Below are 115,343 nucleotides of genomic sequence, written 5' to 3'. Positions count from 1 at the left end.
CATTTGCTGAAAATCGGTACCCGGATAGAGAAATTACCGTTGTCATTCCCTTTGGTTTAGGAGGGGCAACCGATGTGTTGTTTCGGGATATTTTTGGCACGGCACAAATTTATCTAGACCAGCCTGTGCTTGTGGTTAATATGCCCGGTCGTGAAGCCATGTGGGGCGCTCAGTATGTCAAAAATGCCTCGCCCGACGGTTATACGTTGCTCGGTAGTCATCAAACGATTGATCTTTCATACCTGGCAGGGCTCGCTTCGTTTTCCCACGCTGACTTTGCGCCGGTGTCACTGCTGGTTCGCACGATTAATATTCCCGCCACGTATGCAGGGCATGCGGCTCAACAAGCCAGTGATATTGACGCGTTAGTGCAGACTTCCTCAGCCCCGCTCAAGTTTGGCGTTATCGCTAACTCCACCGACCACTTGTTCTGGCTGCAGTTTTTTGAACAAAGCGGTATCTCGCTCTCGGATGTACAGTTGGTTCATTTTCCTGATACGGCCTCTGAGGTAGAAGCTTTGGTGGCTAGAGAAATTGATTTCGCCATGCTTAATCTGCCCTCGGCGGGCACTCTTTTTGTCTCGGGTGCCTTGGTGCCACTGGCCGTAGCGGGGAGTGAGCGACTCTCTGGGTTGCCTGACGTTCTTACGCTTCGTGAGCAGGGAATTGATCTGGTCCATACGAGCGACCGAGGTGTGTTTGCGCCTGCAGGAACATCGCCGGGAGAGCTTGCCGTTTTGAACGATGCATTAGCTTACGCGCTTGCCAGCGAGCCATTACGTCATCGGATTACACATGAGTATGGCTCATTAATTGATTATCGGTCGCTGAGCACTTATCGCGACTATTTGGATGAGCAATTTAATGAGCTGGTATCACTCACAGAACGGGTACACTTTGGACGATGAAAGATATCAATGCCAAGGCCTGATGGGGCGTAGAATCATGCGGATAAATACGCGCCAATTGGCGTTGGAAACCCTGCTACTTATGATATCGGCAACCCTCGTTTGCATGGGAGTCGTCGGGGTAGTGGTAGGTCTCAGTGTGCCGACACGGCCATTTTTTGCAACGCTAGTGCCGGATGGAGCACTGATCACTCTGCTGGTCGGTATGGCGCTGCTGGCGACGCTCCAGGGATGGAAAAAAACAAAAGTTATCAGCATTTTATCTCTGTTTTCGGTCATCACTTACACCTTGGTACATAATAGCCTGGAAGGCGGCCGAGGCGACTCATGGCTCAGCAATGGGCCGCGTATCACCAGCTTGTCGGCAGGCTTTTTTTTAATGATTGGGGTGTGCTTTTGGGTGGGGCTTTCTACCGCATGGCGGCGCTGGTTATGGATAGCCGGTGGGCTGAGCCTGTGGGGGCTTGCCCTTTTTGTGATTGGAACGCTATGGCTTGCGCTAAGCGGTGCTTCTCCTCTCTTTTCATCGTCGCCCATGACCGCATTGGTCATTATCTGCTTTTTAGGTACCGCCATGCTGGCAGCAGGCTTACGGGGTAAGCCGCAACGTCTAAATCCAGGCCGGGTGACCGTCGTCGCCTCGCTATGGGGCGTTACGATCAGTTGTTTTATCTGGCTATTGTTAAACGCCTATCAACAAACGTCGCTGCAACAGCAAGCCGCCTATCTATTGGATAACGTTCAACTCAATATCGAGCGGGCAACACAAGACCGCTTGCGATTAATGCAACGAATGGCGGAGCGGCTGAACGCCATGGGCACAGACTGGGATGTGAACCTGCTGGATAATGACGCACAACACTACCTGCGGGACATCCCCAGTATTAGCGCCATTGCGATAGTTGATCAGCAGCAGTTGTCCTGGGAGTGGGGAGTGGGGCGGACGGTTGAAATGGAGCGATGGCTACATCAGCAGTTGGCGGAAGAGCAAACACGTGCCTGGATGCAAATTCCGCTTGGTCGTCCAAGGATGTTGATGACGGATACCAGCCGACCCCACGAAGCAATATTTGTTATCCCGGTTCCCGCTAACAATCATTACCTATTCGCCAGTTTTAACCTGGCCACCATGTTGGAAAACGAGTTGCGCCTTGAGGTGGGCCCTTTCCAGGTGAGAGTGAATCGTGATGACATGCCGCTGATGAAGCTACACCCCGCTGGTTTTGCTGCCGACCGTATGGAAACGCCAGAGCTCGCGCTGGCGTCACGCTATATCGGCTTGCCCGGCGGCATTAACCTGGCGCTTTATGCCTACCCAGGTAACCAGTACAACTGGCATCAATTGAACCTGCTGTCGTTTGCGGTTGCGTTAGGCAGCTTGCTGCTTAGTGGTTTGTTGGCTTTTAGTCTTGGCGTTGTGAGCGTCAGTGTTTCTCGTGCCCGCGAGCTTGCTCAGACGCGTCAGTCATTGGAAGACCAGCAGGCGATTCAGCACATGATTGCCCAAGAGCGGCCCCTAAAGGAAACGCTGGAAAGTCTGTGTCTTATGTTGGAGCGCGAGTTACCTTCGGCACTCTGTTCTGTCATGTTGGCTAACGATACAGGTACTCACCTGGAATTCATCGCGGGAGACCGGCTGCCCGCCGCCTACCGCAGCGCGATACAACGCATTTTGATCAGCGCGAATAATGGCGCTTGTGGTAGTGCCGCCTACCAGGGGGCAACGGTGATATGCGCTAATATTGCCGAGGACGAGCGCTGGCGGGGCTATCATGGCGTTTCCAAACAGGCCGGGCTTGCCTCCTGTTGGTCGAGCCCTGTCTACGGTGGCGAGGGCCAACTAGTAGGCACTATTGCGGTTTACTACCCAAAGCCCAGCACCCCAGGCAGTGCCGATACGGTGCGAATTGAAAAAGCGGCGGGCTTGATGGCGCTGGCTGTTGAGCGTTTTCAGGTGCGGAGCTCATTGGAGGAGAGCGAACAGCGCTATCGCTCATTGTTTACCCATCATCCTGATGCGGTATTTACCCTGGATGAGGCGGGCTGCTTTGTAACGGCCAATGCCACCTGCGCGTCGCTGACCGGTTACTCCGTTGAGGAAATGCTCGGCAAGCCGTTCACCTTTTTTATTGCTGAACAGGATGTGACGCGCGTAGAGGCCTATATCGAAACGGCCCTGCAAGGGGGGATTGACCGATATGAACTCAATCTGAAAGACCGCGCGGGTCGTTTGCATCAATTGGATATTATTCACCTGCCGATGGTGGTGCATAACACCGTGCAAGGGGTGCATGCCATTGCTCAGGAGGTGACGGCTGCCCGTCAACAGGAGTCTCGCTTGCGTATCCTGGAGCGCAGTGTGGAAGCCAGCGTTAACGGAATTGTGATCGCCGATGCTGGACAGCCTGATTTGCCCATTGTTTATGCCAATAAAGCGTTTACGTTAATAACGGGATATCGCCAGGAGGAAATCATTGGTAAAAACTGTCGCCTGCTTCAGGGGCCTGGCAGCGACCCGGTGGTTATCCAACGCATTCGTGCTTGTATTAATGAGCAGAAAGACGTCAACGTCACTATCTGCAATTACCGCAAAGATGGCACGCTATTCTGGAATGATCTGTATATAGCGCCGGTACGCGACCAGGACGATCAGGTAACGCACTTTGTAGGCGTGCAGCAAGATATTTCCGAGCATAAAGCGTACGAGGCGCGTTTGGCTCACAATGCTTCACATGATGACCTGACCCGCCTGCCTAACCGTACATTCTTTGAGGAAATGCTGTTAAAGCAGTTTTCCAGGCTGGGTAAGGATAAAAAGCGCCTGGCCGTGCTGTTTGTGGATCTGGATGATTTCAAGCCCATTAACGACAACTTGGGGCATGCAGTGGGTGATCAGGTGTTGGTCGAAGTCGCCCGTAGGCTTATCAATGCGGTCAGGCCTGAGGATACGGTTGCCCGTATGGGCGGGGATGAGTTCGTTATTCTGCAAACGGCGATTAACGACGAGTCTGACGTTGTTGATTTGGTGGAGCGGTTGCTGCCTATGTTAGCGCGCCCTTACCGTATTGAATCCCAAGAGCTTTACCTGACCGCGAGTATCGGTATCGCGATGAGCCAGCCAGATACACTTCAGCCACAAACGCTGATTCAACAAGCCGATATGGCGATGTACAAGGCCAAGCAGCAAGGGCGTAATGCCTACGAGTGGTTTACCCACGCGTTTACCGATACGGTTAGCGAGCGCATGGTGCTGCGTAATGATCTCCAGGAAGCCATTGAGCGCGAAGAGTTCGCACTGCATTACCAGCCGTTAATGAATCGGGAAGGAAAGCTTGCCGGTGTAGAAGCGCTACTGCGTTGGGAGCATCCGGACAAAGGCTTTATCTCTCCCGCGCGGTTTATTCCGCTGGCAGAAACCACCGGGCAAATTATTCCGATCAGTGAGTGGGCACTCCAACGTGCTTGCCAGGATATGCAGTCACTGGCGCAACAAGGGCTGGGTAAAATACGTGTGGCGGTTAACCTTTCACCGCTCCAGTTCCAGCGCTCCAATTTTCTTGCCACGCTGCGCCAAACCCTGCTAACCACCGGCCTACCGGCTGAACAGCTGAGTCTGGAACTGACCGAAGGTATTTTGACGGATAACGCTGAAGGCGCGATCGATACGCTGCATGCCCTGCGCAGTATGCATATTGGCGTGTCGATTGATGATTTTGGTACGGGCTATTCAAGCCTTAGTTATCTTAAGGACCTGCCTATTAGCACGGTGAAAATTGACCGCAGCTTTATTAATGAACTCACCAATAGCTACGATGATGCGGCGATTGTGCAAGGGATTATCTCCATGGCTCACCACTTGGGGCTCAAGGTCGTGGCTGAAGGAGTGGAGACCGAAGAGCAGTATCAGCGCCTGCTGGGCTATCAGTGTGATATTTTCCAAGGCTATCTGTTGGCCAAGCCGATGCCATTGGAGGCCCTGGAAACCTTTATTGCTCATTTATCCCCCTAAGGAGCTGGGATGTCGTTACCCTCAACCCCTTGGTATGTTTACTTATTAGAGTGTCGGCGCGGTACTTATGTGGGCATCACCAACAATATCGCCAAACGTTATCGCGCCCACTGTGCGGGCAAAGGGGCGCGTTATACCCGTGCTAACCCACCGGTTGCTCTGCTGGGCGCCCAGCCGTTTGAAGATAGGGCCGCCGCCAGCCGGGCGGAGTATCAGTTGAAACAGCAAACCTCTGTTCAAAAACGTCATTGGGCAACGCGCTGGCCGCTTTCGATAGAAGTGGATTAAGCTAACGTAAAGCTAAAGCGCTCGTTTTTATACGAGCCTGCCCGCCTTTCTCGGTTATTCAGGAGCCAACATGCTTACGTTTTTCTCTGAGGATAGTCGTTTGCGCCAGGCGCGAACGGAGCTTCATGACGGGGCACTTGTCAGCCCCTTTGAGTGCCCTGAGCGTGTTGACCTGGTGCTCGAACAACTGCGCCAGGCCGGTTTCGAAGTGCGCGCTCCTGACGCCTATGGCCTTGAGCCGGTATGTGCGGTTCACGACACCAGTTACGTCAGCTTCCTTGAAACCTGCTGGCAGGCATGGCAAACAGCCGGGCATAGCGGTGAGGCGATCCCCAATATCTGGCCAGCGCGCACCCTGCGTCAGGATAAAATTCCGCACTCGGTGAGTGGCCAGCTTGGCTACTATGCGCTTGCGGCGGAAACCTCTATCTGTGAAGGCACCTTTGAAGCGGCCATGGCGAGTAAGGATGCTGCATTGGGCGCCGTGGAATATACCTTGGCCACGGGAGAGCCCAGCTTTGGGTTGTGCCGCCCACCGGGGCACCACGCTGCATTTGACCAGTTTGGCGGCTACTGCTTTTTTAATAATGCCGCGATTGCTGCCCAGCGCACGTTGGATGCAGGCCGACGCCGCGTGGCGGTGCTGGATGTCGACTTCCACCATGGCAACGGCACCCAACAGATTTTCTATGCGCGTAACGACGTTCTGTTTGCTTCGCTACATGGCGACCCTGATGTGACTTTTCCCTACTATCTAGGGTACGCCGATGAAACCGGTGCGGGCGAAGGGCAGGGTTTCAACCTCAACTACCCAATGGCGCCTGGCACCAGCGTGGCCACCTGGATGAAAACGCTGGAGCAGGCGCTTTCCGCCATCAAGACTCATGAGTGTGAGCTTTTGATTGTATCGCTCGGTGTGGATATCTTCGAAGGCGACCCTATTAGCGCGTTCACTTTCAAGCGCGATGACTTTATTGCCTTGGGCAAGCGTTTGGCAGAAGCCGGTCTACCCACTACCTTTTTAATGGAGGGAGGCTATGCGGTTGAAGAAATAGGTGTCAACGTCGTCAATGTGCTACAAGGGTTTGAGCAGATAAACTCGCGAGATAGATGACAGCTGGCCTATATTAGGGCAGGCTAACGCCCCCACTAACGGGCAGGGAGCGCAGGCGTGGCAGTTTACGGCGGTATTCAGGGACATGAATTGGAGCGTTGGCTTAATGCGTTAACCAACGCGGCCTACGACCGGCGCTGCCCGCTTTCCAAGGTGCATGGTGGCAATGCCCGTGCGCGCACCGCCCGGCAGGATTTACTCTACCTTGCCCATGCCTTTCGCGGTGGTAAGTGCAGCCGTGAAGTCGTGGCCGACGGCCTGGGTCGTTGGTGTCAGCACTATCTCACCGAAGCCGAATGGTACGTACTGGTAGGTGGTAGTGCGAAGCCCCGCACCACCACCCAATCCACCGTGACTTCCAGCGCTTCCCAGGGCGAAGTGGATGACGCACTTGAGATATTAATGCAGCACCGCGTGGGCTGAAATAGCCCATGACGCGGGGCAAATCCCGCTGATACAATGGATGCATGAACAGTGCTTCTGCCACTTCCGTTACTGCTTCGCTCGACGATCCCTTCTACTACCTGACGAACTTTCGCTTCGTGCTGGGGTGGGTGGGTGAGCGCCACGCTGACCTTCTACATATCGACGAACTCACCTTTATTAGCCGCTTTAATACGCTGCCGCGCTCTTCCCAGGCGTTGCTTACTCGCATGGTAATGCGCAAGGGCGAGCTGTTCCGGCCGGGCAAACTCAACTACCCGGAAATAGGCGACACGGCGGATGCTCTCGCGCCCCTGGCGTCGCTTGGTTGGGTGGATGCTACCCCAGCGCTCAGTGTGAACGAGCTGTTTCATCAACTGCGCTTGGCCGAGCTGCGCTTAGCGCTAGAAGCGCCCATACGCGATGCGGGGCTGCCCGCATCTGCTGGCAAAGCGGTACTCCAGGCCACGCTAACGCCCCAGCTCACCGAGATAAAACCGTTAACCGAGTGGTGGCCAGAAGTGTCGGACAGCATCGTGCGCCTTAACGTAATGGACGTGTGCGACCGGCTGCGGCTGATGTTCTTTGGCAACCTGCGTCAGGACTGGGCGGAGTTCGTGTTGACGGAGCTTGGGCTTCAGCGGTTTGAAAACGTACCGTTTACCGCCGCCTCACGTGCCTTTCAGAAACGCGAGGAGGTGAATGCTTACTTCGTCTTGCATAGGCTTAGGCAGCGTCTTGAAGAGGGCGAGTCACTTGAACATCTACAGCGTGAGCTACCGCCCAAACCCGCTAACGCCTGGTTAGCGACTCGGCACGCCCGCGTGCTGTTGCAGATGGGCCGCGAAGCGGAGCGCAGTGGCCAAACCGAGCAGGCCGTTTTACTTTATGCACAAGCGGATAGCAGTGAAGCCCGCGTTCGCCAGCTGCGCGTATTGGAGCGGCTGGGTAGGTATCAGGAGGCATTTGAGCTGGCAATGAATGCCCAGCAACTTACGCCCAATGAAACCGAAGCGCAGGCACTCGCTCGGTTGCTGCCTCGGCTGCGTAAAAAGTTGAAAATGGAGGCGCAGCCGCCGGTGCATGAGCCCGTCTACACGCGCTGGGAGTTAACGCTTCCCGGCCCTCAGCCGGTAGAGCGCGCCGTTGGGCAGCACGTCGGTACGCCTGAAGCACCGGTGTACTATGCGGAAAACATGCTAATCACCGGCTTGTTTGGCCTGCTCTGTTGGCCCGCTATCTTTGCTCCTCTGCCAGGGGCGTTTTTTCATCCGTTTCATAGCGGGCCCGCGGATCTCTATCGTGAAGATTTCGTCGCCCGGCGGCGTGGTTTATTCGATGAGTGCCTGGCACAGCTAGAGGATGGCAGCTACCGGCAGACGATTCACACAACCTGGCAGCAAAAATATGGCCTAGCGTCCCCCTTTGTACACTGGCCATTGCTGGACGAAACGCTTTTAGCGCTGGCGCTTGAGTGCCTGCCCGCCGCCCACTTGAAAGCCTGTTTTGGGCGGCTTTTACAAGACATTAAAGCCAACCGGGCAGGGCTGCCCGACTTGATCCAGTTTCTGCCAAACGCGCCGCCAGATGAGCCTCGCTATCGGCTTATCGAAGTGAAAGGCCCTGGTGACCGGCTTCAGGATAATCAGCGCCGCTGGCTGGCGTTTTTTCATCAGCATCGTATTCCGGTTGCGGTGTGTTACGTGCAGTGGTTGGCTGGCTCGCCAGGTACGTTATGAGTAGCGCCGCGGAGTATCGGATAGCCGTTCGCGCACTGTGTGATTTTACCGCCCGAGAGGGCGATCTGGATCACCGCTTTACCCCATCGCCCAGCGCTCAGGAAGGCATTGCCGGGCATACCCTGGTCGCCAGCCGCCGAGGCGATGACTACATTGCCGAAATGCCGCTTTCCGGTATCTACAAAAGCCTCACCGTCACCGGACGCGCCGATGGGTACGATCCTGCCGAAAACCGTTTGGAGGAGGTCAAGACCTACCGCGGTAACCTTGAGCGCATGGCTGATAACCAGCGCGCGCTGCACTGGGCGCAGGTGAAGATCTACGGCGCTCTGTTATGCAAAGCGCGCGAGTTGGAGGAGGTCACGCTCACGCTGGTGTATCTGGATATCGCCACTGAAAAAGAGACGTTGCTCCACCAGAATGCCAAGGCAGCCGAGCTTGAGGCGTTTTTTATCATCCAGTGTGAGCGCTTTATTGCCTGGGCCGAACAGGAAGCGGTGCATCGCAAGGCGCGTGATTTAGCGTTAACAAAACTCAGCTTTCCCCATGCCACGTTTCGCCCCGGCCAGCGTGAGCTTGCCGAAGATGTTTACAAGGCCGCCAGCACCGGGCGCTGCCTGCTGGCACAGGCACCTACCGGGATCGGCAAAACGCTGGGCACGCTGTTTCCCATGCTCACCGCCATGCCTCGCCAGCAGCTTGATCGCATTGCTTTTCTGACCATGAAAACGCCAGGGCGCCGCTTGGCGTTGGACGCCCTGGCTCAGCTTCGCCCTTCTGTACAATCCGCCGAACATTCTGATAACAGCGCGCCGCGTGTGCTGGAACTCATTGCCCGTGAAAAGGCCTGCGAATACCCGGGAACCGCCTGCCATGGTGATGCCTGTCCGTTAGCGGCTGGCTTCTATGGCCGCCTGCCCGCTGCACGCCAGGCCGCCGTGGCTGAAAGCTGGTGGGATCGCGATGCGCTGCGTAAGGTGGCGCTTGCTCACAGCGTCTGCCCTTATTACCTGGGCCAGGAATTGGCGCGCTGGGCCGATGTGATTGTGGGCGACGTTAACCACTGGTTTGATCGTCATGCGCTGCTGCATGGCTTGGCACAAGCTAATGATTGGCGAGTGGGATTATTGGTGGATGAAGCGCACAACCTGGTTGAGCGGGCACGCGGCATGTACAGCACCGAGCTTGACCAGCAGCATTTTAGCCGCGTTAAGCGTAGCGCCCCGAAAGCCCTTGGCCGCTCATTGGCAAGCCTGGGCCGGCAGTGGCAGGCAGCGGTGAAAGACGTCGCCGAAAGTAAGCCGGATGATATGGAACGGGAAGGCTATCACCTGCTAGAGTCGCTGCCCGATAAACTGGTGGGCGCCCTTCAGAACGCTGCCGCCTCAATCACCAACCACTTGGGCGAGCACCCCGAAGATATCTCTTATGAGTTGCAGGAGCTGCTGTTTGAGGCGCTGGCATTTTGCCGCTTGGCAGAAAATTTCGACGACCACTCGCTATGTGATGTAACGCTAAAAGGACGAGGGAAAGCGCTGATTGGGCTGCGTAATCTGATACCGGCGGACTTTTTAGCGCCGCGCTTCAACGCTGCGCATAGCACCGCGCTGTTCTCCGCCACCCTAACGCCTGCCCATTATTACCGTGACCTGCTGGGCCTGCCAGCGAACACGGTATGGCGCGAAGTGTGCTCGCCCTTTGTGGCCCGCCAGCTTGAAGTGCGCATTCGCCGGGATATCTCGACCCGCTTTCGCGACCGGGAGGCGTCGCTTGCGCCGATGGTGGCTGAAATGTCCCAACAGTATCAGCAGGCGCCGGGCCACTACCTGGCATTTTTTAGCAGTTTCACCTACCTCAATGCCGCGCTTAAGCGGTTTTGTGAACAGCACCCTGACATCCCTGCATTTGCCCAAACGCCGGGCATGCGTGAAGCCGAGCGGGAAGCGTTCTTGCAGCGTTTTACGCCGGGTGGGGAGGGGGTCGGCTTTGCCGTACTGGGCGGCGCCTTTGCTGAAGGCATCGACCTGCCCGGCGACCGACTGATTGGTGCGTTTATTGCAACGCTTGGGCTGCCGCCGTTTAATGCTTTCAACGAAGCGCTTAAAGCGCGCCTCACAGCGCGGTTTGGCAAGGGCGACGACTACACCTACCGCATTCCGGGGATGATCAAGGTAGTACAAGCCGCCGGGCGAGTGATCCGCAGCCCCAACGACGAAGGGGTTGTGGTATTAATGGATGATCGCTTTGCCCACACCCGCGTGCAGGCGCTGTTACCCAGCTGGTGGGCGATAGGCGGATCATCATTTTGATAACCAGCGTGATAACCAGGGACGCAAGTGAATGGCGGATTTGTTGTGGTATCAGTATGCGTTGATCGGGCTGATTTTTGCCTGGAGCGGTTTTGTTAGAACCAGCCTGGGGTTTGGCGGTGCTGTGCTGGCGTTGCCGTTTCTACTGTTGGTCGTTAACGATCCGCTGCTTTTCCTGCCGATTATCGCCATTCATCTGCTGATCTTCTCCAGCTGGATCGCCTGGCAGGGTAATCGCCAAATAAAGCGGGAGAGTGGCAACGCGCCGGTACAGAGCAATATTGATTGGGCCTATTTACGCAAGGCCCTGAAAATCATGATCATCCCCAAGCTGGTTGGCGTGGTGGGCCTGTTAACGCTGCCTGCCACTATCATGACCAGCATCATTTTCGGCATCGTGCTGGTCTACGCTATTGGCTATGTGCTCAATAAGCCGTTTCAAAGCAACAACAGGTACGTCGACTATGTGCTGCTGGCCTTGGGCGGCTATGTCAGCGGTACGTCGCTGATTGGTGCGCCGCTGATTGTGGCGGTGTTTGCCTCACATGTCGCCAAGGAGCAGTTGCGCGATACCATGTTTGTGCTGTGGTTCATTCTGGTCGTGATCAAGATGATCTCGTTTGTATTTGCCGGTGTGGACCTACAGCTGATCCATCAACTATGGCTATTGCCCTGCGCGTATGCCGGGCACCTGGTGGGTGAGCGGGCGCACCGCTATATCATCAAAGCCGATACGGGCGTGTTTTTCCGGGTGCTGGGCGCGGTGTTGATCTTTGTCAGCATCATTGGGTTGGTATTTTCGCCTTCTTGATTCTCGGCTTGGTATGAAAACGTTGCTACCGCTTAAAGCTTGCTGTCAGCGCGTAGCAGCGTCCTGCCCAGGATAACCAGTATCACCGCCAACACGCAGCAGAGCACGGCCATGCCGGTATAGACGTTGCGCAGTGACTCAAGCCAGGTAACCGCAGGGGCGACCGCAATGGGCGAGATAAACTGACCAAGAAAGAAGGTGGCGGTAAAGCCACCAAACACGCGGCCACGCACTCGCTGTGGCGTAATACGCATTAGCCAGGCCGTGGTGTTGGGCATAAAAGCGCCCAGGCCAAGCCCCGAAATGGCCGCACCGACAATCGCCATGGCATAGCTCTGCGTAAGGCCTACCACCAGAAAGCCCAGCGCGGCCAATACAAAGCCCGCCACATAGATCGTCATAACCGACAAAAAGGGTTTGTAGTAGCCATAGCAGAACGACACGATGCTGGCGGTAAAAGCGGCGGTGGAGAGCGCAATACCGATGGCTAAACCGCTGACCTCACCCTGTTCTGAAAGCAAGAAAGGCAGCTGCGCCGGGAACATATAAAACATCATCATGCTCAGCATGCCCGCCAAATAGGCAATTCCGGTGCGCACATAGTCGACGCTCACCGGTGCGTTAACGTGGCCTGCCTGCTCATTGCTCTGGAGCTTAGGCGCCTTGAGCATCGCCCAGGCATAAGGCAGTAGAAAAACCCCTGTCAGGTAGAGCAGAAAAGGTCCCCGCCAACTCCAGTCGGAGAGCAGACCACCCAAATTAATAAACACCACACCACCGAGCGCCATGCAGCTACTTTGCAGACCCAAAAAGCGCACCCGCTCGGGGCCATCAAAATAATCGCCGACCAGCGTGGTACTAATACTTAAAATACCGGCCACGGCGATGCCCATCAGCGCCCGTGATGCTAACAACAGGTTCACGCTATCAATCAAAAAGCCTGCCCCACCCGCTAGCCCGTATATGGACAACATCATCAGGAGTAGAGGTTTGCGCCCAAACCGGTCGGCCAGATAGCCCATTAGCGGGCTGAACAGCGTAATCATCAGCGCAGGAAGCGTCAGGATCAGTTGAATCAACACCTGAGGCTGATCCGAAAAATGGCGGCTGATACCCGGCAAAGCAGGCGCAATAATCGCACCCGACATTACGGTCATGGTGCTGGCAAATAGCAGCACGGCTTTTGTATGGGCTAAACGGTTGATGGTCGACTTCCTTGGGTAAAAACTGAATCTACAAAGGCACCGATGATAGCACTGTCGTTAGCAAGCTACTATTTTGGTGCTGGTGTATCGACAGCGACACTGTGCCAATAGGTTGACCCAACTGGCTGTTTTGGCAAAGCCGGAAGAGTGAGGCGCTGGTTGATCGTTAAACACGTATGTTGATGAAGCAATAAGAGACGTTCAGCTATGTCTAAGTTGACATAATTCGTCCTAGGGACGAAGCTTTTCATATCTAATAACAAAGGTTATTAGACGAGCTTCATATGAAAACTAACGTTAAGGGAATAAAGAGTTGATAACTAATAGATGCTCAAGGGTTTTAGCAGTTTTCTGTTTAGTGCTGTTGTCTGGTTGTGCTCTCAACCGTAGCGAAATAGCGTTGCCGCTGCCGGAGGCAAATTCAAACCAATATGCGAGTACAGAGCAGACCATAGTAATAGGAGAAGTTATAGATCGGCGAGTTTTCGAAGAGTCACCGATTAATCCGAGCACTCCTTCTCTTGGAAAAGGCGGAGCAAGTAAAGCATCCGACCAGACCAAAGCAAGAGCGATTGGTCGGAAAAAGAATAAATACGGTTATGCGATAGGAGACGTTTTGTTGGAGAATGGACAAACTGTTGATAGCGTGGTGCGTAGCAATTTGGCCCTTGCTCTGAACGAATCCGGTTACAGTGTGCTTCCTCAGTCAGCAGTTGCTGCAGCTAATAGTCCGGTTATAGATGTTTATATCGATGAGTTTTGGGGGTGGCTCACTCCGGGACTGGAAACTACCTTGAATACTCGGATCTCCACAACCCTTGAGCTACGATCTAGTGAAACGCAAGAAAGTATTCTTGTCCGCACTCGCCAGATTCGCCCGTTTGCTACCAACGCTGCTTGGATAGAGCTGTTTGAAAAAGCGCTGAATGACTATAGAAACGAGGTTATCAGCATCGCGCCTGACCTGCTCGAAGAATAGGCTAGCGGAAGTGTGGATTAAAAAAAACGGCCACTTACTGTATTAGCTAAGTGGCCGTTTTTATATATTTTTGGTCGGAATAGCAGGATTCGAACCTACGACCTCTGCCTCCCGAAGGCAGCGCTCTACCAAGCTGAGCTATATTCCGAAGGTTGTGAGCGGTGCTCAACAACGGGGCGTATCTTACACAAAGGGACGCTTTTTATCAAGCCCAAGCGCCTCCGTTGTGCGAATTTATGCTTGCCTGTCAACGGCCAGGCGGGCGAGTTGTGCCATGCTATCGCGATACGGGCTGGGCGAAAGTACCTCTAATTGCGCCAGTGCTTTACCGGCCATTTCATCGGCGCGTTTACGGGTGTACTCAAGCGCGCCCGTGGCATGAATAATGGCCAGTACGTCATCCAACTGCTCAAGACCGCCTTTGCGGATCACCTGGCGAATCAGCTTGGCCTGCTCAGGCGTGCCCTGCTCCATGGCGTGAATCAGCGGCAGGGTGGGCTTGCCTTCGGCCAGGTCATCGCCCACATTTTTACCCATGGCGTCGGCATCGCCCTGGTAATCTAACAGGTCATCAATCAACTGGAAGGCAAGGCCCAGGTAACGGCCATATAACTGTAGCGCCTGGGCTTGCTCGGGTGTGGCATCAGCAAGTACGGCACCGCTGTGGCTGGCAGCTTCAAACAGCATGGCGGTTTTACCTTGAATGGTTTCAAAGTAATCCGCTTCAGATATGCTGGGGTTGCCAATATTGGTGAGCTGTAGCACTTCGCCTTCGGCGATGGTGCAGGTGGCGCTGGAGAGGATCGCCATGATCTGCATCGACCCAACATCGACCATGAGCTGAAATGAGCGCGAATAGAGAAAGTCGCCGACCAACACCGATGGCGCGTTACCCCAGGCATCGTTGGCGGTTTTTTTGCCCCGCCGCATGTGAGACTCATCCACCACGTCGTCGTGGAGCAGCGTCGAGGTGTGCATAAACTCAATCAACGTGGCCAGGGTAATGTGCTTGTCGCCCTGGTAGCCCAGTGAGCGAGCCGCCAGCAGTACCAGCATGGGTCGCAAACGCTTGCCGCCGCTTTCAATAATGTATTGGCTGATGGTCTCGACGAGCGGGACTTTCGAGGTGAGCTGCTCAACAATCGTCCGGTTGACGGCTTCAAAGTCATCCGCCACCACGGCGTGCAGCGGTGAGGGCGTAGGGCTGGCAGTCGGGGTTGGGGAGACGTTGGCGGTCATGGGTTCCGTTCATCGCGGCAGGTGGAGGGGAGACGCCCCTGAATTGAGGTCATGCTATGGGGCTGCCGGGAAAGCGTCAAGGCGCGTGGAGGGCATCCATTCGGCGTGCGACAATAATCATCAATTGACAACGGCCTGTAGTCTTGTGGTAGAAGGCGATTGTCGTTATAATCCGCGACCCACTCATCATGCTCCCTGTCAGATGGCTCCAAAAGGGGCGCCACTCGCAGCAGGTCAATAAGAGCGTCAGGCGATGAGCGCTGGTTATGCAACGCATAACGGCATTACCGATAAGTCCGGAGAGCGACATGTACGCAATTATCAAAAGCGGTGGCAAGCAGTACCGCGTTCAAGAAGGTCAGACCCTTAAACTCGAGAAAATCGAAGTCGCTACCGGCGAAACGATTGAGTTTGATGAAGTGCTGCTGGTTGCAGACGGCGACGACGTAAACATTGGTGCACCGCTGTTGAGTGGCGCCAAGGTTTCCGCTGAAATCGTTTCCCACGGCCGCGGTGACAAGGTGACGATCATTAAATTCCGTCGCCGTAAGCACAGCATGAAGCGTCAGGGCCACCGCCAGTGGTTCACTGAAGTCAAAATTACCGGAATTTCCGCGTAAGCGGTTCATTCCCTGAAAGGAGAATTTTGCAATGGCACATAAAAAGGCAGCCGGCTCCACGCGTAACGGTCGCGATTCCGAATCCAAACGCCTAGGTGTTAAGCTTTTCGGTGGCCAAGCAGCGAACGCAGGTAGCATCATCGTTCGTCAGCGCGGCACGCGTTTCCACGCGGGTACTGGCGTTGGTCTAGGTCGTGATCACACTTTGTTCGCACTGAACGAAGGCTTTGTGAAGTTTGAGACCAAAGGCCCGAAAAACCGCAAATTCGTTAGCATCGTTTCTGAATAAGCAACTCTGGTTGCGTAGAACGTAGTTAATGAAAAAAAGCCCCGCTATGGCGGGGCTTTTTTGTCTGTTTAAACCCTCTTGCCCAATGAATGGAGGCAGGAGCGTTGCATATAGGGCGGCGGAAGCGGCCGGGAGAAACTATGCAGTTCGTCGATGAAGCCTCGATTATTGTTGAGGCGGGAAATGGCGGCAATGGCTGTCTGAGCTTTCGCCGCGAAAAATATGTGCCCAAAGGTGGCCCCGATGGTGGTGACGGTGGGCACGGGGGGTGCGTTTACCTGATCGGTGACGATGCGCTCAATACGCTGGTCGACTTCAAGTTTCAGCGTTTTTACAAGGCTGAAAACGGCCAAGGTGGCATGGGCCGCCAGATGAGCGGTAAAGCCGGTGAAGATCTGCACGTTAAGGTGCCGGTAGGCACCACCGTTGTGGACGTTGATACGCTGGAAGTCATCGCGGATGTCACCGAAATTGGCCAGGTGGTACTGGTCGCGGAAGGTGGTCGACGTGGTTTGGGTAACATCCACTTCAAGTCATCCACTAACCGTGCACCGCGGCGCACCACGCCAGGTACCGAAGGCGACCGTCGCAACTTGCGTTTGGAAATGAAGGTGATGGCGGATGTTGGCCTGTTGGGCATGCCCAATGCCGGCAAATCCACCCTGATTCGCTCGGTATCGGCGGCCAAACCTAAAGTAGCCAACTACCCGTTTACCACGCTGGTGCCTAACTTGGGTGTTGTGAAGCTGGGTATGCACGAGCACTTTGTGATGGCGGACGTGCCGGGGTTGATCGAAGGTGCCTCTGACGGTGCGGGCCTGGGGCTGCGCTTTCTTAAGCACCTGACCCGCACGCGACTGCTATTTCATGTAGTCGACGTGGCGCCCTTTGATGAGTCTGACCCGGTGGAAACCGCTCAAGCGATCGTGCATGAGCTTGGCCAGTTCTCTCCGGCGCTTTCCGAGCGCCCGCGCTGGCTGGTGTTGAACAAGTTTGATCTGCTGCCGGTAGAGGAGCGCGAAGAACGCGCCCAGGCGATCATTGACGCGCTTGGCTGGGAAGGCCCGGTGTTCCGTATCTCGGCGATTAGCAATGAAGGCACGGACAAGCTGGTTCAGGCCGCGTACCGCTGGCTGACCGAGCAGCGTCGCCTTGAGAACGAAGACGAAGAGGCGCTGGCCCGCGAGCAGGAAATGCGCCGCCGCATGGAAGATGAGTCGGTCGCCCGTATCGAAGAGCGTCTGGGGCGTCGCCGTAAGCGGCCTGCTGAAGAAGCCGACGACGATGACTTCGATGATGATGATTACGACGTTGAGATCGAGTACGCGCCCTAACGGCCGAAACCGGCAGGCTTGCTCAGCCTGCCAGTAATGGCCGACGTTGAATATTGTTGTCGAATATCATCGCTTAATAGCGTTGCTGAATAGTGTTAACAACGTGCCTGATAAGGTAGAGACGGATGGAGAGTCATGAGCAGGGGATGGGCCGCGAAGCGTTAAGCCGTGCGCGCCGTGTGGTAGTGAAAATCGGCAGCGCACTGCTGACCAACGACGGCCGTGGCCTGGATGAAGCCGCTATTGGCGGCTGGGTTGACCAGATTGCTGAGCTTCATCAACAGGGTGTTGAGGTGGTGCTGGTCTCCTCGGGCGCCGTGGCAGCAGGCATGGTGCGGTTAGGCTGGCAAGCACGCCCGAGTGCGGTGCATGAGCTGCAGGCCGCCGCGGCAGTGGGCCAGAACGGCCTTACTCAGTGCTATGAGCAACATTTTGCTCGCCACGAAATGCTCACTGCGCAAATTCTGCTCACTCATGACGACCTTTCCAACCGCAAACGCTACCTCAATGCGTTATCGGCCCTGCGCACGCTGGTGGAAATGCGCGTGGTGCCGGTCATCAACGAAAACGATACGGTGGTGACCGACGAAATACGTTTTGGCGATAACGATACGCTGGGCGCGTTGGTAGCCAACCTGCTGGAAGCGGACGCGTTACTGCTGCTTACCGACCAGGAAGGCCTGTTCGATGCCGATCCACGCCATAACCCCAATGCCAAGATGATCGCCGAAGGGCGTGCAGATGACCCGCGCTTGGCAGCGGTGGCGGGCAGCGGCGGGGCGCTGGGGCGGGGTGGCATGAGTACCAAGGTACGTGCCGCCAAACTTGCCGCACGTTCAGGCGCCGTTACAGTGATTGCCAGTGGTCGCCAGCCAGGCGTCATTACCCGGCTTATCAGTGGTGAAGCGTTGGGAACGCTACTGCATCCGGAGCAGGCACCGATGGCGGCGCGTAAGCGCTGGCTGGCGGGGCAACTTCAAGTGCGTGGTACGCTGATGCTGGATGCCGGGGCGGTAAAAGTCCTGCGCGAAAAAGGCTCCAGCCTGTTGCCGGTGGGAGTGCGGGGTGTAAAAGGCACGTTCAAGCGGGGCGATATGGTGGTGTGTGTTGATGAGCAGGGCACGCCGGTTGCTAAAGGGCTGGTCAATTACGGCGTGGATGAAGCGCGTCAGTTGGCGGGTCAGCCGAGTCACCAAATTGAGGCTATTTTGGGCTACGTAGAAGCCCATGAACTGATTCACCGCGATAACCTGGTCGTGATCTAGCGCCTGATTTTGTCCGGGTATTGATTGAAACAGAACGTCATCAAAACGCCGTTTGCTGTGATCAGTAAGCGGCTTTTTTATGCGTGCGCTACCTTGCTCTGGGGGCAATGGGTACTTGGCGGGGCCAGTCGTTGGGCACTATGAATACTCGTTCAATGCGCTGCTGGTGGGGCAGGTAGAGCATTATTTGCTGGGGCCCGTACTGTTCGATGAGTCGCTCAATGCCAGGCATTACGGCGGCCACTGGTTGAAAATCTTCCGCTCTGGGCGGTGCTAGCCAGTGCGGTTTTCGTAACCAGACCATGCGTAACGACGCACCCAGGCTATCGCGCAGCGCAGGCCAGTCACGCAAAAAACACCACCTGCCGCGGTGATGGTTCGGCGTAGCGTGCTGGGGGAAAGGCAGCGCCGCATGCCACGGGTAAAACAAGGCGCCCGGCATGGCGAGGCGATGAGTAAGAAGCTCTCCTACCGTGGACGAGCAGGTGGCGATGTCGCGGGGTGTTAGCCAGTGAGCAAGCGTGGCCAGTGCCCCGGGCGTTATGGAGCGCGGCAGTTGGTGCTGGCATAAATGAGCGCATTTTAGCGCCAGGCTATCCAGCCCACCAGGACCGATCCAGCGGCTTTGGCTGTCGGCCGGGCCGGGGCCTTCAGGCAGGCCCAAATAAAACTTGATCGCCACTTCCAGATGCACGGGCGCCGGGTTATCGCGGGTGCGGTAAAGCATATCCAGCTCGCCAAGCGTCGTGCGCTTTTTAAAGATGCGCACATTTTTGGCGAGTAGCCGCGTGTTAGGCGCGTTATCCAGCAGGAGATGCCACAGCCGCTCGTGGTAGTGCCCCATGCGGCCTGTCTGTTGGCGGTTAACGCCTGCGAGTAGCGGCGTTATTTGCTGTAGCCAGTCAGCAGTCCCTGTGGCCAGGCCCAACTCCTGACACGTCGGGCGGCCACCGTTTGGCATGGGCGGCGGGAGCGTGACCAGATCGGGCGCTGTTATCAGCCACGCCAAATCATGCGCTATTTGAGACACCCCCGGCGCTGTCATCTCTTCGATTTTCTCTGCGCGATGCCTTCTTGCTTCCACGTTATCAGTTCCACGATGTTCTCCCCTTGGCATCACTGCGAATACGTTAAGTGTGAGAAAACGCATGAATTTAGCAAGCAAAAGCGTTTGCCTGGGCCAACCTGCTACGCTTTATCTAATACGCAGTTAATGAGACAGGAGCGTTAACGTCTACTCGGGAAAAGGAGCATCCTCCATGGCCAGTACGAAAGCCAAAAAGCAGAAATTGTCCAAAAAGCATGAGGCTCAAGCAGCACCAAAAGTGCCTCAAGCCTTGGCTCCTGAAACCGGTGCGGCGCTGTTTGAAGATGCCCGCTCGCGGCTGGAGGCCGTGTTCGGCGCGTTGAATATTCATCCGGATGCCCAAGCGCGGCTAATGCAACCCAGCTTATCGCTTCAAGTTAGTGTACCGATCCGCATGGATGACGGTAGCTTAAAAGCCTTTCCAGCCTGGCGGATACAGTACGATACTAGCCTAGGGCCAGCCAAGGGTGGGGTGCGCTTTCACCCTAACGTTAACCAGCATGAAGTTACCACGTTGAGCTTTTGGATGGCGGTGAAATGTGCCGTGGTCGGGCTGCCTTACGGGGGCGGCAAGGGTGGCGTTCAAGTAGACGCCAAGGCGCTCTCCTCGCTGGAAAGAGAACGGTTAGCAAGAGGCTATATTCGCGCCATCGCGGATGTCATGGGGCCTGACCGGGATATCCCCGCGCCCGATGTGAACACAGATGCCCAGGTGATGGGCTGGATGATTGATGAGTATGAACATATTGTCCGCGCCCAAGCGCCAGCGGCGATCACCGGTAAACCGCTTGCGCTGGGTGGCTCGCCAGGCCGGGTAGAAGCGACGGGTCGCGGAGCGTTGAAAGTGCTGGATTTATGGGCCGAACGGGAAGAGCGCACGCCCGAAGAGACCACCATTGCCGTGCAGGGCTTCGGTAAAGCCGCGTATCATTTCGCCCGCTTGGCAAGCCAACGAGGTTACAAAGTAGTGGCGGTCTCGGATACAAGCGGCGCTATATACAGCGCGGATGGGCTGAATATTGATTCGGCGAAAAAGGATAAGAATAAGCATGGAAAGCTGGCGGACAGCAAACTGGGTAAGACACTTTCAGGCGACAAGCTGTTATCGCTTGATGTAGATATTTTGGTGCTTGCCGCGCTTGAAAACCAGATTCACAGTGAGAATGTGGATAACGTAAAGGCGGGCGTCATTCTTGAGATTGCTAACGGGCCGCTCACCAGCAGCGCCGACGAGGCATTGAGTAAACGCGATATTCCGGTACTGCCTGATGTACTGGCCAATACTGGCGGTGTGATTGTGAGCTACTTTGAGTGGCTGCAAAATCGCTCAGGCGAAAAGTGGCTGGAGGAAGAAGTGAACAAGCGCTTGGACAGCCTGCTTGATCAGGAAGCGAGCCGCGTCTTAACGCGCGCAGAAAAGGATAAAGTGACGTATCGACAGGCCGCCTACCGGCAGGGAATTGAACGCATTGCCGAGGCGATTATGGCTCGGGGAAATTGCCAAAACTGTCGCTAGATAGTGGTAAAAACACAAGCGGACCCCGTAGGGCCCGCACCGTGTGATAACACATAGCCAGCGATAGGGTGCTACCGCTAGCAGTTATTAATCGCGGTCAATTTCAGTAATCTCGTAAGAGCCTTGACGCAGGCTTATTTCCAGCTCGCGGCCATTCTCATCCCGGCCTTCGATATCAATAACGCCGCCCTTATCGATGTCGATATCCTCAAATTCGCTCATGCCCTCTTTTCGCGCCACTTCCAACGCCTGGCGTACGTCCTCTTCACTCATTCCCCACGCGCCGGTAATTAAGCGTTTACGCTCTTCTTTCAGGGTTTCGCCATTATCCAGTGAAAATTCAACGTCGGCGTACCACTCATCATCCAGCCAGCCTTCTACTTCTGCGCGTCCACGGCTTTTAATGCTGATCTCTTCATAGTGGGTGAATCCATAATCGACGGCAGGTACCAGCACCTCGTCAACCCGATCCATGGACAGCGCGTCTGCTTGAGCGCTGCCTGCTGCCGCGGTGAGTAGCAGAGCAGAGGCGGGTATCAACAGCATTTTTTGCATGACGTTCATATCAAATTCCTTCTTTGCTTAATGAATGGCATTGCCCGATGAATGTGGTCTGATATAGATCACTCAGCGAATGCGACAGAAGATTTATAGCACTTCGGTTATTTCCCCAAGCTGAACAATCCATTCATCTAGCGTTCATGTTGCTTCTGGCATTCTAGTCCAATGAAGTCACTCCGCCATCAATTCACGCACCGACTCTTTTACTGCTTCCACTCCTCTGCCAAGTGGATGGGCGGGGCGCTGCTGGCTGCCATATTGATAGGCAGCGCTGTAGGTGATCAGCACTGGGAAACGCTGCACAGTGAAGTGCGCCGCGGGGAGGTGGTGCCCTTGGAAACCATTTTAGACTGGCTGGAAGCGAACTATCTGGGAGACGTGCTGGAAGTGGAGGTAGAGCGCGAGCAGGGTCTGGTAGAGTATGAAATCAAGCTGCTGGGTCCACAAGGCCAGGTGGTTGAGTTTGAATTTGATGGTCACAATGGTCAGTTAATGAAAATAGAGGGCGTGCGTATCAATGAGATGCGCCGCCCACAAGGTATGACGCCATGAAGTGTTTGCTGGTAGAAGATGATCAGGCGATTGCCCGCGAGCTGAGTCAAGCGCTGCGTGACGGTGACTGGGTCGTTGAGCATGCCGAAAATGGCCAAGAGGCCGACTTTTTGGTGCGTACCGAAACCTACGATACGGTAATACTTGATGTAGGTTTGCCCGATGGTGACGGCACGCGCTGGCTGGCCGCCTGGCGTGAAGACGGCATTGATCTGCCTGTGCTGATTCTGACTGCTCGAGAGCGCTGGGCGGACAAAGCGGCGGGCTTTACCGCAGGTGCCGATGACTACGTTACCAAGCCTTTCGAGCCGGGTGAGGTGTTGTTTCGGCTACGGGCACTAGTGCGGCGTACCCACGGCCATGCTCATCCGGTACTCAAAGTAGGTGAACTCAGCCTGGATACTCATACGCAGCACGTAAGCCTGGCGGGCCGCCCGGTAAGCTTGACTGCCCAGGAGACACGTCTGCTCGGCTACCTGATGCATGCCGCTCCCAGGGTCGTCAGCCGAAGCGAGCTTTCTGAACACGTTTACGACCGCGACCATGAGCCCGACTCAAACGTGATTGATGTGCAAATCAGCCGACTACGTCGCAAGCTGGGGGCCTGGCGGTTTGCCACCCTGCGTGGGCAGGGGTACCGGCTCTTGGCAGAAGTGCCAGGCGGCGAATGAGCAACGTAACGCCTTCCTGGCGAACGCGCTGGTCAGGTCGCTCGATTAGCCTTCGCCTGCTGCTGGCCGTTTTAGTCATGATCGGGCTGGCCTTGCCGCTCGCCGGAATGCTGCTCGCGCATCATTATCGAAACGCGGCGACCGAGGCGTTTGATGAACGCCTTGAAGCAACGCTGAACGTGATTATTGCGGGCGTTTCCGTTGACCCGCTCAGTGAACAGTTGCGCTATGACCGCGCTCTTGGGGACCCACTTTTTGACCAGGTCTTCTCGGGTTGGTACTGGCAAATTACCGATCAACAGGTGCACACGATCACCTCGCGCTCGCTGTGGGATCAACGCCTGCCGGTCATCGATAACGAAGAGGTGAGCGCGCGCTCGTTGCCCGGCCCACGTGGGCAATCACTGCGTACCGTCGAGCGAGATATTTACCTGGCCCCTTTAGAAGCCCCTTTGCATATTAGCGTAGCGGCCCGCGATGACGAGCTGAAGGCCGATATACGCGAGTTCCAGCGCTTGCTCTGGCTGGGCCTGGTCAGTCTTGGGGCATTGCTGTTAGGCGTGTTGGGCCTACAGGTGCGCTGGGGGCTTGCGCCGCTGCGGCGTATGCAGGCCAACTTAAAAGACGTTGAGCAGGGGCGCGCAGCAGCGATGACAACAGACCTGCCTAATGAGCTTGCTACGCTTGCGGCTTCCATGAACGCCGTACTGGCCCGCGACCAGCGCCTGATTGAGCGTGGCCGTCACACGGCAGGTAATTTGGCCCATGCCCTGAAAACCCCCTTAAGTGTTATGCGCTTGCTGGTCCACCAGTTGCCTGACGCGCATCGCGCTGCTTGGGAAGCCGAGTTAACCCGAATGGACAGTGCCGTTCGCCATCACCTGGCACGGGCATCTGCCGCAGGTGACGGTGGCCGCTTTGCACCAATTTCGCTGCACGACACGCTTTCACCGCTGTTAAGCGGGCTGAGTCGGCTGGCTCAGCGTCGCATGCTTACCCTGCATCAAATCTGGGAAAATCACCCGCGTGTGCACCTGGATGCCCAGGATATTCAGGAGCTTATCGGCAACGTGCTGGATAATGCACTACGCTGGGCAAACCATGAAGTGACGTTTAGGGTGTGGGTCGTCGACCAGATGCTTTGGTTGAGCGTCAGTGATGATGGCCCAGGGATGACGCAACAAGAGAGTCAGGAGGCACTTGGGCGCGGCAAGCGCCTGGATGAGCAGCGTTCCCAAAGTGGCTTGGGTCTTGCCATCGTGGCGGACCTGGTCACGCTCTATCATGGCCAAATGCGCCTTCAGCGCGCAGAGGCCGGGGGGCTTGAGGTCACTGTCGAACTGCCGGTGGTGGCGCATGGCTAAGGGAGAACAAATGCAATGACAATGGATGATGCGTTGCCGGATGTATTGGTCGGCCCGCTATTGCGCCGCATTAGCCCCATACGCCTGGTGTTGTGGTTAGTGGCAACGCGCCCGCTTGACATGTCGCTGGTGCTTTTCCCAGGCAGCAGCGATGAGCAGCGCTTTCGCTTAAGCGACCATCACCAGTGCCTGCCTATCGGCCGGCACGCGTTTATTCACTTGATTGATCTGCGCTTGCCGCAGGCGCTACCCACTGATGAACGTATCGAATACGATCTGCGGCTTCAATCGACGATGGGGGAGTGGCAGGCGCTGCCCGATTGGGCGCCCTGGCTATGCCATGAAGGCGCCGCTTACCCTGCCTTTGTCATCGCCTCACGCCATCACCGGTTGATGCACGGTTCGTGTCGTAAGCCTCACCATGCGAGCGCCGATGGGTTAGTGCGCGCCGACAGCTGGTTGGCGGACAAGCAGCAAGCGCCGAAAGAGTGGCCAGCATGGCTGTTAATGACGGGCGACCAGGTGTATGTGGATGATGTCGCAGGCCCCATGCTGCGTGCGGTGCATGCGCTTATTGAACGCCTGGGGCTAGTCGATGAGCGGCTCGAGGGCGCCACGGTGGAGGATAGCCAGGCGCTTTATGCCTCGCCTGATAGCTATTACCAGCGCGAGTCGCTGCTGCCCGATGTCACCAGTAACGTGGCGCTACGCGAGCGATTTTTCGGAGGTGTTAAAAAGCCTGTGTTTACCTCGGCGAACGCCTCCAATCATCTAATGACACTGGCGGAAATGCTCGCCATGTATTGTTTAGTGTGGTCGCCTGTTGTTTGGCAAATGATTGCCCCAGCGATGCCTGTTCTTAACGATAAAGCAGCCCAACGTTATCGCGAGGAACAGGCGGCTTTAGATGATTTTGTGGCCGGGTTACCGCAGTGTGCTCGGTTAATGGCGCATTTGCCCAGTTTGATGATCTTTGACGACCACGATGTTACCGACGACTGGAACCTGACCGCCGATTGGGAGCGCTGCGCGTATGGTCATCCGTTCTCAAAGCGCATTATTGGCAATGCGCTGGTGGCCTATTTGCTCTGCCAGGGGTGGGGCAATGCACCGGATAAGCTTAACCCGCTGGTCGAACAGGCGGCCGAATTGTTCCGTGAGCCAGGGCCGCTTGTGTGCGCTAAGCAGGATGCATTGATCGAACGGCTACTGCGTTTTCAAGGGTGGGAGTTTCAGGTGCCCGGTACGCCTGCCCTGATTGTTTTGGATACCCGTACCCGCCGCTGGCGTAGCGAGCGTAGCCCCAAACAGCCATCCGGCTTAATGGATTGGGAGGCGCTGATGGAAATGCAGCAGGCGCTATTGGGTTGCAAAAGCGCTGTCATCGTCTCGCCAGCCCCCATGTTTGGGGTAAAGCTGATTGAAGGCGTTCAGAAGATGTTCACCTGGGCGGGCAAGCCGCTGGTGGTGGATGCCGAGAACTGGATGGCCCACCGTGGCGCCGCCAATGCATTGCTGCAAATCTGGCGTCATTCCAAAACGCCGGGCAATTACGTGATTCTCTCTGGTGATGTGCACTACTCGTTTGCTTACGACATTATTGTGCGTCGCCAAAAGCGAGCGCCACATTTATGGCAGGTGACCTCGAGCGGCATCAAGAACACCTTCCCCGTGCAACTGCTAAATACCTTTGATCGGCTTAACCGGTGGCTCTACGCGCCATGGTCGCCGCTTAACTGGTTTACCAAACGTCGTAAGCTGAGTATCCACCCGCGAGACCCCAGCGGAGCAAGCGCGGGGGAGCGGCTTTGGAACGCCAGCGGTATTGGCCTTGTGACGTTAGATGATGAGGGCCGCCCGGTGGACATCCGCCAGTTGGACGTAAACGGTAAAGACGTCATCTTTCCTCCGTCCGCTGATCTTCCCTTTATCTGATGACATGTACCTAGCGACATGGACACTTTGCGATGAGCGCGGCTTATCTGACGTCAGTGCATGGCAAACAACAGGGCTGTTCGCTGGAATAGCGTGTAGCGCGGGCGGCGGCATAGACAGCCGCGAACCACGCATGCCATAGTAAGCATGCTTAGGGGACGGCATGCATCAGGTGCATCGCCTCATCAAGATCGGACAAAAGTAAAAGGCCCTGTTGGGCACTATTTTGATAGGGGCAGACTGCAATGAATAGGAGGCTCTGGTGCTGAGAGCAGGCGCCGCCAGGAAAGAACGGCTGCTGAAAAGAATCTTTCTGGCGATCCTTTTGTTGATGGCAGCCGCACCGGCCTTGTCAGCCGCACCGGCTGTCGGCATGTTTGGTAGCTTCTTTCCTTACTGGCTAATCTCGCTGTTTATCGGTGTGGTGACAACGATTTTCATCCGTGTCATTTTCGTGGTGACGAAGCTTGATGACATCATTCCATGGCGGGTGCTGGTATATCTGTCTCTGACGCTGGCCATGACCCTGTTATCTTCTCATCTTTTTTTTGGACGCTGAATCATGAAAGGTCATGTTTCCAAGCGGGTAGCATCCACTATCGGGGCCATGATCGCCATTGCCATCATTGCGGGCGCTGCTGTTCTGGCTTACCAAAGCTACGAGAATGCGCGCGCCAATCCGCTGTCAGATGATGCCACTCTGAGGGCCGATATTGTCCACATTGCTCCGTCGGTAGCGGGCCGCATCGTGGCCTTGCATGTTGAGGAAAACGACTTTGTCCGCAAGGGCGATCTTTTGCTGGAAATTGATGACACTGCCTATCGGCTAGCCTTGAAACAGACACAGGCCGACCTGGCCATGGCAACGGCGGCCAGTGGCGATCAGTCTCGAACTATCCGCGCGGAGCAGGCCAATGCGGAAATTGCCGAGGCCCAGATCAATCGAGCCACGACAAACCTGGCGCTGGCGAACCAGACCCTTGACCGCCTGCTGCCGATGGAGTCCAAGGGCTATGTTTCTCAGCAGCAGATCCACGATGCGCGCACTGTTAAACGCAATGCCGAAATCAGCTTACAGGAAGCGATTCAGCAGCGTCAGGCCGCTGAGGCGCTGGTGGGTAATGATGAAGCAACCCTGGCGTTGATTGAAGCGCGCCAGGCAGCTCAGGACATTGCCCAGCATGAGCTGGACGGCACTCGGGTCTATGCGCCTGCTGACGGCCGGGTTGTCGGAGTGACCGTTTCTGTGGGGGACTACGCGCTGCCTGCCCAGTCCCAGTTCAATCTGATCAAGACGGACACCTGGTATGCTTCGGCCAACTTCACCGAAACCATGCTGGGCAATATCGCTGTCGGTGACTGCGCCACGGTATATGCGCTGGCTAACCGCGACCGTGCCATTAAAGGCACAGTGGTGGGAATAGGCTGGGGCGTGGCCTCGAAAGACCTGATCGACCTGCCGTTAGCACTGCCGATTGTGCCAAAATCCCTTGATTGGGTGAGAGTTCAGCAGCGCTTTCCCGTCCGCATCCGGCTGGATGACCCACCGGCGGAATTGATGCGTGTCGGCGCATCGGCGGTGGCAACGGTTCATCAAAACGATGGCTGCTGAATCTCCGTGGGGGAAAATCGCCCGCCAGGCGTGGGCGGATCTCCAGCCCTTTCCTGGCAGGATTGGCCTGACTTGGCGCGTGGCGCTACTGTGTGCTCTGGTGTCTGCAACGGCCATGATGCTGAAAATACCTGAGGCCTCAATCAGCTGCTATTTGATCATTTTTTTGTCCAAGCAGGATGCCGTAAAGAACTGCATCATGGCCTTGGGCGTGATTCTGATGGCATCAACCGTGGTGCTTCTGATGATTCCGATCATCAACGTTAGCATCGACAGCCCTGCCATGCGCCTAGCGGTCATGTTTTTCGCCTCGTATATTTTCCTGTTTCTCAGCTCAGCGACTCCGCTGGGCGAGCAGGCGGCCATTGTTGGCTTGGTGATCGCCTTTATCATGACGCTGGTGACCATGGTGCCGGTTGGTGAGGTCGCTGACAAAGGCTTGCTCATGGCATGGAAAATGGCCTGCATGCCAATGTTTTTGATGATCCTTTTTAACCTGCTGTTCGGCACCCCTTCGCAAACACTGGTACGTAACCGGATTGTCGGAAGACTGCGCTGTGCGGCAGACCGCATCGAGACACAGCAAGCGTCAACGGCTTTCAACACCCTGGTGAGCGAAGGTAATGATGACTCGTTGCAGCAAATGCAGATCGTCAAGCTGCTGCACCTGATATCGACGGTACGGTCTCGCTGGCTCAGCGGAGCCACTGAGACAAGTTATCGCATCCTGATTATCGCTGAGGCCCTGCCTGAAAGCCTGAGCCGCGCAGCAAGGAGTGACTTGGCGGTTGAGTTACGCCAAGCGGCGGATGCTATCGCCAATGATAAGTGCCCGATGCTACAGGCTGCGCCGGAGGCGGCAGAAACCGGCTTACAGCCGCTTTATGTCGCATTGCATGGTTTGTCACAGCCGGATGGAGGGGCTGCACAGCCACCGCGTCCGAGAAAAATACCTTTGCTGGCTGCCGATGCATTTTCCAATCCGATACATCAGCGCTATGCGCTAAAGACATCAGCAGCGGCGGTGCTCTGCTATTTGATTTATACCGGCATGCAGTGGGATGGCATTCATACGGCGATGATCACCTGTTATGTTGCCGCGCTCGGCACTACGGGGGAAACACTGCGCAAGCTGACGTTGCGGATCGTCGGTTGTCTGATTGGCGCAGCGATGGGGATTTTTTCGTTGGCTTTCATCATGCCGCACCTGAGCTCCGTCGGTGGCCTGATGGGGCTGGTATTCTTTGGTGTGCTGATCGGTGCTTGGGTGTCATCAGGTACTGAGCGGATCTATTATGCTGGCGTGCAGATCGCCTTGGCTTTCTTGCTGACCACCCTCAATGGATTTGGTCCCAGCTTTGATATCTCCCAGGCCAGCAACCGTATCTACGGCATCCTGCTGGGTATTTTTGTCATCTATGTGATCTTCACCCAGTTCTGGCCGCGTAGCGTGATCAACCAGGTGGCACGGCAGCTCAACGATGCGTTGGATGCCTTGAGCGATCTCAGTACGCTTTCCAGGCAGGATCAACAGTTGCGCACCCAGGCGGCCTCTACTGCATATTTTGCACTGGGCCAAGCCGAAGAACTTCTCGATATGGTGCCTTTCGAGCCGTCGCGTCTGCGTGCCAGCACTGATGAGCTGAAGCGCGTGGAGAGAATTGTTGAAGAGCTCAATGACCTCATCAGCCAGCTTTACATGGCAGAACAGGATGACGGCACTATCAAAGAGCGCCTGCAGCGACTCAAGTCACAGTTGGCCACTGAGCTTGAAAACCGACGTAACAGGCCAGTGTCTTCGGCTTACGAGGGCTCTCCCCTCGACGACGGCGCGTATAGTGATATAGAACGGCAACTCACTCGGATAGAGCGGATTGTGCATGTTGAGAAAAGCTAGCGTGTTCAGATTAGCCAAGCTCAGAACCTGTATTGCTCTGGGCGTTATTCTTGGCGTTATAGGGGCCCTGCAGGGCTGTGCAACGGATGCGCTGAAGAATACTTCCGCCTCCCCCAGCACGCCCTGGGTGCCTCAAGGTCAGTCCGCGCTGCCTGGCGATTTTTCCGTGTCAGGTTCAACTGATATCGGCTTGCTGCCAGACCCGGTGTCACAGGATCTACAGCCGGGCAAGGTGTATCAGTTACCCGAACTGATAGACTTTGCGCAACGCCATAACCCGTCAACCCGAATTGCCTGGGAACAGGCGCGCCAGCTGGCGCTGGCCTCTGGAATGGTTGAAGCCACGTTTCTGCCGATTCTGACCGCCAATGTGTTTGCGGGCAGGCAGCAGACCAGCATTCCTTATCGCGGATTGCTGGATGGTGACACTCACCATGTCGATACCACCGTCAGCGGTGTGGCGCCGAACCTTGCTTTGCAGTGGCTAGTGTTTGATTTTGGTCGGCGCGAGGCGCTCAGTGATGCCGCCCGACACAATGCCTATGCGGCCAACGTCAACTTCAATGGTGCCCACCAGGCGGTGATCTACAACGTGACGCGTAGCTATTACCAGTACGGTGCTGCCAAGGACAGGCTGGCGATTGCTGAGGAGGTGCTGGTCAACAACCGCCTTCTGCAGGATGCGGCTGAGTCCCGCTACGCCAATGGCACCGGCACCGGCACCAGTATCGCTGTTGCTCAAGCCCGTCAGCTTGTCGCCCAATCTAACCTGCGGATGGTGCAGGCACAGAGTATGCTGCGCGATCAGTATCAGGAGTTGCTGAGTGCTCTCGGTGCTTCGCCGACGACACAGGTCGAGGTGGCCAGCGCATCGAATCGCCCGCTACCGGGTATTGACGAGTTGGCATCGGTGGATTCTGCGATCGAGGCGTCACTCAGCAAGCGGCCGGATGTGCTGGCCAGCTATGCTGAGCTGCAAGCTGCCAAAGCGACAGAGCGTGCCGCCGATGCCGACTTCATGCCCAGGGTATTTGTTGCCGCCGCCACGGGAACCAACAAGCAAAATCTGAGCATTGGTCATTTGCCCAGTATTGGCAACCAGACCACAGGCACCGGGGTGTTCCTTGGGGTGACAATGCCTATCTATGATGGCGGCCTTCTTGCCGCCAAACGCCAGCAGGCAGTCTCTGTCACGGCTTCAGCCGAAGCGGCATTCGAGAAAATTCGCAACACGGCGATGCGCGAGATGGTCGTTGCTGCTGATGCACTGCGCTCCTCACTGGCGGCTTTTGACGCCGCTGATGCGTTGACCGAAGCGGCAGCGGTGACTTACGACGCGGCCTTTGATGCTTATCGCAACGGGTTGGGCACTATCACTGAGGCTACTGCGGCGGAGTCCGGCCTTCTGGATGCAAGACTGGCACGCTCCGAGGCACATGCGGCAAGCCTGATTGCCGCATCGACGCTTGCGTTCACGCTTGGCGCCATGACATCAAGCACGTCCCCTTTAGAGGCTATTCCCTGAGGCTCGTCCATCCAATACCCTTCACTCGTAAGCTATTTTAGCGCGCTAACTGTCACGCCAGTGTCATAAAAAAGTCGCACGCTTGCTAACTAGACAGTCCTCGTAAAAAGCCTTTGCAAACCGCCTCTAACATAATAGGCATTCAGCCGTTTAATAAGGCGCTTTCACGAACCTGTAAGAGTCTTTTTCAATAGCTATCACGACGTTTGATAAGGCAGCAGGCATATGACCGCCCAGGAAGCGCAATGGCTTAACCGTATTATTGAATCAGAAGATCTGCACGTGTTGTTTCAACCCATCGTGGATGCCAGCCAGCAATCTATTTACGGCTATGAAGCACTGATCCGTGGGCCTAAAACATCGCCGCTGCACTCACCGCTGCGCTTGTTTGATGTGGCCATGCAGGCGGGGCTATTGGTTGAGCTGGACTTGCTGTGCAGGCGGCTGGCGATTCATCGCTTTGCTGAGCTTGAGCTTCCCGGACTACTCTTTCTTAACGTGATGCCGCTGACCATTGTTAAGCGTGATTTTAAAGAAGGGTTAACGCTTGGCCTTATCCGCGAAAGCGGGCTACCACCTGAGCGGGTGGTGATTGAGCTTACTGAACATGTGCCGATTCACAATTATGAGTTAATGCGCCAAGCGGTTGACCACTACCGCGACATGGGGTTTAAGGTGGCGCTTGATGACTTGGGGGCCGGGCATTCAAGCTTACGCCACTGGTCGGAGCTACGCCCTGATTTCGTTAAGCTCGACCGGCACTTTATTTCGGGCATTGACCAGGAGCCTGCCAAGCGTGAATTTCTCCGCTCGATTCTGGACGTGGCACGTAGCCTCGACTGCCAACTGATTGCCGAGGGTGTGGAAACCGCGGCTGAGCATCTCTGCTTGTGGGAACTGGATCGTGGTCTAGCGCTTCTGCAAGGCTTCTACTTTGCCCGGCCAAGCCCACAACCACCGCTAGAGATGCAAATGCGGTTGCCCGCGACCACCCAGTTAACCAGCCCTGCGGGACGTACCGCGCGCTCTATCTTTCGTCATGTTGAGGCCGTTTCGCCCGACTGTTCGGTGCCCATGCTGTCCGAGCGCTTCAGTACAAACCCGGGCTTACGCTGTGTAGCCGTGGTCGATAACGATAAGCCCTTGGCGGTGGTGCGCCGTAATGCCTTTCTCACTCTGTTTACCAACCCTTATAGCCACTCACTGTATTCCAAACGTCGAGTGCTGGATGTGGCGGATGCTCGGCCGCTGATTGCTAGCGCGGATACACCGCTTGAAGTGCTTAGTCAGCAACTGACCGATAGCCATGATATTGAGCAGGAAGATTTCGTGATTGTGGATAGCGATGGGCGTTATTTGGGTTTGGGCAGTATTGTCGATTTGCTGCGTGAGATTACCGCTATACAGGTTCGGCAGGCACGTCATGCCAATCCGTTAACCGGTCTGCCGGGAAATATCCTGATCAATGAAACATTAACCAACTATCTCGCCGCCGAGCAGGGCTTTGCGGCCGCCTATGTCGACCTGGATAATTTCAAGGCGTTTAACGATGCCTATGGTTACGCGCGTGGCGACCATATCATTATTTCGCTGTCGCGCTTGCTCCAGGCGCAGGTAGAAAGTGCCGGAGGCTTTATAGGCCATATCGGAGGAGATGATTTCATGATGCTGCTGCCGTTAAGCCACTGGGAGCACGTGTGTCAGCAGATACTGGACTCTTTTGAGGTGATGGCACCCGGCTTCTATGAAGAGAGCGATCGTGTTAAGGGCGGCATTGCGATTGAGAACCGCCAGGGCGATGCCAGCTTTTTTCCCTTTGTCAGTGTCTCCATCGCCGTCAAGCCGGTTGTCGATACATCTTCCTGTAAAGCGCTGGATATCGCCTCGCAGCTCTCTGATTTAAAGCACCAGGCTAAAAAAATACCGGGCAATAGCCTGTTTGTTGAACGCCGGGGCTGTTGTACTCAAAAGGTAGAGCTGCTTTAAGTTTTTGAAACCGTCATCAAGTGGTCATTTAAGTGTCGTGGCGTTGTCATCTAGCGTCGGCAGGATAGCGCTATCTTCGAACAACATTCTAGGTGACGTATGCATACTGTGTCTCTACCCCGTACCTTGATCAGCGCTGCTGTTGTCAGTGCCTTTGCTCTGGTTGCCGTTAATGCATCGGCAGACCTCTCTGCGCGCTATGTTGATAACGACGGTGACATGGTAGCGGATGCACCCACGGATGAGTCGCAGTGGGTCGACCCCGATACGTTGGTATTTGCTTATACACCGGTCGAAGACCCGGCTGTTTACGCGGATGTGTGGGCCGGTTTTTTGGACCATCTGAGTGAAGCCACAGGCAAAGACGTTCAGTTCTTCCCGGTGCAGTCCAACGCGGCACAGCAAGAAGCGCTGCGCGCTGGCCGCCTGCATGTAGCGGGCTTTAACACCGGTGGTGTACCGGTTGCCGTGAACTGCGGTGGCTTCCGTCCGTTTGCCATTATGGCAGCAGACGACGGCAGTTATGGCTATGAAATGGAAATCATCACCTATCCAGATAGCGGTATTGCGTCGGTTGAAGACCTCGAAGGCCGCCAACTGGCGTTTACCTCTGAGACGTCTAACTCAGGCTTCCGGGCACCTTCTGCGCTGCTACGTTCTGAATATGGCATGGAAGCAGGGGAAGCCTTCGAGACAGCGTTCTCTGGTTCCCACGATAACTCCATTCTGGGCGTTGTGAATCAAGACTACGACGCAGCGGCCATTGCTAACTCCGTTGGCACGCGCATGATTGCCCGGGGCGTAGTTAATGAAGGCGATTACGACATTATCTACACCTCAGAAACCTTCCCCACCACAGCGTACGGTTTGGCGCATAACTTGAAGCCTGAGCTAGCCGAGCAGATTCAAGAGGCGTTCTTTAGCTACGACTGGGAAGGGTCTGCGCTACAGGCTGAGTTTGCCAACTCGGGTGAAGCGCAATTTATGCCGATTACCTATGAAGAGCACTGGTCCGTTATCCGCACGATCGCCGATGCCAACGGTGTGACGTACGAATGTGACTAAGTAAGCCCTTAATTTTGCGGTTACTCGGCCAGAAGGTTAATCCCTTCTGGCCGTTACATTATGTAGATGAGGTAGAGCGATGTTGACACTCAGCGGCGTTACCAAACGCTATCCAACCGGGGACCGTGCGCTTACCGATATCGAACTTACCCTGCCTAAAGGCCAGGTGATGGCGCTTATCGGCCCATCTGGTGCGGGTAAAAGCACCCTGATTCGCTGTGTAAATCGCTTGGTAGAGCCTACGTCGGGCAGCATTCGTCTGGAAGGGACTGAGCTTACCAGGCTTTCGGGCAGTGGCCTGCGTAAGGCACGTCGCTCGATGGGAATGATTTTCCAGGAGTATGCGCTGGTTGACCGCCTGACAGTGATGGAGAACGTGCTTTCTGGACGGCTTGGCTACGTGGGCTTCTGGCGTAGCTTTTTACGCCGCTATCCGCAGGATGCCGTCGCTGAAGCGTTTCGTCTGCTTGAGCGAGTAGGCCTGCCTCACGCTATTGATAAGCGCGCCGATGCGTTGTCCGGTGGCCAACGCCAGCGAGTGGGGATTGCGCGGGCACTGTTACAAAGCCCCAAGCTGTTACTGGTAGATGAGCCAACCGCCAGCTTGGACCCCAAAACCTCACGCCAGATTATGCGCCTGATTCGTGAACTGTGTGCTGAGCGCGAGTTGGCGACGATTATCAATATTCATGACGTGGCGCTCGCCCAGCAGTTTGCGGACCGTATTGTGGGTCTGCGGGCTGGCCAGATCGTGTTTGATGGCCGTCCTGATGAGCTAACCAGCGATATTCTCACCACCATTTATGGCGAAGAGGATTGGGATACCTCTCCTGAACCTGCCGATGAGCCTGACAGTGAGGCCGTTTCCTGTGAGCGTCGCTCTGTCGCAGGTGAGATGGCTGGGGTAGCACCATGAGTGAGCAGAGCTCGGCGTATTTTGAAGCCCGCCAACACGCGGCCCGCCAAGGGCATTGGCGTCGGTTGCCCCTTGTGCATAGCCAGTGGTTGCGTTGGGCTATTGCCTTGGGTGTGGTGGCTTACCTGGTGTTGGCGCTGGCCTCTGTTGAGGTGAACTGGGCACGTGTGGCGGAAGGCACCAGCCGTGGCCTGCGTTTTATCAGCGCGTTTGCGCAGCCTGATTTTTTCAGCCGTGGTAACGATATTATCAATGGACTGGTCGAGAGTTTGACCATGACGCTTACCTCCACGGTCATTGGGGTGGCGCTCGCGATCCCTGTGGGATTAGGCGCTGCACGCAACATTGCGCCGCTGCCGATTTATTTCGTGTGTCGTAGCATCATTGCCGTGTCACGTACCTTTCAAGAGATCATTATTGCGATCCTGTTTGTGGTGATGTTTGGCTTTGGCCCGCTGGCGGGGATGATTACGCTGGCATTCGCGACTATCGGCTTTATGGCCAAGCTGTTGGCCGAAGATGTTGAAGACCTGGACTGGCGCCAGGTAGAAGCGGTGAGAGCGACCGGCGCCAGTTGGTGGCAAACCATGAATCACGCCATTCAACCCCAGGTCATGCCGCGCTTAATTGGCCTTTCCATGTACCGTTTGGATATCAACTTCCGCGAATCGTCAGTGATCGGCATTGTCGGTGCAGGCGGGATAGGCGCCACGCTGAATACCTCGCTTAGCCGCTATGAGTACGACACGTCAGCCGCCATTTTGTTGATCATCATCGCTATTGTGCTGCTGTGCGAATACAGCTCAAGCCACGTCCGCCGTTGGACGCAGTAATCTCCGGAGAATCTATATGCCTGTTTCAACCTCCCGGCAAGGGATCCCGGTATGGCGGCTACGTACCTCGCGTGCTCAGTGGCTGCAATTTAGTGCATGGCTAGTAGGGATTAGCCTGTTCTTGTTCTGCTGGAAGGTGATTTCCGACAACACCATGTGGGTGTTTGTTGAGGATGCTGGACGCCAGGGCAGTGATCTTTTAAGCCGGATGATGCCCCCCAAATGGGAATACGCCAATGTGCTGTGGAAACCCATGTGGGATACGCTGAACATTGCCACGCTGGGCACCGCCTTGGGGATTGTTATGGCGTTTCCTGTGGCGTTTCTCGCTGCGCGTAACACCACGCCGCATCCGTTAGTGCGAAGCCTGGCGTTGATGGTGATCGTGTCGTCACGCTCTATCAATTCGCTGATTTGGGCCATGCTGTTGGTAACGATTTTGGGCCCAGGCGTCCTGGCGGGCATTATCGCCATTGCGCTGCGCTCTATCGGGTTTGTAGGCAAGCTTCTTTATGAGGCCATTGAGGAAATTCACCCGACGCCTGTCGAGGCCATCAGCGCAACCGGTGCCAGCCGTTTACAGGTCATGAACTATGGTGTTCTGCCTCAGATCATGCCAGCGTTTGCAGGTATCAGTGTTTACCGGTGGGATATCAATATTCGTGAATCCACCGTGCTTGGCCTGGTGGGTGCAGGGGGGATCGGTCTTCAGTTGAATGCCTCTATCAATATGCTCGCCTGGAATCAGGTCAGCGTTATTTTTGTCATGATCTTCGCCACGGTATTGGTCTCGGAATGGATATCCGCCCGTGTCCGCCACGCGATTATTTAACCCATGGATTGATAAATCGCCAAGCGAGGAGTTCTGAATGCGGTTTCCTGATGCTGATGTCACCACCATTGATTTGCTGCGCCATGGCGAACCCGTTGGCGGGCGTATGCTGCGCGGTTCTACTGACCATCCGCTGAGTGAAACCGGCTGGCAGCAGGTAACGGATGCCATCATGCGCCATACCGTTGACGGCAGGCCGCCTTACGATGCGGTGCTTACCTCGCCGCTTATGCGCTGTCGTGAGTTTGCGTTGTGGTTAGGTGAAGAGTTTGAATTGCCAGTACAGATTGAAGACGATCTCGCTGAACTGCACTTGGGGCGCTGGGAGGGCAAAACCCACGCTGAGGTGTTTAGCGAGGAGGGCTCCGCGCCGATGAGCGCTTTCTGGAACAGCCCTGAGGCTGTATCACCACCGCAGGGCGAGGCGATGGATGTTTTTGATTCGCGGCTTGCTGAGGTATGGCAAAACGTGCTGGCGAATCCGCCCGGTAAGCATGTGCTGGTAGTGGCGCATCTGTTTGTTTGCAATGGCCTGCTGCGCCAGGTACTGGGGCAGCCGTTAGGGCGCGTATTGGCGATGGATTTGCCTTACGCTGCGATGAGTCGTGTACGCCACGAACGCCATGCGTTAGGCGAAACCAGCTTTATTGAGTGGATTGGCCGTTAGTTGAACTTGGCGCTGCCCTCCCGTTTGCGCCATGATAAGGGCATTGCCACAAGGAGAGCTGCTAATGCCCATCACGTTGGGAAGGTTTACGTTCGCTTTGATGATGTTAATGTGGCTTTCGGGCTGTGCCAGCCGTGATGTCGCTATCGCACCCCCCTCATCGCCTGCCGAATCCCGCGAAGGGCTCTCCATGGAGCGCGTGCTGATTCTGGCCCACGCTCAGCAGGCCATTGGCACGCCTTACCGCTTTGGCGGCAATACGCCCGACGGCCTCGACTGCTCGGGGCTTGTTGAAATGGCGTATCGCGCGGCCGGTATGCGCGTACCGCGCACCGCAGACGAACAGTTCCGTGCGCTACCTTCAGCCAATACCCCCAAACCTGGCGACCTGCTCTTCTTTGGAGAGCGTAGCAAGGCCACGCATGTAGGCATCTATCGCGGCAACCAGCAGATGATCCACGCACCGGGAAGTGGTCGCGCCGTGGTCAGCGTTCCCTTGGATATCGATTACTGGCAGCAGCGCTTTTTAGGCGCCGCTGCACTTGCGCCTTGATACCTTGCCTGCTCCTTTAACGCGCATAGTTACGTATTACATCCTGAGTTATGGGACGTAAGGTCGCTTTCTAATCAGTTCTCTCCAGGCCGAAAAAGTAGCCCTAATGTATGAAAATACCTCATAAGATCAAGGACACGAGACTGATCGACGGTGATAGTATGTCTCGTTACCTTTTATTAAAAAGCGCGTAAATGTCAGTAGAGAGGCTGCCTGGTAGCACGCCTTTTAGGCGCGAATGGACAGGAGCCTAGCTATGTATCCGCCTACCCACATACCGCCAAAAGCCCCGTTTTCGCGCCAAGTGGACGTTATACCGGTGAAGGGCGCGGACGCTAAACGCTCACCTGACGAAACCGCCTTTTTATTCGCTAACGAAGCGATCATCATTACCGATCGAGACAATCGAGTCCTGGACGTCAACCCGGCTTTTTGTGAGCTATCCGGGCTTACGCTCGACGAAGTCAAAGGTAAAACACCGGAAGCGTTTAGCATTCTTCCGCTAGAAGATGGCCGTACGGCTCACTTGATGAGCGAAGAGCTCAGGCTGCGTGATCGTAGCAAGCATCAGGTGAGTTACCGGAGTCATGACGGGCAGTATTATCCAGGCATGATGTCGGTCAACCGGGTGCGTGATAAGCAGGGAGGTATCGACCACCACATTATTGTACTGGCCGATTTGTCGGCGATTCCGGCCCATGCGCGGCACTTGAATCGAGACGTCTATTTTGATGCGCTGACAGGTCTGCCCAATTTACAGCTATTAACGCAATTGATTCAGGAGTCGATTCAGCACGCGGACCGGAAAGGGCTGCCGCTTGCCATTTGCTCGCTGGATATCGATCTCTTTCAAACGATAAACGAGCGCTTGGGTGCCGAGATGGGAGATACCTTACTCTCCTCATTTGCACAGCGCGTGGGTCATCTGCTGTTTGGTGACGATGTGTTGGCGCGTGTCGGTGGCGATGAGTTTGTGTTGCTGCTGCATCATGGCGTAGACGACGCGTTTTTTGAAAAATTGCTGGCGGCGATCCGCAAGCCGATGGTGATTGAAGGCCAGAGTATTTACCTGACCGTAAGCTTGGGTATTACGCTTTATCCCAATGATCATGTGCAGGGCGATATGCTGCTGCGCCACGCCAATCAGGCCATGTACCGTGCCAAACAGCGTGGACGCGATACGTTTCACTTTTTCGATCCGGACCTTGATAAGCTGCTTCAGGTACGCCACGAACAGCGACAGCGTTTTATCGATGCTCTCCAGCACGATGAATTACAGCTCTATTTTCAGCCGCAGGTCGATATGCGCTTGGGGCAAGTGGTGGGGGTGGAGGCGCTTGTCCGCTGGCAGCATCCTGATAAGGGGTTGCTGCTACCCGGACAATTCCTTCCCCACATAGACACCTCATCGCTGGAAATAGATCTGGGGGAGTGGGTGCTGACACAGGCGCTTGAACAACTTGCCCAGTGGCAGCGCTTGGGCATTACAATACCGATTAGCGTCAATATCAGCCCTACGCATTTGTTGATCAGCAATTTTAGCCAGCGCCTGGCTGAGCTATTAGCGGGCTATCCACAAATATCACCGCGTATGCTGAAGCTTGAGGTGCTGGAAAGTGCAGCCATGCATGATGTGCAGGCGGCGCTTAAAAATATTGAGCGCTGCCAAGCGCTTGGGGTGGGGCTCGCGATTGACGATTTCGGCACGGGTTACTCATCGCTTACCCATTTGCGACAGCTGCCAGTAGATCTGATTAAAATCGACCAAAGCTTTGTGCGCGATATGCTCAGCGACCCCAACGATATGGCCATTGTGGAAAGCGTGATCTATATGGCTAATCGTTTTAACCGACCCATGCTGGCAGAGGGCGTGGAAACGCTGGCGCACGCCAAGGCGCTCATGAAATTAGGCTGCTTTCTTGCCCAAGGGTTTGGTATCGCCAAGCCCATGCCTGCCGACGCGTTGCCCACTTGGCTTTCGCGATGGCCGTTACGAGCCGATTGGCAGTCGCTTACACAACTTCCATAAGCGCTGCGGCTTCGGGGCAGTGGTTAAGCGGCTTGCCCCGAGTTGGCCGCTTCAGGCTCGTTCTGCTCAGCTTCACTCTGCGCAGATCTTGTGGCGCTCTCTTGCTGGGAAGCCTCAAGGCGGGCTTCCAGCAAGTATTGGCGGGCTTGGGCGGCTACCTGCACGTCTTTTGGCGACGGGTCGGCTGGCGCCAGCGCGGCAGCAATCACCGTCTGCATTTTCTCTATGGTGGCCTGTGGGTCACCCGGGATAGGGCCGTAATCGATAGGCACTTCACCCGCAACGGCATACTTCTTTCCATCGGGGCCTATTTCATATTCGTAAGTGGCGCCGCCAGTATAGGCCCCGCCGGTAATTTGGTGAGCCATCTCATGCTGACGAACATCCCGGTCGGTCTGCTTTAACTGCTCAACCAGCTTGATTTCTTCAGGCGCTAGAGGCGTTCCATCGGGTCGCGTGGGGGCGGCCGCCGCCTCACCATCTGTTTGGGTCGTTTCGTCTTCGGAGGTGGAAGGCGCTTCTAGCGTGTCCTCGGTGTCGTCAGTCGTCGTCGACCCACGATGGGAGGTCGTGGTATATGCTGCCCCAACCGGGGAAAAAGCACTGATGGTCGCATCCATAAGCAGTTACCGCCGTTTGAGTCATTACGTTATTGTACGGTTGCGTTACTATAGCGCATTCGTAAACCAATAGAAGCGTGCAAGGGCATGTCACTTGCTGCATAACCGTTTTTAACTGATACCGCTATGCCGTCCATTGATGTGATTCTCCATCTTAGCCCCGATGAATGCCTGGCCCATTATGAAGGGCGCGTTGCCAACGTGCGTACCCGCAGCGTGGATGGGCGTTGGGTGGTGTTTCCCTCCGACGCTATTCGACGTGTGGTAGGGAAAAACGGTGTTCATGGCGTTTTTCGGCTGGAGTTTTCAGCGCAAGGGCGCTTTACGAGTATCCATCCGCTCTCTTATCGTTAATGCATAGGCTGCACGCTTAGAGTGCTTAGCCGAAGGCGGAGTGCAAATACGAGTGCTTAAGATGGCTTAGCGCCACCTGTTAAATAACCCACATGGCGTTGCTATTGTCTATATAATTACGTCATCTCATAAGCGGTATCCCTCGCTTATGCCGTTAACGCGATCAGGCTTATCCGCCGGATCGTTTACAACCTGCTTACCCAGTATTGGTTGTGGTTATATCAGGAGATATACCATGTCTGCCTCACCTGTCACATTGATGGTAGCTCGGCGCATTGCCAGTGGCCGTTACCATGATTTTAATCGGTGGTTGAACGAAGGTCGCGAGCTAGCGGCTGATTTTCCTGGTTATCTGGGCTCAGGAGTGCTTGCGCCACCCGAGCATCACGATGAATATCAGATTATTTTCCGCTTTAGCAGCAGTGAAACGCTCCATGCATGGGAGCACTCGGCTTCACGTCATGCCTGGCTTGTGCGCGGCAGGGGGCTTTATGATGCGCCTCATGAGCACCGTGCCACGGGGTTGGATGCCTGGTTTCAAACCGGCTCAGGCAGTGTGCCGCCTCGCTGGAAGCAGGCCGTTGCCGTTTGGTTGGCCTTTTTTCCTATCTCGTTACTCTTTCAGTGGGTATTTGGCGGTATGTTGGCCGATTGGGCGCTGATTCCGCGCGTGTTAGTGAGCACTCTGATATTAACGCCGGTGATGGTATTTGTGTTTATTCCACTCTCCACACGGCTACTGTCGCCTTGGCTGCAAGGGAAGTGGTCACCAATGGATAGATGGATACATCTGCGGCGCATTAATCGAACATAAGACTTTTTTTACCTGGATATATGTACTCCATGAGGGGCAACGCTGCTACGCTAAATAAGCTTGCAGTAAAAGGACAGTTGCTGCGGGCCTAGCGCCTGCGTGTTATATCGCCTTCATGGAGTACTTTATGATTCACGTCCATCATTTGGAAAAGTCGCGTTCACATCGAATTTTATGGCTTCTCGAAATACTTGCGTTGGACTATGACATTCATGTGTATCAGCGTGATCGTAAAACTCAGCAGGCGCCTGCGGCACTAAAAAACATTCATCCTTTAGGTAAGTCCCCAGTCATTATGGATGGCGAATTAGTGATTGCAGAGTCAGGGGCAATCATTGATTACTTACTACATACCTACGGCAAAGAGCGCTTGCAACCCTCTGTCGATAATATCGCCGACTGGGTTGATTACCGCTATTGGCTACATTATGCCGAAGGCTCTTTAATGCCACTGCTGGTGATGCAACTGGTATTTAAAAAGATACCCGCACAGTCTCCCTGGTTAATTAAACCGCTCGCTAAAGGCATTGGCGATAAGGTGAGTCAGCAATTTTTAGCGCCTCAGCTTAAGCAGTATCTGGGCTTTATCGAAGATCATTTAGCGCGTAAAGAGAACTTTGCAGGTGAGTGGCCAAGCGGGGCCGATATTCAAATGAGCTTTCCTCTTCAGGCCATAGCTGCCACCCAAACGCTGACAACGTATCCCGCTATTATGCGGTTTGTAGCGCGTATTGACGCTGACCCTGCTTGGCAGCGTGTGGTCGAGCGCGCAGGCCCGCTCACCGTGCCAGGCGAGTAGCAGGACGATGCAGGATAAGGCTGGATGCGTTACCCACCCGCCGTGGTTGATATCAGGACGACTGCTTGCTCGTACACGTAGAAGCGCTATTAAGGCCGCTGCGTTGCTGAGCCTCTGGAGTTTGGCTTTTTCAAGCATGGCCAGCGACACCTTATTGGTGGGCGTTTATAACAATCCGCCAAAAATATTCGTAGATGACCAGGGGCATTTGCGCGGCATTTTGGGTGAGCTGCTTGAAGCGATTGCACAAGAAGAGGATTGGCAGCTTGAGAGTATTGCCTGCGAATTTCACAACTGTCTTACTCTGCTTGAACAGGGTGATATCGATATATTGCCTGGGACTGCCTGGGGTGAAGAGCGTGGTGAACGTATCGCGTTTCATCGTGAACCGATTATCCAAAGTTGGTCGCAGCTTTATCAGCGCGAAAACGAGCGGGTCGAGGCGATTCTTGATCTTGAACAAAAACGCGTCGCCATTGTAGATGGCTCTATTCAACAGAACTACCTGAGCGCCGTGACAGAACGCTTCGGTGTTTCGGTCACCTGGTTGCCCGTGGATAGCTATGCGGATACTTTTCAAGCAGTGGCCATGGGGGATGCGGACCTGGCGGTTACCGACCATATCTTCGGAGACTGGCGCGCGCAGGACTATGGACTATATGAAGCGCCCATCATCTTTCAACCTATCCGGCTGTTCTATGCCGGGTCGCCTACTTTGTCGGCAACCATACTGGACCGTATCGACGATGTGTTACGTGGTTGGAAGCAAAATCCACGTTCAGTGTATTTTAGGATACTGCGTTCCTGGCGTGCCGAAACACCACCCGATACGATCTCTACCTGGTTATGGGGCGGGCTGGGTCTGTTAACGGCGCTACTTGCTGTGGCGCTAGGCAGTGCATGGTGGCTTAAACGACGTGTCACGTTAAATAGGGCACAGCTCGACGCCAATGAGGCCATGCTGACCACTATTCTTAATAACGTGGACGCCTGCATCTATATCAAAACACCCTCGTTACATTACCAGTTTGTCAACCAGCGGGTGGTTGAACTCTTTGGGCTGCCGAAAGAGCAAATTCTGGGTAAGAGCGATGAGGCATTTTTTGATAGCACAACCGCGAATGAAATAGCCCAGATTGACCGCAGTGTGATGGAATCAGGCAAAAAAATAACGCTCGAAGAGAGGAACGTACTACAACACAACGATAAGGTTCGCACGTTTGTTACTATTAAAATGCCGTTATCCCTCTCCCCAGGCGAGCCCGCGAGTCTGTGCGGTATTTCCACTGAACTAACCGATTACCTTGAGCTGCAATCGCGTACCAATCATCTGGCGTTTTACGATGCGCTGACAGGTCTGCCTAATCGACGCTTATTGATGGAGTCGTTAAGCGGGAAAATTGAGCAGGAGAATACGCCCCATCTCTATAGCGCACTGCTGACCATTGATCTGGATAACTTTCATCTCGTTAACGATATTCAGGGCCATGAAAGTGGCGACCAGTTGTTAATTGATGTGGCCAAGCAGGTGCGGCCGCTGTTACCAGAAGGGGCTGTGTTGGCCCGCTTTAGTGGGGATGAGTTTGTTGCGCTACTGGCAAAGCTGGGCGAGCATCAGGCGGATGCTGCGCTAAGCGCTGAACGCACAGCTAAGCAGTTGTTGGACGCTATCTCCAAACTGCGTACGGGGCGTTCGCTGCCCGTCAACGCCAGTATTGGTATTACGCTATTCGATGGCTCTGATCATAGTATGAACAGCGTGCTCCAACAGGCCGACTTGGCACTTCAGCAGGCTAAAGCCGCGGGTGGGAATACGCTGCGCTTTTTTAATCGCAGTATGCAAACACGCTTGATCGAGCGGGCCAACCTTGAAGCCGATTTACACCATGCGCTGGCACGTCATGAGCTGGCGTTGCACTATCAAACTCAGGTAAATCATCAAGGCATTACCACCGGTGTGGAGGCGCTTTTACGCTGGTGTCACCCCCAGCGAGGCTGGGTGCCGCCATCGACCTTTATTCCTCTAGCAGAAGAGAATGGGCTAATTATACCCATTGGTTATTGGGTGCTTCATTCTGCCTGCGAGCAGCTTGCCAAGTGGGCCAACCAGGCCCCTTATGCTGCGCTGACGATTTCCGTTAACGTGAGCTCGGTACAGTTTCAGCAGCCTGAATTTGTACGCAACTTGGAAGGTCTTCTTGCTCAGACCCAAGCGCCGCCTGGGCGGCTGGTGCTGGAAGTCACCGAAAGCCTGTTAATGCGTGATCCAACACGTGTGCGCAATACAATGCTCAAATTGCGCGCGCAAGGTGTTCGCTTTGCGATTGATGACTTTGGTACTGGCTACTCGTCGTTAAGCTATCTTAAACGACTGCCCTTGGATGAACTAAAGATTGACCAGTCGTTTATCCGCGAGCTTTTAACCGATAAAGCGGATGCGGCCATCGTCGATACCACCATTTTGTTGGCAGTGAGCCTTGGGTTAACGGTGGTAGCCGAAGGGGTCGAGAAGCAAGAGCAACTGGATTGGCTAAAAGGTCATGGCTGTTATCGTTATCAGGGCTACCTGTTTGGCCGACCGACACCCATTGATCGCTTGTTTGAAAGCTACTAAAAAGCTAAACGATAACGCCCTGGATAAGGGCGTTATCTATTATGGTGAGGGCGTGTGTTAAAAAACAGCGTATCAATCTGTCTTAAGAGGCGGTAAAGCTTCCTGCATTAAGCCATAAATGAACGGCAATACTGGCGATGTAGCCCAATAGAATAACCGGCGTCCAGCGCAAGTGGCCCATAAAGGTATAAGAGCCGCGTGCTTGGCCCATAACCGCAACGCCAGCTGCTGAACCAATAGAGAGCAGGCTGCCTCCAACACCGGCGGTTAGGGTGATCAACAGCCACTGCCCGTCAGACATTTCGGGCTGCATGGTGAGCACTGCAAACATCACGGGAATGTTATCCACCACAGCGGAGACCACCCCCAACACAATGTTCGCCCACGTGGCATCCCAGTTGGTATAAAGCGCATCGGACAGCAGGCTAAGATAGCCCATAAAGCCAAGCCCACCTACGCACATCACCACGCCGTAGAAAAACAGCAGTGTGTCCCACTCGGCCCGTGCCACGCGGTTAAATACGTCAAACGGTACCACGCTACCTAATTGCGCCAGTTTCTTGTTATCCCCACGACGACTGTAGCGTTCACGCTTACGCTCCAGCGAACGGGGCAGGCTCTTGCGTAGGTAGAAGCCAAAGAACTGAAGATAACCAAGCCCTGTCATCATGCCGAGCACGGGCGGCAAGTTCAGGAATGTGTGGCACATGACGGCGGTTAGAATAGTCAGTAAGAAAAGCACGATAATCCGTCGTGCACCGCGTTTCAGTTGCACATCCTCATGCACGCTATCGGGCTTTTGATCCTTGATAAACAGGCTCATGATCATGGCCGGAATCAGGAAGTTAACCAAGGAAGGGAGGAAAAGAGTAAAAAACTCCTGGAACTGAAGAATACCTGCCTGCCATACCATCAGCGTGGTGATGTCCCCAAATGGGCTAAAGGCGCCCCCCGCATTGGCGGCGACCACAATATTAATGCACGCCAGGTTAATAAAGCGCTTGTCACCTTCGGCCACCTTGGTAATGACGGCACACATTAGCAGCGCGGTGGTTAAGTTATCGGCAATCGGTGAAAGAATAAATGCCAAGCCGCCGGTCAGCCAGAAAAGCGTGCGATAGTTAAATCCTTTACGCAGCATCCAGGAGCGCAAAGCATCAAATACTCGACGCTCCTCCATGGCGTTGATATACGTCATGGCCACCAGCAGGAACAGCATCAGCTCGGTGAACTCTAAAAGGGTCATGCGAAACGCATATTCTGAGGTTTCTGACATGCCGTTTTGAACATACACCCAGCCGATGAGGCTCCAAATAATACCTGCCGCTATTAGCACTGGCTTGGATTTACGCATATGAATCTTTTCTTCTGCCATCACCAAGGCATATGCCAAAACAAAAATGGCGACAGCAAAAAAACCGATAAAAGATGTCGTTAAATCAATCTCACCCGTCACAGCAAAGGTCGACACACTATAGAAAAATAGTAAGGGGGCTAACAAAAAAAGCCAGCGACGAGAAAATCTCGGCTGGCTTGGGTCGCAATCCTGCGTCAACATGATGCGTTTATCCTTATTTAAAGGTGGTAGGAAGGGTTAATAAGCGGCGTTAAGTATAACAACTTGCCTATTTTCTAAATAAAGAATAAAACCGAATAAAGATCGTTTATTAACTCGCTATGGCATCTTTTTTTAGCAAATTACCCATTTAGCTAATGGTAAGTTTGTTGGTAAAGTGCGATACATTTTAACAGTGATTAATCTTTATGATAATAAACCAAAGTTGCAAGCGATAAGCGATGCAGTAAGACGAACGATGAGTGCCATACTTTGTTTGCCATTATTGCCCGTCAGTGCTGCCTATGCATCGAATTCAGTGCTGGATAGGGCTGTCTTGGTAGGGCTACTCCGTTGAGGCACAGCGTTCCTGCTCGGCGTATTACATGCTAATGTTAGCGGCGCTAGGCGGGGCACTGTTCACGACCTGGCCCGCTGGCGTTTATTATTCTTTCAGCGCGACAAAAAAATCAGGCCGTTGAGGTCGCTGGATACCAGGAATTGACACATGCTCCCCTTTCTACGCTCTGCTTTATGCACGCCCTTACTCGTAGCCACCACGCTTTCACTTAGCCTGGCCGCTCAAGCGGAAACTCGCGTTACCTACAAATCGGCAACGGCGGGAACGGCTTATTATCAGATGGGTGTCGAGTTATCAGAAGCCATTCGCCAGGGCACGGATGACGCTATTATTCTTACCCTGGAAGAGAGCCAAGGCTCGGTGCAAAACGTGATGGAAGTCATGGCGCGCCAGGGTAACTATGTTTTTACCACGCCGCCTGCGTTGGTTGACCAGGCCATGGCGGGTGAAGGGCCTTTTGCTGAACGCCAGAGTCCACGTTTTCAGGAGATTCGCGGCCTGTTTCCCATTCCAGCGATTACCATGCACTTCATTCTGGGCGAGGATAAAGGCGTAGTGGGTATTGAGGAACTTGAAGATAAACATATCCTGATTGGCCGGGGCACGTTCGGCGCACGTGAAGCCGCACGTTACCTGGCGCTGTTTGGATTGGAAGAGAGTGTACAGGTCGCCGATGCTGCCTTGGGCAGTGGCCCCGACGCGTTGAAAAACGGACAGATTGACGGCTTTGTAACCGCAAGCTCTTACCCAACGCCCAATATTATCGAAGTGGCTGCGAGCATGCCGATTGCGATGGTGAGTCTCACTGACGAGCAGATCGACATGACCGGCGCACCGCGTCAGGTAATTCCTGGCGGTACCTACCCAGGTATTGATGAGGACGTACAAACCACGTCGTTACCCGTCATGGCGTATACCACGTCACAAATGGATGACGAAACCGCGTATATGTTGACCAAAACCTTCTGGGAACGCCGTGATGCCATGGCCGAAGAGACCGCGTGGTGGGGCGGTATTACGACTGACCAGCTTGCCAATATGGCAGGTATGCTGCACCCCGGTGCTCTGCGCTATTACGAGGAAGCAGGCATCGACGTTCCCGAATCGCTGCGTTAATTCTCTCCCAGGCAGTGCCGACGCCACGAGGCCCGCTTCGTGGCGTCGCTATTTGTTGTTGACTCGTTTCTGATAGGCATAGGGCATGACACTTTTTTCAACTTCGACGCTAGACGACGAGGCGCCCGCTGCGCGTGGCTGGGTAGCACTGGGCACCTTAAGCGTGGTTTTCCACTTGGGGCTTATCTTTTACGGGTTAACGCCTGCGTTGATTAGTCGCCCGCTGCACATGGCATTGCTGCTACCCTGGGTGCTGATATTTATGGCCAAAACGCCTTGGCAGCGGGCGAGTGGCTGGGTGCTGACACTACTTGGTGTGATGGCCTGCGGTTATATCGCCCTTAACGAAGCATCACTGGCCAACCAGTACGGTTTTATCGATAGCCATCTGCAAATGGGTATTGGGCTTTTTTTGATCGCTCTGGCGCTTGAAGCGGCGCGCCGTGCTATTGGCTGGCCCTTACCGTTGGTTGCGTTGCTCGCTTTGCTGTATGGCGCTTTTGGACAGTATGTGCCTGGCACGTTTGGTCACCCAGGTATTCCCCTGCCAAGCATGGTGGGCACGCTGACCATTGCCGAAGGCGGGCTGTGGGGGTCACTTACCGGTGTCAGTGTGGGCGTCGTCGCGATTTTCGTTATTTTTGGTGCTGTGCTTAACGCGGGCGAGGCAGGTCAAGGATTTATGAATCTGGCAAGTGCCGTGGCGGGCCGGTTAACCGGTGGCGCGGCTAAAGTTTCGGTGATCTCCTCAGCGCTGATGGGGTCCATTTCCGGGTCGGCCTCCGCCAATGTGGCGTCTACCGGGGCCATTACCATTCCCTCCATGGTGCGTTTGCGTTATCCGAAATCCCTGGCAGGGGCGGTGGAAGCAGTGGCCTCCTCGGGTGGGCAAATTATGCCGCCCTTGATGGGTGCGGGTGCTTTCGTCATGGTGGAGCTCACTGGAACCCCCTATACACAGATTATGGCGGCGGCTGTTTTACCGGCGTTTCTTTACTTTCTGACGGTCTGGGTGGGGATTAATGCTTACGCGACTCGGCATGACTTGCAGCCTTTGGATAAAAGCGAGCAACCCAGCCGTAAAGAGGTATTGATTACCTCACTGTTTTTTGCGGTCCCTTTTGTGTTGCTGCTGGCGTGTATTTTTATTAGCGGATACACCCCTCAGTATGCGGCGAGCATTGCCATTTTCGCCAGTTTGGCCCTGCTGTTTTTTAACGTCACACTCCGTTTTTCCCTGTCCGGTTTTATAACCCGGTTTATGCTCGCCATGGTGACCGCTGGGCGGCAGATTGCGATGATTGGCGCGATTATTATTTGCGCCTCGCTGGTGATAGGCGTGCTTTCGCTGACCGGGCTTGGGGTGAAAATTACCTCCGGTATCCTGTCGCTTTCCAACGATATGCTGTGGCCTGCGCTTTTGTTGACGGCACTGGCATGTTTGATTCTGGGCATGGAAGTTCCCACGACGGCCGCCTATGTCATTTGTGTTTCTGTGGCGGGACCTGCACTGACATCGCTTGGGCTTGAACCGCTCCTCGCGCACTTGTTTGTCTTCTGGTATGCGCTACTGTCGACGATTACACCGCCGGTGTGTGGTGGTGTCTTTATCGCGGCGGGCATGGTGGGAGAGAACTGGCTTAAGGTAGCGCTGAAGGCCATGGCGCTGGGCATCGGGCTTTATATCATTCCGTTAGCAATGGTCGCTAACCCTGACATGATTCGGCTTGCCTTTGACCCCGCTGGTGCGCTGTTCGATACCGCCAAGGTGGCTGTAGGCTTGGGGGCGATCTCCTTTGGCGTCATTGTCCATAAAGCGCTCTGGCTGCGCCTGGTGCTTGTGGTGGTGGGCGCGCTGATTATCTTCGCACTCTAGCTTGCCGGGTTCGTCGCTGCCGATGTGCGCTATAAGTGCAGCGGCGAATCCTCATTTAGCGCTGTGGTCGCGTAGATTACCCAGGTATCAATGGCCGGTCCAAGCGAGCGTACCAAGGTTAGCGTATCAGGTGCCTGGACCAGTGCTTCTTCTGCACAAATGCCGGCCTGATAACGACCTTCGATTAATCCATTGGCAACGTCGACGGTTGTCGGTGCCTCAATGATCGTCTTGAACGCGCTTAAATCAGTGTAGTAACGCGTGGCAGGCTGAAGCGCGATGTGCTCTGGTTCGGGAGTATCACGACGGGCGAGCAGCGCCAGCGGCTTACTGCCCGCAATAAACGTATCGACTGGAAAGGCGCGATGCATATAGCGACCTACGCAGTCGGCATGACTGAAGTGGGCCGTACATTGCAGTACATGGGTTAGTTCGCCGGCTTGAAGTGCCTCGAAAGCCGCCTCAAACGTATCGAAGAAAATGCATTGGCCACCTTGCGGTACCCGGTGTTTGAGATAGCGCCCAGCGACCAGCGCATGATTGTTGCCTTCAGGCCCTAGAGTACCAAGAATCATTGTGCTTCCTTATGCCGTTAGCGCCGTATGGTCGAGCTCAAGCCGTTTTCGTACAAAGCCTAACTAATCACCGTAAAACTGGCCGTTAAATACGCTATATATCCTACCAGGAGCAATAACCCCTCACCACGCGATAAGCGTAGGCCGGTATAGAGGAAAGCAATAAGCAGCGCAGAGGCGCCCAGCATTACCCACTGGTCAAAGGATGCCATGCGCTCAACAAGCGGTAGCGGCTGAAGAAAGGCGGAGACGCCCAGTATGCCGAGTAAATTAAAGATATTGCTGCCAAGAATATTGCCCACCGCCACATCGGCATGGCGCCGCAGCGCCGCGATCACCGATACCGCGAGTTCAGGTAGTGAGGTGCCGATAGCCACGATGGTAAGCCCGATAACCGCTTCTGAAATCCCCATCGCCTGAGCAATGCCGACGGCGCCATAAAGCAGCAGTTGGGAGCCGCCGATCAGTAGAGCCAGCCCGGCGGTTAAAGCCACCACGATAAACAGCGTGCTGCTGGGCAATTTGGTCACTTCTTCTGCCTCGGCCGTGTGTAGCTCGGCAGAAGGGGAGTGCTGGCCGCTTTCGCTGCGGTAGGCCCATACCAGATAAGCCGCCAGGCTTGCGAGTAGCACCGACGCATCAAAACGCCCCAAGCTGCCGTTAAACGCTAAAAGAATAAACAGCCCAGTGGCGAGCATCATTACCAACCCATCGCGCTTAAGCGCTTGGGGCTGGGTGGTCAGTGGGCAGATAAGCGCACAAAGGCCCAGAATCAACAAGATATTGCCGATATTGCTGCCGACCACATTGCCAATCGCAATGTCGGGCTGCTGGTTCATGGCGGCATGGATCGAGACCACCAGTTCAGGCGATGAGGTACCAAAGCCGACAATCACCAGTCCGGTAAACAGCGGTGATACGCCCAGCCGTTTGGCCCCGGCGACGGCGCCGCGAATCAATCCTTCGCCACCTAGCGTTAAAAGCACAATACCGGCTAATAAACTCAGTCCATAAAGCAGCATAAAGGGCCTCCCATGTAGCCGAAGCGCTTATTGTTAGTGACTATAAGCATAAACTCGGTGCATGGCGAGACACATTATTTTTCAGCCATAGGGGGTTAAAATATTCGCTAAGGGCCAGCTAGTGAAGGGGTGTGTCGGACGTTACTTGCTTGAGCCAACGCTGCTTGGCATGGTTTCTAAGATTCTGAATTTTATCCGTTTCATCTACAATATCTTGCCCCAAAATCGTTTCGATAACGTCTTCAAGGGTAATAATGCCAAGCCATGTCCCATGTTCATCATGGATCACACGCATATGGTGACGTGTCGGATCCCGCATGATCGTTACGAGGATGGTCGACCAGCTTGCCGCCAAGAACCGTTAGGTGCTTTTAACGCTTCAAGCCAATATGCTTTGTTTGATTAGTGTTATGTTATAAAGTATCTTTATTGCTGGTTCAAGAACCATTCATTTGCTGAAAAAGGAAGTCTGAAAAATGCCATTACTTTCATCAAAAGCACTCAGCGCATTAGCCATCAGCTTGCTGGCATTGGCGGGTATTCAGTCGGTGGTTGCAGATGACAAGCATGAACACCACGACCATGATCACTCCCATGGTCATTCGCACGACCACAGTAGTGATATTTATTCCGGGCATTTCAGTGATGACCAAGTAGCGGACCGTCCTCTTTCCGATTGGGAAGGTGATTGGCAGTCCGTTTATCCTTATTTAGAGGATGGCACGCTGGATGAGGTGTTTGCTCATAAAGCCGAGCATGGCGATAAAACGGCTGAAGAGCACAAGGAGTACTACGACACCGGTTACCAAACAGCGGTTGACCGCATCGTTATTGAAGGCAATAACGTCACTTTTTATGAAGACGGCGAAGAGAGCACGGGCGAGTATCAATATGACGGCTACGAGATTTTAACCTACGACGCAGGCAATCGTGGCGTGAGGTTTATTTTCGAGTTAGAGGGTGAGAGCGCTGAAAATCTTCCTCAGTACATTCAATTCAGCGACCACGATATCTACCCAACCGACGCGCACCACTTTCACCTCTATTGGGGCGATGATCGCGAAGCACTGTTGGAAGAAGTCTCTCACTGGCCGACCTACTATCCGTCCGATTTAGACGGTGATGAAATCGCTGAAGAAATGACCGCTCATTAAGGTCGAGCCACCTTATTTTATAGCTAGTCGATGGGCGCCAGCAGAAATGCTGGCGTTTTGCCGTTATGGGCGAATGAAAAAGAGGCTAACCTGTAAGGCAGGTAGCGTTCTTGCTACCACGTTGGCTTTATTCACCAAATAGGTACGACGATGCGACTACTTTCACGATGGGCAGGCATGTGGCTTTTGATCTTCAGCAGCTTGGTAAGCGCTAATGAAGAGTGTGCTAGCCCTGAAACCCAAGCGGAAATGACGCAGTGTTCAGCGAAAACGTATCAAGCGGCTGATGATGAGCTTAATGAGGCTTATCAGGCATTGATTGGAAGGCTTCATAATAATGCTTTATCGCTTGAGAAGCTCAGAGCGGCCCAGCGCAAGTGGCTTGGTTTTCGTGACGCCGAATGTGCGTTCGAGAGTAGCGCGGTCGAAGGGGGAAGCGCTCAGCCCATGGTGCGTAACGGCTGCCTTGAAGCGCTCACCAAAGCACGCACGCAAAGCCTGCAAGAGCATGCCAGCTGCGAAGAGGGCGACCTTAGCTGTGTAAGGTAAGTAAGTGCGAGGGCGGTTGTGCGATACGGAAAAGCACCTCGGCTGAGAGTGTTTTTTAAATAGCGGTTGTTGGGGTATATCGTTCTCTGCGACAGCCTACTCCTCTCCTTATTGTGTACGCCCTAGCGCCGCTTCGGGTACATTGTGCTGGCTTGCTTAGGTAAGCAGGGATATGCGTCGCGTTGAATAAACAACTGCTTAGGGGAATATCATGGGGCTGGTTTTAATATTACTCATAGTGGTGGGGCTCATTGTACTTGCCACCAGTAAGTGGAAAATACATCCCTTTCTGGCGCTGCTGGGCGCGGCCTTTATCGCTGCCTTTGCGTATCGGTTACCCATAGATACGGTCGTCAGTACGATCACCTCAGGATTTGGCGGAATTCTGGGTTATATAGGTCTCGTAATCGTGTTGGGAACTATCATCGGGGTGATTCTGGAGAAAAGCGGGGCGGCTATTACCATGGCTGATTTCATTATTGCCCGGCTAGGGGATCGCTTTCCTACGCTTACGATGTCGATAATTGGCTATATTGTCTCGATCCCGGTTTTTTGCGACTCCGGATTTATCATTCTCAACTCGCTCAAGGAGTCGCTTGCTAAAAAGCTGCATACCTCGTCGATTACGATGAGCGTAGCGCTGGCTACCGGCCTTTATGCCACGCACACCTTTGTGCCTCCAACGCCGGGTCCTATTGCAGCGGCAGGCAACTTGGGGCTTGAGTCTAACCTTGGATTAGTCATTGCTGCGGGTATTCCTATTGCTGCGGTCGCCGCCATTGCGGGTATGCTTTGGGCGAAGCGCTTTGCGCATACGTCTCCCGACCTGCACGACATGTCTCAGAAGCCAGATGAGCAGTGGCAAGACTGGGAAACGCTTAAAGCCAGTTATGGCCGCTTGCCCAAGCCTATGGCAGCGTTTGCCCCTATCGCCGTGCCTATTTTACTCATTTGTATCGGAACGATTGCCCGCCTACCGGCAGCGCCGGTTGGGGAAGGTACGGTAATGGAAGTACTCAGCCTGCTTGGCCAACCGTTAACGGCTTTGCTGATTGGTCTACTGCTTTCCTGCGCGCTGTTAAAAAGCGATGACAAGGTCGCGGAGTTCAGCGAGCGTATTAGCGAAGGTATCCTGGCAGCGGCGCCGATTTTGCTGATTACCGGTGCCGGTGGTGCCTTTGGTGCCGTGCTCAGCGCTTCGCCGCTGGGTGATTACTTGGGCAGTACGCTATCAACGCTGGGTATCGGTATTTTGATGCCGTTTATCGTCGCGGCCGGGCTGAAAACAGCCCAGGGATCTTCAACCGTTGCGCTCGTGACGACATCTGCATTAGTAGCCCCAATGCTCGACTCGCTAGGCTTGGGGAGCGATATCGGCCGTACACTCACGGTGATGGCCATCGGGGCAGGCGCCATGACGGTCTCGCATGCCAATGATAGTTTCTTCTGGGTCGTCTCGCGCTTTAGCCGTATGAGCGTAGGGCTAGCCTACCGGGCACAGACGATGGCGACGCTCATTCAGGGTGTTACTGCAATGCTCTTGGTTTACGGACTATCGTTGATACTGCTGTAAGTAGCAGCGACTGTTTTATATCTGCATTGCCCTTGGCTACACGTAACCTTGTAGTCAGGGGCTAATGTCGATACGAGGTGATTGGGCAGCTACGTCTAACACGAGTTAAGTATTTATTGGGAGTTTTTGTATATTCCAGACACAAAAAAAGCACCGCTAGGTGCTTGATTTGTAGGGGTGTCTGGTGGAGGCGGCGGGAATTGAACCCGCGTCCGCCAGCACGCGCCTATTGGCTCTACATGCTTAGATTCCGTCATTTGTTTTAACGCCACTGACTCCGACGATCAGGATTCAGCAACGCGAGCCTTCTAAAGTTTAACGCTTGGCGAGAAGACACCACCAAACGCGGTCCTATCAGCTTTAGCTCGTATCCCCTCAATGATGAATAGGCACATCACCTTGGGGCCAGACAAGAAGCTAACAGTTTAAGCTGCTAGCGCGCCTTGAGCGTAGTTTTCGTCATTTGCGACTATTTTTTCGTGATGTGGGATTTACGAGATACATCACGCTCTCGGCATGCACCGCAAGGGTTGTCACCGGCGTCGAAACCATGTCGCCCCCTTATTTCAGATGAGCATTCTAACGTGCTCACACCTGATTGACCAGTTAAGCCTTGTTATGTTCCCGCATAATTCGTCCTTTTTGACGGCTCCAGTCACGATCTTTTTCTGTCGCCCGCTTGTCATGTAGCTGTTTACCGGTCACCAACGCCAATTCGCACTTCACTTTATTGCGCTTCCAATAGAGCTTGAGCGGCACGCAGGTGTGGCCCTTGTCTTGGGTAATCGAAAAGATTTTGGCGATTTCTTTACGATGCAGCAGTAGTTTGCGCGTGCGCGTAGGGTCGGCAATTTCATGAGTGCTTGCTGTATTAAGCGGCATGATGTGGCTGCCAAGCAGGAATGCCTCGCCGTTACGCACCAGAATGTAGGTGTCGGTAAGCTGAGCTTTACCCGCACGCAGGCTTTTGACTTCCCAGCCGGCGAGTGCCAAACCCGCTTCAAAGGTCTCATCGATATGGTATTCGAATCTTGCCTTCTTGTTCTGGGCAATAACGCTGCTGCCGGGGCCCTTGCTGTTACCTTTCTTAGTGGCCATGAAACCTCATCTATAATCTGTCGGTGGCACCCCCTTCGTTATATGGGGAGGCGTGATACCATTCAAGGTCTGAATAAATGTTTCCCATGATACGCTTTGGGCACTGTGAAGTCAGCGGAGAGGTCAATGCCAACCGTCAATCGTTCCGCCCTGGTGCGGCACACCCCCCAGCAAATGTTCGATCTGGTCAACGATTTCGAACACTATCCCGAGTTTTTACCAGGCTGTCGTCAGGCGCGTCTGGTAGAGCGTGACGCCACCCATTTAATTGGGGAAATGACGCTGGGCCGTGCGGGGATAGAGCAAACGATCACTACACGTAACGACCTGTTTGCCCCCGAGCAAATCGAGATGTCGCTGGTAAAAGGGCCATTTAAGCGCTTGAAAGGCCACTGGCGGTTCACTCCGATGGGAGATGATGCTTGCAAGGTGAGTCTGGAAATGGAGTTTGAGTTTGCCAGTCGCCTGCTTAGCATGGCCTTTGGTCGATTGTTCCAGCAAATAGCCGGTCAATTGGTAGACGCTTTCACTAAGCGTGCTGACGAGCTGTATGGACGGTGATCGCCTTCAGGTAGAGGTCGCCTTCGCATTGCCTGCCAAACAGCGCCTAGTGGCGCTGGAAGTACCTGAGGGCACCACTGCCCGGCAGGCGGTAGCGCTTGCTAACCTGCCTCAACTGTTTCCGGAATTGCCCGAAGATACGTTCAACAAGGCGCCGCTGGGTATTTTTGGCAAAGCGCTACGCAACCCCGAGACGCAAACATTGCGCACCGGTGATCGTGTCGAAGTATATCGCCCGCTTGAGATCGACCCTAAAGCCGCCCGCCTGGAACGTGCCAAACGCCAAGCAAGCGGCCAGTAACGTTGTTACTCAGCGCGCAATACGGGCTGAGGTGCGGGTGCTGTCTCCGGTGTTTGCGTGCTTATATTCTCCTGAGGAAGAGTATTCAGCGGGTCAGCGCCTTCAACGGCAGGCCCCAGGCTGGAGTCGGTGCTTAGCGGGAGATCGGTGGAAAAATCGCCCTGCTGCTGAACGTTGGCTAAGCGGCCCATCGGGTCAAAAGTAAGTGTGACGCGTCGCTGTACAACGCCACCGTACGCTTCGTCCAATCGATAGACGTAATCCCACTGGTTTGAATCAAACGGGGCTTCCAACAAAGGGCGGCCCATAACGTAGGTGACCTGCTCCTGCGTCATGCCCGGCTGAAGCTGGCTAACCATTTCTTCGGTTACCAGGTTGCCTTGTGGGATGTCACGTTTGTAAACACCGACGTAACTACAGCCACTTACAACAGTAAGGGCAACGGAAAGCGTAATGATGCGAGTCAATTTTTGCATTTGGACCTGTTCTTCACTATCGTGGTTTCGGTCGATCATACCCGACCTAACCTGTTACTGCGAAGAGCAACCATGGCCGATCAGAACCATGAACTGCGCAAAGCCGGGCTGAAAGTGACCCTGCCGCGCGTCAAGATCCTTCAGATTCTCGAAAATGCTTCGGGTCAACACCACCTTAGCGCAGAAGAAGTGTATAAAACACTGATTGATGCGGGCGAGGATGTTGGCTTGGCAACCGTTTACCGCGTGCTGACGCAATTTGAATCAGCAGGTTTGGTAATTCGTCATAATTTTGACGGTGGCCACGCTGTCTTTGAGATGACGCAAGAAGACCATCACGACCATATGGTGTGTTTGGAAAGTGGTGAAATCATCGAGTTTCTTGATGACATCATTGAACGACGCCAGCAAGAAATTGCAGAAGAGCACGGCTACGAGCTTGTCGATCACGCTCTGGTACTTTACGTACGCCCTCGCGGGTCGGACGTAACGCGCCAGGTTAACGTGTCGATCAATAAAAAATAGGGTTTCCCGCAAACCTGTTTTGGCCGCGACGAAACCCCCATGCCGCTCCTTGTTACAGGGAGCAGCATGGGGGTATTTTGCGTGCCGTTAATTAAAACGTGATTTGATAAAGCTCTTAATGAGGCAGGCGCTGGCTGGCATGCAGCATTTCCTGGGCATGAGCCAGTGTTTGGTCAGAGAGCGTGACCCCGCCCAGCATGCGCGCAAGCTCGCTGATGCGCCCCCGCTCGTCCAGCAAGGCCATATAGGTACGCGTAGAATCTCGCTTGGCACGCTTTTCAATATGCAGGTGCTGATGCGCCTGTGCGGCCACCTGGGGCAGGTGCGTCACGGTCATTACCTGGCCGTTCTGTCCTAACTTGCGCAATAACTGGCCGACAATTTCCGCCGTGGCGCCTGAAATACCCACATCCACTTCGTCAAACACCAGGCTTGGGATCGTCGAATGCGAGGCGGCCACCACCTGAATCGCCAGGCTGATACGCGAAAGCTCACCCCCAGAGGCAACTTTGGCTAGCGGGCGAGCAGGCTGGCCTGGATTGGCGCTGATCAAAAACTGTACGCTATCCAGCCCTTCAGGCGTAGGTGTTTCACGCGAAGCAACGGCCACTTCAAAGCGAGCCTTACCCATGGCCAAAAAGGCTAGCTGCTGCTGAACTTCTTTACCCAGCCGTAGGGCAGCTTTTTGACGGGCATCGCTGATTTTCTTGGCTTCGCTGCGGTAGCGCTCACGGTACTCGGCGACCTGACCGCTCAGCGCTTCAAGATCTTCATCGCTGGTTTCAAGCTGCGCCACTTCACGTTGAAGCGCGCTATGCAAGGCGCATATTTCTTCAGGCGCGACATGATGCTTGCGCGCAATGCGGTGTATGTCAGTCAAACGCTCTTCCACCCACATCAGGCGCTCTGGGTCGAGCTCGGTGCTGCTGGCAAAGTGCTGCAACTCGCTTGCGGCCTCTTCCACCTGAATGCGCGCATCGCTGAGCATGGCGAGCGTATTAGCAAGCGTGCCCTTATCGCTGCCCGGCAGGGCGCTTAAGTGTGCATAAGCTTGATTAAGAAGCGACAGCGCGCCGCCTTCATCGCTGGCGCAGCAGTCGGCAGCCAACTGGGTTTCACGCAGCGTCTCTTCGGCATGCGCAAGGGTCAGTTGCTCCTCTTCAAGCGTCTGTAGTTCGCCTTCACCCAGGCCAAGCTGGTCCAGCTCTTCAACCTGGTAGCGCAGCAGTTGGCGCTTGGCTTCTACTTCACTACCTTCTTCACTGAGCTTTTTAAGCCGTCGTCGCGCATTGCGCCATTCGTGGAAGGTTTCTGCCAGTTGCTGGCGAGCCTCCCGTAGCCCGGCATAATCATCCAGCAGGGCCAGGTGCACCTCTTCACGCATTAACGCTTGATGAGCATGCTGGCCATGAATTTGAATGAGCTGCTCGCCAAGCGATTTTAAGTCCGTGATGGTCGCTGGCTGGCCGTTAATCCACGCTTTTGAACGCCCACTGGCGGTCACTACACGGCGCAGCAGGCATTCGTCGGTGGGGAGCTCGCGGGCTGTGAGCCACTCGACGGCGGCGGGCAGGTGTTGAATGTCGAAACGCGCTGATAGGTCGGTGCGCTCGCAGCCGTGGCGTACGCTGCCAGCATCGGCACGCTCACCAAGGCACAGGCCCAGCGCGCCTAGAAGAATGGATTTGCCTGCACCTGTTTCCCCCGTGATGGCCGTCATGCCGTGGGTTAGGTCAAGCTCAAGGCGGTCGACAATCGCGTAATCTTGAATCGCTAGCTGAGTAAGCATGATGCCTCCTGAGGCGGTGCGACACAGAAGCTGGATACTTATCCAATAAATGTTGTTTTATACAGTAGTTGATAACTGACTTCAATGCTCCTCTTGAGATGGCTTTTATGGCCCCCATATAGCCTCTATACGTGTTTAGGGCTGTTTTAAAACTGATTTATTGATTATTTTTTATGAGCAGTGTTGGGCAGACAAAGCCCGAACCCCTTTTGAGGAGCATGGCATGGCAAAAGAACCGCAAACTCCATTAGATGACGAACTCGCTCGCCAAGAGCGGGAAGCCGATATGAGGGACCAAGAGTCTGAAGAGCGCTTGATTGATGGGGAGCTGGAAGGCCTGATTAACGACGAAGCGCCGCTTGAAGGCAGCTTCGCCGACCCCGAGGCCGACGTACTAGCCGCTCAGGTAAATGAGCTGGAGCAAAACCTGGCAGAAGCCAAGGACCAGGCGTTGCGCGCCGCCGCTGAAGCTCAGAATGTTCGCCGCCGTGCCGAGCAGGAAGCGGACAAGGCACGTAAGTTTGCCTTGGAAAAATTTGTAAAAGAGCTGCTGCCTGTGGTGGATAGCCTGGAAAAAGCGCTTGAATCCATGCAGGACGGCGCCTCTGAGGCGCACCGCGAGGGCGTTTCCATGACGCTCAATATGCAGTTGGGGGTGCTCAATAAATTTGGTGTTGAAAGCATTGAGCCCCAAGGCGAGCCCTTTGACCCCCAAGTGCACGAAGCCATGGCGATGGTGCCGAACCCCGAGCTTGAACCCAATACCGTAATGGAAGTGATGCAGAAAGGTTACCTGCTCAATGGGCGTTTGGTTCGCCCAGCGATGGTTGTGGTCAGTCAGAAGGCAAATTAAGCCGATTAGTGACGCAAAGTGTAAAAAAACCCTTGAAAAGTCACTGGCGGCCCCCAGATAAAGGCCAACCACGCGGGAAATCCCGCACACGTTTTAAGTATTGATACAACTGAATTCGAGGTTTTTGCTATGGGACGCATTATTGGTATTGACCTGGGTACTACCAACTCTTGTGTGGCAGTACTTGATGGCGACAGTGCTAAAGTTATCGAAAATGCTGAAGGTGGCCGTACCACGCCTTCGATCATCGCTTACACCGATGACGGCGAAACCCTGGTAGGCCAGGCAGCCAAGCGCCAAGCCGTTACCAACCCGGAAAACACGCTTTACGCCATCAAGCGTCTGATCGGCCGTCGCTTTAAAGACGATGTTGTTCAAAAAGACATCAAGATGGTGCCCTACAAGATCGCTGAAGCTGACAACGGCGATGCATGGGTAGAAGTAAAAGGTAAAAAAATGGCGCCGCCGCAAGTAAGTGCGGAAGTGCTGAAGAAAATGAAGAAAACCGCCGAAGATTACCTCGGCGAAGCGGTGACGGAAGCGGTCATCACCGTACCGGCTTACTTCAACGACAGCCAGCGTCAGGCCACTAAGGATGCAGGCCGCATCGCGGGGCTGGACGTTAGGCGTATTATCAACGAGCCGACCGCAGCAGCACTCGCCTACGGTATGGACAAGTCACGCGGTGACAAAACCATCGCCGTTTATGACTTGGGTGGCGGTACGTTCGATATCTCGATCATCGAAATTGCCGACGTTGAAGGCGAAACCCAGTTTGAAGTACTCGCCACCAACGGCGACACCTTCCTGGGCGGCGAAGATTTCGACTTGGCGCTGATCAACTACCTGGTTGACCAGTTCAAGTCTGACAGCGGTATTGATCTGTCGGGTGACAACCTGGCCATGCAGCGTCTGAAAGAAGCCGCTGAAAAAGCCAAAATTGAACTTTCAAGCGCCCAGCAGACCGACGTTAACCTGCCCTATATCACGGCTGACAACACTGGCCCGAAACACCTTAACGTTAAGGTGACTCGTGCCAAGCTGGAATCGCTGGTAGAAGAGCTGGTTCAGCGTTCACTTGAGCCCTGCAAAATGGCGCTGAAAGATGCGGGTCTGTCTGCGTCTGAAATCGACGAAGTGATCCTGGTCGGTGGCCAGACACGTATGCCGATGGTGCAGAAGAAAGCCGCTGATTTCTTCGGTAAAGAAGCGCGTAAAGACGTTAACCCTGACGAAGCGGTTGCCGTAGGTGCAGCGATTCAAGGTGGCGTTCTGGGCGGCGACGTGAAAGACGTACTGCTGCTGGACGTAACCCCGCTGACTCTGGGTATCGAAACGATGGGTGGCGTGATGACGCCGTTAATCGACAAGAACACCACCATCCCGACGAAGAAGACGCAAACCTTCTCCACGGCGGATGACAACCAGACGGCCGTGACCATTCACGTCGTTCAAGGTGAGCGTAAGCAAGTGACTCAGAACAAGTCGCTCGGTCGTTTCGACTTGTCTGATATTCCGCCTGCACCGCGCGGTGTTCCGCAGATCGAAGTGGCGTTTGACCTGGACGCCAACGGTATTCTGAACGTTTCTGCCAAAGACAAAGCGACCGGTAAAGAGCAGTCGATTGTCATTAAAGCGTCCAGCGGTCTGACGGATGAAGAGATCGATCAAATGGTACGCGACGCTGAAGCCCACGCTGACGAAGATAAAAAATTCGAAGCGTTGGTACAGCTGCGTAACCAAGCCGATGGCATGATCCACGCAACGCGCAAAACCGTGCAAGAAGCGGGCGACAAAGCGACGGATGATGAGAAACAGGCTATCGAAACCGCCATCAGCGAGCTGGAAGAAGCCGTCAAGACTGACGACACGGACAACATCCAGAAGAAACTGGATGCACTGACCGAAGCGTCTGGTCAGCTGGCGCAGAAGATGTACGCCGAACAGGCGGAAGCTGCTCAGCAGGCGGGTGAAGGTGCTGAAGATGCTAGTACCAAGCAGGAAGATGACGTGGTTGACGCCGAGTACGAAGAAGTCAACGACGATAAAAAGCAGTCGTAACATCCTCTTTCTACCAAGGAAGAAGGTAACGCGGGAGGAGACTCCCGCGTTGCTGTTTCCGCGGTCAAGACGCCTAATCAAGAGCATAGTTAACCAGGAGGCGTAGGACCCATGTCCAAACGCGATTATTACGAAGTCCTGGGTGTCGATAAAGGGGCCGATCAGAAAGAGATCAAAAAGGCCTACCGCCGCCTGGCGCAAAAATTCCACCCTGATCGAAACCCGGACGATGATACTGCCTCGGAAAAATTCCGCGAAGTGTCAGAAGCTTACGAAGTGCTTAGCGATGGCGAAAAACGTGCGGCGTACGACCAGTTTGGTCATGCCGGTGTTGATGGTCAGGGCGGTGGCTTTGGCGGCGGCGGTTTCGGTGGCGGTGGCGCGGGTGACTTTAGCGACATCTTCGGCGATGTGTTTGGTGATATTTTCGGTGGCGCGGGCGGCGGCCGCCGTCGTGGTCCTAATGCGCCCGCACGTGGCTCCGACCTTCGCTACAACCTGGAGTTGGACCTTGAGAGTGCGGTAGCCGGTACCACTGTCGACATCCGTGTACCACGCCACATTGAGTGTGACCGCTGTGATGGCGATGGCGCTGAGCCAGGTTCTTCCAAGGAAACCTGCCCCACGTGTCATGGCCACGGCCAAGTGCGTATGCAGCAGGGCTTTTTCGCGGTACAGCAAACCTGCCCGACCTGTCACGGTAGCGGCCAGCACATCAAAGTGCCGTGCCACAAATGTAACGGCGAAGGCCGTGTGCGTGAAACGCGTACGCTCTCTGTGAAGATTCCGCCGGGTGTTGATACCGGTGATCGTATTCGTCTGAACGGCGAAGGCGAAAGCGGCGTTAATGGTGGCCCAGCGGGCGACCTTTACGTTCAAGTTTCTATCAAAGCGCACCATATCTTCCAGCGCGATGGTAAAAACCTGCACTGCGACGTACCGATCAACTTTGTTGATGCAGCGCTGGGTGGCGAGCTTGAAGTGCCTACGCTGGATGGCCGTGTGAAGCTGAAGATTCCACCGGAGACGCAAACCGGCAAACTCTTCCGTCTACGCGGCAAAGGTGTCAAGCCAGTGCGCGGTGGTGCGCCGGGCGACCTGCTCTGCAAAGTCGTTATCGAAACCCCGGTCAACCTGGGTGAAGAGCAGCGCGATTTGCTGCGTAAATTCCAGGAAAGCCTGGAAGGCAGCAATAGCCACTCACCCAAGAAAACTGGCTTCTTCGACAGCGTTAAGAAGTTCTTTGAAGAGATGAAGCCCTGATTTTGGTGTGACTGCCCTAACGTAATTGTACAATGTTAGGTTCCGTAGACCCTCGGCCCAGGCCGGGGGTTTTTGACGTTTAAGGAACATAAAGCGTAATGGATAGCTTGCAGGACAAGCCCACGTTGGGCATTTGGCTCAGAGTTCTTTCCGGTCTGCTGTTTACCGGCATGCTGGTATGTATTAAAGCGGTGAGTGATGAAGTGCCGGTGGGGCAGTCGGTGTTTTTCCGCTCGTTGTTTGCGCTGTTGCCGATTATGGTTTTTCTGATGATTCGTCGGGAGTTCCCGGGGGGGCTGGCGACGCGTCGTCCGTTGGGCCATGCGCTGCGTTCGGGGTTGGGGGCGGCGGCGATGTTTGCCTCGTTTGCGGCGGTCGCACTGCTGCCCGTTGCCGAGGCAACGCTGTTGGCTCAGCTAACGCCGGTGTTTATGGCGGTGGGCGGGGTGTTATTGCTGGGTGAGCGGTTCTCGTTTTATCGCGCTGGGGCCATTTTGTTGGCGCTTGCCGGTATGGCGGTGCTAGTGCTGCCTGGCCTTAGTGCCAGCTCTGAAAGTGGCCAGATGACCGGCTATGTGTTGGGCGCGCTAAGCGCACTTTTAACGGCAGGGGCGTTGCTTACCGTTAGGCGTATTTCACGTACTGAAACAGCAGCTTCTATCGCCTTTTACTTTATTTTGGTGTCTGCGCTTGCGGGGTTGGCCACGCTGCCGTTGGGGTGGGCAGCGCTGGATACAAAGGCCCTTTGGCTGTTGGTGCTCTCGGGGCTGTTTGGTGGTGCGGCGCATATTGCCATGACGCTGGCACTTCGCTATGCCGAGGCATCGCGGCTTGCACCGTTTGAGTACATTGCGCTGATTTGGCCAGTAGCGGCCGACTGGGTGCTGTTCGGTATTCCGGTATCGAGTAATTTCTTGCTGGCGCTTCCCTTGATGCTCAGTGGGGTGGCGCTCGCCGCCCTGGAAGGGCGGCGGTTTAGACAGCTTCTTCGACGATAAGCTGGGGGCGGCCTTTCGAGCACGGCTCGATACGTGCCGCCACCTTGTACACCTGGCGCAAAAGCTCAGGAGTAATGACCTCTTCTGTGGGGCCGCATGCGATCAGGCGACCGTTTTCAAGCACCATGGAAGCATCGGTAAAGCGCAGCGCATGGCCCAGGTCGTGAAGCGCCACCAGAATCAGCATTTGGCGTTCATCTGCCAAGCGGCGTAAGACCGTTAGCAGGTTGATCTGGCGGTTAAGGTCCAGCGCCGAAGTAGGTTCATCCAGCATCAGAATCTCGGGCTCTTGTACCAGTGCCTGCGCCGCGCTGACCAACTGGCGTTGGCCGCCGCTTAAATCGCCAATGTCACGCTCGCCAAGTGCCGTAATATTAAGCTCTTCAAGTGCCCGGTCCACCTGAGCCAGATCCTCTGGCTGCACTTTCAGGCTGCGCCCTTGCATGCGTGCGAGCAGCACCGACTCATAAACCGTCAACACCGCTTTGGCGCCCGTGTCCTGAGGCATATAGGCCACCGGGCGCTCGGCGCTCGTATGGCGTATAGCGACGTCACCTTCGCCTTTCAGCAAGCCTAGAATACGCCTGAAAAGCGTCGATTTCCCGGCAGCGTTAGGCCCTAGCAGGGCGACCACTTGACCGCCTTGAAAGCAGGGTGTCGTGATATCTTCCAGAATAGAGCGGCGTCCGTAACGGGCCGAAACACGGGTTAGCTGTAGGGTTACCATGAAGCCTTCTTGTGGTTGAGCACCAGAAACAGGAAGAAGGGAATGCCCACCAGCGATGTAATAATACCGATGGGAATAATCGTGCCTGGAATAATGATCTTGGAGATCACCGAGCCCACCGAAAGAATCAGCGCACCGCAAAGTGCTGAACCCGGCAGGAAGAAGCGTTGATCTTCACCCAGCAGGATGCGTGCAATATGTGGCCCCACCAAGCCGATAAACCCGATAGTGCCCACAAATGCCACGGCCACTGCGGCAAGCAGCGATACCAGCACCAGCACTTCCAGACGCAGCGCACGCGGGTTAACGCCCATGCTTTCGGCCTTGGCATCGCCCAGACGCATGGCGGTAAGCGCCCAGCCGTGGCGGGCAAGCAGCGGCATAACGGCGGCAAGAATGCCTAGCGCAATCCAGAATTTGGGCCATGTCGCTTTGGTTAAGCTGCCCATGGTCCAGAACACCACTGCCGAGACGGCTTCCTGGCTTGCAAAAAACTGGATCAGCGCCATTAGTGAGTTGAAGATAAACACCATGGCAATGCCGAGCAGTACGATGGTTTCCACCGTAACGCCGCGTTTAAGGCTCAGCGCGTGGATGAGAAATGCGGTGAACATGGCCATGATAAAGGCGTTGAGCGGCACCACGAACTCAATGGCGGCGGGTACAATCGCCACGCCGAAGGCTAGCCCAAGGGCAGCGCCAAAGCTTGCTCCGGCGGAAATGCCCAGCGTAAAGGGGCTGGCCAGCGGGTTGCTTAGAATGGTCTGCATCTGCGCGCCCGCTACTGAAAGGCTGGCGCCCACCACTAGGGCCATTAGCGCCACCGGCATGCGGATTTCCCAGAGAATGACACGTGCCTGCTGGCTGACGCTTTGGGGGGTCAGCAGAGCGGCGACCACTTCGCCCAGGCTGTAGCGGGCTGGCCCCAGTGCCAAATCAACGCAGAGACTAAACAACAGCGCCACCACCAGCGCCAGAAGAATCATCTGGCGGCGGAATACCTGAGTGCGGTAGAAGGCGCGCCCCTGTGAGTAGCTGTCGGGGGCGATGGTCTCAGTCGTCATGGAGCGATACCCAGTAACCCGGCTCGTAATTAATAGGCAAGAAGCGGTCGTGAAGCTCCTGCATGGTGGCTTCAGGGTCTAAATCTTCAAACAGTGATGGGTGCAGCCATTTGGCGAGCTGCTGAATGGCCACGAAGTAGTAGGGGCTGTTGTAGAACTGGTGCCAAATGGCGTGGAAGTTTCCATCTTCCACTGCCTGGATGCCGGTCATGGCGGTACGCGAGGTCAGCGCTTCAAGCTTGGCGTGAGCGGCTTGCATATCAGAGCCGGGTCCTACGCCTACCCAGGCGCCGCCGGGTACGTAGGCGTCCCAATTACCGCCGGTCACTACAACGTGATCAGGGTTTGCAGCAATGATCTGCTCAGGATTCAGCGTGCCGAAACTGCCGGGAATGATGCCGTCGGCAATATTGATGCCGCCTGCCAGTGTCACGTACTCGCCAAAGTTACCGGGGCCAAAGCTCATGCAGCACTCATCCGAGTAGCCGCCCGCGCGGTCGATAAAGACGCTGGGGCGCTCGGGGTTCGCTTCGTTAATGACATCGGTCACCCGCGCCAGCTGCGCCTCAGCGAAGTCGATAAACTCCTCAGCCGCCGCTTCGTCGTTCATGACCTGGCCCATGATGCGCATGGAGGGAATGGTGTGCTCGATGGGGTCTTCACGAAAATCGACGTAGATGATCGGAATGCCCAGTTGAGCAAGCTTGTCATCATAGGCAGCATCTTCGGTGGCCGCTTTGGCCTCAAGGTTCATAAAGACCACGTCAGGGGTAAGCGAGGCGGCCTGCTCAACGTCGAAGGTGCCGTCTTTAAAGCCGCCAAACGTCGGCAGGGCTTCAATTTCAGGAAAGCGTTCCGCGTAGCGGGCGTAGTTATCAGGGTCTGCTTGGAAAAAATCTTCGCGCCAGCCGACGATATGCGCAAACGGGTCCTCTGGCTCCAGTAGGCCGAGCAAGTAGATCTGGCGACCCTCACCCAGGATAACACGCTCAGCGGGCGCCTCCAGCGTGACTTCGCGGCCAGTAACATCGGTAACGGTAACAGAGTCTGCCGCTGCCGTAGTGCAGCTCACAACCGCTGCCATACCTATCAGCGTTTTTAAAAGAGAGGACGTCATAAGCGTATTGATCACTTGTGGGTGGGTCGGTTGTCAGTGTGCCAGGCTGGAACTGGTGTCAGCGCATGAAAAGCATCGAATATGAAGTTTTTGGGTATAATTCGCATTCTCATAGTGGGGCATTATCATGGAATCCGATGTAGCTGTCGAGATGACATCTGTTACGGTGAGAACATTTTTCAGACGATGCTGAACACGCTGTTGCGCTATCAAGGCATTTAACTGTTTGGCGGCTATCCCAGTTACCCATAAGCTAGAGGTAACACCCTTTATCCAGTGGAGAATTCTATGCCTTTATCACGTGCTGAAATTGCGACTGCATCAGGCGAGCGCATCATTAACCGGCTTTGCAAGCACTGGGCGCATAAGTTGGAGGTTGAGCACAGCCAGCAGGAGGGCAGGATTGTATTTCCTGACAAAGGCACCTGCTTGTTGCACGCAGAAGCTGACAAGTTGCTGGTGTCTATCGAAGCCCTGGAAGAGGAGCATCTGGATCAGTTGGAAGGCGTGGTGGAAAATCACCTTGTGCGCATGGCGAAAGACGAGGAGCTGATTGTCGTTTGGCAGAATTAACGGTTTTGGAAGACATGGCTTTAGAAGACATGCTTTTAGAAGCCAGCGTTTGAAAACCAGTGGCAGAAAAATCAGGCCGCCTGAAACACAAGCACAGCACTGCTTGAAGCGTCTGTTATAATCGCCGCCTGGTTACTATTCAGCTTGATTCGACGTAATTGATTGCAAAATGTAGGAGTTCGCATGACCCGAGTTGCCATTGTAGGCGTGGCTGGCCGAATGGGCCGTACGCTGGTAAGCGCTATTGAACAGGATGCTGGCGCTACGCTCGCCGGTGGGATTGTCGAGCCGGGCAGCTCGTTGGCAGGTGCGGATATTGGTGAGTTAGCGGGCGTGGGCAAGCGCGGTGTTAGCGCAGTCGATTCCCTTGACGCAATCGTTAACGACTTCGATGTGCTGATCGACTTTACCGCTCCCCAGGTGACGCTGGCTAATCTGGCGTTTTGTGCCAAGCACGATAAGCGCATGGTGATTGGCACCACGGGCATGAGCGATGATGAGCTTGCCCAGTTGGATAGCTACCGCGATAAGGTTGCGATGGTATTCGCGCCCAATATGAGCGTTGGAGTAAACCTTACGCTCAAACTTCTGGAAACCGCCGCTAAAGCGTTAGGCGATGAAGGCTACGATATCGAAATCATCGAGTCGCATCACCGCCACAAGGTGGATGCGCCCTCCGGCACTGCGATTAAAATGGGCGAAGTGGTGGCTGATAGCCTCGGGCGTACCTTAAAAGAACACGGCGTGTTTGAGCGAGTAGGCCAGTGCGGTCCGCGTACCGATAAAGAGATTGGCTTTGCCACTGTACGCGCGGGCGATATCGTCGGCGAGCACACGGTAATGTTCGCCACCGAAGGCGAGCGCATCGAAATTACCCACAAGGCTTCCAGCCGCATGACGTTTGCCAAAGGCGCTGTACGCGCGGCGCGCTGGGTCGCAGGTCAAAAGCATGGCCGTTACGACATGCAGGATGTGTTAGGGCTTTAGTGAGAAGCATTTCATCGATACTTAACCCGCTTTATAAGCGCACCACACGTCGCGGGTTTTTATAGGTAGTCAAGGGCCAAAAAATGCTGTAACATTCCATAAATTTTGGCCGGGTGGCCCATGAGAAACAGACGGCGCGCTTGTTGCGTTGGTCAGCCCACTGCCTACTCAGGTTCGCTACAGCGAGATTAGTTACACTGTCTGTATTGCCTTTGGCATATAGACCCAGCATCACAGGCCTGAGATGCTCAGAACAACAAGCGGGATGAAACCGATTTTTTCTTTATCGGCTTCGTCCCGCTTTTTTACGACCCGAGTTTTAAGCATTTGATACTGAAGTTTTGGTAGCTGGGTTTCAACACCGGGTTTAAAAAAACCAGACTTCAAACATTAATCTCGATTCTGGTGAGGGCATCCTGCGGATGCTTTCAGCCAGTATCGCTGAGCCTGCGCCCACAGGCTCCCACCAGCATGGGAGGACCTTGACTTGAATAACCCCGCATTTAGCAAACCTGCGATTTTGGCCCTGGAAGACGGCAGCGTGTTTCATGGAATCGCCATTGGCGCGGACGGATTAACAAGCGGTGAGGTAGTGTTCAATACAGCCATGACCGGCTATCAAGAAATCCTGACTGACCCCTCCTATACCCGCCAGATCGTAACGCTCACTTACCCCCATATCGGCAATACCGGCATTAACGCTGAAGACATTGAGTCAGCTTCCATTGCCGCCGCCGGTTTGGTAATCCGCGATTTACCCCTGATGGCCAGCAGTTTCCGCTCTGAGCAAACGCTGTCTGACTATCTGGCAAGCCAAAACGTTGTGGGTATCGCTGATGTTGATACCCGCCGCCTGACGCGTATTTTGCGCGATAAAGGTGCCCAGAACGGTGCGATTTTGGCAGGCGAAGACGCACAAGGTGATGATGCCGTTGAGCGCGCTTTGGCGGCCGCCAAGGCCTTTCCTGGTTTGAAAGGTATGGACCTGGCCAAAGAAGTCTCCTGTAAAGAGGCTTATGAGTGGACAGAAGGTGAGTGGACGCTGGGCGAAGGCTATGCTGATGCAACGAAAGGCGAGCGCCCTTACCATGTTGTGGCGTTTGATTACGGCGTGAAATTCAACATTCTGCGCATGCTGGCTGCCCGCGGCTGCCGCCTGACGGTGGTGCCAGCGCAAACGAGTGCTGCTGACGTGCTGGCGATGAATCCGGACGGTGTTTTCCTGGCCAACGGCCCAGGTGACCCCGAACCCTGCGATTACGCCATCAAAGCCATTCAGGACGTACTCGAAACGGACACGCCGGTGTTCGGTATTTGCCTGGGCCACCAGTTGCTCGCGCTCGCCTCGGGTGCCAAAACCGTCAAAATGAATCATGGCCACCACGGTGCTAACCACCCGGTTCAGGATTTGGACACGGGCGCTGTGATGATTACCAGCCAGAACCATGGTTTTGCCGCCGATGAAACGAGTCTTCCGGCTAATTTGCGCGCCACCCATCGTTCGCTGTTCGACGGCACACTGCAGGGTATTGAGCGCACCGACCGACCCGCATTTAGTTTTCAGGGTCACCCGGAAGCCAGCCCTGGCCCGCGTGATGTAGCGCCGCTGTTTGATCGCTTCATCACGATGATGCAGGCACGTCGCTAGCACAGGCTTTGCTTCATCACTGTATGCCGCTTTTGTCGCTCTTCGTCACCATTTTTTGCGGGAACCGTTATGCCTAAGCGTACCGACTTAAACAGTATTTTGATCATTGGCGCTGGCCCGATTGTTATCGGTCAGGCCTGCGAATTCGACTACTCCGGCGCCCAGGCGTGTAAGGCGCTGCGCGAGGAGGGGTTCCGGGTTATTTTGGTGAACTCCAACCCGGCCACCATCATGACCGACCCGGCCATGGCGGATGCTACCTACATCGAGCCGATTACCTGGCAGGCCGTTGAGAAGATCATCGAAGCTGAAAAGCCCGATGCCATTCTGCCCACCATGGGTGGTCAGACCGCGCTTAACTGTGCACTGGATCTGGAAAAACATGGCGTGTTGGAAAAGCACGGCGTGGAGATGATCGGTGCCAACGCCGACGCCATCAACATGGCCGAAGACCGTGACCTGTTTGACCAGGCCATGAAGCGTATTGGCCTTGAGTGCCCGAAAGCGAAAGTCGCGCACACCATGAGTGAGGCCTGGGAAATTCAAGCCGAGCTTGGCTTTCCGACCATTATTCGGCCTTCCTACACCATGGGCGGTTCCGGTGGCGGCGTGGCATACAACAAGGAAGAGTTTGAAGAGATTTGTACGCGTGGTTTCGAGCTTTCCAATAACCACGAGCTGCTGATTGATGAGTCGCTGCTGGGGTGGAAAGAGTACGAGATGGAGGTTGTACGCGACAAAAATGATAACTGCATCATTGTCTGTGCGATTGAAAACTTTGACCCGATGGGTGTGCATACCGGCGACTCGATTACTGTCGCGCCGGCACAAACGCTGACGGACAAAGAGTACCAGATCATGCGCGACGCAAGCCTTGCGGTGCTGCGCGAGATTGGTGTGGAAACCGGTGGCTCCAACGTGCAGTTCGGTATGGACCCGAAAACCGGCCGCCTGGTCGTGATCGAGATGAACCCGCGGGTGTCACGCTCTTCTGCACTGGCGTCCAAGGCAACCGGCTTCCCGATTGCCAAAATCGCCGCCAAGCTGGCGATTGGTTACACCCTGGATGAGCTGCAAAACGATATTACCGGTGGGCGCACGCCAGCGTCGTTCGAGCCGTCTATCGACTACGTGGTCACCAAGATCCCGCGCTTCACGTTTGAGAAGTTTCCGCAGGCCAATGATCGCCTGACGACTCAGATGAAATCGGTGGGCGAGGTCATGGCCATTGGCCGTACCTTCCAGGAGTCGCTGCAAAAAGCACTGCGCGGCACGGAAACCGGTAACGACGGCCTCGACCCGATTATTACCGACTTCAACCCGGAAAATATGGCCCTGATCAAGGGTGAGCTTCAGGCGGCAGGCGCTGAGCGTATCTTCTATGTTGCCGATGCCATGCGTTCGGGCATGAGCGTGGATGACGTCTTCGCGCTGACTAATATCGACCCCTGGTTCCTGGCCCAGATGGAAGACCTGGTGCTGACGGAAGCCGCCGTTGCCAAGCGCTCGCTAAGCGATTTCTCTGCGCGCGAACTCTATCAGCTCAAGCGCAAAGGCTTTGGCGATGCGCGCCTGGCCAAGCTGTTGGGCGTGAGCGAAAAAGAGTTCCGCCAAACGCGTCAGGCCGCCGGTATTCGTCCGGTCTACAAGCGCGTGGATACTTGCGCCGCCGAGTTCGCTTCTGATACCGCCTACATGTACTCCACGTATGAAGAGGAGTGTGAAGCGGACGTATCTGATCGCCAGAAGATCATGGTGCTGGGTGGCGGGCCGAACCGTATTGGTCAAGGCATCGAGTTTGACTACTGCTGTGTTCACGCTGCGTTCGCCATGCGCGATGACGGCTATGAAACCATCATGGTCAACTGCAACCCGGAAACCGTGTCGACCGATTACGATACCTCTGATCGTCTCTACTTCGAGCCGGTAACGCTTGAAGACGTGCTTGAAATTGCCGACAAAGAGAAGCCGGTCGGCGTGATCGTCCAGTTCGGTGGCCAAACGCCGCTGAAACTGGCTCGTGAGCTGGAAGCGGCTGGTGTGCCGATTATCGGCACCACGCCGGATGCCATCGACCGCGCCGAAGACCGCGAGCGCTTCCAGGTGATGATCGAAAAGCTCGGCCTGAAGCAGCCGCTTAACGCCACCGCGCGCAGCTTTGAAGAAGCCTTCGTCAAGGCGGAAACCATTGGTTACCCGCTGGTGGTGCGTCCTAGTTACGTGTTGGGTGGTCGGGCAATGGAGATCGTCTACGACGCTTCTGAGCTTGAGAACTACATGACCAATGCGGTCAAAGTCTCCAACGACTCGCCGGTGCTGCTCGATCACTTCCTGAGTGCTGCCATTGAGATCGACATTGATGCGGTTTCAGACGGTCAGCAGGTAGTGATTGGCGGCATCATGCAGCACGTAGAGCAAGCGGGCGTTCACTCCGGTGACTCCGCCTGTGCGCTGCCGCCTTACTCGCTGCCCGCCGATGTGCAGGATGAGATGCGCGAGCAGGTCAAGCAGATGGCCGTGGAGCTTGGCGTAAAGGGCTTAATGAACGTGCAGCTTGCCTGGCAGGATGGCGAGATCTACGTGATTGAAGTTAACCCACGTGCTTCACGTACCGTGCCGTTTGTATCCAAATGCATTGGTATTTCGCTTGCCCAGATTGCGGCACGCTGCATGGCGGGCACGACACTTGCCGAGCAGGGCTTTGAGCGCGAAATCATTCCGCACTTCTATAGCGTGAAAGAGGCGGTTTTCCCGTTCAACAAGTTCCAGGGTGTTGATCCGATTCTGTCGCCGGAGATGAAGTCTACCGGTGAAGTGATGGGTTCAGGCGAGACCTTTGCAGAAGCGTTCTTTAAGGCGCAGCTGGGCGCGGGCGAAGCGATTCCGGCGCTTGAGGGTGATCGCAAGGCGTTCCTTTCCGTGCGTGAGCCGGATAAGGCGGGGATTATCGAAGTCGCTCGTTCTCTGCTAACATTAGGCTTCACACTATGCGCGACACGCGGCACAGCCGAAGCACTGGAAGCCGCTGGGCTTGCGGTCGAGCACGTCAATAAAGTCTATGAAGGTCGTCCCCATATCGTCGATCTGCTTAAGAACGACGAAATCGCCTACATCGTGAACACTACCGAGGGTCGTCAGGCTATTAATGACTCTTCGGTCATTCGCCGTACTGCTCTTGCGCGCAAGGTGCCCTATGCAACCACCTTGGCGGGCGCTAATGCCGTTTGTATGGCACTTGAGTACGGTAGGGAGATTACGGTGCGTCGCCTTCAGGATCTGCATGCAGGAGCAAGTCAATGAACAAGGTCCCGATGACGGTTGCGGGTGAAAAAAGCCTTCGCGAAGAACTCAATCATCTTAAGGGCGAAGCGCGCCCACGAGTGATTGCATCGATTGCCGAAGCGCGTGAGCACGGCGACCTTAAGGAGAACGCCGAATACCACGCTGCCCGTGAACAACAGGGGTTTATCGAAGGTCGTATTCAGGAGATCGAGAGCAAGCTTTCGGTAGCGCAGGTGATTGATATCACCAAGCTGCCTAATACAGGGAAAGTGATCTTTGGTGTCACGGTCTCTCTGCTCAACCTGGATACGGATGCCAGCGTGACCTACCGCATTGTGGGCGAAGATGAGGCAGATATTAAGTCTGGCCGTATTTCCGTTACGTCCCCCATTGCACGTGCGCTGATCGGTAAAGAAGAGGGCGACGTTGCCGTGGTGAAAACACCCGGTGGCGACGTTGAGTATGAGATCGAAAGCGTTGAATATGTCTAAGCGCTAGGTCTATAGAGCTAGTGGGTGCCCAGCTTAATGGGCGCCCATAAAAAAGCCCGCTTATCAGGTTGATATCAACCGAGTCGCGGGCTTTTTATCGTTCTTTGTAACAACCAGTCAGTGGTGCTTTAGTGGCGGCCGTGGTGACCCTCGAAGCGTGAAACGTTAGAGAGCTTCGGATTGGCTTTAGGGTTTTTGCGATAAAGCAGTGCCATTTTGCCAATCGTTTGCACGACGTCGGCGCGGCTGCCGGTGACCAGTTCGTTTAGCATGGCCGCACGGTCGTCACGCTCAGGCAGGGCAAGTTTCACCTTGATAAGCTCGTGATCGTTGAGCGCGCGGTTGAGTTCTGTGAGCAAATTTTCGGAGACGCCGTTTTCAGAAACGGTGACCACTGGGTTCAAATGGTGGCCAATGCTGCGAAATGCTTTCTTTTGTGCCTGTGACAAGCTCATGGTATCTTGCGGTATCCCGGTTAGCGCTTAACGTTCCATCTTACGGTGAAATGCCACCAAGTGAAAGCTATCGCGTTAACGCGCCTATCTCTTATTGCAGTGTTAGATTCTGATATGCAGCAAAAGCCCCCGAACCGTAAACATTCAGTGAGCAAAACCAGCAACAACTGGAAGAAAGAGCACTTTGATGACCAGTACGTGAAACAGAGTTGGCAGGATGGTTATCGCTCTCGCGCAAGCTATAAACTGCTGGAGCTGGATGAAAAAGATAAGCTGTTTCGCCCGGGCATGACGATCATTGATCTGGGCGCGGCACCTGGCGGTTGGAGCCAGATCGCTGCTGAGAAAGTCGGTATGGATGGCGTGGTGATCGCCTCTGACATACTGGAGATGGATGCGCTGGCAGGGGTGGACTTTATTCAAGGCGATTTTACGGAAGAGTCAGTGCTTAATGCGATTCTTGAACGGCTGGGAAATCGTCAGGTAGACCTTGTGATGTCCGACATGGCCCCCAATATGAGTGGTATGGCTGCGATTGACCAGCCTCAGGCCATGTACCTTGTAGAGCTGGCGCTAGAGCTCGCCCGTGAGACACTGCCCCCCAAAGGCCGCTTTTTGGCCAAGGTGTTTCAGGGGGAAGGGTTTGATGCCTACCTTAAAGAATTGCGCGGCAGTTTTGATCGTGTCGTGATCCGTAAGCCAGATGCCTCGCGGGCTCGTTCGCGGGAAGTCTACTTTCTAGCGGAGGGGTTTCGCGGCTAAAATGACAGGTTGTGCATAGCAAAGATTTATCATCGCGATTGCCAGACAGGCAGGCGCAAGGTGTGTCACATTATACGCATGAGATAAGCGTGATACAGATGGCCCAAAGTTAATAGTGCTTTGGCAATGGTTGAACGCCAGGTACTGGTGTAAGGTCTCAGTATTGGCGTTTAACTGACGGATTCTTGTAATGAGGGTAGCCCCTTGAACGATATGGCGAAGAACCTGATCCTGTGGCTGGTCATCGCGGCTGTGCTACTGACAGTGTTCAACAATTTTAGTACCGAAAGTGCTCCCCAAAGCACCAACTACTCCCAGTTTGTGGAGCAGGTGCAAAATCAGCAGGTTCGTAGCGTTACCATTGATGGCTATACCATTAACGGTGAGCGTACGGACGGTTCGCAGTTCCAGACGATTCGTCCGGCGGCTGAAGATCCCAAGCTGATGGATGACCTGCTAAGCAATAGTGTAACGGTTGTGGGTAAAGCGCCAGAGCAGCAAAGCATCTGGACGCGCCTACTGATCGCAAGCTTTCCGATTCTGTTGATCCTGGCCATCTTTATGTTCTTTATGCGTCAGATGCAGGGTGGTGCTGGCGGCGGTAAAGGCGGCCCGATGAGCTTTGGCAAGTCCAAGGCCAAGCTGCTTTCTCAGGATCAGATCAAAACTACCTTTGCCGACGTAGCCGGCTGTGATGAAGCGAAAGAGGAAGTAGAAGAGCTCGTCGACTTCCTGCGTGATCCGACTAAATTTCAGCGCCTGGGCGGTACGATTCCTCGTGGTGTGTTGATGGTGGGCCCACCGGGAACCGGTAAAACACTGCTGGCAAAATCGATTTCCGGTGAAGCCAAGGTGCCGTTCTTCTCGATTTCTGGTTCCGACTTCGTTGAAATGTTTGTGGGTGTCGGTGCCTCGCGGGTGCGCGATATGTTCGAACAGGCCAAGAAGCAGTCACCCTGTATTATCTTTATCGATGAGATTGACGCGGTAGGTCGTTCACGCGGTGCCGGTATGGGCGGCGGTAATGATGAGCGTGAGCAGACGCTTAACCAACTGCTGGTTGAGATGGACGGCTTTGAAGCCAACGAAGGCGTTATCGTGATTGCCGCGACCAACCGTCCGGACGTACTTGACCCAGCGCTTCTGCGTCCGGGCCGTTTTGACCGTCAGGTGACCGTTGGCTTGCCGGATATCCGTGGCCGTGAGCATATTCTGGGCGTTCACCTGCGTAAGGTGCCGCTGGCTGAAGACGTTAAACCGTCGATTATTGCTCGTGGAACGCCAGGCTTCTCAGGTGCCGATTTGGCTAACCTGGTGAATGAGTCAGCGCTGTTCGCCGCGCGCCGTAACAAGCGCCTGGTCAGCATGGAAGAGCTGGAGCTTGCCAAAGACAAGATCATGATGGGCGCTGAGCGCAAATCGATGGTCATGACCGATAAAGAGAAGCTGAATACGGCTTATCACGAATCGGGCCATGCGATTATTGGCCTGGTGATGCCTGAGCACGATCCGGTCTACAAGGTAACGATTATTCCGCGCGGTCGGGCATTGGGTGTCACCATGTTCCTGCCCGAGGAAGACCGTTATAGCCTGTCGCGTCAGCAGATTCTTAGCCAGATTTGTTCGCTGTTCGGTGGTCGTATCGCCGAAGAGATGACGCTGGGAGCCAACGGTGTCACCACCGGTGCTTCTAATGACATCAAGCGCGCTACGGAACTGGCTCATAACATGGTCGCGAAATGGGGGCTGTCGGATGAGATGGGCCCGATCATGTACGACGAAGACGAGTCACACCAGTTCCTCGGCGGCCCGGGTCAGGGCGGCAGCAAGATGAAGTCGGGTGACACAACGACGCGTCTTGATAAAGAAATTCGTAAGATTATTGACGATTGTTATGAGCAGGCGCGTCAGATACTGACCGATAATCGCGATAAGCTGGAAGCCATGACCGAAGCGTTGATGAAGTACGAAACCATCGATGCCGACCAGTTGAAAGACATCATGGAAGGCCGTGATCCGCGTCCGCCGGAAGGCTGGAACGACGGTGATTCACCTGGCGGTGGTACGCCCGTTAGCGATGACGCACCGGCGGCGCAGAACGATTCATCGAACGCCACTGATCATGCGTCTGGTGGTAGTGCTTCAGGTGGTGAGGGTGATGAGGATGATGACAAGCCTCGCCGGCGCCCCTCTGACCCGCTAGGTGGTTCAACGGGTTCCTGATACGCTCCGGCCACTGCAAAGGCGCCCCAATATGGGGCGCCTTTTTGTTATGCTGTTATTCAGACAGTAGCAGTGCTTCTTTTTAATAGGTAGCCGCATGAAATCAATAATTGACCCCTCTTTATCACCCGCAATGAATGATAATGTGCACATGCGTTGCGGGCGCCATGTACTGGATCTCTCTTTTCCTCGCGTTATGGGGATTTTAAATGTTACGCCCGACTCTTTCTCTGATGGTGGTCGGCACGTAGCGCTGGATGACGCGCTGCGTCATGCCGAGCGTATGCTTGCCGAAGGTGCCGCGATTATTGATGTGGGCGGTGAGTCGACGCGCCCCGGGGCTGAGCCGCTAAGTGCTCAAGAGGAGCTTGATCGGGTCGCGCCGGTTGTTGAAGCGCTGGTTCGTGAGCTGGATGCGTTGGTGTCGGTCGATACCAGCTGCTCGCTGGTGATGCGCGAATCAAGTGCGCTTGGCGCCGGAATGATTAACGACGTGCGTGCGCTTGAGCGTGAAGATGCCTTAATGGCGGCCATTGGCAGCGGGCTTCCTGTCTGTTTAATGCACCGCCAGGGTGAGCCACAGGATATGCAGCATTCACCTTCTTATGACCAACCGGTGGAAGTGGCTGTCGCTGATTATCTGGCGCAGCGTGTAGCGGAGTGCGAGGCTGCTGGCCTTCGTCGCAGCCGTTTGCTGCTTGATCCAGGCTTTGGGTTTGGTAAAACGGTTGAACACAATTTGCGCCTGCTAAAATATATGGGTGCCCTGCAGGCGCTTGGTTTGCCGCTATTGGTTGGAATGTCGCGTAAGAGCATGATTGGCAAAGTGCTGGGGCGTCCGGTTGAAGAGCGTTTGGCGGGTGGTCTTGCGCTGTCTGCCATGGCCGTTGAACGTGGCGCTAAAATTCTACGCGTGCACGATGTAGGGCCGACGGTCGATGCCGTTAATATGGCCTGGGCGGTACTCCAGGAGGGGTGCGACATGCCGCTAAACGAGGAAAAACATTCATGACACGACGCTATTTTGGTACCGACGGGATTCGGGGTACGGTTGGACAAGCACCTATCACTGCCGATTTTATGCTCAAGCTTGGTTGGGCAGCGGGCCAGGTATTGCGCCGCGAAAAGGGGCGGACGCGGGTGTTGATTGGTAAAGATACGCGTATTTCAGGTTATATGTTTGAGTCGGCGTTAGAGGCTGGACTTTCGGCAGCAGGCGTTGATGTGTCGCTTTTGGGCCCGATGCCGACACCAGGTATTGCGTATCTCACCCGCACTTTTCGTGCCGATGCAGGGATCGTGATTTCAGCATCACATAATCCGTTTGATGATAACGGCATTAAGTTTTTCTCGGCAGAGGGCAAAAAGCTCCCCGATGAGACAGAAGATCGTATCGAAGCCATGCTGGAGGCGCCGTTAACGACCGCTGAAGCGGCCCAGCTGGGCAAGGCAACCCGGATTGGTGATGCCGCCGGTCGCTATATCGAGTTTTGCAAATCGACGCTGCCAGACCGCTTAAGCCTGCATGGGCTAAACGTTGTGCTGGATTGCTCCCACGGTGCGACCTATCACATTGCGCCAAACGTGTTTCGCGAGCTAGGCGCAGAGGTCAGCGTTATCGGCGCGTCACCTGACGGCTTGAATATTAACCATCAAGTAGGCTCTACGCATCCTGCGGCGCTACGTGCTGCGGTCATTCACCGGGGGGCCGATTTAGGCATCGCATTTGATGGTGATGGGGACCGCGTGCTGCTGGTGGATAGTGATGGCCGCGAAATTGATGGCGATGATATTCTCTATTTGATTGCCCGTGACCGTCATGAGCGAGGCCTGTTAGCAGGTGGCGTGGTAGGCACCTTAATGAGTAACTTTGGCCTTGCTGTCGCGCTTGAAAAGCTGGGTATCCCCTTTAAGCGTGCCAAGGTGGGCGATCGCTTTGTCATGGAAATGATGGCTGCTAACGAGTGGGAGTTGGGTGGCGAAGCGTCGGGACATATTGTATGCGGTCATGTGCAAACCACTGGTGACGGCATTGTCGCTGCTCTACAGGTGTTGGCATTGATGATCCGTGAGCAAACATCGTTGCCTGAATTACTGAAAGGGTTTGAGAAAGTCCCTCAGGCATTAGTGAATGTGCGCTTGCCCGCAGGAACCTTGGCGCATGATGTTATGGCATTAAGCACGCTACAGGATGCTGTTGCTGACGTTGAAAAACAGCTGGGTGATCAGGGGCGAGTGCTGTTGCGGCCCTCCGGCACTGAGCCATTGATACGCGTTATGGTAGAAGGCTGTGGTCACTTGAATGTCGAACAGTTGACTCAAGGGCTGGCTGATCGTGTTCAAGCCTTGCTCAAATAAGGCAGCTGTGCTTGTCAGCGGTTGTCTTGTCAAGGCCGCTCCTATACCATTTCGCTCCACCTTGAGTGAGGAGAGTTCATGCGTACGCCATTAATTGCCGGTAATTGGAAAATGAACGGGTCCGCTGCACTGATAAATGATTTTGGCAGCGCGTTTGCTGATGTCTCGTTACCTGCAGCCTTGGACGTTGTGCTTATTCCCCCCTTTCCATATCTGGACGCGGCGCGTCAGGCATTTCGCAATACACCGCTAACGCTAGGCGCCCAGACGCTCAATCCAGTCGAGTCTGGTGCGCATACGGGTGAAGTGAGCGGACGTATGCTCAAAGAGTTCGAGGTGTCGTACGTACTGGTGGGTCACTCCGAGCGTCGCGAGCTGTACCGTGAAAGCGATGAGCAGGTGTTTGATCGCTTATTGGCGGCGCTTGATAATGGTCTGACGCCCATTCTGTGTGTGGGTGAATCACTTGCCGAGCGTGATGCAGAAAAGACCATGGATGTGGTATTGCGCCAGGTAGGCTATGCGATGACGCGTTTAGCGCCCGAACAGCGCCAAGCGGTCGTGATTGCCTATGAACCCGTATGGGCGATTGGTACTGGGCGGACAGCAACGCCCGAGCAGGCGCAGGACGTAATGGCCGGAATTCGCGCCTACCTCGCAGAGTTTAGTACAGCGTTCGCTGAGCAGATGCGGTTGCTCTACGGCGGCAGTATGAACGCAAAAAATGCGGCTGAGCTACTTGCCCAGCCGGATATCGACGGCGGTTTAGTGGGCGGTGCTTCGCTCAAAACCGATGATTTCTACGCCATTTGTCAGTCAGCAGGATAACGCCATGCAAGTTGCAATTCTTATGGTCCACGTGGTGATTGCGGTCGCCCTGGTTGTATTGATCCTGCTTCAGCAGGGTAAAGGTGCCGAAGCTGGTGCCGCGTTTGGAGGTGGTGCCTCTCAAACGGTATTTGGCTCGCGCGGTAGCGGTAGCTTTCTATCGCGTACAACCGCAGTTCTGGCAGCAGGTTTTTTCGTAACCTCTATGGCGCTAGCGTACTTTGCAACGCAAGCAAGCCAGGCGCCGGAAGCGGGCATTCCTGATTCACGCCTGATCGAGCAACAGCAAAGCGTTCCAACGCTTGACGATAGCCCTGCAAGTGTGGATAATACCGCGCCAGTGCTAGAGGAAAGCAACGAGTAAATGCTTGATGTCGCTTTCTTTAGCCTCCCCTGATGCCGAAGTGGTGGAATTGGTAGACACGCTATCTTGAGGGGGTAGTGACCGTATGGTCGTGCGGGTTCAAGTCCCGCCTTCGGCACCATCTGTTTTGCTGGCTCGCCAGCTTCCCAGACTCTTTGTCAAACAACGTTCGTCAAAAAACGTTTTGATAAAGAAACCCAGGTTTAGCGCCTGAGACGAAAAGAGTTCTTGACGTAAGTGGTTCAAGTGTCTATTATCGTCGACCTAGATTGATGCGGGGTGGAGCAGTCTGGTAGCTCGTCGGGCTCATAACCCGAAGGTCATCGGTTCAAATCCGGTCCCCGCTACCATTTCCTGGTAACACGTTAGATAGGCGACTAGCCTGACAGATCATGGTAATGAAATGTCGATAAGGGTTAGCTGCTAAGTAGGTAAATCCTGCGTTGTGTTTCCTGGTTGGTATTACAGGTTTCTTATGAAAAGCCCCTTCCTGTGAAGGGGCTTTTTGTTAGCAAGCTTTTTGTTAACAAGCGTGTCTCAAGAGCGGATATCGTCCGAGTTGCCGGAGACACATTCCGGGTAACGCCAATCAGCCTCCTGGCTTCTCTAATAACTCCTGGCCAGGTGCCTGATGCAACGGCTATAGGAGCTTTGTCTGTGGCCACTAAACACGCAGCGCTACATGCGCTAATTGAACCTGTCGTCGCCGCCATGGGCTTTGAGCTATGGGGTGTCGACCATGTTTCCCAAGGCAAGCATTCGCGGTTGGTGATTTACATCGAAAGCGAAAGCGGTGTCAGTGTGGAAAATTGCGCTGATATTAGTCGCCAAGTCAGTGCTGTGATGGACGTGGAAGATCCCATTCCCGGTGAGTACCGGCTGGAAGTCTCTTCGCCCGGTATGGCACGCCCTTTATATACCCTGGATCAATTTACCCGCTATCAAGGCCACCATGTCGCACTTAAGCTGCGCGTGGCATTTGATGGACGGCGCAAATACCAGGGGCTCTTGGCAGGTGTCGAGGGTGATGAAGTACTGCTACAACTGGATGGCGAGGAGTTCTGCTTTCCGATTGAAAGCATTGATTCAGCGCACATCGTACCGCAGTTCGACGATTAACCGGGTGGCGGCGCTGCCGGCAGGCTGCCGGGGTGATGCACAAAAGGACAGGTTTTCTGGCGAGGCAAACGCATGAGTAAAGAAATTTTAATGGTCGTTGACGCGATCTCCAACGAAAAAGGCGTCCCCCGGGATGTCATCTTCGAGGCGGTAGAAGCGGCTCTTGCGAGTGCGTCACGCAAGCGTTTTGAAAATGAAGAAGCCAATGTGCGGGTGCGTATCGACCGCCGCACAGGGGAATACGACACCTTCCGCTACTGGACAGTCGTTGAAGATGACGAATTCGAAACGCCAGATTACGAAATCAAAGAGACCATCGCTGAGCAGCGCGACCCGCCTTTGAAGCTTGGCGACGTTGTCGAAAAGCAGATTGAAAACGCGATGTTTGGACGCATTGCCGCCCAAACCGCCAAGCAGGTCATCGTACAAAAAGTACGTGAAGCTGAGCGCGCTGAAGTGGTTCGCCAATATGCGGACCGTGAAGGCGAACTGGTGGCCGGTATTGTCAAAAAGACCACCCGTGACGGCCTGATTATTGATTTGGGCGAGAATGCTGAAGCCTTCTTGCCGCGCAATGAGATGATCCACGGCGAGCGTTACCGCATGAACGAGCGGGTTCGCGCACTGCTGGTTAAAGTTGACCCGGATGCACGGGGTGCCCAGCTGCAGCTGTCGCGTACCAACCCGGCGTTGATTATCGAGCTGTTTAAAATCGAAGTGCCTGAAATTGCTGAGCAGCTGATTGAAATTAAAGGGGCTGCGCGCGACCCCGGCTCACGTGCCAAAATTGCCGTTAAGACGAATGATCGCCGCATCGACCCGGTAGGGGCGTGTGTGGGTATGCGTGGTTCACGCGTTCAGGCTGTTTCGTCTGAGCTGCAAAATGAGCGTGTCGATATCGTGCTGTGGGACGACAATCCCGCCCAGCTGGTCATTAATGCCATGGCGCCCGCTGATGTTGGGTCTATCCTTGTCGACGAGGACGCCCATGCAATGGACGTGGCGGTTGCTCAAGATAACCTGGCACAGGCAATTGGTCGTAGTGGTCAAAACGTACGCTTGGCGTCAGAGCTTACCGGCTGGCGTATCAACGTGATGACCGAAGAAGAAGCCGAATCCAAGCGCGAGCAGGAAATTGACAGTCTGGTGGACACGTTCGTTCAGCAACTGGAAGTGGACGAAGACGTGGCTCGCCTGCTGGTCGAAGAAGGGTTTACCACCCTGGAAGAAGTTGCCTACGTGCCGCTTGAAGAAATGCTCGAGATCGAAGAGTTCGATGAAGATCTGGTTGAAGAGCTGCGTGCACGTGCGAAAGACGAGCTGCTGACGATGGCGATTGCCTCGGAAGAAGCGCTAGATGGTGCCCAACCAGCAGCAGATCTGCTGGAAATGGACGGCATGGAGCGCCATCTGGCCTTCATTCTGGCTAGCCGTGGCATTGTCACTATGGAAGATCTCGCCGAGCAGTCTGTCGACGATCTGGTCGATATCGAGGAGTTGGACGAAGCGCGCGCAGCGGCACTGATCATGACTGCCCGTGCGCCCTGGTTTGAAGACGATAACGCATCGGATTCGAACACACAGTAAACAGGTCACGGGCTGAGGAGGGTCACTATGTCAGATATGACAGTTAAAGATTTTGCAGTAAAGGTGGGCCGTGATGTGCCCCGCCTATTAGAACAGATGAAAGAAGCTGGCTTGAAGCACGCCTCTGAAGGCGATGCCGTGTCTGAGGAAGATAAGCAGAAACTGCTTGGCTTTTTGCAGAAAAGCCATGGTGGTGTTGCTGAAGCCGATCCGAGCAAAAACCGGATCACGCTGACTCGCAAAACACGCAGCCGCATCAATACCGGCGAACGCGGTAAAACGATTGAAGTGCAAGTACGTAAGAAAAAAACGTATGTTAAAAGCGCTGAAGAGAATAAGCCGAAAGTCGCTGAGCCCAAGCATTCAGGTCCGCGCCAGCTAGTGGGCGATATGGCCGAAGCTGAAGCCGAGCGTAAAGCGCGCGAAGCACGTGAAGCTGAAGAGAAAGCAGCGGCCGCTAAAGCGAAAGCAGCGGAAGACGCAGCGCGCAAAGAAGCCGAAGCAAAAGCTGCGGCTGAGCCTAAGCTTGAAGTGCCCGAGCTTCAGATCGACGATACGCCAGCGACAGATGATATGCCGCCGGCACCGCCGAAAGAAGGCCGTACCGACCGTCGTGCCGCACCGCCCAAGAAAGCTGTCGCGAAGAAAAAAGGTCGTGATGCTGAAGATGACCGTGGTGATCGCGAAGAGCGTAAGCGCGGCGGTGGCGCGAAGAAAGTAAAACGTGCCGAACGTCGTGGCGGCCGCCGTGGCCCAAGCCAGAGCGGCAATGGTAAGCACGGCTTTCAGAAGCCGACTCAGCCGATCGTACGTGAAGTATCGATCCCTGAGTCAATCAGCGTGGCTGAGCTTGCCGACAAAATGTCGATCAAGGCCAACGAAGTCATCAAGGCCATGTTTAACATGGGCGCGGCCGTGACCATCAACCAAACGATTGACCAGGATACAGCGGCCATCGTAGTGGAAGAGATGGGCCACAAGGTCAAGCTGGTGAAGGATGATGCGCTGGAAACGGAAATGCTTGAAGGCATCTCCTATGAAGGCGAAGAGATCACACGTTCTCCCGTCGTGACCGTTATGGGTCACGTTGACCACGGTAAAACCTCGCTACTTGACTACATTCGTCGTGCCAAAGTGGCCACCGGTGAAGCGGGTGGTATCACCCAGCATATCGGTGCCTATCACGTTGAAGACAATCACGGTGGCGTGACCTTCCTGGATACCCCTGGTCACGCGGCGTTTACCGCCATGCGTGCTCGTGGTGCCAAGGCAACCGACGTGGTTATCCTGGTGGTCGCTGCTGACGACGGCGTGATGCCCCAGACCATTGAGGCGATTGAGCACTCCAAGGCGGCTGAAGTACCCATGGTCGTTGCGGTGAACAAGATCGATAAAGTGGGTGTTGATTTTGACCGCATTCGTAACGAACTTTCGCAGCACGGCGTGATTTCCGAAGAGTGGGGCGGTGATACGCAGTTTGTACACGTTTCCGCTAAGACCGGTGACGGTATTGAAGAGCTGCTGGAAGCGATTCAGCTGGTTTCTGAAGTGCTTGAGCTGAAAGCAGTGCCGTCGGCACCTGGTAAAGGCGTTGTCGTTGAGTCGCGTCTTGACCGAGGTCGTGGCCCCGTTGCCACCGTGCTGGTTCAAAACGGTACGCTGCAGAAAGGCGATATCGTTCTGGCTGGCCTGCACTACGGCCGTGTACGTGCGCTGACCAACGAACTTGGCCTGCAGGTTGAGAGCGTCGGTCCTGCCATGCCCGTTGAGATTCAGGGCCTGGACGGTACGCCGGATGCAGGTGATGACTTCATGGTCGTGGCTGATGAGAAGAAAGCCCGCGAAGTGGCTAACTTCCGTCAAGGCAAGTACCGCGAAGTACGTCTGGCGCGTCAGCAGAAAGCCAAGCTTGAGAACATGTTTAGCCAGATGGGCCAGGATGAAGTGGCCAAGGTTAATATCGTTCTTAAAGCCGACGTACAAGGCTCTCTGGAGGCGATTAAAGGTGCTCTGGAAGAGCTCTCCACTGATGAAGTACAAGTGGCGGTGGTCTCTTCAGGTGTTGGTGGTATCACCGGTACCGACGCTAACCTGGCGCTGGCCTCTGAGGCGATCGTGGTCGGCTTTAACGTTCGCGCTGACGCCGCCGCTCGCGAGATTATTGAGCGTGAAGGCTTGGATCTGCGTTACTACAGCGTCATCTACCACTTGATCGATGAGGTCAAGCAGGCGATGAGCGGTATGCTCGCACCCGAGTGGAAAGAAGAGATCGTCGGTGTTGCCGAAGTGCGCGATGTGTTCCGTGCGCCGAAGATCGGTGCAGTGGCGGGTTGTATGGTCGTCGAAGGTTCCGTGTCCCGCAGCAAACGCATCCGCGTACTGCGTGACAACGTGGTCATCTACGAAGGCGAGCTCGAATCGCTGCGCCGCTTCAAGGACGACGTACAAGATGTACGTAACGGTATGGAGTGTGGCATCGGCGTGAAGAACTATAACGATGTCCAGGTCGGCGACAAGATCGAAGTCTTCGATCAAGTCAGAGTCGAGCGCAGCCTGTAAGGCCGCGAGGAGACAACCATGCGCGAATTTAAGCGTACCGACCGAGTAGCCGACCAGCTCCAAAAGGAGCTGGCGGTACTTATTCAACGCGAAGTGAAAGACCCGCGTTTGGGCATGATCACGGTAAGCGGCGTGACCGTTAGCCGTGATCTTGGCTACGCCGATATCCATGTCACCCTGCTGGGTGAGCAGGAGCCTGAGCGTATCAAGGAGAACCTGCAGGTGCTTAAGCGCGCCGCCGGATTTCTAAGAAGCCAGATTGCCAAACGTATTCAGCTACGCCATGTCCCTGAACTGCGTTTTCATTATGATGAGAGCGTGGTGCGTGGGCAGCACCTCTCTTCCCTGATTGAAGAGGCCGTATCGACTGACCGGGCTCGTCAAGCGGATGAAGAGGGTGACTCTGATCAAGGTGAGGAGACGCGCTAATGGCCCGTCGCCGTCGCGGTTTACCGGTCAATGGGGTATTGCTGCTGGATAAGCCCAAGGGTATTTCCAGCAACCATGCCTTGCAGCGTGTGCGTCGTTTGTTCGAGGCTCAAAAAGCCGGGCATACCGGCACGCTGGACCCCATGGCAACCGGTTTATTGCCGATTTGCCTGGGCGAGGCCACCAAGTTCTCCGCGCACCTGCTGGAAGCCGACAAGATGTATCGCACCCGCGTTGAGCTGGGTGTGATCACCGACACCGGTGATGCAGAAGGCACCGTGATTGAACGCCGCGATGTGCCGTCGTTAACAGCGGATGATGTCGAAGCCGCGATTGCGCGCTTTCGCGGCGAGATCGATCAGGTGCCGCCGATGTATTCGGCGCTCAAGCATCAGGGCAAAAAACTCTATGAGCTGGCCCGTGAGGGTAAGCAGGTAGAGCGTGCAGCGCGGCGGGTAAGCGTGTATGATGCGCGCCTGCTTGCGTTTGACGGCGAAGCCTTCGAGCTTGAAGTCACCTGCAGCAAGGGGACTTACATCCGTACGCTGGCCGAAGATATCGGTTTGGCGCTGGGGTGTGGTGCTCACATCAGTCAGCTCCGCAGGCTCAAAACCGGGCCTTTTACGGGCGATGCGATGTGGACCCTCGAAGCGCTTGAAGCATTGGCGGATCAGGCCTCGCGTGAGGCTGAATTAATGCCCGCTGATGTGCTGGTGGATCACCTGCCGACGCTTGAGGTGGACGAAACGGCTTACGGGCGCTTAGCCCACGGTCAATCGGTCAACTTGAGTATTGGTACGCTAGCCCCCGATGCATTGGCAAGACTTTATTATGCCGAGACGTTTATCGGCCTCGGTGTTGTAAAAGGTGCTCAGGAAGTAGCGCCCAAGCGACTGTTAAGTACCGTCGCTATCTCGTAAGAGTCCGGGTGAAACGTTGCAAGGATGTGACGATTTACGCGAAAATAGCACTTGAAATAGTACTGGAAACGGTACTTGAAATAGTGCTGGAAACAGTACGTCGAAAAGAGTCGCCTGAGACTGCAAATATGCGTGGTCTCACCCATTAAATTTTAGGCATATTGCTTACTGGAGAGACAGATGGCATTAACCGCTGAAACGAAAGCCGAAATCGTCAACGAATACGGCCGCGGCGATAACGATACCGGTTCCCCTGAAGTACAGGTTGCACTGCTGAGCGCCAACATCAATGGCCTGCAGGACCACTTCAAAACCAACAAGCAGGATCACCACTCGCGTCGTGGTCTGATCCGCATGGTAAACCAGCGTCGTAAACTGCTGGACTACCTGAAGCGTAAAGATTTCGAACGCTATCAGTCTCTGATCCAGCGTTTAGGTCTGCGCCGCTAAGTTATTGTTGGCGAAGATTGAGAAACGGGCAGCTCCTTGTGAGCTGCCCGTTTTGCGTTGAGACATATACCATTGATAGTACATTTTAATGTGCGGTTTTCCGTACATGTATAGGTGACTGCTTGTGCGGAAAAAACTCGATTGGTTGGAATGAGGTCTTCGCCCGTTGTAGTGTTGGGGGTTTTCAAGCCTCTGAAATAATAAAGCGGAATTACGAAAGGAATGAAGTTTGCTGTAATGTATGTGGCGTACTGAGGTGCCTAAACGCAATGCGCCTTGGATTTTTGTAAATCAGTTCAGGATGGAGATAATATCAATGAAAACATCCCTCGCCGGAATTGGCATTTTCACGCTTACTGCGTTACTCCCTGCTTCGGTCATGGCTGAAACCGGAAGCAACCGCAATGCTCTCGGTTCACCAAACCCGCAACAAATACTCTATGTCGGCAATAGCTATCAATACTACAACAACAGTCTGCACAACTACGTCAAGCGTATGGCGGAAGCCGCCTATCCGGATATTGCGGATCAGCTCAACAGCAAATCTGTAACCATTTCCGGAGCTTATTTGTCGCAACACGACATAAAAAGCTATCTGTTCCCAGACGCTCTGGGCCTGCCTGATCCGTTTGATGTTGTGGTTCTACAAGGACACAGTGGCGCGGCTTTGAGCGACGAGAAGCGACAAGATTTTCGTGACGCGGTTCTACGGCATCACAAAGCCATCGAAGCGACGGGGGCAGAGAGCGTGCTCTATATGACGCCTGCCTACAGCGAAGATCATAATAGCTACGATCCTGGCATGACTGACAAGATCGAAGAATTGTATACCGCTGTCGGCAATGAGCTTGATGTTCTGGTAATTCCGGTCGGCCTTGCCTTTCAGAATGCCTATGAGCAGCGCCCAGAGCTGGCTTTGCATGTCGATTATGACGGTAGCCACCCTTCACCAGAAGGCAGCTACCTAGCGGCCGCCACAGTGTTTGCGGCTCTTTACGACACATCTGTGGTCGGTAACCCGTACACTTACTACGGTCGAATCGACGAGGATGATGCTGCCTTTTTACAGCAAGTCGCTGAAGACACGGTAGCGGAGTACTACCGTCGCTAAGACCATCAAACCATAGCCTTATTTAGTAAGGTGTCTACCACCTGCAGCCGCTTAATCTGTGATTCAGAATTGAGCAGGGCTGTTGTCCTGATTTGGCGACATCGCTGTGTTCGCTAGCGGAGGCTGCCGAATATGGGCGATACACCATGGATATGCACACGGTGATTTTGGGTTTCTGGTAGCCGTATGGCGCTACAGCGCCTAGAATGGTGGCGAGTCAAAACGACCCAAACGAATAGACAAGTAGATATTAATGTTAAAGGAAGTCGCCGTGAATCCGGTAAAAAAAACGTTTCAGTACGGTCGTAGCACCGTCACGCTAGAAACCGGGCGTATCGCTCGTCAAGCCACAGGTGCCGTCATGGTCACCATGGAAGATACCGTTGTGCTGTGTACCGTGGTGGCGCGTAAAGAAGCCAACCCCAGCCAACCCTTTTTTCCGCTCTCGGTTCATTACCAGGAAAAAACCTACGCAGTAGGTAAAATTCCCGGCGGCTTCTTTAAGCGCGAAGGGCGTCCGACCGAGAAAGAAACTCTGACCTCGCGTCTGATCGATCGTCCGATCCGTCCGCTTTTCCCCAAAGGCTTTATGAACGAAGTGCAGGTTATCTGTACCGTTCTTTCCACTGATCGTAACCACGATCCGGATATTGCCGCGATGCTGGGTACCTCCGCTGCACTCAGCATTTCTGGCGTGCCGTTCAACGGCCCGATCGGCGCTGCGCGCGTTGGCTTCAACGAAGAGCAAGGTTATTTCCTTAACCCGACCGTTGAAGAGCTCGCGACTTCTGAACTGAACATGGTGGTTGCCGGTACTGAAAACGCTGTGCTGATGGTCGAGTCCGAAGCCAAAGAGCTTCTGGAAGACGAAATGCTGGGCGCCGTACTGTTTGGTCATCAGGAAATGCAGGTCGCGGTTAGCGCGATTAACGAACTGGTTCAAGAGGCCGGAAAACCGCGTTGGGACTGGCAGCCAGCCGCTGAGAACGTGGCGCTGAAAACCGCCATTGCGGATGCGTTTGAAGCTCAGGTGGGCGATGCCTATCGCATCACCGATAAGATGCAGCGCCAAGACGCGCTAGCAGCTCTGAAAGATCAGGCGGTTGAGCAGTTGGCAGTAGTTGACGGCGAGCCGGTTAACGACAAGTTCAGCAAAGACGAAGTAAAAGGTGCCTTTGCTGGTCTTGAGAAGCGCGTTGTACGTTCACGCGTTGTAAAAGGTGAGCCGCGCATTGATGGCCGTGACAACTTCACCGTGCGCCCGCTGGCGATCGAAGTGGGCGTGCTGCCCAAGACTCACGGTTCGGCGGTGTTCACTCGCGGTGAGACCCAAGCGATTGCAGTGGCAACGCTGGGCACCCTGCGTGACTCTCAGTTGATCGAGTCGCTGGAAGGCGAGCGTAAAGACCGCTTTATGCTGCACTACAACTTCCCTCCCTACTCGGTCGGTGAAGCGGGCTTTATGGGTGGCCCGAAACGTCGTGAAATCGGCCATGGCCGTTTGGCTCGTCGTGGTATTCAAGCCATGCTGCCGTCCGAAGAAGATTTCCCCTACACCATTCGCGTGGTATCGGAAATTACCGAATCCAACGGTTCAAGCTCGATGGCTTCGGTATGTGGCTCCTCGCTTGCGCTGATGGATGCGGGTGTACCGCTGAAAGCGCCGGTGGCGGGTATCGCCATGGGCCTGGTGAAAGACGAAGATGGCTACGCGGTACTGACCGATATCCTGGGTGATGAAGATCACCTTGGCGATATGGACTTTAAAGTTGCCGGTTCAGAAGAGGGTGTTACTGCCCTGCAGATGGACATCAAGATCGAAGGCATCAACGAAGAAATCATGGAGACCGCGCTTCAGCAAGCCCACAAAGCGCGTCTGGGTATCCTTGAGCAGATGAACGTGGTCATTAGCCAGAGCCGTACCGACGTCTCCGATAATGCGCCTTCCATGGCCACTATCAAGATCGACCCGGACAAGATCCGTGACGTTATTGGTAAAGGCGGCGCCACCATTCGCAAGATTTGCGAAGATACCGGCGCGTCTATCGACCTTGATGACGACGGCACCGTGCGCATCTACGCTGAAGACAAAGCTGCGGCGAAAAAGGCCATCGATACCGTATTGGCGATTACTGCAGAAGCGGAAATTGGCAAGCTGTATAACGGCAAGGTCGTACGTATTGCTGACTTCGGCGCCTTTGTGAACATCATGCCGGGTACCGATGGTCTTGTGCATATTTCGCAAATCGTGGCTGAGCGCGTTAACAACGTGCGCGATTTCCTGAACGAAGGCGACGACGTGATTGTGAAGGTGCTCGACATCGATAACCGCAACCGCGTGAAGCTCTCGATGAAAGAGATCACTGAAGAAGAGAAAGCAGCGTTTGCCGCTGAAAGTGAGAACATCGCGGACTAAATTGCCGCGAGGTTGTCTATGCCGCCCCCGTAGCCCCTGGTTACGGGGGCGGCGTTGTTTGATTGAAAGAAAGTTTGATTGAAAAAAGTTTGGTTGGAAGGACGTTTAGTCAGAAGGAAGTAGGCATGGAGAAGGAACAGGCACCGCGCTGGTGGGCGGTGGTCGCCGTGATGATCGGCATTTTTTTATTGGTAACCGCTGAACAGCTGCCTATCGGGTTGTTGTCTCAGGTGGCTTCATCCATGGATGTAACGCCCGGTGTCGCTGGTTTGATGGTAACGGTACCGGGCGTGGTCGCCGCTTTTTCGGCACCGCTACTGCCCGTGGCGGTAGGCCGGTTGGATAGACGTATTATGCTCACGCTACTCATGGTCGTCATGGTGATTGGTAGCGTGCTTTCAGCGCTGGCCAGTAGCTTTATTCTGCTGCTGGCCGCCCGCGTGCTGGTGGGTGTCAGCATCGGCGGTTATTGGGCCGTGGCCGGGAGTATTGCTCCGCGCTTGGTGCCTAGCGATAAAGTGCCCAAGGCCATGACGATTATTTTTGGCGGCGTAGCCGCTGCATCGGTACTTGGCGTGCCATTGGGTACCTTGTTGGGTGATCTAAGTAACTGGCGAGTCGCGTTTGCGGCTTTGGGCGGTTTTAGCCTGTTAACCGCACTGGCACTGTGGTGCTGGCTGCCGCCACTGCCACCCCGGGAGCCAGTCCGCCTCAAAGTGCTGGCCCAGCAGTTTACTAACCGTGGCGTTCGGGTCGCGGTTCTGGTCACGGGCTTTGTGGTTGTCGGACACTTTGCAGCGTACACCTTCATTAGCCCTATCCTTCAGGAGATAAGTGGTGTGGCTCAGAGCCATGTGGGCAGCTTGCTGCTACTTTATGGGGCGGCAGGAATTCTGGGCAATATCGCCGCAGGCATGTTCGCTGGGCGCCACCCCTATCGCGCTGTACTGGCGATTCCAAGCTTGCTGCTATTGGTAGTGGCGTCTTTCCCGCTGCTCGGGGTCGAGCCTGTCAGCGGCGTGCTGTTACTGATGGCGTGGGGTGCGGCATTTGGCAGCGTGTCGGTGAGTATTCAGACGTGGATTTTACGCACGGCACCCAATACCGAAGCCGCAACCGCCTTGATGGCCTTTGTGTTCAACCTCTCCATTGGGCTGGGCGCGATGGTCGGTGGCCGGGTCGTTGATGCTACTAGCCTGCCTATTACCATGTGGGCCGCATCAGGCCTATTCTTGCTGGGCGCGCTGTTGGTATGGCGAACACCCGCCACCATTGTGGGTGAAAAGCACCGTTAAATGCCAAATGAGGGTTAGATGTCAGGCGTGAAGCCTTGATGCATAAAAATGCCCCTGTCAGTGACAGGGGCATTTACATTTTAACCGTTAATCGCCGAGATTAAGGGCGCTCAATCGCCAGTGCCACCCCTTGGCCGCCGCCGATACACAGCGTCGCCAGGCCTTTCTTGGCATCCCGGGCAATCATTTCATGAAGGAGCGATACCAACACGCGACAGCCAGAAGCACCAATGGGGTGGCCCAGGGCAATCGCGCCGCCGTTGACGTTCACCTTGGATATGTCCCAACCCAGCTCTTTCTGAACAGAAAGGGCCTGTGCCGCAAAAGCCTCGTTGGCTTCCGCCAAGTCCAGGTCCTCAAGGCTCCAGCCGGCTTTTTCCAGGCAGCGACGGGTAGCAGGCACTGGCCCGATACCCATAATGGCAGGGTCTACGCCCGCATTGGCATAAGCGGCAATACGTGCCAGCGGCTCAAGACCTAACGCCTTGGCTTTTTCTGCCGAACAGATCATAACAACGGCTGCGCCATCATTCAGTGAGGAGGCGTTACCTGCGGTAACGGTGCCATCCTTTTTGAACGCCGGGCGCATGCCCGCCAGCTTTTCAGCGGTAATTTCGCGCGGGTTCTCATCTGTATCAAACACAACCGGGTCACCTTTATGCTGGGGGATCTGCACCGGTACGATCTGGCTTTTAAATTTACCTTCTTTAATGGCCTTGGCGGCATTGTGTTGCGATTGAGCGGCAAACGCGTCCATTTCCTCGCGGGTGATGCCGTATTTTTCAGCAAGATTCTCTGCAGTGATGCCCATGTGATAGTCGTTGAACGCATCCCAAAGGCCGTCGTGTACCATCGTATCAATGGCTTTCCAGTCGCCCATGCGTTGCCCTTTACGCGAATGGGGTAATACATGGGGAGACGCCGACATGTTTTCCTGCCCACCAGCCAGAATCAGCTCAGCGTCGCCACAGCGAATCGCTTGTGTTGCAAGATGCACGGCTTTTAGGCCTGAGCCACATACTTTGTTGATTGTCATGGCCGGTACGGAAGCAGGCAGGCCCGCTTTAATCGCCGCCTGACGGGCAGGGTTTTGTCCCACGCCCGCCGTCAGTACTTGGCCGAGGAGTACTTCGTCCACCTGATCGGGAGAAACGCCGGTTGATTCAAGGATATCCTTAATCACTAACGCGCCAAGCTCGCTTGCAGGAATGCCTGCCAGTGAACCGCCAAAGGAACCGACCGCGGTGCGGCGAGCCGCGACAATGACCACTTCTTGCATGAGATGACTCCTAACGTGAGTAAGGTAGACCGCCTGTTTTGCTATCTTGTTTTTACAAACCGTTTTTACTAGCCTGTTTTTACTGTCTGGTTGTACTGAGCATAACCTACGCTATCTGTTTTTTATGTCAGGCTTGCTACTCAGCATAGGGGAAAGTTGTGCGTTGCGGCAATGCGCTTTTGGATACAAATAAAAACGGACCTTAAAGGTCCGCTCTAAATAACTGAAAAAAACGATGGCTTCTATGCGAGCTGCACCGGGATGGCGTTGCTGGTATGGCTAACCTCGTTACCTTCTTGTAGGTAGACCAGAGCTGGCTGGTGCTGCTCAAGCTCGGCTTCCGAATAGTGGGCGTAGCTACAGATAATAATCCGGTGACCGGGGGCGGCTAAATGCGCCGCCGCGCCGTTAATCGAGATCAAACGAGAGCCTTCTTCGCCACGGATCGCGTAGGTGGTAAAACGCTCACCGTTTTCAACGTTATAGATCTGGATTTGTTCGTTTTCACGAATACCGGCCATATCCAGTAGGTCGCCATCAATGGCGCAAGACCCTTCGTAGTTAAGCACTGCATGGGTAACGCGTGCCATATGGAGCTTGGCTTTTAGCATAATCGTTTGCATAACAACTCCTGGTTGCGAAGCCTGCGGCTTGGCGATAAAGCGTAATGGATCAAGCGGGCAGCTGCACGCTGAGATTATCAATCAATCGAGCGGGACCAAGCCGAGCGGCGGCCAGTAATACCGCATCACGAGTGGTGGTGCTGACAGGCGTTAACTCGGGGGTACGAAGCTCAAGGTAATCGGGCGTAAAGCCCGCCTCGGCAAGCTCAATAAGCCCGTTCGCCAAAATGGTTTCTAGTGGCTCACCCTGCTCTAACGCGTCGCGCAATTCACACAGCGTGCGGTAAAGCGTAGGGGCTATCGCGCGTTCGGCATCGCTCAAGTAGCCGTTACGCGATGAAAGCGCTAGCCCATCGTTGGCACGCACAATTGGCACGCCTATGATGTCAATCGGCATATGCAGGTCATGCACACACTTGCGAATAACGGCAAGCTGCTGGTAGTCCTTCTCACCAAAGCAGGCAACGTCGGGCTGTACCAGATTAAACAGCAGAGTGACAACGGTAGACACGCCGTCAAAGTGCCCTGGCCGTGAGCCACCGCACAGGCCCTCGCCCACGTCAGGCACGTGAACGCACGTTTGCGAGGTTAGCCCATTGGGATAAAGCGCGCTTACCGAGGGTGAAAAGAGCACGTCGCATCCGGCTGCCCTAAGCTTTGCCTGGTCATCGGCGAAGGTGCGTGGGTAGCCGTCCAGGTCTTCGTTAGGCCCAAACTGCATGGGGTTTACAAACAGGCTGGCAACGACAATATCAGCGTGCTCACGCGCCTGGGCAACCAGCGCTAAATGCCCGGCATGAAGATTACCCATGGTCGGCACGAGCGCGATTCGCTGGCCGTGCGTTCGGTAGTCGCGCAGGAGGCTGCGCAGGTCGTTGATCTCTCGCAATGTACGCATAGTCATGTGTCGTAAGGTTACGTCGCTAACGGGCAGGTTAGAAGCAGTGTTCGGGAGCTGGGAAGGTGCGCGTTTTGACCGCCTCGTGGAAGTCCTGAAAGGCGCCCTGAATATTGCCAGCATCTGCCATGAAGTTTTTCACAAACCGCGGCGGGCGGCCATGGGTGACGCCGAGCACATCGTGCATGACCAGAATTTGGCCATCGGTATCGGGGCCTGCGCCAATACCGATGACCGGTACATCAAGCGCGTCGGTAATGGCCTTTCCCAGGCTTGCCGGTACGCACTCCAGTAAAATAACCGAAGCACCCGCTTCAACCAGTACCTTGGCATCCTGCAGGATACGCTCTGCCTGGACGGTGTCTCGTCCTTGTACCTTGTAGCCGCCTAGCTGATAAACCGCCTGTGGCGTTAAGCCCAAGTGGGCGCATACGGGTACGCCGCGGCGTGTTAGCTCACGAATCCCCTCGGCCATCCAGGCTTCACCTTCGACCTTGACCAGTTCCGCACCAGCACGCATGAGGGCTGCGCCATCTTCCAGCATGCGCTGGGTAGAGGCGTTACTCATAAACGGCAGGTCAACCATCAACAGGCTATGGCCTTTGCCGCGTGCGGCACAGCGGGTGTGGTAGCAAATATCGTCGACTGTCACGGGGAGCGTGCTGGTATGCCCCTGGAGCACCATGCCGAGCGAGTCACCCACCAGGAGTACGTCGATACCGGCGTGGCTAGCCGCTTGGGCAAAAGAGGCATCGTAAGCGGTTAAGCAACTAAACGTTTCGCCAGCGTGCTTGTAGGCCTGTAGCGTGCTTAGAGTCACGGGTTTCATGGCATGCTCTCACTCGTCGTGGCCGCTGCGGCATGGGCAGTCGACCGTTGTTAATATCACGATGTTGCAATGTTCTTAAAAACGATTTTTGAAAACAGTTCTTAAAAACGGGTCTTGAAAAATTGACCCTGAAAGACGAACCAGAACGTTAGTATGTGGGCTGGAAAACGATTGTTACCCGGTCCAGTGCTGTGTGTCGAGGTTAGGGTAGCAAGATAACCGCTTAGGCAGGGCCATCTTCGACTAAACGCTGAATGCCTGGTTCGGGGATTTGATTTAGCCATTCGCTTACCGGCTGCTGGCGAAGCGTCAGCGTTGCGTCCAGTTCAGCCAGGGGAGCGAGCACAAAGGCGCGCTCGTGCATACGCGGATGGGGAACGTTTAAGCGCGGGTAGGAAATTGTCTGCTGGTCAAAAAGCAGTAAATCCAGATCCAGCGTGCGTGGGCCCCAGTGGCGTAGCCGCTGGCGCCGGTGCTGTTGTTCTAACGCCTGTAGCTGGTCAAGCAGCGCCAGCGGCGAAAGGAGCGTTGTCAGGCTGACCACTGCGTTGACAAAATCTGGCTGGTCCTGGGGGCCAACCGGGCGGCTCGCGTAAAGTGAGGAGGTGGCCGTCAGCTGGCTCAAGGGCAGTAGGGCAAGTGCCGAAATCGCCTGGCGCACCTGCCTGATAGGATCATCAAGATTACTACCCAAGCCGATATACGTAAGCGATGTCGTGCTCATGCGTTGCTCACTTTTCCGATTTGTGCGTGGGTTTACGGCGCCGTTTGCGGCGGCGGTCGCCCTGGCTTGCCGGGTCGCCCCCAATTTTTTGTAGCAAGCGAAGCTGCTCATGCTCGTCGCCCTGCTGGAAGGCCGTCCACCAGTCGCCCAAACCGCGCGGGATTTCGCCCGCCTGCTCACGCAGCAGCAGTAAGTCGTAAGCGGCGCGGAAACGTGGGTGCTCGCGGGTTTGGAACGCGCGCTTGCCACGTCGTAACGGCAGGCGTGCCTGTAGCTCCCAAATATCGCGCATGGGCATACCAAAGCGTTTAGGGATAGAGGTATGTTCCAACTGACGCGATACCACCTCCTGCGCGGCCGTTTGCAGTGCCGGTATCGCGGGCATGCCTTCACTTTCAAGCTCGGCCTGGCGATTGGCAACCGGGGCCCATAAGAAGGCGGCCAGCAGGAAGGCAGGCGTCACCGGGCGATCTTCGGCAATGCGCTTATCGGTATTGGCCAGGGCGAATTCAATGAGCTTTTCCGCCCATGCCGCATCGGCCATGGCCTCTTCCGACTCGGGAAAGAGCATGCCAAACAGGCCGTAATGGCTGAGCAGGCGGAAGGTTGCCAACCCATAGCCTGACATAAACATCTTAAGCACTTCATCAAATAGCCGTGCAGGCGGAATTTGCAGCAACAGCGGCGCAAGGTCGTACATCGGCGCTTCGGTGGCCGGCTCAATAGTGAAGTCGAGCTTGGCCGCGAAGCGAACGGCGCGCAGCATACGTACCGGGTCTTCCCGGTAGCGTGTGGCCGGGTCGCCAATCAGGCGCAGCGTGCGCGATTCAATATCACGCGCACCGTTGGCAAAGTCGTGAAGGCTGAAGTCGGCAATGTTGTAATACAGCGCGTTAACGGTGAAGTCACGCCGTAAGGCATCTTCCTCAATGCTGCCCCATACATTGTCTCGCAGCAGCAAGCCGTCGTCCGACTGGTGAGCGATATTCTCGCCGTGTTCGTCTTGTGGCTTGCCACGGAACGTAGTGACTTCGATGACCTCGCGCCCAAAGCGGACATGGACAATACGAAAGCGTCGGCCAATCAAACGCGAATTGCGAAACAGGTCACGCACCTGTTCCGGCGTGGCGTTGGTGGCAACGTCAAAGTCCTTGGGCATTTTACCAAGCAGCGCATCGCGAATACATCCACCCACCAGGTAGGCGCCAAAGCCTGCACCGCTAAGGCGGTAAAGCACTTTTAGCGCAGCGTCGCTGATATGTTGGCGAGAAACAGGGTGCTCGGACCGAGGGATAATACGTGGGCTGAGAGCGGTTTCACTCTCTTGGGGATCGAGCAGGGTTTTCAATTGCTCTCCCGGGCTATGTAAGAAACGGGTAAATCCTTTGAACATGCGGCGATATCGACTCGCAGGGTATCGAAAAAGTGACCGTGAAGTAAGCGGTAGCCGATGAGTGTAGCCGACCCCTTTACGCTTGCAAAGCATCTCGGGCAGGTTTGCGAACGCCTTCCCCTTTAAACGCGGAAAGGGGAGGCTAAAAGAGCCTCCCCTATAAAGCATTTAATCAGCGTCCATGCTGCTGTTTTTCTTCATGATGGCACATCGCCCTGAATACGCACCGCAGTCGATAGGCAGTATCCGACCGCCTCGTATTCAAAACAATAATCCAACCGCGAACTTTTCTTCCCCGACGTATTATTGTTGATTCCGGGGGTGTACACACTCACTGCTATTATTCTTGTTGGGGCGCAGATCATTTGGTGTACGTCGCGTCCATTTTGGGCACTTGCTACCTGTTGTTTTTATTAGCCGCGCTTATTGTGCTTAGCGCCAGCAAGTCATGAGATTGAAGCCTGTTGTTATTATTAGTGCTGTTATCTCTCCTGGCCTTGTTGTTTTTGTTATGGCTCAGGTTGGGGTGGTGTCATGTTGTTTTTGTTAGCGACCCACCGCTCGGCCCAGTTTATTTTTCTTACCCAGTAATATTGCACTCGTCGTGCCACTTGTTGAAATGTTTATTTGTTTCAGTCGCTTATGATTATTTTTTATTTTGAGGAACTTCGGTAACAGATAAGTGTTACCGTTTTTGGTCCGATTTTTTAAGGGCGTTGTGTGGGTAGGTAACAATGATTGGGTAACGCAAATTCGGTTATTTTTTATTTAAATCAGTATAGTAGACGATGGTCGTAAGCATTTGGTGTGAGGCGTTCGCAGGTAAGCGTGCAAACGGCGTCAGTTAGGACGCCGAGCGGTTTTTTTACGCGGTATACCGAGCCGCTGGCGCCGTTCCCACAGGCTTTTACGACTAATGCCCAGTTTTTGAGCCAGCTCGGTTTCGCTCATCAGGTCCTGATGCTCAAGCACAAAGTGCTGGAAATAGTCTTCCAAAGAGAGATCATCCTCATCCTCCGCTGGCGTGCTCTCGTCGCTGGAGGAAGCCGCTGAACTCGCCTGTGAATGGGCACGAGGCGGTGCAGGTGCCAGTCCGAGATCATCCGGGTGAATCAGATGGCCTTCGGCTAAAATCACGCCTCGCTCCAGGGCGTTTTCAAGCTCACGAACGTTACCTGGCCACGGGTAATCACGCAGGTCCTGACGGGCGGCCCTTGAAAGCCGTAGGCCGGGGCGCTCGTGACGCGTGCACGCTTTATCCAGCAAGATATCGGCAATCTGGAGCACGTCGTCTTCGCGTTCGCGCAGCGGGGGGAGCTCGATCTGCATCACGTTTAAGCGGTAGTAAAGGTCCAAGCGAAATTCACCACTTTTAGATAATGCACGCAGGTCGCGGTGGGTTGCGGCAATCAGGCGGACATTAACGTGGCGGGTTTCCACAGAACCAATCTTGCGGATTTCTCCCTCCTGTAACACACGCAGCAGGCGTGCTTGGGCATCAAGGGGCAGTTCACCAATCTCATCAAGAAACAGCGTGCCCTGGTCGGCGGCCTCCACTAGGCCGGTGCGTGATGCGCTGGCGCCGGTAAACGCGCCTTTCTCATGGCCGAACAGTTCAGACTCAATCAGCGTTTCGGGAATAGCGGCACAGTTAACGCTGATCAGCGGGGCGTTGGCGCGTTTGCTTTGTTGGTGAATGGCCCGTGCAACCAGCTCTTTGCCGGTACCTGATTCTCCTAAAATCAGCACGGTCACATCGGCTGGCGCAGTTTTGCGGATACGAGTATAGACCTGTTGCATGGCCGCGCATTCGCCAATCATCATCTGCTGGCTGCCACCATCACCGGTAATTGCAGGTGGCTCGCCATGCTGCATCGACTGCTGATGCAATATACGCTCAATGGTCTCCAGCATTTCAGTATGGTCAAACGGCTTGGCGATATAGTCGACGGCGCCCTGTTTTAAGGCATCTACCGCTGAGCGCATGCTGGCATAGCTGGTCATGATCAGCACCGGCGCGGGAGCAGCAGCGCCAATCAACGTGGTGCCAGGCTCGCCCGGCAGTCGCAGGTCACTGATGATGAGGTCGAACTCAGGAAGCGTTAGTTGGCTGGCCTCTTCAACGCTGCCTGCTTCGTTGACGGTATAGTCATGACGCTCAAGCAGGCGCTTTAGCGCACTGCGAATAATCGCTTCGTCTTCAACAATCAGAATCCTGGGCATAGGGTCGCTGGCCATCCTGTTGGTAAAGCGGCAGCCAAAGCGTAATGGCCGTGCCGCGAGGCTCATTGGGCGGCGGCGAGGCCACGTCTATTCTGCCTTGGTGCTCGTTGATAATTTGATACGCAAGCGACAGCCCAAGTCCCGTGCCTTCGCCTGCAGGTTTGGTCGTGGTGAAAGGCTCAAACAAGTGGTCACGCACGCGAGGATCAATCCCCTGGCCGTTATCAGTCACTCGCCACCAGGCACTGCCTGCCTGCTGCCCTGCGGTAATCACCACTTGGCCGCTGGGCATGCAAGCGTCCCTGGCGTTGCTAAGCAGGTTGACCATCACTTGGGTTAAACGCTGAGCATCCCCGCGCACCACAAGAGCATCAGGGCACGCATTGGTCAACGTTACATCCTCACCCGAGCGCGCCAGGTGGATCAAGTTTAATGCGTCTTCGCTCAGCGTGTTAAGCGCCACGGGGGACGCAGGCGGCGGGCCAGACTGGCGGCCGCCATGCGCAAAGCCGACTAGCGAGTTCACAATGGTCGTTACGCGCCGGGTTAGCTGCTGGATCTGATCCGCAGTCTCCAGCAGAGCGGGGTCATTGGTATCGTAGCGTAAATTTTGCGCCAGTGACGAAATCCCGGTAATCGGGTTGCCAATCTCGTGGGCAACGCCAGCTGCCAACTGGCCAATAGAAGCCAGGCGGGCGGCATGTACCAACTCATCTTCCAGCCACTTCATCTCGGTGTGGTCTTCGACCAACACCACGCTGCCGCCTCGGCTGTCGTGGCCGCTAAGCTCAGCTTTATGCAGGGTAAGAAAGTAATCCTTGCCGTGCAGCGATACCGCCTGCTTATAAAGCGGCGTGTGGGAGGCTAGCAAGACGTTGCCCAATAGCTCAGGCCACGGCGCAGGTAAATTATCGCAGCGCGCGCCAATCACGCTTTCGCCGCTGATGCCGGAGAGCTGGGAAAGCGCCTGATTCCACATCAAAAGCTCTTTGTCATCGCCAAATACGCACAGGCCAACAGGAAGATAAGCTAGTGTTTGGCGGTGATGGCGGCGCAGTCCGTCAAGCTCTCGGGCAAGCCCGGTCAGGCGTGAACGGTAGGCTTCCAGGCGGCTCTCCACAAAGTGGATGTCGTCCGTTACCGGGGCATCGTCATGGCGGTAGGGCAGGTAGCGGTCGACAATATCACGTGCGACCGAAGGCCCCATTAAGCCTGACAGATTGGCCTGAATGCGGTCACGCAGGCGGCGCAGTGCGTAAGGGCGTCGTTCTTGTGGTGTGAGCTTAAGCGCTTTTAATGCTCTGGACACTTCTCGCTGGGCGGCTTCGTCGCCGATCGCTTGAGCCAGGTGAGTAGAAAAGTCAGCAGCGGTGGCAGCCTCCAGCGGTAGTCGTTTGGAGCGGATAACGGCGTCGACGGAGCACGCTTCGGCTGCCGATTTTTCGCCCTCAGAAATACGTGTAAACAGCGAAATAACAATCAAGAGAACAATGTTGGTAGCCAGTGATACCAGCGTTACCGTGTACCAGGGGGGCGCACTGTCGCTCATCAGGTGAGTGAAGGGCAGTGCGGGTGTCGGGAACGTGAAGATAAGCGGTAGCCAAAGCCCCCAAAGCCATAGGGTGACTCCTGCGATAAGGCCAACAACCATGCCTTTGCGATTTGCGCCTGGCCAGTAAAGCAGTGCCAGCATGCCGGGCAAGCACTGCGCCATACCCACAAACGATGCCATGCCCAGGTTAACGAGGTCGTGATGGCGCCCGACCCCCTCATAAAATAGCCAGCCGCTAACAATCACGCCGACCACCAAGGCTCGGCGTAGCCAGAGTAGCCAGCCATAAAGGTCGCTACGCGCTTCGGGCGGCCTGGCCACCAGCACAATATGGTTGAGCATCATGCCGGATAGCGCCAGGGCGATCATGATCATTGTACCGCTGACAGCGGCTAGTCCGGCCAGAAAAGCCAGCGCTTTGACCCACCAGTGTTCGCTGATCATATACACCGCGTAGGCAGTGGCCGGAAGCTCGTTATTGACCGATTGAGCGGCCCACCAGATAAGCGGTATAGGCAAGGCCATCAATAACAGGTAAAGCGGTAATGTCCAACTGGCCTGAAACAGGGTGTGGCGTGACAGGTTTTCGGAAAAGGTAATATGAAATAGGTGGGGCATCATGAACGCAGCTGCAAAAAACAGCAGTAACAGCGTGCGCCATTGAGCGTCATCCAACTGATAGGTTGCCTGCTGGGCTTGTAGGCCCGGCCCCTCAAGCCAGCGTTGTAAATCATTGGGTCCATCAAAAACAAGCCATAAGGCCACCGCTCCCAGGCACAGCATGGCGAGTAGTTTGATCAGAGACTCAAGCGCCAACATGCTGATTAACGGATCTTGGCGCGTATGGCTATGCCGGGCTCCGAACATCACGGCGAGCACCGCAATCAGCCCACAAAATAGCAGGGCGACCGCAGAACTATAGGCACTGCCGGTGAGCCATTGAATAGCGCTGCTCAAGGTTTGAACTTGAATGCCTAACAATGGCAGCACGGCCAAAAGACTGATTAACGTGACCAGCGAGCCTGCCCAGCGCGAACGAAACCGAAACGCAAACAGATCCGCGAGTGAGGCGAGCTGATATGTGCGGGTAATCCTCTGGATAGGCACCAGCAGGACCGGAGCAAGTAGAAAGGTACCGGCCGCGCCCAGGTAGTAAGCCAAGTAGCCAAACCCTGCCTGGGCCGCAAGTTCAACGCTGCCATAAATTGCCCAGGCGCTGGCATAAACGCCGAGGGCGAGGGTGTAAACGATGGGGTGGCGGGTAACGTATGTAGGCAACCAGCCGCGCTCAACGGCGACGCCACAGCTAAACATCAGCCCCAGGAAGCCCAGGCCGAGCAGTAAAACGCCGGTTAACTCAACGCTCATCTAACTTCCTTTTTTGCTCAAGCCATAGCGTGAGCGCAATCAACACGCCCCAGATAGCGAACGGGCGATACCAGGCCGTGCTCGGATTGCTCCAGCCGTCCATTAATAACGGAGAGAGCAAATAACCGCCAAACACCAAAAACAGCATGATGCGATAGACATACATGGAGAACTCCTTACTGCAAGCGGCGGTGTTCGGTGGGGGAAAGGCGCTCAACCGCCCAGTTTGCCACTGCCCAGTGTAGCTGGCTGGCGGGAGGTTCTGTGGCCAGAGCTGCCGGTGGTGCTTGGTCAAGCGCTTGAAGCGCCTGAAAAAGCTGGCGCCGCATGCCGTCCTCATCCTCGGCAAGCGCCGGGGCCAGGTTCTGTTTTGAAAGCTTTTGGCCGTCTGGGGTGACGACCAGTGGCAAATGTAAATAGCGCGGTTCTGGAAGCTTCAAAGCACTTTGAAGCTGACGCTGCCAAGGGGTGTTGTCGAGTAAATCGAGCCCACGAACCACGTCGGTAATACCCTGCTCGGCATCGTCAACGACAACCGCCAATTGATAAGCCCAAAGGCCATCCTTGCGCTTAAGCACTACGTCACCCAGCGCTACTGGGTCAAACTGCTGCGCGCCAAACAGACGGTCCTGCCAGACAATCGGGCGCTTGGCCAGGTCGCTGCGTAACCGCCAGGCAACCGGCTTATCCGGCTCCCTTAACCCGTCACGGCACCAGCCTGGATAAATAGCATGCGATTGCCACTGTTTGCGTGAGCAGCTACAAGGATACGCCAAGCGCTGATCAATGAGTTGATCCAGCGCTTGTTGATAAGCGTCATGGCGGTTGTGCTGCCAGCACAGCGTTTCATCCCACTGTAAGCCAAAGCGTTCCAACTGGCGCAAAATGGTGGCGTCTGCCCCTTGGGGGCAGCGCGGTGGGTCGATATCTTCAATACGCACCAGCCAGCGCCCGCCAGCGGCACGGGCATCCAGATAGCTGCCGAGCGCTGCAACAAGCGAACCAAAATGCAAAGGCCCTGAAGGAGTGGGGGCAAAGCGCCCCCGGTAGCTGGTAGAAGACATCATAAAAACCTTTACCCAAAACAAAAGCGGGCACCCAAAGGTGCCCACTTTCAGCGTTAGCGTACCAAGGGGTTAAATAACCGGCTTAGCCGCCAAGCTGTTTTTCTTTAAGTTCCGCCAGGGTTTTGCAATCAACGCAAAGGGTGGCGGTAGGACGGGCTTCCAAGCGGCGAATACCGATTTCAACGCCGCATGCTTCGCAGAAGCCATAATCGTCGTCGTCGATATTTTCGATGGTTTCGTTGATTTTCTTGAGCAGCTTGCGCTCGCGGTCGCGAGTGCGCAGTTCAAGGCTAAAGCCTTCTTCCTGCGTTGCCCGGTCGGCGGGGTCGGCGTAGTTGTTGGCGTCTTCCTGAAGGTGGCGCACGGTGCGGTCCACCTCTTCCATGAGGTCTTGCTTCCAGTCCAACAGCAGCTGACGAAAATGCGCCAACTGCTTATCGTTCATGTACTCTTCACCTGGTGCCGACTCATACGGAGTGAAGGACTTGGCCGCTTCCGGTTTTTTTTCCGCTACTGGCATGGGATTGCCCCTTACGTATATGACTGCTGATTGATCATGAGCGTATGCCACGATCTCACGCCAAAGGGATGCTTGTTTAGCTGAAAAACTCCCGCTTTGCAAGCATAATGGTGCGTTTGCGACTATGGTCCTACCGTTTGTACGACCCATGTCATGCTTTTATTCTATTAGGTGGAGGAGCCGTTATGGCCTGGAATTCGCGAGTCAGCCACGTGGCGCCCTTTCGTGTGATGCACTTGCTGGAAATGGCCCAGACGCGGGAGGCAGCCGGGCATGATGTGATTCATTTGGAGGTCGGTGAGCCTGATTTTGCCACGCCTGAGCCGATCATTGCGGCAGGCCAACAGGCCTTGGCACGTGGCCAGACGCGTTATACTCCCGCCGCCGGGCTGCCTGCGCTGCGTGAAGCTATCGCTGACCACTATGCTGAACACTTTAATGCTGACGTGGATCCTGCCCGAATTCTGGTTACACCGGGTGCATCCGGCGCGCTGCTGCTAGCAAGCCAATTGCTTGTAGAGGGCGGTGACCGGGTGCTGATGGCGGACCCCAATTATCCATGCAACCGCCATTTCATGGCGTTGGCAGGCGCTGAGGTTGACGCGGTTTCCGTGGGACGTGAGAGTGGCTGGCAGTTGGATGCTGGTTTGGTCGAGCGGCACTGGCGTGATGAAACCCGGCTGGCCATGCTGGCTTCGCCCTCCAACCCTACCGGACACACCTTGAGTGCTGAGCAGCTTTCTCAAGTGCTGGACGCCGTGGCCACGCGCTCGGGCGAAGTGATCGTTGATGAGATATATCAAGGGCTCAACTACGACGATGCTCCACTGTCTGCGACATCACTTTCCAGTGAAGCGTTTGTGGTTAACAGCTTCTCAAAATATTTCGGGATGACCGGCTGGCGCCTGGGCTGGCTGGTCGCGCCGCAGCGCGCGGTTGAGCCCTTGACCCGGCTTGCCCAGAACGTCTTTCTGGCGGCTTCTACCCCGTCTCAGCATGCAGCGCTTGCCGCTTTCACTCCCGAGTGCCGGGCGATTCTGGAGCAGCGTCGTGAAATTCTCTCCGAGCGCCGTCAGGTATTGCTTGATGGGCTGGCGATGCTCGGCCTGGCGCCCGATTTACCGCCTCAAGGCGCGTTTTATGTCTGGCTGGATATCTCGCGCTATAGCCGCGATAGCCAGGCATTTTGTGAACGGCTGCTGGAAGAGGAAAATGTAGCCATTACCCCCGGTATTGATTTTGCCGTGCGCGGTGGCGAGCACCATGTGCGGATTGCGTTTACCAATGACGTTGCTCGGCTTGAGGAAGCGGTGGCGCGGATCACCCGCTTCGTGGGGCGGCTATGACACTGGCCTCTTCGCTGCATTCTCCGTTGCATTATCCATTGCGTTATCCGTCACTGGCGCCCGGTACGCTGCTGCGCCGCTACAAGCGTTTTTTTGCTGATGTGCGCCTGGACGATGGCCGAGAAGTGGTAGCGCACTGCCCCAATACTGGGTCGATGAAAGCCGTCAATGTGCCCGGCTGCCGAGTGTGGCTGTCACCCAGTGATAACCCCAAACGTAAGCTTTTATGGACATGGGAGCTCATTGAATTGCCCCAGCCCGATGGCAGCGTGTCGTTGGTATCAGTTCATACGGGGCGAACCAACCGGATTGTCGAGGCGGCGCTCAGCGCTAACCAACTGGAGGCGCTCGCCGGTTATGCTTGCCAGCGTCGTGAGGTAAAGGTAGGGGAATCGCGGCTTGATTTTCTGCTTGAGGACCCGGTTAAAGGGCGCGCGTACATTGAGGTCAAACAGGTAACCCTCAAAGAGCAGGATGGATACGGGTATTTCCCCGACTCGGTAAGCGTGCGCGGGCTTAAACACCTGCAGGCGTTAAGTGCATTGGCCTTGAAGGGTGAACGGGCCGTGCTGCTGTTTTGCATTGCTCACGAAGGTATTAATGATGTCGCACCCGCTGCGCATATCGACGCCGCCTATGCGGCAGGGCTTGAGGCGGCAGTTGCCAGCGGTGTTGAAGTGCTCGCGTATGGTACGAGCACCCAGTGGAAGGAGGGTGTTCCGGTCAGCGTAACGCTTGCGCGCACGCTGCCGGTTCGCTTAACGGCGACGTACGCGGAAGATGGCGATCTCGCCGAAGAGGTTGGGCCACCACTTTGAGGTCCAGTGTCCACGGCGCTCGCCCACACCCACGGCACGGTCCACGATCACCAGGCCCTTTTCACGGCACAGTTGCTCGAAGTCGTTAAAGGTCGACAAGTGGATGTTGGGTGTGTCGTACCAGGCGTGAGGCAGTGACTTGGAGACCGGCATGTAGCCACGTAGGCCCAGGTAGACGCGGTGGCGCCAGTAGGCAAAGTTGGGGAAGGTGATAATGCCTTCGTCAGCGACGCGCAGCATCTCATCAAGCATTTTGTCGGGGCGGCGCAGCGCCTGGAGTGCTTGGGTCATGATGACCTGGTCGTAGCTGTGATCGCAAAAGCTGGCCAGTCCGTCGTCCAGGTTGTGCTCTATCACGCTGACGCCGCGTGCCACGCAGCTGGTTATGCCATCTGGGTCGATCTCCAGACCGTAGCCAGTTACGCCCTTGTCGCGGGCCAGGCTCTCCAGAAGCTCGCCATCGCCGCAGGCGAGGTCCAGCACGTGAGCCCCTTTGGGCACCCAGTCGTAAATCAGTTCAAGGTCGGCGCGCATCAACGGATCTCCTCCAGGCCTAGCTCACGAGCAGTACGGTTCATAAAGGCGCTGAACAGCGCTTCATAACGTGGCTCCGGTAGCAAAAACGCATCGTGCCCATGGGGCGACGCAATATTGGCGTAGCTAACCGACTTGCCTGCACGGGTAAGAGCATCGACCAGCTCACGGGAACGGGCGGGCGGGAAGCGCCAATCGGTAGTGAAACTGACAATCAGGAAAGGGCACTGTGCAGGGGCAAGCGCTTTGGCCAGGTCGCCGTCGCAGGTGGCGGCCGGGTCAAAATAGTCCAGCGCCTTGGTCATCAAGAGATAGGTATTGGCATCAAAGGCGGTGGAGAACGCGTCGCCCTGGTAGCGCAGGTAGGATTCGACCTGGAACTCAACATCGAAGCCGAAGTTAAGGTCGTCGCTTCTAAGGTCGCGCCCGAACTTGCTGCCCATGGCGTCTTCTGACAAGTAGGTGATATGTCCCACCATGCGTGCCAGTTTCAACCCGCGCTTGGGTACGGTGTCATGCTCGGCGTACCAGCCGCCGAAGAACTCGGTATCCGAGCGGATGGCCTGGCGGGCTACTTCGTTAAACGCAATATTCTGCGCTGAAAGCCGAGGTGTTGCGGCAATTACGACGGCGTTAGCCACTCGCTCAGGGTAGGTAATCGTCCACTGCAGTGCCTGCATGCCACCGAGGCTTCCGCCTACGGCTGCCGCCCAGCGCTCAATCCCCAAGTGGTCGGCCAAGCGCGCCTGGCTTGCGACCCAATCACTGACCGTGACCATGGGGAAGTCTGGCCCCCACTGGCGACCGGTTTCAGGATTGTGGCTAACCGGCCCGGTGCTGCCGTGGCAGCCGCCCAGGTTATTCAGGGAAACCACAAAGAAGCGATTGGTGTCGATCGATTTACCTGGCCCAATGTGCGCATCCCACCAGCCGGGCTTGCGGTCATTCTGGCTGTGATAGCCCGCCGCGTGGTGATGGCCGGAAAGCGCATGGCAAATCAACACCGCATTGCTGCGTTCGGCGTTTAACGTGCCGTAGGTCTCATAGATCAGCTCATATTCCGGAAGCACTTTTCCGCAGGCGAGGGCAAGCGGCGTGTCGAACTGCGCAATATGAGGCGTGACAAGACCAACGGCGTCCGTTGGTCGGTCAGCAAAGGCAAGCGTGTCTGAGTCGGGCATCGAAAGCGTTAGTCCTGCAAAATGGGTTCTTCTGAATAAAGCCGGGGGGAAGCGGGGCTAAAAAAATCTTAAAGCCCTACCAGGGCCCCTGAAATGCCGGCAGCACGGATCAGAGAGCCAGCCACCAAGCCATCAAGAAGATTGATGGCAATAAAGACCACGATGGGAGACAGGTCGATCATTCCCAGCGGTGGAATTACCCTGCGTACCGGCGCCATGATGGGTTCAACCAGCTGCATGACCAGTAGTGCGCCCGGGTGGCTGGCATTCGGAGCAACCCAGCTCAAAATGATCATCACAATCAGAGCGAAAAAGTAGATCTTTAAGATCGCATTGGCAATCGCCGCCACCCCTGCAATTAGCAGCCCGGCAATGGGCGGGATGCCAATGCCGATCACCATGAAGATAGCCACCATGCTCACTACTTTCAGCACAAAGCCTGCGGCGAGTGTGGCAAGGTCGAAACGGCCTGCCACAGGGCCTAAAAAGCTCTGGAAAGGCCTTACGACAGGCTGGGTGATCTTAACCACCGACTGACTTAGCGGGTTGTAGTAGTCCGCCCGCGATGCCTGCAATAAGAATCGCAGCATAAGTAAAAATAAATAAATATTGATCAGTGAGTTAACTAGCGTTAACCCGGCGCTACCCAATTGACTGCCCATTGCTGGTGTCTCCGTTACGTTAGATGATTCAGTGGCTGCTTAATTCACGGGCCATTTCCTGGGCGCGCTTGGCACAGGCTTCCATGGCATCGGCAATGGTAGTGCGCAACTGCGCCTCTTCCAGATGATGAATCGCGCGTTCAGTAGTGCCGCCAGGCGACATCACGTTCTGCTTAAGCGTGGCAGGGTCTTTGTCACTCTTCTGCGCCATGGTGGCGGCGCCCAGCGCTGTTTGGATGGCCAGGCGGCGTGCCGTTTCAGCCGGTAAGCCAAGCGTTACGGCAGCCTCTTCCATGGCCTCAAACATTAAAAAGAAGTAGGCCGGGGCGCTGCCCGAAACCGCCGTTACCGCGTCCAAAAGCGACTCTTCTTCCACCCACTCAACAATGCCGACGGCTTCCATTAGCTGAGTGGCGATATCGCGCTGGGTATCGCTCACGGCTGAATTAGCGAACAGGCCGCTGGCGCCGTATCCCACCAACGAAGGTGTATTGGGCATGCAGCGGACCAAGGCGTTATTGCCCCCTAGCCACTGGTCGATGGTCGCGGCGTCCAGGCCTGCTGCAATCGAAATCACCAACGGGCGTTGTTGCTGAATAGTCTCCCGCAGCTCTTCACATACCACCCGCATGATCTGTGGCTTAACGGCCAGAACCACCACGTCTGCGTTACTGACGGCAACGTTGTTGTCGGTGTGGATATTAATACCCAGGCGCTCTTTAACCGGCGTCAGCTCGCTGCTGCTGGGCGCGGTGGCGGTAAGGTCCGTGGGCGCAGCACCGCTGTCGATAAGGCCACCGATAATAGCGGTCGCCATATTGCCTGCGCCGATGAAAGTGATCTTGCTTGCCATGTGCGTGTCCTGTGTTATGAATTGACTGCGCCGCGCGCACCGAAAATAGCCGTGCCTAAACGTACCAGCGTGGCACCTTCCATCACGGCGGCTTCAAGGTCATCACTCATGCCCATTGATAGCGTGTCTAATGGGGCCTGAGGCAGCGTTGTCTGTAGTTCTGTCAGCAGATGCCTTAGTTCGGCTAACGGCTTGCGCTGCGCCTCTAGCGTGTCAGCTGGCGCGGGAATTGCCATTAAACCGCGCAGCCGTAAACGGGGCAGTTGGGCTGCCTCATAGGCCAGCGCCTTAACGTCTTCAGGTATAACCCCCGATTTAGACGCCTCACGGCTAATATTAACCTGTAAACATATATTTAACGGCGCTAAATGGCTTGGGCGCTGCTCGCTGAGCCGGTTGGCAATTTTTAAGCGATCAACGCTATGTATCCAGTCAAAGTGCTCTGCCACCGCACGGGTTTTATTTGACTGTAGCGGACCAATGAAATGCCACACAATGTCGTTCAGGTCAGCGAGCTCGATCTGCTTGTCTAATGCTTCTTGCAAATAGTTCTCGCCGAACGCCCGTTGACCAAGCGCATAAGCCTGGCGAATCAGGGAGACTGGCTTGGTTTTGCTCACCACAAGCAGCGTTGCGTCATTTAAAGGGCGCTTGGCCTCTAAAAGCGCCTGATGCAGACGTTCTCGCGCTTGGGCGAGCGATTCAGGAAGCGCGATGTCCATCATACTCAAGCACCTTACCGCAGTTGGAAGTGATAGGGATATTACCGAACTGCGCGCATCCTCGGCAAAGTAGAATGCGTTCAAATGGTTTCTTTTCACTAATAAAGATCAGCAGCTTCCGCCGCTTGGCACTTAGCGTGAGTAAATGCCCCCCAATACGCGCAGGCCGCTGGCGCCAGTGACCGAGGGCAAATTGCCAGGTAAATGGTGCAAGCGCTGATGGGCAAGCCAGGCAAACGCACCAGCTTCAATCCAGTCTTCTGGCCAGCCGTAAGCCGATGGCGAGGTAAACGTGGCGTTAGGTAGGTGATGGGCTAGGCGTGCCATTAAATAGGCGTTATGGGCGCCTCCGCCGCAGGTGATTAGGGTCGCGGGTTGGTTGTCGGGTAATAAGTGCTTAATGCCTTCGGCCACGCTAATCGCTGTTAGCTCGGCAAGTGTGGCCTGCACGTCTTCGGGCGACTCTGTGCCGGTAAGGTGCTGCTTGAGCCACGTTAAGTGAAAAAGTTCGCGCCCGGTGCTGCGCGGCGGCGGTTGGCGAAAGAAGGGTTCGGTGAGAAAACGCACCAAGAGAGCGCTATCTACCTGGCCGCTTTTGGCCCAGGTGCCGTTTTGATCAAACCGGCTGGGGTAATGTTTCGCAAACCAGGCATCCAGTAATACATTAGCCGGACCGGTATCAAACCCCAGTGCCGGCTGGTCTGTATGGCGCGGCAACCAAGTGACGTTGGCAATCCCGCCCAGGTTAAGGATGAGCTGCTCTACCGTCTGTCTGCCGAACAGTGCCTGATGAAAGGCGGGTGCAAGCGGGGCTGCCTGACCGCCTGCCGCCAAGTCGCGGCGGCGAAAGTCGGCGACGACAGTACAGCCAGTCAATTCCGCCAATAGGCTTGGATTATCCAACTGCAGCGTGTAGGCAGGGCCGCCGCTATGTCCGTCAGGCGCATGCTCGATGGTTTGGCCATGACTGCCGACCGCACTAATCTGGCTGGGTGAAAGACACTGCTGGGCCAAGAGTGTGTTAATAGCCTGCGCCTGAAGGTGGCAAAAGGCATTTTCTGCCAAGGCCAACTGGGCGAAACTTACCTGCTCTGCGTTACATAGCGTTAATAGTGCGCTGTGCAATGCTTCCGGCATGGGCTCGGCATGGGTTGCCACCAGCCGAGGCGGGGCGGTGGGAGTGATCGCAATAAGCGCGGCATCAATACCGTCAAGGCTGGTGCCTGACATTAAACCCATATAATAAAGTGTGGGAGCAGTGGGGAGCGTTTTCATAAAGCAGTATCCAAGGCGGTGCGAAGGCTCAACCAGGTCGGGCAGGCATGGTAACATCGTCGGCTATTGTTCATCTGTATGCCCAATGGGGCAACGTTTAGAGTGGAGAGAGGCAATGAGTGAGGTGGATCAGGCTTTAGCGCTGTTGGCGCGGGGTACGCATGAAATCCTCGTAGAGGACGAGCTTAAAAAGAAGCTGGCCTCCGGGCGCAAGCTGCGTATCAAAGCTGGTTTTGACCCCACAGCCCCTGACCTGCATTTGGGTCACAGCGTACTTCTGACCAAAATGCGTCAATTCCAGGACCTGGGGCATACCGTTATTTTTCTGATCGGTGACTTCACTGGACGTATTGGTGACCCGACGGGTAAGAACATCACCCGCAAGCCACTGACCGAAGCCGATGTGAAAGCCAACGCGGAAACCTATAAAGAGCAGGTTTTCAAGATCCTTGATCCTGAAAAGACCGAGGTGCGCTTTAATGCGGAGTGGTTTGGCGAGCTGACCGCCGCCAAGATGATTGAGCTGGCCGCACAAAGCACCGTTGCGCGTATGCTTGAGCGGGATGATTTTGAAAAACGCTATAAAGCCAATCAACCTATCGCCATTCATGAGTTTCTGTATCCGCTGGTTCAGGGCTATGACTCTGTGGCGCTGGAAGCGGATATCGAGTTGGGCGGCACCGACCAGAAGTTCAACCTGCTGATGGGGCGTGAAATTCAAAAGCACTTCGGCCAGGAGCCTCAAGTCGTTATCACCATGCCGCTGCTGGAAGGTCTTGACGGCGTGCAGAAGATGTCGAAGTCGCTCGGCAACTACGTGGGCGTTGATGAAGCACCGGGTTCCATGTTCAACAAGCTGGTTTCAATGCCCGATAGCTTAATGTGGCGCTACTTTGAGCTACTGTCGCTGAAATCCAACGAAGAGCTTGGTGCGCTTAAGCAGAGCGTTGAGCAGGGTGCAAACCCGCGTGATGTGAAAATGGAACTGGCGCGTGAGCTGATTGCTCGCTACCACGGTGAAGAAGCCGCCGCTAATGCGCACAAGTCAGCGGGTAACCAACTGGCCGATGGCGAAGTGCCTGATGATCTGCCAGAAATAGCAGTGGATTTTGAAGGCGCTGGTCAAGCCCCCATTGCTGCCGTACTCAACCGTTCAGGCCTTACCAAAAACAGTGCCCAAGCGAAAGACATGCTTAAGAACGGGAGTGTTAAGGTTGATGGCAACGTGGTTGCGCAGGACACCATGTTGGCAACGGGTAAGGTCTACGTTATACAGGCGGGCAAGAAACGTTACGGCCGTGTGACGCTTGTTTGAAGTTTTTGAAACGATCTTCAAAAAAGGCCTTGCCAAACCGGTAGCGAATCCGTAAAGTACGCATCCGCTGCCGGGGACGCCCAGCGTTACCAGCGGTGAGTGAAGGTGAAAACCTTCGGTTTGTCAGGAGGTTAGCGAAGTTTTAATCGCTTGCTTCACCCGCTAAAAACAGCGGTTGACAAACAACAGGAAATGCGTAGAATACGCCTTCCTCGCTGAGGCAAGCGGCTCCGGTCATCGAGTCGAATGTTGGTAACATTAACCTCAAGCGAAACAGCTCTTTAACAATTTGATCAGGTAATTCATGTGGGCGTTTGCCGATGAGGGTGACAAGTCACCAGATATCAAGGCAGGCG

General features: G+C 55.1%; 102 protein-coding genes, 3 tRNA genes, 1 other RNA gene and 1 pseudogene (1 of these 107 running past the window's edge). 72 read left to right on the top strand and 35 right to left on the bottom strand.

The window, feature by feature from the left end; translation table 11 throughout:
• The 8 genes from CZ787_RS10315 to CZ787_RS10280 form a co-directional block, all read left to right on the top strand.
• On the top strand, window positions 1–908 hold the 3' portion of the coding sequence (locus CZ787_RS10315; protein WP_087108833.1) for a tripartite tricarboxylate transporter substrate binding protein. Its footprint begins 85 nt before the window's first position; the window shows 908 of its 993 coding nt (coding positions 86–993); the start codon falls outside the window, past its left edge; it ends in the stop codon at window positions 906–908.
• Between the two features lie 37 nt (window positions 909–945).
• Window positions 946–4,917 (top strand): EAL domain-containing protein, encoded by a 3,972-nt coding sequence (locus CZ787_RS19090; RefSeq protein ID WP_254908608.1) that lies wholly within the window; start codon window positions 946–948, stop codon window positions 4,915–4,917.
• A 9-nt stretch (window positions 4,918–4,926) separates the two neighbouring features.
• The gene (locus CZ787_RS10305; protein ID WP_087108829.1) at window positions 4,927–5,205 is read left to right on the top strand and encodes a GIY-YIG nuclease family protein; all 279 of its coding nucleotides are present in this window, start codon (window positions 4,927–4,929) and stop codon (window positions 5,203–5,205) included.
• Between the two features lie 70 nt (window positions 5,206–5,275).
• A complete protein-coding gene (locus tag CZ787_RS10300) occupies window positions 5,276–6,319 on the top strand; it encodes a histone deacetylase family protein (protein WP_087108827.1) in 1,044 nt (347 codons plus the stop codon).
• A 57-nt stretch (window positions 6,320–6,376) separates the two neighbouring features.
• Window positions 6,377–6,742, top strand: a complete 366-nt coding sequence (locus CZ787_RS10295) for a hypothetical protein (RefSeq protein WP_087108825.1) — start codon at window positions 6,377–6,379, stop codon at window positions 6,740–6,742.
• A gap of 44 nt (window positions 6,743–6,786) precedes the next feature.
• The gene (locus tag CZ787_RS10290) at window positions 6,787–8,481 is read left to right on the top strand and encodes a VRR-NUC domain-containing protein (RefSeq protein WP_087108823.1); all 1,695 of its coding nucleotides are present in this window, start codon (window positions 6,787–6,789) and stop codon (window positions 8,479–8,481) included.
• Window positions 8,478–10,790, top strand: a complete 2,313-nt coding sequence (locus CZ787_RS10285; protein WP_087108821.1) for an ATP-dependent DNA helicase — start codon at window positions 8,478–8,480, stop codon at window positions 10,788–10,790. Before CZ787_RS10290 ends, CZ787_RS10285 begins: the two co-directional genes overlap by 4 nt.
• Window positions 10,791–10,821: 31 nt before the next feature.
• Window positions 10,822–11,601 carry a sulfite exporter TauE/SafE family protein gene (locus CZ787_RS10280; protein WP_087108819.1) on the top strand — a complete coding sequence of 260 codons (780 nt, stop codon included), beginning with the start codon at window positions 10,822–10,824 and terminating at the stop codon, window positions 11,599–11,601.
• Window positions 11,602–11,633: 32 nt separating this feature from the next.
• On the opposite strand, the gene CZ787_RS10275 is transcribed toward CZ787_RS10280, so the two are convergent.
• Window positions 11,634–12,779, bottom strand: a complete 1,146-nt coding sequence (locus CZ787_RS10275; protein ID WP_254908607.1) for an MFS transporter — start codon at window positions 12,777–12,779, stop codon at window positions 11,634–11,636.
• Window positions 12,780–13,206: 427 nt separating this feature from the next.
• Here CZ787_RS10275 and CZ787_RS18700 point away from each other — a divergent pair, with 427 nt between their 5' ends.
• A complete protein-coding gene (locus CZ787_RS18700; protein WP_140398984.1) occupies window positions 13,207–13,785 on the top strand; it encodes a flagellar biosynthesis protein in 579 nt (192 codons plus the stop codon).
• Window positions 13,786–13,856: 71 nt separating this feature from the next.
• Here CZ787_RS18700 and CZ787_RS10265 read toward each other — a convergent pair.
• Together CZ787_RS10265 and ispB are read right to left on the bottom strand one after the other, a co-directional pair.
• Window positions 13,857–13,933: transfer RNA gene (locus CZ787_RS10265), tRNA-Pro, on the bottom strand.
• 86 nt (window positions 13,934–14,019) lie between these two features.
• Window positions 14,020–15,024 (bottom strand): octaprenyl diphosphate synthase, encoded by a 1,005-nt coding sequence (gene ispB, locus CZ787_RS10260; RefSeq protein WP_087108814.1) that lies wholly within the window; start codon window positions 15,022–15,024, stop codon window positions 14,020–14,022.
• 308 nt (window positions 15,025–15,332) lie between these two features.
• On the opposite strand from ispB, the gene rplU reads away from it, so the two are divergent.
• From rplU to proB, 4 genes are all read left to right on the top strand, one after another.
• The gene (gene rplU / locus CZ787_RS10255) at window positions 15,333–15,644 is read left to right on the top strand and encodes a 50S ribosomal protein L21 (protein ID WP_087108812.1); all 312 of its coding nucleotides are present in this window, start codon (window positions 15,333–15,335) and stop codon (window positions 15,642–15,644) included.
• A gap of 31 nt (window positions 15,645–15,675) precedes the next feature.
• Complete coding sequence (rpmA, locus tag CZ787_RS10250; RefSeq protein WP_018917617.1) at window positions 15,676–15,933, top strand: 50S ribosomal protein L27; 258 nt, start codon at window positions 15,676–15,678, stop codon at window positions 15,931–15,933.
• A gap of 140 nt (window positions 15,934–16,073) precedes the next feature.
• Window positions 16,074–17,267 (top strand): Obg family GTPase CgtA, encoded by a 1,194-nt coding sequence (gene cgtA / locus CZ787_RS10245; RefSeq protein ID WP_087108810.1) that lies wholly within the window; start codon window positions 16,074–16,076, stop codon window positions 17,265–17,267.
• A gap of 125 nt (window positions 17,268–17,392) precedes the next feature.
• Window positions 17,393–18,532, top strand: a complete 1,140-nt coding sequence (proB, locus tag CZ787_RS10240) for a glutamate 5-kinase (RefSeq protein WP_087108807.1) — start codon at window positions 17,393–17,395, stop codon at window positions 18,530–18,532.
• 88 nt (window positions 18,533–18,620) lie between these two features.
• Here proB and CZ787_RS10235 read toward each other — a convergent pair whose 3' ends face one another.
• Window positions 18,621–19,577, bottom strand: coding sequence for a DUF1853 family protein (locus CZ787_RS10235; protein WP_176372206.1), 957 nt, complete (start codon window positions 19,575–19,577; stop codon window positions 18,621–18,623).
• Between the two features lie 214 nt (window positions 19,578–19,791).
• Between CZ787_RS10235 and CZ787_RS10230 the strand changes: the two genes are divergently transcribed.
• Window positions 19,792–21,135: a Glu/Leu/Phe/Val family dehydrogenase gene (locus tag CZ787_RS10230; protein WP_087108805.1), complete on the top strand. Its 1,344-nt coding sequence runs from the start codon at window positions 19,792–19,794 to the stop codon at window positions 21,133–21,135.
• A gap of 87 nt (window positions 21,136–21,222) precedes the next feature.
• Here the strand turns inward: CZ787_RS10230 and CZ787_RS10225 are convergent, their stop codons facing one another.
• Window positions 21,223–21,699, bottom strand: a complete 477-nt coding sequence (locus CZ787_RS10225) for a PepSY domain-containing protein (RefSeq protein WP_087108803.1) — start codon at window positions 21,697–21,699, stop codon at window positions 21,223–21,225.
• Between the two features lie 228 nt (window positions 21,700–21,927).
• Between CZ787_RS10225 and CZ787_RS10220 the strand changes: the two genes are divergently transcribed.
• From CZ787_RS10220 to CZ787_RS10145, 16 genes are all read left to right on the top strand, one after another.
• A complete protein-coding gene (locus tag CZ787_RS10220) occupies window positions 21,928–22,248 on the top strand; it encodes a PepSY domain-containing protein (RefSeq protein ID WP_087108801.1) in 321 nt (106 codons plus the stop codon).
• The gene (locus tag CZ787_RS10215; protein ID WP_087108798.1) at window positions 22,245–22,919 is read left to right on the top strand and encodes a response regulator transcription factor; all 675 of its coding nucleotides are present in this window, start codon (window positions 22,245–22,247) and stop codon (window positions 22,917–22,919) included. The genes CZ787_RS10220 and CZ787_RS10215 overlap by 4 nt, the downstream gene beginning before the upstream one ends.
• Entirely contained in the window at window positions 22,916–24,283 is a 1,368-nt protein-coding gene (locus CZ787_RS10210) for a sensor histidine kinase (protein ID WP_087108796.1), read from the top strand. The genes CZ787_RS10215 and CZ787_RS10210 overlap by 4 nt, the downstream gene beginning before the upstream one ends.
• A 15-nt stretch (window positions 24,284–24,298) precedes the next feature.
• Window positions 24,299–26,218 (top strand): alkaline phosphatase D family protein, encoded by a 1,920-nt coding sequence (locus CZ787_RS10205; protein ID WP_087108794.1) that lies wholly within the window; start codon window positions 24,299–24,301, stop codon window positions 26,216–26,218.
• A 262-nt stretch (window positions 26,219–26,480) separates the two neighbouring features.
• Complete coding sequence (locus CZ787_RS10200) at window positions 26,481–26,777, top strand: YtcA family lipoprotein (RefSeq protein WP_087108792.1); 297 nt, start codon at window positions 26,481–26,483, stop codon at window positions 26,775–26,777.
• A gap of 3 nt (window positions 26,778–26,780) precedes the next feature.
• Complete coding sequence (gene mdtN / locus CZ787_RS10195; protein ID WP_087108790.1) at window positions 26,781–27,830, top strand: multidrug transporter subunit MdtN; 1,050 nt, start codon at window positions 26,781–26,783, stop codon at window positions 27,828–27,830.
• Window positions 27,820–29,727 carry an FUSC family protein gene (locus tag CZ787_RS10190; protein WP_087108788.1) on the top strand — a complete coding sequence of 636 codons (1,908 nt, stop codon included), beginning with the start codon at window positions 27,820–27,822 and terminating at the stop codon, window positions 29,725–29,727. Before mdtN ends, CZ787_RS10190 begins: the two co-directional genes overlap by 11 nt.
• Complete coding sequence (locus CZ787_RS10185; protein WP_087108786.1) at window positions 29,711–31,252, top strand: TolC family protein; 1,542 nt, start codon at window positions 29,711–29,713, stop codon at window positions 31,250–31,252. The genes CZ787_RS10190 and CZ787_RS10185 overlap by 17 nt, the downstream gene beginning before the upstream one ends.
• 225 nt (window positions 31,253–31,477) lie before the next feature.
• Window positions 31,478–33,238, top strand: coding sequence for a bifunctional diguanylate cyclase/phosphodiesterase (locus CZ787_RS10180; RefSeq protein WP_087108784.1), 1,761 nt, complete (start codon window positions 31,478–31,480; stop codon window positions 33,236–33,238).
• A 99-nt stretch (window positions 33,239–33,337) separates the two neighbouring features.
• Window positions 33,338–34,303 (top strand): phosphate/phosphite/phosphonate ABC transporter substrate-binding protein, encoded by a 966-nt coding sequence (phnD, locus tag CZ787_RS10175; RefSeq protein WP_087108781.1) that lies wholly within the window; start codon window positions 33,338–33,340, stop codon window positions 34,301–34,303.
• Between the two features lie 79 nt (window positions 34,304–34,382).
• Window positions 34,383–35,219 (top strand): phosphonate ABC transporter ATP-binding protein, encoded by an 837-nt coding sequence (phnC, locus tag CZ787_RS10170; RefSeq protein WP_087108779.1) that lies wholly within the window; start codon window positions 34,383–34,385, stop codon window positions 35,217–35,219.
• Window positions 35,216–36,052, top strand: a complete 837-nt coding sequence (gene phnE, locus CZ787_RS10165; RefSeq protein ID WP_087108777.1) for a phosphonate ABC transporter, permease protein PhnE — start codon at window positions 35,216–35,218, stop codon at window positions 36,050–36,052. The genes phnC and phnE (CZ787_RS10165) overlap by 4 nt, the downstream gene beginning before the upstream one ends.
• Window positions 36,053–36,068: 16 nt before the next feature.
• Window positions 36,069–36,884 carry a phosphonate ABC transporter, permease protein PhnE gene (gene phnE / locus CZ787_RS10160; RefSeq protein WP_087108775.1) on the top strand — a complete coding sequence of 272 codons (816 nt, stop codon included), beginning with the start codon at window positions 36,069–36,071 and terminating at the stop codon, window positions 36,882–36,884.
• A 37-nt stretch (window positions 36,885–36,921) separates the two neighbouring features.
• Window positions 36,922–37,551, top strand: coding sequence for a histidine phosphatase family protein (locus CZ787_RS10155; protein ID WP_087108773.1), 630 nt, complete (start codon window positions 36,922–36,924; stop codon window positions 37,549–37,551).
• A gap of 64 nt (window positions 37,552–37,615) precedes the next feature.
• The gene (locus tag CZ787_RS10150) at window positions 37,616–38,104 is read left to right on the top strand and encodes a C40 family peptidase (RefSeq protein ID WP_087108771.1); all 489 of its coding nucleotides are present in this window, start codon (window positions 37,616–37,618) and stop codon (window positions 38,102–38,104) included.
• A 256-nt stretch (window positions 38,105–38,360) separates the two neighbouring features.
• Entirely contained in the window at window positions 38,361–40,133 is a 1,773-nt protein-coding gene (locus CZ787_RS10145) for a putative bifunctional diguanylate cyclase/phosphodiesterase (protein ID WP_087108769.1), read from the top strand.
• A gap of 23 nt (window positions 40,134–40,156) precedes the next feature.
• On the opposite strand, the gene CZ787_RS10140 is transcribed toward CZ787_RS10145, so the two are convergent.
• Window positions 40,157–40,753 (bottom strand): putative metalloprotease CJM1_0395 family protein, encoded by a 597-nt coding sequence (locus CZ787_RS10140; RefSeq protein WP_087108766.1) that lies wholly within the window; start codon window positions 40,751–40,753, stop codon window positions 40,157–40,159.
• Window positions 40,754–40,879: 126 nt separating this feature from the next.
• Here CZ787_RS10140 and CZ787_RS10135 point away from each other — a divergent pair, with 126 nt between their 5' ends.
• The 4 genes from CZ787_RS10135 (at window position 40,880) to CZ787_RS10120 (ending at window position 45,334) form a co-directional block, all read left to right on the top strand.
• Entirely contained in the window at window positions 40,880–41,107 is a 228-nt protein-coding gene (locus CZ787_RS10135) for a DUF2835 family protein (RefSeq protein ID WP_087108764.1), read from the top strand.
• A gap of 235 nt (window positions 41,108–41,342) precedes the next feature.
• Entirely contained in the window at window positions 41,343–41,921 is a 579-nt protein-coding gene (locus CZ787_RS10130; protein WP_087108762.1) for an antibiotic biosynthesis monooxygenase, read from the top strand.
• Between the two features lie 127 nt (window positions 41,922–42,048).
• Entirely contained in the window at window positions 42,049–42,720 is a 672-nt protein-coding gene (locus CZ787_RS10125) for a glutathione S-transferase (protein WP_087108760.1), read from the top strand.
• 7 nt (window positions 42,721–42,727) lie between these two features.
• Window positions 42,728–45,334, top strand: coding sequence for an EAL domain-containing protein (locus CZ787_RS10120; protein ID WP_087108758.1), 2,607 nt, complete (start codon window positions 42,728–42,730; stop codon window positions 45,332–45,334).
• Between the two features lie 82 nt (window positions 45,335–45,416).
• Here CZ787_RS10120 and nhaD read toward each other — a convergent pair whose 3' ends face one another.
• Window positions 45,417–46,892: a sodium:proton antiporter NhaD gene (nhaD, locus tag CZ787_RS10115; RefSeq protein ID WP_087108756.1), complete on the bottom strand. Its 1,476-nt coding sequence runs from the start codon at window positions 46,890–46,892 to the stop codon at window positions 45,417–45,419.
• 505 nt (window positions 46,893–47,397) lie between these two features.
• Here nhaD and CZ787_RS10110 point away from each other — a divergent pair.
• Together CZ787_RS10110 and CZ787_RS10105 are read left to right on the top strand one after the other, a co-directional pair.
• Window positions 47,398–48,366 carry a TAXI family TRAP transporter solute-binding subunit gene (locus CZ787_RS10110; protein ID WP_087108754.1) on the top strand — a complete coding sequence of 323 codons (969 nt, stop codon included), beginning with the start codon at window positions 47,398–47,400 and terminating at the stop codon, window positions 48,364–48,366.
• A gap of 85 nt (window positions 48,367–48,451) precedes the next feature.
• Window positions 48,452–50,242, top strand: coding sequence for a TRAP transporter permease (locus CZ787_RS10105; protein WP_087108752.1), 1,791 nt, complete (start codon window positions 48,452–48,454; stop codon window positions 50,240–50,242).
• Between the two features lie 29 nt (window positions 50,243–50,271).
• On the opposite strand, the gene CZ787_RS10100 is transcribed toward CZ787_RS10105, so the two are convergent.
• The 3 genes and pseudogenes from CZ787_RS10100 to CZ787_RS10090 form a co-directional block, all read right to left on the bottom strand.
• Window positions 50,272–50,817, bottom strand: coding sequence for a hypothetical protein (locus tag CZ787_RS10100; protein ID WP_087108749.1), 546 nt, complete (start codon window positions 50,815–50,817; stop codon window positions 50,272–50,274).
• A 59-nt stretch (window positions 50,818–50,876) separates the two neighbouring features.
• Window positions 50,877–51,836, bottom strand: a complete 960-nt coding sequence (locus tag CZ787_RS10095; protein ID WP_087109139.1) for a calcium/sodium antiporter — start codon at window positions 51,834–51,836, stop codon at window positions 50,877–50,879.
• Window positions 51,837–51,957: 121 nt separating this feature from the next.
• Window positions 51,958–52,137: pseudogene (locus CZ787_RS10090) on the bottom strand (hemolysin); the annotation flags it as partial.
• A gap of 178 nt (window positions 52,138–52,315) precedes the next feature.
• On the opposite strand from CZ787_RS10090, the gene CZ787_RS10085 reads away from it, so the two are divergent.
• The 3 genes from CZ787_RS10085 (at window position 52,316) to CZ787_RS10075 (ending at window position 55,115) form a co-directional block, all read left to right on the top strand.
• A complete protein-coding gene (locus tag CZ787_RS10085) occupies window positions 52,316–52,993 on the top strand; it encodes a metal-binding protein ZinT (protein ID WP_087108747.1) in 678 nt (225 codons plus the stop codon).
• Window positions 52,994–53,143: 150 nt separating this feature from the next.
• On the top strand, window positions 53,144–53,542 hold the full coding sequence (locus CZ787_RS10080; RefSeq protein WP_087108745.1) for a lysozyme inhibitor LprI family protein: 399 nt from the start codon (window positions 53,144–53,146) through the stop codon (window positions 53,540–53,542).
• A 211-nt stretch (window positions 53,543–53,753) separates the two neighbouring features.
• A complete protein-coding gene (locus CZ787_RS10075) occupies window positions 53,754–55,115 on the top strand; it encodes a GntP family permease (RefSeq protein WP_087108743.1) in 1,362 nt (453 codons plus the stop codon).
• A 182-nt stretch (window positions 55,116–55,297) separates the two neighbouring features.
• Here CZ787_RS10075 and ssrA read toward each other — a convergent pair.
• Window positions 55,298–55,676: a transfer-messenger RNA gene (ssrA, locus tag CZ787_RS10070) on the bottom strand.
• A gap of 45 nt (window positions 55,677–55,721) precedes the next feature.
• On the bottom strand, window positions 55,722–56,213 hold the full coding sequence (smpB, locus tag CZ787_RS10065; RefSeq protein ID WP_087108742.1) for an SsrA-binding protein SmpB: 492 nt from the start codon (window positions 56,211–56,213) through the stop codon (window positions 55,722–55,724).
• A gap of 126 nt (window positions 56,214–56,339) precedes the next feature.
• Between smpB and CZ787_RS10060 the strand changes: the two genes are divergently transcribed.
• Together CZ787_RS10060 and CZ787_RS10055 are read left to right on the top strand one after the other, a co-directional pair.
• Window positions 56,340–56,774 carry a type II toxin-antitoxin system RatA family toxin gene (locus CZ787_RS10060; RefSeq protein ID WP_087108740.1) on the top strand — a complete coding sequence of 145 codons (435 nt, stop codon included), beginning with the start codon at window positions 56,340–56,342 and terminating at the stop codon, window positions 56,772–56,774.
• Window positions 56,764–57,075 carry an RnfH family protein gene (locus CZ787_RS10055; protein WP_087108738.1) on the top strand — a complete coding sequence of 104 codons (312 nt, stop codon included), beginning with the start codon at window positions 56,764–56,766 and terminating at the stop codon, window positions 57,073–57,075. The genes CZ787_RS10060 and CZ787_RS10055 overlap by 11 nt, the downstream gene beginning before the upstream one ends.
• 5 nt (window positions 57,076–57,080) lie before the next feature.
• Here the strand turns inward: CZ787_RS10055 and CZ787_RS10050 are convergent, their stop codons facing one another.
• Entirely contained in the window at window positions 57,081–57,551 is a 471-nt protein-coding gene (locus CZ787_RS10050; protein WP_087109136.1) for an outer membrane protein assembly factor BamE, read from the bottom strand.
• Window positions 57,552–57,623: 72 nt separating this feature from the next.
• On the opposite strand from CZ787_RS10050, the gene fur reads away from it, so the two are divergent.
• Window positions 57,624–58,076 (top strand): ferric iron uptake transcriptional regulator, encoded by a 453-nt coding sequence (gene fur / locus CZ787_RS10045; protein ID WP_018917582.1) that lies wholly within the window; start codon window positions 57,624–57,626, stop codon window positions 58,074–58,076.
• Between the two features lie 115 nt (window positions 58,077–58,191).
• On the opposite strand, the gene recN is transcribed toward fur, so the two are convergent.
• The gene (gene recN / locus CZ787_RS10040) at window positions 58,192–59,865 is read right to left on the bottom strand and encodes a DNA repair protein RecN (protein ID WP_087108735.1); all 1,674 of its coding nucleotides are present in this window, start codon (window positions 59,863–59,865) and stop codon (window positions 58,192–58,194) included.
• Window positions 59,866–60,088: 223 nt separating this feature from the next.
• Between recN and grpE the strand changes: the two genes are divergently transcribed.
• From grpE to CZ787_RS10020, 4 genes are all read left to right on the top strand, one after another.
• Window positions 60,089–60,718, top strand: coding sequence for a nucleotide exchange factor GrpE (gene grpE / locus CZ787_RS10035; RefSeq protein ID WP_087108733.1), 630 nt, complete (start codon window positions 60,089–60,091; stop codon window positions 60,716–60,718).
• A 129-nt stretch (window positions 60,719–60,847) separates the two neighbouring features.
• Entirely contained in the window at window positions 60,848–62,779 is a 1,932-nt protein-coding gene (dnaK, locus tag CZ787_RS10030; protein WP_087108731.1) for a molecular chaperone DnaK, read from the top strand.
• A 111-nt stretch (window positions 62,780–62,890) separates the two neighbouring features.
• Window positions 62,891–64,042, top strand: coding sequence for a molecular chaperone DnaJ (gene dnaJ, locus CZ787_RS10025; RefSeq protein WP_087108729.1), 1,152 nt, complete (start codon window positions 62,891–62,893; stop codon window positions 64,040–64,042).
• 98 nt (window positions 64,043–64,140) lie between these two features.
• A complete protein-coding gene (locus tag CZ787_RS10020) occupies window positions 64,141–65,040 on the top strand; it encodes a DMT family transporter (protein ID WP_087108727.1) in 900 nt (299 codons plus the stop codon).
• Here CZ787_RS10020 and CZ787_RS10015 read toward each other — a convergent pair.
• The 3 genes from CZ787_RS10015 to CZ787_RS10005 are packed head-to-tail and all read right to left on the bottom strand — an operon-like array spanning window position 65,018 to window position 67,948.
• Window positions 65,018–65,767 (bottom strand): ABC transporter ATP-binding protein, encoded by a 750-nt coding sequence (locus CZ787_RS10015; RefSeq protein WP_087108725.1) that lies wholly within the window; start codon window positions 65,765–65,767, stop codon window positions 65,018–65,020. The two genes, CZ787_RS10020 and CZ787_RS10015, sit on opposite strands and share 23 nt — an antisense overlap.
• Complete coding sequence (locus CZ787_RS10010; RefSeq protein WP_087108723.1) at window positions 65,761–66,831, bottom strand: FecCD family ABC transporter permease; 1,071 nt, start codon at window positions 66,829–66,831, stop codon at window positions 65,761–65,763. The genes CZ787_RS10015 and CZ787_RS10010 overlap by 7 nt, the downstream gene beginning before the upstream one ends.
• Window positions 66,821–67,948, bottom strand: a complete 1,128-nt coding sequence (locus tag CZ787_RS10005; protein ID WP_087108721.1) for an ABC transporter substrate-binding protein — start codon at window positions 67,946–67,948, stop codon at window positions 66,821–66,823. Before CZ787_RS10005 ends, CZ787_RS10010 begins: the two co-directional genes overlap by 11 nt.
• 288 nt (window positions 67,949–68,236) lie before the next feature.
• Between CZ787_RS10005 and CZ787_RS10000 the strand changes: the two genes are divergently transcribed.
• The 5 genes from CZ787_RS10000 (at window position 68,237) to greA (ending at window position 74,929) form a co-directional block, all read left to right on the top strand.
• Window positions 68,237–68,521, top strand: coding sequence for a DUF2218 domain-containing protein (locus CZ787_RS10000; protein WP_087108719.1), 285 nt, complete (start codon window positions 68,237–68,239; stop codon window positions 68,519–68,521).
• A 183-nt stretch (window positions 68,522–68,704) separates the two neighbouring features.
• A complete protein-coding gene (gene dapB, locus CZ787_RS09995) occupies window positions 68,705–69,508 on the top strand; it encodes a 4-hydroxy-tetrahydrodipicolinate reductase (RefSeq protein WP_087108717.1) in 804 nt (267 codons plus the stop codon).
• A gap of 487 nt (window positions 69,509–69,995) precedes the next feature.
• Entirely contained in the window at window positions 69,996–71,156 is a 1,161-nt protein-coding gene (gene carA / locus CZ787_RS09990) for a glutamine-hydrolyzing carbamoyl-phosphate synthase small subunit (RefSeq protein WP_087108715.1), read from the top strand.
• Window positions 71,157–71,225: 69 nt separating this feature from the next.
• Window positions 71,226–74,456, top strand: coding sequence for a carbamoyl-phosphate synthase large subunit (gene carB, locus CZ787_RS09985; protein WP_087108713.1), 3,231 nt, complete (start codon window positions 71,226–71,228; stop codon window positions 74,454–74,456).
• Window positions 74,453–74,929: a transcription elongation factor GreA gene (gene greA, locus CZ787_RS09980; protein WP_087108711.1), complete on the top strand. Its 477-nt coding sequence runs from the start codon at window positions 74,453–74,455 to the stop codon at window positions 74,927–74,929. Before carB ends, greA begins: the two co-directional genes overlap by 4 nt.
• A 128-nt stretch (window positions 74,930–75,057) precedes the next feature.
• On the opposite strand, the gene yhbY is transcribed toward greA, so the two are convergent.
• Window positions 75,058–75,384 carry a ribosome assembly RNA-binding protein YhbY gene (gene yhbY, locus CZ787_RS09975; RefSeq protein ID WP_087108709.1) on the bottom strand — a complete coding sequence of 109 codons (327 nt, stop codon included), beginning with the start codon at window positions 75,382–75,384 and terminating at the stop codon, window positions 75,058–75,060.
• Window positions 75,385–75,498: 114 nt separating this feature from the next.
• Here yhbY and rlmE point away from each other — a divergent pair, with 114 nt between their 5' ends.
• From rlmE to CZ787_RS09890, 18 genes are all read left to right on the top strand, one after another.
• Complete coding sequence (rlmE, locus tag CZ787_RS09970; RefSeq protein ID WP_087109134.1) at window positions 75,499–76,146, top strand: 23S rRNA (uridine(2552)-2'-O)-methyltransferase RlmE; 648 nt, start codon at window positions 75,499–75,501, stop codon at window positions 76,144–76,146.
• A 204-nt stretch (window positions 76,147–76,350) separates the two neighbouring features.
• Window positions 76,351–78,369, top strand: a complete 2,019-nt coding sequence (gene ftsH, locus CZ787_RS09965; protein WP_087108707.1) for an ATP-dependent zinc metalloprotease FtsH — start codon at window positions 76,351–76,353, stop codon at window positions 78,367–78,369.
• A 97-nt stretch (window positions 78,370–78,466) separates the two neighbouring features.
• Complete coding sequence (gene folP, locus CZ787_RS09960; protein ID WP_254908606.1) at window positions 78,467–79,381, top strand: dihydropteroate synthase; 915 nt, start codon at window positions 78,467–78,469, stop codon at window positions 79,379–79,381.
• Window positions 79,378–80,727 carry a phosphoglucosamine mutase gene (glmM, locus tag CZ787_RS09955; RefSeq protein ID WP_087108703.1) on the top strand — a complete coding sequence of 450 codons (1,350 nt, stop codon included), beginning with the start codon at window positions 79,378–79,380 and terminating at the stop codon, window positions 80,725–80,727. The genes folP and glmM overlap by 4 nt, the downstream gene beginning before the upstream one ends.
• A gap of 78 nt (window positions 80,728–80,805) precedes the next feature.
• A complete protein-coding gene (gene tpiA / locus CZ787_RS09950; RefSeq protein ID WP_087108701.1) occupies window positions 80,806–81,555 on the top strand; it encodes a triose-phosphate isomerase in 750 nt (249 codons plus the stop codon).
• Window positions 81,556–81,559: 4 nt separating this feature from the next.
• On the top strand, window positions 81,560–81,919 hold the full coding sequence (gene secG, locus CZ787_RS09945) for a preprotein translocase subunit SecG (protein ID WP_087108699.1): 360 nt from the start codon (window positions 81,560–81,562) through the stop codon (window positions 81,917–81,919).
• 34 nt (window positions 81,920–81,953) lie between these two features.
• Window positions 81,954–82,040, top strand: a tRNA-Leu gene (locus CZ787_RS09940).
• Window positions 82,041–82,192: 152 nt separating this feature from the next.
• Window positions 82,193–82,269 (top strand) — tRNA-Met (locus tag CZ787_RS09935).
• Between the two features lie 307 nt (window positions 82,270–82,576).
• Window positions 82,577–83,038: a ribosome maturation factor RimP gene (gene rimP, locus CZ787_RS09930; protein WP_087108697.1), complete on the top strand. Its 462-nt coding sequence runs from the start codon at window positions 82,577–82,579 to the stop codon at window positions 83,036–83,038.
• 72 nt (window positions 83,039–83,110) lie between these two features.
• Window positions 83,111–84,625: a transcription termination factor NusA gene (nusA, locus tag CZ787_RS09925; protein WP_087108695.1), complete on the top strand. Its 1,515-nt coding sequence runs from the start codon at window positions 83,111–83,113 to the stop codon at window positions 84,623–84,625.
• Window positions 84,626–84,652: 27 nt separating this feature from the next.
• A complete protein-coding gene (gene infB, locus CZ787_RS09920) occupies window positions 84,653–87,184 on the top strand; it encodes a translation initiation factor IF-2 (RefSeq protein WP_087108693.1) in 2,532 nt (843 codons plus the stop codon).
• 18 nt (window positions 87,185–87,202) lie between these two features.
• A complete protein-coding gene (gene rbfA, locus CZ787_RS09915; protein ID WP_087108691.1) occupies window positions 87,203–87,613 on the top strand; it encodes a 30S ribosome-binding factor RbfA in 411 nt (136 codons plus the stop codon).
• Window positions 87,613–88,533 carry a tRNA pseudouridine(55) synthase TruB gene (gene truB, locus CZ787_RS09910; protein ID WP_087108689.1) on the top strand — a complete coding sequence of 307 codons (921 nt, stop codon included), beginning with the start codon at window positions 87,613–87,615 and terminating at the stop codon, window positions 88,531–88,533. Before rbfA ends, truB begins: the two co-directional genes overlap by 1 nt.
• A gap of 8 nt (window positions 88,534–88,541) precedes the next feature.
• Complete coding sequence (locus tag CZ787_RS18840; protein ID WP_172117590.1) at window positions 88,542–88,682, top strand: hypothetical protein; 141 nt, start codon at window positions 88,542–88,544, stop codon at window positions 88,680–88,682.
• Window positions 88,683–88,713: 31 nt separating this feature from the next.
• Entirely contained in the window at window positions 88,714–88,983 is a 270-nt protein-coding gene (gene rpsO, locus CZ787_RS09905; protein ID WP_018917553.1) for a 30S ribosomal protein S15, read from the top strand.
• A gap of 316 nt (window positions 88,984–89,299) precedes the next feature.
• The gene (locus CZ787_RS09900; protein WP_087108687.1) at window positions 89,300–90,094 is read left to right on the top strand and encodes a DUF4886 domain-containing protein; all 795 of its coding nucleotides are present in this window, start codon (window positions 89,300–89,302) and stop codon (window positions 90,092–90,094) included.
• Between the two features lie 253 nt (window positions 90,095–90,347).
• Entirely contained in the window at window positions 90,348–92,510 is a 2,163-nt protein-coding gene (gene pnp / locus CZ787_RS09895) for a polyribonucleotide nucleotidyltransferase (protein ID WP_087108686.1), read from the top strand.
• 125 nt (window positions 92,511–92,635) lie between these two features.
• Complete coding sequence (locus tag CZ787_RS09890) at window positions 92,636–93,805, top strand: MFS transporter (RefSeq protein WP_087108684.1); 1,170 nt, start codon at window positions 92,636–92,638, stop codon at window positions 93,803–93,805.
• 100 nt (window positions 93,806–93,905) lie between these two features.
• On the opposite strand, the gene CZ787_RS09885 is transcribed toward CZ787_RS09890, so the two are convergent.
• The 11 genes from CZ787_RS09885 to dksA all read right to left on the bottom strand — a co-directional run bounded on the left by CZ787_RS09885 (window position 93,906) and on the right by dksA (window position 106,281).
• Entirely contained in the window at window positions 93,906–95,084 is a 1,179-nt protein-coding gene (locus CZ787_RS09885; RefSeq protein ID WP_087108682.1) for an acetyl-CoA C-acetyltransferase, read from the bottom strand.
• 242 nt (window positions 95,085–95,326) lie between these two features.
• Window positions 95,327–95,707: an aspartate 1-decarboxylase gene (gene panD / locus CZ787_RS09880; protein ID WP_087108680.1), complete on the bottom strand. Its 381-nt coding sequence runs from the start codon at window positions 95,705–95,707 to the stop codon at window positions 95,327–95,329.
• Between the two features lie 49 nt (window positions 95,708–95,756).
• A complete protein-coding gene (panC, locus tag CZ787_RS09875; RefSeq protein WP_087108678.1) occupies window positions 95,757–96,605 on the bottom strand; it encodes a pantoate--beta-alanine ligase in 849 nt (282 codons plus the stop codon).
• 37 nt (window positions 96,606–96,642) lie between these two features.
• A complete protein-coding gene (gene panB, locus CZ787_RS09870; protein ID WP_087108676.1) occupies window positions 96,643–97,434 on the bottom strand; it encodes a 3-methyl-2-oxobutanoate hydroxymethyltransferase in 792 nt (263 codons plus the stop codon).
• Between the two features lie 223 nt (window positions 97,435–97,657).
• Window positions 97,658–98,158, bottom strand: a complete 501-nt coding sequence (folK, locus tag CZ787_RS09865) for a 2-amino-4-hydroxy-6-hydroxymethyldihydropteridine diphosphokinase (RefSeq protein WP_087108674.1) — start codon at window positions 98,156–98,158, stop codon at window positions 97,658–97,660.
• 7 nt (window positions 98,159–98,165) lie between these two features.
• Window positions 98,166–99,551 carry a polynucleotide adenylyltransferase PcnB gene (gene pcnB / locus CZ787_RS09860; RefSeq protein ID WP_087108672.1) on the bottom strand — a complete coding sequence of 462 codons (1,386 nt, stop codon included), beginning with the start codon at window positions 99,549–99,551 and terminating at the stop codon, window positions 98,166–98,168.
• Between the two features lie 840 nt (window positions 99,552–100,391).
• Window positions 100,392–101,774 (bottom strand): sigma-54-dependent transcriptional regulator, encoded by a 1,383-nt coding sequence (locus CZ787_RS09855; protein ID WP_087108669.1) that lies wholly within the window; start codon window positions 101,772–101,774, stop codon window positions 100,392–100,394.
• Complete coding sequence (locus CZ787_RS09850) at window positions 101,752–104,694, bottom strand: ATP-binding protein (protein WP_087108667.1); 2,943 nt, start codon at window positions 104,692–104,694, stop codon at window positions 101,752–101,754. Before CZ787_RS09850 ends, CZ787_RS09855 begins: the two co-directional genes overlap by 23 nt.
• Window positions 104,684–104,860, bottom strand: a complete 177-nt coding sequence (locus CZ787_RS18835) for a hypothetical protein (RefSeq protein WP_172117580.1) — start codon at window positions 104,858–104,860, stop codon at window positions 104,684–104,686. The genes CZ787_RS09850 and CZ787_RS18835 overlap by 11 nt, the downstream gene beginning before the upstream one ends.
• Before the next feature lie 10 nt (window positions 104,861–104,870).
• Window positions 104,871–105,761, bottom strand: coding sequence for a tRNA glutamyl-Q(34) synthetase GluQRS (gene gluQRS / locus CZ787_RS09845; RefSeq protein WP_087109130.1), 891 nt, complete (start codon window positions 105,759–105,761; stop codon window positions 104,871–104,873).
• An 82-nt stretch (window positions 105,762–105,843) separates the two neighbouring features.
• The gene (gene dksA / locus CZ787_RS09840; protein WP_087108663.1) at window positions 105,844–106,281 is read right to left on the bottom strand and encodes an RNA polymerase-binding protein DksA; all 438 of its coding nucleotides are present in this window, start codon (window positions 106,279–106,281) and stop codon (window positions 105,844–105,846) included.
• 185 nt (window positions 106,282–106,466) lie between these two features.
• Between dksA and CZ787_RS09835 the strand changes: the two genes are divergently transcribed.
• Together CZ787_RS09835 and sfsA are read left to right on the top strand one after the other, a co-directional pair.
• Window positions 106,467–107,627 (top strand): aminotransferase class I/II-fold pyridoxal phosphate-dependent enzyme, encoded by a 1,161-nt coding sequence (locus tag CZ787_RS09835; RefSeq protein WP_087108661.1) that lies wholly within the window; start codon window positions 106,467–106,469, stop codon window positions 107,625–107,627.
• Window positions 107,624–108,445 (top strand): DNA/RNA nuclease SfsA, encoded by an 822-nt coding sequence (gene sfsA, locus CZ787_RS09830; protein WP_087108659.1) that lies wholly within the window; start codon window positions 107,624–107,626, stop codon window positions 108,443–108,445. The genes CZ787_RS09835 and sfsA overlap by 4 nt, the downstream gene beginning before the upstream one ends.
• Here the strand turns inward: sfsA and metW are convergent.
• The 6 genes from metW to CZ787_RS09800 form a co-directional block, all read right to left on the bottom strand.
• Entirely contained in the window at window positions 108,386–108,979 is a 594-nt protein-coding gene (gene metW, locus CZ787_RS09825; protein ID WP_087108657.1) for a methionine biosynthesis protein MetW, read from the bottom strand. The two genes, sfsA and metW, sit on opposite strands and share 60 nt — an antisense overlap.
• Window positions 108,979–110,160 carry a homoserine O-succinyltransferase MetX gene (gene metX / locus CZ787_RS09820; protein ID WP_087108655.1) on the bottom strand — a complete coding sequence of 394 codons (1,182 nt, stop codon included), beginning with the start codon at window positions 110,158–110,160 and terminating at the stop codon, window positions 108,979–108,981. The genes metW and metX overlap by 1 nt, the downstream gene beginning before the upstream one ends.
• A 68-nt stretch (window positions 110,161–110,228) precedes the next feature.
• Window positions 110,229–110,822, bottom strand: coding sequence for a YggT family protein (locus CZ787_RS09815; protein ID WP_087108653.1), 594 nt, complete (start codon window positions 110,820–110,822; stop codon window positions 110,229–110,231).
• A 28-nt stretch (window positions 110,823–110,850) separates the two neighbouring features.
• Entirely contained in the window at window positions 110,851–111,675 is an 825-nt protein-coding gene (proC, locus tag CZ787_RS09810) for a pyrroline-5-carboxylate reductase (protein ID WP_087108651.1), read from the bottom strand.
• Between the two features lie 14 nt (window positions 111,676–111,689).
• Entirely contained in the window at window positions 111,690–112,400 is a 711-nt protein-coding gene (locus CZ787_RS09805; protein ID WP_087108649.1) for a YggS family pyridoxal phosphate-dependent enzyme, read from the bottom strand.
• Between the two features lie 129 nt (window positions 112,401–112,529).
• A complete protein-coding gene (locus CZ787_RS09800) occupies window positions 112,530–113,672 on the bottom strand; it encodes an anhydro-N-acetylmuramic acid kinase (protein ID WP_087108647.1) in 1,143 nt (380 codons plus the stop codon).
• 115 nt (window positions 113,673–113,787) lie between these two features.
• On the opposite strand from CZ787_RS09800, the gene tyrS reads away from it, so the two are divergent.
• Window positions 113,788–114,987, top strand: a complete 1,200-nt coding sequence (gene tyrS, locus CZ787_RS09795) for a tyrosine--tRNA ligase (protein ID WP_087108645.1) — start codon at window positions 113,788–113,790, stop codon at window positions 114,985–114,987.
• Window positions 114,988–115,343 lie beyond the last annotated feature (356 nt).

Source organism: Halomonas citrativorans, assembly GCF_900163645.1.
Classification (GTDB): Bacteria; Pseudomonadota; Gammaproteobacteria; order Pseudomonadales; family Halomonadaceae; genus Vreelandella; species Vreelandella citrativorans.
This window is presented reverse-complemented; position numbering and strand designations above follow the sequence as displayed.

Bases quoted from the DNA above. Each gene is read 5' to 3' on its own strand.
- CZ787_RS10205 (WP_087108794.1), top strand. From the start codon at position 24,299: ATGACAATGGATGATGCGTTGCCGGATGTATTGGTCGGCCCGCTATTG.
- CZ787_RS10185 (WP_087108786.1), top strand. From the start codon at position 29,711: ATGTTGAGAAAAGCTAGCGTGTTCAGATTAGCCAAGCTCAGAACCTGT.
- CZ787_RS09900 (WP_087108687.1), top strand. From the start codon at position 89,300: ATGAAAACATCCCTCGCCGGAATTGGCATTTTCACGCTTACTGCGTTA.
- dksA (WP_087108663.1), bottom strand. From the start codon at position 106,281: ATGCCAGTAGCGGAAAAAAAACCGGAAGCGGCCAAGTCCTTCACTCCG.
- CZ787_RS10050 (WP_087109136.1), bottom strand. From the start codon at position 57,551: ATGCAAAAATTGACTCGCATCATTACGCTTTCCGTTGCCCTTACTGTT.
- CZ787_RS10140 (WP_087108766.1), bottom strand. From the start codon at position 40,753: ATGGATGCGACCATCAGTGCTTTTTCCCCGGTTGGGGCAGCATATACC.
- CZ787_RS10130 (WP_087108762.1), top strand. From the start codon at position 41,343: ATGTCTGCCTCACCTGTCACATTGATGGTAGCTCGGCGCATTGCCAGT.
- CZ787_RS10150 (WP_087108771.1), top strand. From the start codon at position 37,616: ATGCCCATCACGTTGGGAAGGTTTACGTTCGCTTTGATGATGTTAATG.
- CZ787_RS10135 (WP_087108764.1), top strand. From the start codon at position 40,880: ATGCCGTCCATTGATGTGATTCTCCATCTTAGCCCCGATGAATGCCTG.
- CZ787_RS10155 (WP_087108773.1), top strand. From the start codon at position 36,922: ATGCGGTTTCCTGATGCTGATGTCACCACCATTGATTTGCTGCGCCAT.
- panC (WP_087108678.1), bottom strand. From the start codon at position 96,605: ATGCGTACATTGCGAGAGATCAACGACCTGCGCAGCCTCCTGCGCGAC.
- truB (WP_087108689.1), top strand. From the start codon at position 87,613: ATGGCCCGTCGCCGTCGCGGTTTACCGGTCAATGGGGTATTGCTGCTG.
- CZ787_RS10125 (WP_087108760.1), top strand. From the start codon at position 42,049: ATGATTCACGTCCATCATTTGGAAAAGTCGCGTTCACATCGAATTTTA.
- CZ787_RS09855 (WP_087108669.1), bottom strand. From the start codon at position 101,774: ATGCCCAGGATTCTGATTGTTGAAGACGAAGCGATTATTCGCAGTGCG.
- rplU (WP_087108812.1), top strand. From the start codon at position 15,333: ATGTACGCAATTATCAAAAGCGGTGGCAAGCAGTACCGCGTTCAAGAA.
- CZ787_RS10085 (WP_087108747.1), top strand. From the start codon at position 52,316: ATGCCATTACTTTCATCAAAAGCACTCAGCGCATTAGCCATCAGCTTG.
- CZ787_RS09815 (WP_087108653.1), bottom strand. From the start codon at position 110,822: ATGGGCAGTCAATTGGGTAGCGCCGGGTTAACGCTAGTTAACTCACTG.
- tpiA (WP_087108701.1), top strand. From the start codon at position 80,806: ATGCGTACGCCATTAATTGCCGGTAATTGGAAAATGAACGGGTCCGCT.
- metX (WP_087108655.1), bottom strand. From the start codon at position 110,160: ATGCCCGACTCAGACACGCTTGCCTTTGCTGACCGACCAACGGACGCC.
- CZ787_RS10080 (WP_087108745.1), top strand. From the start codon at position 53,144: ATGCGACTACTTTCACGATGGGCAGGCATGTGGCTTTTGATCTTCAGC.
- yhbY (WP_087108709.1), bottom strand. From the start codon at position 75,384: ATGAGCTTGTCACAGGCACAAAAGAAAGCATTTCGCAGCATTGGCCAC.
- CZ787_RS09850 (WP_087108667.1), bottom strand. From the start codon at position 104,694: ATGAGCGTTGAGTTAACCGGCGTTTTACTGCTCGGCCTGGGCTTCCTG.
- infB (WP_087108693.1), top strand. From the start codon at position 84,653: ATGTCAGATATGACAGTTAAAGATTTTGCAGTAAAGGTGGGCCGTGAT.
- CZ787_RS10110 (WP_087108754.1), top strand. From the start codon at position 47,398: ATGCTCCCCTTTCTACGCTCTGCTTTATGCACGCCCTTACTCGTAGCC.
- CZ787_RS10105 (WP_087108752.1), top strand. From the start codon at position 48,452: ATGACACTTTTTTCAACTTCGACGCTAGACGACGAGGCGCCCGCTGCG.
- greA (WP_087108711.1), top strand. From the start codon at position 74,453: ATGAACAAGGTCCCGATGACGGTTGCGGGTGAAAAAAGCCTTCGCGAA.
- CZ787_RS10075 (WP_087108743.1), top strand. From the start codon at position 53,754: ATGGGGCTGGTTTTAATATTACTCATAGTGGTGGGGCTCATTGTACTT.
- secG (WP_087108699.1), top strand. From the start codon at position 81,560: ATGCAAGTTGCAATTCTTATGGTCCACGTGGTGATTGCGGTCGCCCTG.
- CZ787_RS10300 (WP_087108827.1), top strand. From the start codon at position 5,276: ATGCTTACGTTTTTCTCTGAGGATAGTCGTTTGCGCCAGGCGCGAACG.
- CZ787_RS10285 (WP_087108821.1), top strand. From the start codon at position 8,478: ATGAGTAGCGCCGCGGAGTATCGGATAGCCGTTCGCGCACTGTGTGAT.
- cgtA (WP_087108810.1), top strand. From the start codon at position 16,074: ATGCAGTTCGTCGATGAAGCCTCGATTATTGTTGAGGCGGGAAATGGC.
- sfsA (WP_087108659.1), top strand. From the start codon at position 107,624: ATGACACTGGCCTCTTCGCTGCATTCTCCGTTGCATTATCCATTGCGT.
- proC (WP_087108651.1), bottom strand. From the start codon at position 111,675: ATGGCAAGCAAGATCACTTTCATCGGCGCAGGCAATATGGCGACCGCT.
- CZ787_RS10000 (WP_087108719.1), top strand. From the start codon at position 68,237: ATGCCTTTATCACGTGCTGAAATTGCGACTGCATCAGGCGAGCGCATC.
- CZ787_RS10005 (WP_087108721.1), bottom strand. From the start codon at position 67,948: ATGACGTCCTCTCTTTTAAAAACGCTGATAGGTATGGCAGCGGTTGTG.
- phnE (WP_087108775.1), top strand. From the start codon at position 36,069: ATGCCTGTTTCAACCTCCCGGCAAGGGATCCCGGTATGGCGGCTACGT.
- CZ787_RS09890 (WP_087108684.1), top strand. From the start codon at position 92,636: ATGGAGAAGGAACAGGCACCGCGCTGGTGGGCGGTGGTCGCCGTGATG.
- CZ787_RS10060 (WP_087108740.1), top strand. From the start codon at position 56,340: ATGCCAACCGTCAATCGTTCCGCCCTGGTGCGGCACACCCCCCAGCAA.
- CZ787_RS10280 (WP_087108819.1), top strand. From the start codon at position 10,822: ATGGCGGATTTGTTGTGGTATCAGTATGCGTTGATCGGGCTGATTTTT.
- metW (WP_087108657.1), bottom strand. From the start codon at position 108,979: ATGCGCGCCGACCTTGAACTGATTTACGACTGGGTGCCCAAAGGGGCT.
- phnE (WP_087108777.1), top strand. From the start codon at position 35,216: ATGAGTGAGCAGAGCTCGGCGTATTTTGAAGCCCGCCAACACGCGGCC.
- CZ787_RS19090 (WP_254908608.1), top strand. From the start codon at position 946: ATGCGGATAAATACGCGCCAATTGGCGTTGGAAACCCTGCTACTTATG.
- rlmE (WP_087109134.1), top strand. From the start codon at position 75,499: ATGCAGCAAAAGCCCCCGAACCGTAAACATTCAGTGAGCAAAACCAGC.
- CZ787_RS09835 (WP_087108661.1), top strand. From the start codon at position 106,467: ATGGCCTGGAATTCGCGAGTCAGCCACGTGGCGCCCTTTCGTGTGATG.
- panB (WP_087108676.1), bottom strand. From the start codon at position 97,434: ATGAAACCCGTGACTCTAAGCACGCTACAGGCCTACAAGCACGCTGGC.
- fur (WP_018917582.1), top strand. From the start codon at position 57,624: ATGGCCGATCAGAACCATGAACTGCGCAAAGCCGGGCTGAAAGTGACC.
- CZ787_RS10020 (WP_087108727.1), top strand. From the start codon at position 64,141: ATGGATAGCTTGCAGGACAAGCCCACGTTGGGCATTTGGCTCAGAGTT.
- proB (WP_087108807.1), top strand. From the start codon at position 17,393: ATGGAGAGTCATGAGCAGGGGATGGGCCGCGAAGCGTTAAGCCGTGCG.
- CZ787_RS10215 (WP_087108798.1), top strand. From the start codon at position 22,245: ATGAAGTGTTTGCTGGTAGAAGATGATCAGGCGATTGCCCGCGAGCTG.
- recN (WP_087108735.1), bottom strand. From the start codon at position 59,865: ATGCTTACTCAGCTAGCGATTCAAGATTACGCGATTGTCGACCGCCTT.
- pnp (WP_087108686.1), top strand. From the start codon at position 90,348: ATGTTAAAGGAAGTCGCCGTGAATCCGGTAAAAAAAACGTTTCAGTAC.
- phnD (WP_087108781.1), top strand. From the start codon at position 33,338: ATGCATACTGTGTCTCTACCCCGTACCTTGATCAGCGCTGCTGTTGTC.
- CZ787_RS18835 (WP_172117580.1), bottom strand. From the start codon at position 104,860: ATGTATGTCTATCGCATCATGCTGTTTTTGGTGTTTGGCGGTTATTTG.
- dapB (WP_087108717.1), top strand. From the start codon at position 68,705: ATGACCCGAGTTGCCATTGTAGGCGTGGCTGGCCGAATGGGCCGTACG.
- glmM (WP_087108703.1), top strand. From the start codon at position 79,378: ATGACACGACGCTATTTTGGTACCGACGGGATTCGGGGTACGGTTGGA.
- rbfA (WP_087108691.1), top strand. From the start codon at position 87,203: ATGCGCGAATTTAAGCGTACCGACCGAGTAGCCGACCAGCTCCAAAAG.
- CZ787_RS10015 (WP_087108725.1), bottom strand. From the start codon at position 65,767: ATGGTAACCCTACAGCTAACCCGTGTTTCGGCCCGTTACGGACGCCGC.
- carB (WP_087108713.1), top strand. From the start codon at position 71,226: ATGCCTAAGCGTACCGACTTAAACAGTATTTTGATCATTGGCGCTGGC.
- mdtN (WP_087108790.1), top strand. From the start codon at position 26,781: ATGAAAGGTCATGTTTCCAAGCGGGTAGCATCCACTATCGGGGCCATG.
- panD (WP_087108680.1), bottom strand. From the start codon at position 95,707: ATGCAAACGATTATGCTAAAAGCCAAGCTCCATATGGCACGCGTTACC.
- CZ787_RS10120 (WP_087108758.1), top strand. From the start codon at position 42,728: ATGCAGGATAAGGCTGGATGCGTTACCCACCCGCCGTGGTTGATATCA.
- rpmA (WP_018917617.1), top strand. From the start codon at position 15,676: ATGGCACATAAAAAGGCAGCCGGCTCCACGCGTAACGGTCGCGATTCC.
- CZ787_RS10290 (WP_087108823.1), top strand. From the start codon at position 6,787: ATGAACAGTGCTTCTGCCACTTCCGTTACTGCTTCGCTCGACGATCCC.
- CZ787_RS10220 (WP_087108801.1), top strand. From the start codon at position 21,928: ATGGGCGGGGCGCTGCTGGCTGCCATATTGATAGGCAGCGCTGTAGGT.
- CZ787_RS10145 (WP_087108769.1), top strand. From the start codon at position 38,361: ATGTATCCGCCTACCCACATACCGCCAAAAGCCCCGTTTTCGCGCCAA.
- CZ787_RS10180 (WP_087108784.1), top strand. From the start codon at position 31,478: ATGACCGCCCAGGAAGCGCAATGGCTTAACCGTATTATTGAATCAGAA.
- folP (WP_254908606.1), top strand. From the start codon at position 78,467: ATGAAATCAATAATTGACCCCTCTTTATCACCCGCAATGAATGATAAT.
- CZ787_RS10100 (WP_087108749.1), bottom strand. From the start codon at position 50,817: ATGATTCTTGGTACTCTAGGGCCTGAAGGCAACAATCATGCGCTGGTC.
- rpsO (WP_018917553.1), top strand. From the start codon at position 88,714: ATGGCATTAACCGCTGAAACGAAAGCCGAAATCGTCAACGAATACGGC.
- pcnB (WP_087108672.1), bottom strand. From the start codon at position 99,551: ATGTTCAAAGGATTTACCCGTTTCTTACATAGCCCGGGAGAGCAATTG.
- CZ787_RS09885 (WP_087108682.1), bottom strand. From the start codon at position 95,084: ATGCAAGAAGTGGTCATTGTCGCGGCTCGCCGCACCGCGGTCGGTTCC.
- phnC (WP_087108779.1), top strand. From the start codon at position 34,383: ATGTTGACACTCAGCGGCGTTACCAAACGCTATCCAACCGGGGACCGT.
- gluQRS (WP_087109130.1), bottom strand. From the start codon at position 105,761: ATGATGTCTTCTACCAGCTACCGGGGGCGCTTTGCCCCCACTCCTTCA.
- nusA (WP_087108695.1), top strand. From the start codon at position 83,111: ATGAGTAAAGAAATTTTAATGGTCGTTGACGCGATCTCCAACGAAAAA.
- CZ787_RS10235 (WP_176372206.1), bottom strand. From the start codon at position 19,577: ATGACAGCGCCGGGGGTGTCTCAAATAGCGCATGATTTGGCGTGGCTG.
- dnaK (WP_087108731.1), top strand. From the start codon at position 60,848: ATGGGACGCATTATTGGTATTGACCTGGGTACTACCAACTCTTGTGTG.
- CZ787_RS10305 (WP_087108829.1), top strand. From the start codon at position 4,927: ATGTCGTTACCCTCAACCCCTTGGTATGTTTACTTATTAGAGTGTCGG.
- CZ787_RS10230 (WP_087108805.1), top strand. From the start codon at position 19,792: ATGGCCAGTACGAAAGCCAAAAAGCAGAAATTGTCCAAAAAGCATGAG.
- CZ787_RS10225 (WP_087108803.1), bottom strand. From the start codon at position 21,699: ATGAACGTCATGCAAAAAATGCTGTTGATACCCGCCTCTGCTCTGCTA.
- tyrS (WP_087108645.1), top strand. From the start codon at position 113,788: ATGAGTGAGGTGGATCAGGCTTTAGCGCTGTTGGCGCGGGGTACGCAT.
- grpE (WP_087108733.1), top strand. From the start codon at position 60,089: ATGGCAAAAGAACCGCAAACTCCATTAGATGACGAACTCGCTCGCCAA.
- CZ787_RS10190 (WP_087108788.1), top strand. From the start codon at position 27,820: ATGGCTGCTGAATCTCCGTGGGGGAAAATCGCCCGCCAGGCGTGGGCG.
- CZ787_RS10010 (WP_087108723.1), bottom strand. From the start codon at position 66,831: ATGACGACTGAGACCATCGCCCCCGACAGCTACTCACAGGGGCGCGCC.
- smpB (WP_087108742.1), bottom strand. From the start codon at position 56,213: ATGGCCACTAAGAAAGGTAACAGCAAGGGCCCCGGCAGCAGCGTTATT.
- CZ787_RS10210 (WP_087108796.1), top strand. From the start codon at position 22,916: ATGAGCAACGTAACGCCTTCCTGGCGAACGCGCTGGTCAGGTCGCTCG.
- dnaJ (WP_087108729.1), top strand. From the start codon at position 62,891: ATGTCCAAACGCGATTATTACGAAGTCCTGGGTGTCGATAAAGGGGCC.
- nhaD (WP_087108756.1), bottom strand. From the start codon at position 46,892: ATGTTGACGCAGGATTGCGACCCAAGCCAGCCGAGATTTTCTCGTCGC.
- ispB (WP_087108814.1), bottom strand. From the start codon at position 15,024: ATGACCGCCAACGTCTCCCCAACCCCGACTGCCAGCCCTACGCCCTCA.
- CZ787_RS10055 (WP_087108738.1), top strand. From the start codon at position 56,764: ATGGACGGTGATCGCCTTCAGGTAGAGGTCGCCTTCGCATTGCCTGCC.
- folK (WP_087108674.1), bottom strand. From the start codon at position 98,158: ATGAGCACGACATCGCTTACGTATATCGGCTTGGGTAGTAATCTTGAT.
- CZ787_RS09805 (WP_087108649.1), bottom strand. From the start codon at position 112,400: ATGATGGACATCGCGCTTCCTGAATCGCTCGCCCAAGCGCGAGAACGT.
- CZ787_RS09800 (WP_087108647.1), bottom strand. From the start codon at position 113,672: ATGAAAACGCTCCCCACTGCTCCCACACTTTATTATATGGGTTTAATG.